96 protein-coding genes (1 of these 96 running past the window's edge) are annotated in these 115,343 nt (G+C 46.3%); 64 read left to right on the top strand and 32 right to left on the bottom strand.

Going from position 1 to position 115,343, the window contains the following annotated elements; translation table 11 throughout:
- The 7 genes from IEY34_RS07375 to IEY34_RS07345 form a co-directional block, all read left to right on the top strand.
- Nucleotides 1-439 carry the 3' portion of a DUF2634 domain-containing protein gene (locus IEY34_RS07375; RefSeq protein WP_189009825.1) on the top strand. The gene continues 23 nt to the left of window position 1, outside the view, so only the last 439 of its 462 coding nucleotides appear in the window; the start codon falls outside the window, past its left edge; its stop codon occupies nucleotides 437-439.
- 1 nt (nucleotide 440) lies between these two features.
- Complete coding sequence (locus IEY34_RS07370; RefSeq protein WP_189009824.1) at nucleotides 441-1,547, top strand: baseplate J/gp47 family protein; 1,107 nt, start codon at nucleotides 441-443, stop codon at nucleotides 1,545-1,547.
- A gap of 14 nt (nucleotides 1,548-1,561) precedes the next feature.
- Nucleotides 1,562-2,095 carry a YmfQ family protein gene (locus tag IEY34_RS07365; RefSeq protein ID WP_189009822.1) on the top strand — a complete coding sequence of 178 codons (534 nt, stop codon included), beginning with the start codon at nucleotides 1,562-1,564 and terminating at the stop codon, nucleotides 2,093-2,095.
- 17 nt (nucleotides 2,096-2,112) lie between these two features.
- Nucleotides 2,113-5,478: a hypothetical protein gene (locus IEY34_RS07360; protein WP_189009820.1), complete on the top strand. Its 3,366-nt coding sequence runs from the start codon at nucleotides 2,113-2,115 to the stop codon at nucleotides 5,476-5,478.
- A 13-nt stretch (nucleotides 5,479-5,491) separates the two neighbouring features.
- A complete protein-coding gene (locus IEY34_RS07355; protein WP_189009818.1) occupies nucleotides 5,492-6,028 on the top strand; it encodes an XkdW family protein in 537 nt (178 codons plus the stop codon).
- 76 nt (nucleotides 6,029-6,104) lie between these two features.
- Nucleotides 6,105-6,503 carry a phage holin family protein gene (locus IEY34_RS07350; protein ID WP_189009816.1) on the top strand — a complete coding sequence of 133 codons (399 nt, stop codon included), beginning with the start codon at nucleotides 6,105-6,107 and terminating at the stop codon, nucleotides 6,501-6,503.
- Nucleotides 6,500-7,087 carry a glycoside hydrolase family 73 protein gene (locus IEY34_RS07345; RefSeq protein WP_189009814.1) on the top strand — a complete coding sequence of 196 codons (588 nt, stop codon included), beginning with the start codon at nucleotides 6,500-6,502 and terminating at the stop codon, nucleotides 7,085-7,087. The genes IEY34_RS07350 and IEY34_RS07345 overlap by 4 nt, the downstream gene beginning before the upstream one ends.
- 272 nt (nucleotides 7,088-7,359) lie before the next feature.
- Here IEY34_RS07345 and IEY34_RS07340 read toward each other — a convergent pair whose 3' ends face one another.
- Both IEY34_RS07340 and IEY34_RS07335 read right to left on the bottom strand, forming a co-directional pair.
- Nucleotides 7,360-8,034: a DNA-binding response regulator gene (locus IEY34_RS07340; RefSeq protein ID WP_189009812.1), complete on the bottom strand. Its 675-nt coding sequence runs from the start codon at nucleotides 8,032-8,034 to the stop codon at nucleotides 7,360-7,362.
- Between the two features lie 102 nt (nucleotides 8,035-8,136).
- Nucleotides 8,137-9,432 (bottom strand): NAD(P)-binding domain-containing protein, encoded by a 1,296-nt coding sequence (locus IEY34_RS07335; protein ID WP_189009810.1) that lies wholly within the window; start codon nucleotides 9,430-9,432, stop codon nucleotides 8,137-8,139.
- Nucleotides 9,433-9,558: 126 nt separating this feature from the next.
- Between IEY34_RS07335 and IEY34_RS07330 the strand changes: the two genes are divergently transcribed.
- From IEY34_RS07330 to IEY34_RS07300, 7 genes are all read left to right on the top strand, one after another.
- Nucleotides 9,559-10,914: a glucose-6-phosphate isomerase gene (locus IEY34_RS07330; protein ID WP_189009808.1), complete on the top strand. Its 1,356-nt coding sequence runs from the start codon at nucleotides 9,559-9,561 to the stop codon at nucleotides 10,912-10,914.
- A 166-nt stretch (nucleotides 10,915-11,080) separates the two neighbouring features.
- Complete coding sequence (locus IEY34_RS07325; protein ID WP_189009806.1) at nucleotides 11,081-11,722, top strand: YigZ family protein; 642 nt, start codon at nucleotides 11,081-11,083, stop codon at nucleotides 11,720-11,722.
- A gap of 63 nt (nucleotides 11,723-11,785) precedes the next feature.
- Complete coding sequence (locus IEY34_RS07320) at nucleotides 11,786-12,442, top strand: TetR/AcrR family transcriptional regulator (RefSeq protein WP_189009804.1); 657 nt, start codon at nucleotides 11,786-11,788, stop codon at nucleotides 12,440-12,442.
- A gap of 439 nt (nucleotides 12,443-12,881) precedes the next feature.
- Nucleotides 12,882-13,106 carry a DUF1128 domain-containing protein gene (locus IEY34_RS07315; RefSeq protein WP_189009802.1) on the top strand — a complete coding sequence of 75 codons (225 nt, stop codon included), beginning with the start codon at nucleotides 12,882-12,884 and terminating at the stop codon, nucleotides 13,104-13,106.
- Nucleotides 13,107-13,286: 180 nt separating this feature from the next.
- The gene (locus IEY34_RS07310; protein WP_189009800.1) at nucleotides 13,287-13,616 is read left to right on the top strand and encodes a 50S ribosomal protein L33; all 330 of its coding nucleotides are present in this window, start codon (nucleotides 13,287-13,289) and stop codon (nucleotides 13,614-13,616) included.
- Between the two features lie 903 nt (nucleotides 13,617-14,519).
- Complete coding sequence (locus tag IEY34_RS07305) at nucleotides 14,520-14,762, top strand: spore germination protein (protein ID WP_189009798.1); 243 nt, start codon at nucleotides 14,520-14,522, stop codon at nucleotides 14,760-14,762.
- A gap of 23 nt (nucleotides 14,763-14,785) precedes the next feature.
- On the top strand, nucleotides 14,786-15,043 hold the full coding sequence (locus IEY34_RS07300) for a hypothetical protein (RefSeq protein ID WP_189009786.1): 258 nt from the start codon (nucleotides 14,786-14,788) through the stop codon (nucleotides 15,041-15,043).
- A 19-nt stretch (nucleotides 15,044-15,062) separates the two neighbouring features.
- On the opposite strand, the gene IEY34_RS07295 is transcribed toward IEY34_RS07300, so the two are convergent.
- From IEY34_RS07295 to IEY34_RS07255, 9 genes are all read right to left on the bottom strand, one after another.
- Entirely contained in the window at nucleotides 15,063-15,413 is a 351-nt protein-coding gene (locus tag IEY34_RS07295) for a hypothetical protein (protein ID WP_189009785.1), read from the bottom strand.
- Between the two features lie 15 nt (nucleotides 15,414-15,428).
- A complete protein-coding gene (locus IEY34_RS07290) occupies nucleotides 15,429-15,890 on the bottom strand; it encodes a hypothetical protein (RefSeq protein WP_189009783.1) in 462 nt (153 codons plus the stop codon).
- An 8-nt stretch (nucleotides 15,891-15,898) separates the two neighbouring features.
- Nucleotides 15,899-16,117 (bottom strand): hypothetical protein, encoded by a 219-nt coding sequence (locus tag IEY34_RS07285; protein WP_189009781.1) that lies wholly within the window; start codon nucleotides 16,115-16,117, stop codon nucleotides 15,899-15,901.
- Nucleotides 16,118-16,270: 153 nt separating this feature from the next.
- Nucleotides 16,271-16,714, bottom strand: coding sequence for an Hsp20/alpha crystallin family protein (locus tag IEY34_RS07280; RefSeq protein WP_189009779.1), 444 nt, complete (start codon nucleotides 16,712-16,714; stop codon nucleotides 16,271-16,273).
- A gap of 101 nt (nucleotides 16,715-16,815) precedes the next feature.
- Nucleotides 16,816-17,109 carry an alpha/beta-type small acid-soluble spore protein gene (locus IEY34_RS07275; RefSeq protein ID WP_189009777.1) on the bottom strand — a complete coding sequence of 98 codons (294 nt, stop codon included), beginning with the start codon at nucleotides 17,107-17,109 and terminating at the stop codon, nucleotides 16,816-16,818.
- A 21-nt stretch (nucleotides 17,110-17,130) separates the two neighbouring features.
- Nucleotides 17,131-17,577, bottom strand: coding sequence for a GtrA family protein (locus tag IEY34_RS07270; protein ID WP_189009775.1), 447 nt, complete (start codon nucleotides 17,575-17,577; stop codon nucleotides 17,131-17,133).
- Nucleotides 17,574-18,608: a glycosyltransferase family 2 protein gene (locus IEY34_RS07265; protein ID WP_229757507.1), complete on the bottom strand. Its 1,035-nt coding sequence runs from the start codon at nucleotides 18,606-18,608 to the stop codon at nucleotides 17,574-17,576. Before IEY34_RS07265 ends, IEY34_RS07270 begins: the two co-directional genes overlap by 4 nt.
- A 356-nt stretch (nucleotides 18,609-18,964) precedes the next feature.
- Complete coding sequence (locus IEY34_RS07260; protein ID WP_189009771.1) at nucleotides 18,965-19,273, bottom strand: ArsR/SmtB family transcription factor; 309 nt, start codon at nucleotides 19,271-19,273, stop codon at nucleotides 18,965-18,967.
- Nucleotides 19,274-19,371: 98 nt separating this feature from the next.
- On the bottom strand, nucleotides 19,372-19,977 hold the full coding sequence (locus tag IEY34_RS07255) for a DUF2087 domain-containing protein (protein WP_189009768.1): 606 nt from the start codon (nucleotides 19,975-19,977) through the stop codon (nucleotides 19,372-19,374).
- A gap of 124 nt (nucleotides 19,978-20,101) precedes the next feature.
- On the opposite strand from IEY34_RS07255, the gene IEY34_RS07250 reads away from it, so the two are divergent.
- Complete coding sequence (locus tag IEY34_RS07250; RefSeq protein ID WP_189009766.1) at nucleotides 20,102-20,743, top strand: futalosine hydrolase; 642 nt, start codon at nucleotides 20,102-20,104, stop codon at nucleotides 20,741-20,743.
- Nucleotide 20,744: 1 nt separating this feature from the next.
- Nucleotides 20,745-21,590 (top strand): 1,4-dihydroxy-6-naphtoate synthase, encoded by an 846-nt coding sequence (locus IEY34_RS07245; RefSeq protein ID WP_189009764.1) that lies wholly within the window; start codon nucleotides 20,745-20,747, stop codon nucleotides 21,588-21,590.
- A 687-nt stretch (nucleotides 21,591-22,277) separates the two neighbouring features.
- Here IEY34_RS07245 and IEY34_RS07240 read toward each other — a convergent pair.
- On the bottom strand, nucleotides 22,278-23,234 hold the full coding sequence (locus IEY34_RS07240; RefSeq protein ID WP_189009762.1) for a D-2-hydroxyacid dehydrogenase: 957 nt from the start codon (nucleotides 23,232-23,234) through the stop codon (nucleotides 22,278-22,280).
- A gap of 29 nt (nucleotides 23,235-23,263) precedes the next feature.
- Nucleotides 23,264-24,265, bottom strand: a complete 1,002-nt coding sequence (locus tag IEY34_RS07235; protein WP_189009760.1) for an RluA family pseudouridine synthase — start codon at nucleotides 24,263-24,265, stop codon at nucleotides 23,264-23,266.
- A gap of 172 nt (nucleotides 24,266-24,437) precedes the next feature.
- Between IEY34_RS07235 and IEY34_RS07230 the strand changes: the two genes are divergently transcribed.
- From IEY34_RS07230 to IEY34_RS07215, 4 genes are all read left to right on the top strand, one after another.
- A complete protein-coding gene (locus IEY34_RS07230) occupies nucleotides 24,438-24,665 on the top strand; it encodes a hypothetical protein (RefSeq protein ID WP_189009758.1) in 228 nt (75 codons plus the stop codon).
- Nucleotides 24,666-24,755: 90 nt separating this feature from the next.
- Nucleotides 24,756-26,519 (top strand): B12-binding domain-containing radical SAM protein, encoded by a 1,764-nt coding sequence (locus IEY34_RS07225; protein ID WP_189009756.1) that lies wholly within the window; start codon nucleotides 24,756-24,758, stop codon nucleotides 26,517-26,519.
- A gap of 117 nt (nucleotides 26,520-26,636) precedes the next feature.
- Complete coding sequence (locus IEY34_RS07220; RefSeq protein WP_189009754.1) at nucleotides 26,637-27,062, top strand: pyridoxamine 5'-phosphate oxidase family protein; 426 nt, start codon at nucleotides 26,637-26,639, stop codon at nucleotides 27,060-27,062.
- Between the two features lie 197 nt (nucleotides 27,063-27,259).
- The gene (locus IEY34_RS07215; protein WP_189009752.1) at nucleotides 27,260-28,759 is read left to right on the top strand and encodes an IMP dehydrogenase; all 1,500 of its coding nucleotides are present in this window, start codon (nucleotides 27,260-27,262) and stop codon (nucleotides 28,757-28,759) included.
- A gap of 141 nt (nucleotides 28,760-28,900) precedes the next feature.
- Here IEY34_RS07215 and IEY34_RS07210 read toward each other — a convergent pair whose 3' ends face one another.
- The 3 genes from IEY34_RS07210 to IEY34_RS07200 all read right to left on the bottom strand — a co-directional run bounded on the left by IEY34_RS07210 (nucleotide 28,901) and on the right by IEY34_RS07200 (nucleotide 30,723).
- Complete coding sequence (locus tag IEY34_RS07210; protein ID WP_229757506.1) at nucleotides 28,901-29,866, bottom strand: type I phosphomannose isomerase catalytic subunit; 966 nt, start codon at nucleotides 29,864-29,866, stop codon at nucleotides 28,901-28,903.
- 71 nt (nucleotides 29,867-29,937) lie between these two features.
- Nucleotides 29,938-30,516, bottom strand: a complete 579-nt coding sequence (gene mnmM, locus IEY34_RS07205) for a tRNA 5-(aminomethyl)-2-thiouridylate-methyltransferase MnmM (RefSeq protein ID WP_189009750.1) — start codon at nucleotides 30,514-30,516, stop codon at nucleotides 29,938-29,940.
- A gap of 18 nt (nucleotides 30,517-30,534) precedes the next feature.
- Nucleotides 30,535-30,723 carry a c-type cytochrome gene (locus tag IEY34_RS07200; protein WP_189009747.1) on the bottom strand — a complete coding sequence of 63 codons (189 nt, stop codon included), beginning with the start codon at nucleotides 30,721-30,723 and terminating at the stop codon, nucleotides 30,535-30,537.
- On the opposite strand from IEY34_RS07200, the gene IEY34_RS07195 reads away from it, so the two are divergent.
- The gene (locus IEY34_RS07195; protein WP_189009745.1) at nucleotides 30,722-31,186 is read left to right on the top strand and encodes a hypothetical protein; all 465 of its coding nucleotides are present in this window, start codon (nucleotides 30,722-30,724) and stop codon (nucleotides 31,184-31,186) included. The genes IEY34_RS07200 and IEY34_RS07195 overlap by 2 nt on opposite strands.
- 47 nt (nucleotides 31,187-31,233) lie before the next feature.
- Here IEY34_RS07195 and mnmL read toward each other — a convergent pair whose 3' ends face one another.
- Nucleotides 31,234-32,190 carry a tRNA modification radical SAM protein MnmL/YtqA gene (gene mnmL, locus IEY34_RS07190; protein ID WP_189009742.1) on the bottom strand — a complete coding sequence of 319 codons (957 nt, stop codon included), beginning with the start codon at nucleotides 32,188-32,190 and terminating at the stop codon, nucleotides 31,234-31,236.
- 152 nt (nucleotides 32,191-32,342) lie between these two features.
- On the opposite strand from mnmL, the gene IEY34_RS07185 reads away from it, so the two are divergent.
- Together IEY34_RS07185 and trmB are read left to right on the top strand one after the other, a co-directional pair.
- Nucleotides 32,343-32,990 (top strand): WGxxGxxG family protein, encoded by a 648-nt coding sequence (locus IEY34_RS07185; RefSeq protein ID WP_189009739.1) that lies wholly within the window; start codon nucleotides 32,343-32,345, stop codon nucleotides 32,988-32,990.
- 1,671 nt (nucleotides 32,991-34,661) lie between these two features.
- Entirely contained in the window at nucleotides 34,662-35,393 is a 732-nt protein-coding gene (trmB, locus tag IEY34_RS07180) for a tRNA (guanosine(46)-N7)-methyltransferase TrmB (RefSeq protein ID WP_189009736.1), read from the top strand.
- Between the two features lie 92 nt (nucleotides 35,394-35,485).
- Here the strand turns inward: trmB and IEY34_RS07175 are convergent, their stop codons facing one another.
- Nucleotides 35,486-36,613 carry an MGDG synthase family glycosyltransferase gene (locus IEY34_RS07175; protein ID WP_189009733.1) on the bottom strand — a complete coding sequence of 376 codons (1,128 nt, stop codon included), beginning with the start codon at nucleotides 36,611-36,613 and terminating at the stop codon, nucleotides 35,486-35,488.
- Between the two features lie 6 nt (nucleotides 36,614-36,619).
- Nucleotides 36,620-37,147, bottom strand: coding sequence for a phosphatase PAP2 family protein (locus IEY34_RS07170; protein ID WP_189009730.1), 528 nt, complete (start codon nucleotides 37,145-37,147; stop codon nucleotides 36,620-36,622).
- Nucleotides 37,148-37,340: 193 nt separating this feature from the next.
- Between IEY34_RS07170 and IEY34_RS07165 the strand changes: the two genes are divergently transcribed.
- From IEY34_RS07165 to IEY34_RS07000, 34 genes are all read left to right on the top strand, one after another.
- A complete protein-coding gene (locus IEY34_RS07165) occupies nucleotides 37,341-38,519 on the top strand; it encodes a glycosyltransferase family 4 protein (protein ID WP_189009728.1) in 1,179 nt (392 codons plus the stop codon).
- A gap of 346 nt (nucleotides 38,520-38,865) precedes the next feature.
- On the top strand, nucleotides 38,866-40,101 hold the full coding sequence (locus IEY34_RS07160; protein ID WP_189009724.1) for a glycosyltransferase family 2 protein: 1,236 nt from the start codon (nucleotides 38,866-38,868) through the stop codon (nucleotides 40,099-40,101).
- Between the two features lie 221 nt (nucleotides 40,102-40,322).
- A complete protein-coding gene (gene infC / locus IEY34_RS07155) occupies nucleotides 40,323-40,823 on the top strand; it encodes a translation initiation factor IF-3 (protein WP_047681158.1) in 501 nt (166 codons plus the stop codon).
- 30 nt (nucleotides 40,824-40,853) lie between these two features.
- Entirely contained in the window at nucleotides 40,854-41,057 is a 204-nt protein-coding gene (gene rpmI / locus IEY34_RS07150; protein WP_189009721.1) for a 50S ribosomal protein L35, read from the top strand.
- 53 nt (nucleotides 41,058-41,110) lie between these two features.
- Nucleotides 41,111-41,470 (top strand): 50S ribosomal protein L20, encoded by a 360-nt coding sequence (rplT, locus tag IEY34_RS07145; protein WP_028553998.1) that lies wholly within the window; start codon nucleotides 41,111-41,113, stop codon nucleotides 41,468-41,470.
- 629 nt (nucleotides 41,471-42,099) lie between these two features.
- Complete coding sequence (ilvB, locus tag IEY34_RS07140) at nucleotides 42,100-43,845, top strand: biosynthetic-type acetolactate synthase large subunit (RefSeq protein ID WP_189009718.1); 1,746 nt, start codon at nucleotides 42,100-42,102, stop codon at nucleotides 43,843-43,845.
- A complete protein-coding gene (gene ilvN, locus IEY34_RS07135; protein WP_189009715.1) occupies nucleotides 43,842-44,333 on the top strand; it encodes an acetolactate synthase small subunit in 492 nt (163 codons plus the stop codon). The genes ilvB and ilvN overlap by 4 nt, the downstream gene beginning before the upstream one ends.
- Before the next feature lie 193 nt (nucleotides 44,334-44,526).
- Nucleotides 44,527-45,519, top strand: coding sequence for a ketol-acid reductoisomerase (gene ilvC / locus IEY34_RS07130; RefSeq protein WP_079414041.1), 993 nt, complete (start codon nucleotides 44,527-44,529; stop codon nucleotides 45,517-45,519).
- A gap of 125 nt (nucleotides 45,520-45,644) precedes the next feature.
- The gene (locus tag IEY34_RS07125) at nucleotides 45,645-47,192 is read left to right on the top strand and encodes a 2-isopropylmalate synthase (protein WP_189009712.1); all 1,548 of its coding nucleotides are present in this window, start codon (nucleotides 45,645-45,647) and stop codon (nucleotides 47,190-47,192) included.
- Nucleotides 47,193-47,266: 74 nt separating this feature from the next.
- On the top strand, nucleotides 47,267-48,463 hold the full coding sequence (locus IEY34_RS07120; RefSeq protein WP_189009709.1) for an aminotransferase-like domain-containing protein: 1,197 nt from the start codon (nucleotides 47,267-47,269) through the stop codon (nucleotides 48,461-48,463).
- Nucleotides 48,464-48,999: 536 nt separating this feature from the next.
- Nucleotides 49,000-50,079 carry a 3-isopropylmalate dehydrogenase gene (leuB, locus tag IEY34_RS07115; protein WP_189009706.1) on the top strand — a complete coding sequence of 360 codons (1,080 nt, stop codon included), beginning with the start codon at nucleotides 49,000-49,002 and terminating at the stop codon, nucleotides 50,077-50,079.
- Nucleotides 50,080-50,595: 516 nt separating this feature from the next.
- The gene (locus IEY34_RS07110; protein WP_229757505.1) at nucleotides 50,596-52,194 is read left to right on the top strand and encodes a response regulator; all 1,599 of its coding nucleotides are present in this window, start codon (nucleotides 50,596-50,598) and stop codon (nucleotides 52,192-52,194) included.
- A gap of 2 nt (nucleotides 52,195-52,196) precedes the next feature.
- A complete protein-coding gene (locus tag IEY34_RS07105) occupies nucleotides 52,197-53,993 on the top strand; it encodes a cache domain-containing sensor histidine kinase (protein ID WP_189009704.1) in 1,797 nt (598 codons plus the stop codon).
- Entirely contained in the window at nucleotides 53,983-54,972 is a 990-nt protein-coding gene (locus tag IEY34_RS07100) for a substrate-binding domain-containing protein (RefSeq protein WP_189009701.1), read from the top strand. Before IEY34_RS07105 ends, IEY34_RS07100 begins: the two co-directional genes overlap by 11 nt.
- 25 nt (nucleotides 54,973-54,997) lie before the next feature.
- Nucleotides 54,998-56,272 (top strand): extracellular solute-binding protein, encoded by a 1,275-nt coding sequence (locus IEY34_RS07095; RefSeq protein ID WP_189009698.1) that lies wholly within the window; start codon nucleotides 54,998-55,000, stop codon nucleotides 56,270-56,272.
- A gap of 184 nt (nucleotides 56,273-56,456) precedes the next feature.
- Nucleotides 56,457-57,830, top strand: coding sequence for an ABC transporter substrate-binding protein (locus tag IEY34_RS07090; RefSeq protein ID WP_189009695.1), 1,374 nt, complete (start codon nucleotides 56,457-56,459; stop codon nucleotides 57,828-57,830).
- Between the two features lie 108 nt (nucleotides 57,831-57,938).
- Nucleotides 57,939-58,862: a carbohydrate ABC transporter permease gene (locus IEY34_RS07085; RefSeq protein WP_189010125.1), complete on the top strand. Its 924-nt coding sequence runs from the start codon at nucleotides 57,939-57,941 to the stop codon at nucleotides 58,860-58,862.
- Between the two features lie 13 nt (nucleotides 58,863-58,875).
- The gene (locus IEY34_RS07080; protein WP_189009692.1) at nucleotides 58,876-59,724 is read left to right on the top strand and encodes a carbohydrate ABC transporter permease; all 849 of its coding nucleotides are present in this window, start codon (nucleotides 58,876-58,878) and stop codon (nucleotides 59,722-59,724) included.
- 30 nt (nucleotides 59,725-59,754) lie between these two features.
- On the top strand, nucleotides 59,755-63,030 hold the full coding sequence (locus IEY34_RS07075; RefSeq protein ID WP_189009689.1) for a family 20 glycosylhydrolase: 3,276 nt from the start codon (nucleotides 59,755-59,757) through the stop codon (nucleotides 63,028-63,030).
- 220 nt (nucleotides 63,031-63,250) lie between these two features.
- Nucleotides 63,251-66,430 (top strand): beta-N-acetylglucosaminidase domain-containing protein, encoded by a 3,180-nt coding sequence (locus IEY34_RS07070; protein ID WP_189009686.1) that lies wholly within the window; start codon nucleotides 63,251-63,253, stop codon nucleotides 66,428-66,430.
- A gap of 65 nt (nucleotides 66,431-66,495) precedes the next feature.
- Nucleotides 66,496-67,518, top strand: coding sequence for an S-layer homology domain-containing protein (locus IEY34_RS07065; RefSeq protein WP_189009683.1), 1,023 nt, complete (start codon nucleotides 66,496-66,498; stop codon nucleotides 67,516-67,518).
- 565 nt (nucleotides 67,519-68,083) lie between these two features.
- Complete coding sequence (locus tag IEY34_RS07060; protein WP_079414036.1) at nucleotides 68,084-68,632, top strand: peroxiredoxin; 549 nt, start codon at nucleotides 68,084-68,086, stop codon at nucleotides 68,630-68,632.
- An 81-nt stretch (nucleotides 68,633-68,713) separates the two neighbouring features.
- Complete coding sequence (locus IEY34_RS07055) at nucleotides 68,714-69,100, top strand: glycine cleavage system protein H (RefSeq protein ID WP_189009681.1); 387 nt, start codon at nucleotides 68,714-68,716, stop codon at nucleotides 69,098-69,100.
- Between the two features lie 325 nt (nucleotides 69,101-69,425).
- Complete coding sequence (locus IEY34_RS07050) at nucleotides 69,426-69,767, top strand: hypothetical protein (protein ID WP_189009678.1); 342 nt, start codon at nucleotides 69,426-69,428, stop codon at nucleotides 69,765-69,767.
- Nucleotides 69,737-69,895 (top strand): hypothetical protein, encoded by a 159-nt coding sequence (locus IEY34_RS07045; protein WP_189009675.1) that lies wholly within the window; start codon nucleotides 69,737-69,739, stop codon nucleotides 69,893-69,895. The genes IEY34_RS07050 and IEY34_RS07045 overlap by 31 nt, the downstream gene beginning before the upstream one ends.
- Nucleotides 69,896-70,492: 597 nt before the next feature.
- Nucleotides 70,493-70,810 (top strand): S-layer homology domain-containing protein, encoded by a 318-nt coding sequence (locus IEY34_RS07040; RefSeq protein WP_373291190.1) that lies wholly within the window; start codon nucleotides 70,493-70,495, stop codon nucleotides 70,808-70,810.
- Between the two features lie 225 nt (nucleotides 70,811-71,035).
- Nucleotides 71,036-72,781, top strand: coding sequence for a sensor histidine kinase (locus tag IEY34_RS07035; protein WP_189009670.1), 1,746 nt, complete (start codon nucleotides 71,036-71,038; stop codon nucleotides 72,779-72,781).
- Nucleotides 72,774-74,459 (top strand): response regulator transcription factor, encoded by a 1,686-nt coding sequence (locus IEY34_RS07030; RefSeq protein ID WP_189009667.1) that lies wholly within the window; start codon nucleotides 72,774-72,776, stop codon nucleotides 74,457-74,459. The genes IEY34_RS07035 and IEY34_RS07030 overlap by 8 nt, the downstream gene beginning before the upstream one ends.
- 148 nt (nucleotides 74,460-74,607) lie before the next feature.
- Nucleotides 74,608-76,314 (top strand): extracellular solute-binding protein, encoded by a 1,707-nt coding sequence (locus IEY34_RS07025; protein WP_189009664.1) that lies wholly within the window; start codon nucleotides 74,608-74,610, stop codon nucleotides 76,312-76,314.
- 385 nt (nucleotides 76,315-76,699) lie between these two features.
- The gene (locus tag IEY34_RS07020; protein WP_189010124.1) at nucleotides 76,700-77,569 is read left to right on the top strand and encodes an ABC transporter permease; all 870 of its coding nucleotides are present in this window, start codon (nucleotides 76,700-76,702) and stop codon (nucleotides 77,567-77,569) included.
- A gap of 18 nt (nucleotides 77,570-77,587) precedes the next feature.
- Complete coding sequence (locus IEY34_RS07015) at nucleotides 77,588-78,478, top strand: carbohydrate ABC transporter permease (RefSeq protein ID WP_189009661.1); 891 nt, start codon at nucleotides 77,588-77,590, stop codon at nucleotides 78,476-78,478.
- Nucleotides 78,479-78,497: 19 nt separating this feature from the next.
- Nucleotides 78,498-79,769: a Gfo/Idh/MocA family protein gene (locus IEY34_RS07010; protein ID WP_189009659.1), complete on the top strand. Its 1,272-nt coding sequence runs from the start codon at nucleotides 78,498-78,500 to the stop codon at nucleotides 79,767-79,769.
- The gene (locus IEY34_RS07005; protein WP_189009657.1) at nucleotides 79,759-80,775 is read left to right on the top strand and encodes a peptidylprolyl isomerase; all 1,017 of its coding nucleotides are present in this window, start codon (nucleotides 79,759-79,761) and stop codon (nucleotides 80,773-80,775) included. The genes IEY34_RS07010 and IEY34_RS07005 overlap by 11 nt, the downstream gene beginning before the upstream one ends.
- A 96-nt stretch (nucleotides 80,776-80,871) precedes the next feature.
- The gene (locus IEY34_RS07000; protein ID WP_189009655.1) at nucleotides 80,872-83,349 is read left to right on the top strand and encodes a hypothetical protein; all 2,478 of its coding nucleotides are present in this window, start codon (nucleotides 80,872-80,874) and stop codon (nucleotides 83,347-83,349) included.
- A 93-nt stretch (nucleotides 83,350-83,442) separates the two neighbouring features.
- Here IEY34_RS07000 and IEY34_RS06995 read toward each other — a convergent pair whose 3' ends face one another.
- The 9 genes from IEY34_RS06995 to tatA form a co-directional block, all read right to left on the bottom strand.
- Nucleotides 83,443-83,652: a hypothetical protein gene (locus IEY34_RS06995; RefSeq protein ID WP_189009653.1), complete on the bottom strand. Its 210-nt coding sequence runs from the start codon at nucleotides 83,650-83,652 to the stop codon at nucleotides 83,443-83,445.
- A gap of 54 nt (nucleotides 83,653-83,706) precedes the next feature.
- Nucleotides 83,707-84,909 (bottom strand): DUF1501 domain-containing protein, encoded by a 1,203-nt coding sequence (locus tag IEY34_RS06990; protein ID WP_189009652.1) that lies wholly within the window; start codon nucleotides 84,907-84,909, stop codon nucleotides 83,707-83,709.
- Between the two features lie 17 nt (nucleotides 84,910-84,926).
- Entirely contained in the window at nucleotides 84,927-86,231 is a 1,305-nt protein-coding gene (locus tag IEY34_RS06985; RefSeq protein WP_189009650.1) for a DUF1800 domain-containing protein, read from the bottom strand.
- Nucleotides 86,232-86,321: 90 nt separating this feature from the next.
- Entirely contained in the window at nucleotides 86,322-87,515 is a 1,194-nt protein-coding gene (locus IEY34_RS06980; protein ID WP_189009648.1) for a DUF1501 domain-containing protein, read from the bottom strand.
- Between the two features lie 18 nt (nucleotides 87,516-87,533).
- Entirely contained in the window at nucleotides 87,534-88,835 is a 1,302-nt protein-coding gene (locus IEY34_RS06975; protein WP_189009646.1) for a DUF1800 domain-containing protein, read from the bottom strand.
- 26 nt (nucleotides 88,836-88,861) lie between these two features.
- Nucleotides 88,862-90,082 (bottom strand): DUF1501 domain-containing protein, encoded by a 1,221-nt coding sequence (locus IEY34_RS06970; RefSeq protein WP_189009643.1) that lies wholly within the window; start codon nucleotides 90,080-90,082, stop codon nucleotides 88,862-88,864.
- 18 nt (nucleotides 90,083-90,100) lie between these two features.
- Nucleotides 90,101-91,423: a DUF1800 domain-containing protein gene (locus tag IEY34_RS06965; RefSeq protein WP_189009640.1), complete on the bottom strand. Its 1,323-nt coding sequence runs from the start codon at nucleotides 91,421-91,423 to the stop codon at nucleotides 90,101-90,103.
- A gap of 176 nt (nucleotides 91,424-91,599) precedes the next feature.
- Nucleotides 91,600-93,048, bottom strand: a complete 1,449-nt coding sequence (locus tag IEY34_RS06960; RefSeq protein WP_189009637.1) for a helix-turn-helix transcriptional regulator — start codon at nucleotides 93,046-93,048, stop codon at nucleotides 91,600-91,602.
- 256 nt (nucleotides 93,049-93,304) lie between these two features.
- Nucleotides 93,305-93,502 (bottom strand): twin-arginine translocase TatA/TatE family subunit, encoded by a 198-nt coding sequence (tatA, locus tag IEY34_RS06955; protein ID WP_189009634.1) that lies wholly within the window; start codon nucleotides 93,500-93,502, stop codon nucleotides 93,305-93,307.
- Between the two features lie 214 nt (nucleotides 93,503-93,716).
- Between tatA and IEY34_RS06950 the strand changes: the two genes are divergently transcribed.
- The 3 genes from IEY34_RS06950 (at nucleotide 93,717) to IEY34_RS06940 (ending at nucleotide 95,713) form a co-directional block, all read left to right on the top strand.
- Nucleotides 93,717-93,956, top strand: coding sequence for a MerR family transcriptional regulator (locus IEY34_RS06950; protein ID WP_308422986.1), 240 nt, complete (start codon nucleotides 93,717-93,719; stop codon nucleotides 93,954-93,956).
- A 29-nt stretch (nucleotides 93,957-93,985) separates the two neighbouring features.
- Nucleotides 93,986-94,750 (top strand): twin-arginine translocase subunit TatC, encoded by a 765-nt coding sequence (gene tatC, locus IEY34_RS06945; protein WP_189009631.1) that lies wholly within the window; start codon nucleotides 93,986-93,988, stop codon nucleotides 94,748-94,750.
- Nucleotides 94,751-94,825: 75 nt separating this feature from the next.
- The gene (locus tag IEY34_RS06940) at nucleotides 94,826-95,713 is read left to right on the top strand and encodes a LysR family transcriptional regulator (RefSeq protein ID WP_189009628.1); all 888 of its coding nucleotides are present in this window, start codon (nucleotides 94,826-94,828) and stop codon (nucleotides 95,711-95,713) included.
- Between the two features lie 104 nt (nucleotides 95,714-95,817).
- Here the strand turns inward: IEY34_RS06940 and IEY34_RS06935 are convergent, their stop codons facing one another.
- The 4 genes from IEY34_RS06935 to IEY34_RS06920 form a co-directional block, all read right to left on the bottom strand.
- Nucleotides 95,818-96,330: a hypothetical protein gene (locus IEY34_RS06935; RefSeq protein ID WP_189009625.1), complete on the bottom strand. Its 513-nt coding sequence runs from the start codon at nucleotides 96,328-96,330 to the stop codon at nucleotides 95,818-95,820.
- 48 nt (nucleotides 96,331-96,378) lie between these two features.
- Complete coding sequence (locus tag IEY34_RS06930; RefSeq protein ID WP_189009622.1) at nucleotides 96,379-98,742, bottom strand: heparinase II/III family protein; 2,364 nt, start codon at nucleotides 98,740-98,742, stop codon at nucleotides 96,379-96,381.
- A 566-nt stretch (nucleotides 98,743-99,308) separates the two neighbouring features.
- On the bottom strand, nucleotides 99,309-100,451 hold the full coding sequence (locus tag IEY34_RS06925) for a cytochrome P450 (protein WP_189009619.1): 1,143 nt from the start codon (nucleotides 100,449-100,451) through the stop codon (nucleotides 99,309-99,311).
- Between the two features lie 73 nt (nucleotides 100,452-100,524).
- A complete protein-coding gene (locus tag IEY34_RS06920; RefSeq protein WP_189009616.1) occupies nucleotides 100,525-101,103 on the bottom strand; it encodes a TetR/AcrR family transcriptional regulator in 579 nt (192 codons plus the stop codon).
- Between the two features lie 351 nt (nucleotides 101,104-101,454).
- On the opposite strand from IEY34_RS06920, the gene IEY34_RS06915 reads away from it, so the two are divergent.
- The 4 genes from IEY34_RS06915 to IEY34_RS06900 all read left to right on the top strand — a co-directional run bounded on the left by IEY34_RS06915 (nucleotide 101,455) and on the right by IEY34_RS06900 (nucleotide 114,758).
- Nucleotides 101,455-104,829 (top strand): glycosyl hydrolase 2 galactose-binding domain-containing protein, encoded by a 3,375-nt coding sequence (locus IEY34_RS06915; RefSeq protein ID WP_189009614.1) that lies wholly within the window; start codon nucleotides 101,455-101,457, stop codon nucleotides 104,827-104,829.
- A gap of 551 nt (nucleotides 104,830-105,380) precedes the next feature.
- Nucleotides 105,381-108,965 carry a S8 family serine peptidase gene (locus IEY34_RS06910; RefSeq protein ID WP_189009611.1) on the top strand — a complete coding sequence of 1,195 codons (3,585 nt, stop codon included), beginning with the start codon at nucleotides 105,381-105,383 and terminating at the stop codon, nucleotides 108,963-108,965.
- A 118-nt stretch (nucleotides 108,966-109,083) separates the two neighbouring features.
- Nucleotides 109,084-109,779, top strand: coding sequence for a hypothetical protein (locus tag IEY34_RS06905; RefSeq protein WP_189009608.1), 696 nt, complete (start codon nucleotides 109,084-109,086; stop codon nucleotides 109,777-109,779).
- A 2-nt stretch (nucleotides 109,780-109,781) separates the two neighbouring features.
- Nucleotides 109,782-114,758, top strand: a complete 4,977-nt coding sequence (locus IEY34_RS06900) for an RHS repeat domain-containing protein (protein WP_189009605.1) — start codon at nucleotides 109,782-109,784, stop codon at nucleotides 114,756-114,758.
- Nucleotides 114,759-115,343: the final 585 nt, after the last annotated feature.

Here is a 115,343-nt window from a genome sequence, read left to right as displayed (position 1 = left end):
TGGGTCAGGAGCAGGAGCAGGAACCCTTGTTGGGGAGAAGCGCAAAGGAGCGGTTAAGTTTGGGCGCAGCCCGAAGTTTGACCATTCACTTGGCGAATTCGTAACGACCCAGACGGGGAGAATTGCCGAATGCACGGCTACAGAAGCATGGCTGGAATGGTGTCAAAAGGCGCTGCGTACGGAGCGCTACGCGCATCTCGTATATTCGCGGACGTATGGTCAGGAATTTGAGGATTTGATTGCCCGGCATTTGACCAGGCAGGCGAATGAAATGGAAATCGTCCGGATCACGACGGAAACGTTGAAAGTCGATCCGCGTACAGCGGATGTGCGTCGTTTTACATTTTATTGGAAAAATAGCGAGTGTTCGTTTCAATGTGAAATCACCAACGTGCGAGGCGAGCAAAAGAACATAAAGGGAAGTGTGGTGATCAGTTAATATGGCTAGTTTACCGGATTATTTGACCGAGCAGACCGAAGAAGCCATTCGGGGGCGCATGCTGGACAGGCTTCCGTCCGATTTGGATCAATCCGAGGGATCGTACATGTGGGATGCCTTGGCTCCGGCTTCCATCGAGTTGGCGCAGGCGGCTATTCAGTCGCAGGAGGTTTTGCGGCGAGGTTTTGCAGGGACGACCTTCGGCCCGTATTTGGATTTGCGTTGTGCGGAGCATGGCGTTTTTCGCAAGGATGCCGTTAAGGCCGTAGGAGCCGTTGAGTTTGGAGGAACATCGGGTACCCTTGTGCCTAAAGGAACACGCATCGGAACGCTGGCGGATACGTATCATGGGACGGCTTCGATTATTTTTGAGACGCTGGATGTGGGCGTTGTAGATGGCTCGGGGCGTGCTGTCGTGCTGGTATCTGCTGTGAATGGCGGGACAGGGGGGAATGTACCCAGTGGTGCAATTAGCCTGTTGATTTCGCCTATCGCTGGGATTACAGGTGTGAGTCATGCCTTGCCGATGGCGGGTGGAGCTGAAATAGAAGGAGATGCAGCGCTGCTCAATCGCTATTATGCTAAAGTTCGGTCTCCCGGAACAAGCGGGAACAAAGCAGATTATCTCAACTGGGCGCTCGATGTCGCAGGCGTTGGCGCTGCTCAGGTGCTGCCTTTGTGGAACGGTCCAGGCACCGTGAAAGTCGTTGTCATCGGTACGGACAAAAGAAGCGCTTCGCCTTCCGTTGTCGCTGCTGTGCAGCAGTATATTTATCCAGCGTCGCCATTGGTTGGCAAAGCGCCTATCGGTGCAGCCGTTACCGTCGTTGCGGCTTCCGAAATTTCGGTAGGCATCACGGCCAGTGTAACGTTGAATGGGAGCCGAACCTTAGCGCAGGTGAAAGCTGATTTTATGGCGACTGTTCGCAGCTATTTAGCGGAAATAGCATTCTCTGCTGATCCGTATGTACGCTATGTGCGCATCGGCTCCTTGCTGCTCGATACGCCGGGCGTGCAGGATTATGCCGGCTTGCAGTTGAACGGTGGCGGGACCAACATTGTGATCGGCGCTGGGCAAGTTGCCGTCATTGGGGCGGTGACGCTGTGAGTAGTAGCAACAGGATGAAGGGATATTTGCCCCGCTATTATGAGACCTCGCGGATCATGGATGGCATTCTGCAAGCGCAGGGCGCGGAGCTTGATCTTGTACGTGTCTCCCTGGAGGAGATACTCGCGCAGTTCTTCGTCGGCTCCGCCACGTGGGGGCTCGACGCTTGGGAAGCCGAGCTCGGCATCGCGCCGGTGCCGGGCAAGCCCGACGATCAGCGTCGGTCGGTCATCAACGCCAAGCTGCGCGGCGTTGGGACCGTTACCGTCGAGCTGATCGAGAGCGTGGCTAGCGCGTACAGTCGCGGCGCGGTCCAAGTGACGCAGCAGCCGGCTGCGTATCAGTTCACCGTGCGGTTCGTGGACGCGCTCGGCACGCCGCCGAATCTTGGCGATCTGAAAGCGGCGATCGACGAGATCAAACCGGCACATTTGCAAGTCGTGTACCAGTACAAATACTTCTTGCTCAATCAGCTGCACCAAACGATGACCATCAATCAAATTCAAACGAGGAAAATGACCGATTTCGCGCCATTCATCCCCGTTTAACCTGGAGGGAAACGCATATGCCGAGCTCGACAACGAACATGGGGCTTTATAAGAAGAACCCGTCTACGGATGGAAATGACACGTTTGATATTAACACGATGTTGAATGACAACTGGGATCGGATTGATTCTCAGGTTGGGGGGCAGTTGGCTGATTCGGCGCCTATGGCGGTGAATTTGGTGAATGGTTTGCAGGTTGTTACGGCTCCGAAAGGGGCGCCGTTTAATGGGATAAACATTCGTGGGCGCACTTTGGTTAACTTGTTGGGGCGTGATGGTAATTGTGAGGATCTTACGCCATTCTTTAGAGCAGGAACCGTAACACTTGATTCCACCATTAAAAAGTATGGAACAAACTCCTTTAAGACTGCCCAATCCGTTTCTACAAGCTTTGCCTACAAAAATAATTTTGCTCTCGTATCGGGACGATATTATGTGGCTTTAATGGATGCTTATATGACAGCTACGTCCGGTGCGGTTATGGCATTAAGTGTTCAACAAAATAGTCTAGGAGCTAACATAGGCACATCTTTAAAAACGTTTGATTCTTCAAAGCTGAACCAATGGCAAACGCTTGTGACGTCATTTACAGGATCAGCGGCTACAGGTGGAGTATGTTCAGTAGTATTCGGGGGTACCTCTACAGGTACGGCAACGGGTTATATGGACGGTCTCCGACTATACGAAGTTACAGCAATAGAATATGGTAACTTGACGACGTTAACAGTCGATCAACTTGCAGCTAAATATCCATACGTAGATGATGTAAAGCATATCAATGCACCTTATGTAATTAAGTATGGGGAGAATTTATTGCCTACGTTTAACGAATGGACGGTTAACAATGGCACTGGTGGTGTCGCAACTATTACGAATCCTTACTCGATAAATTTAAATGCCAGTGGGTCAACAGGTGAACTAAGTACGTACTACGAAGTACCCGTAATTTCTGGGCAACAGTACACATTGACTAATCCATCAACTTCATACATGCGAATTGTAATACTCGACATAACAGGCACTTCACTTGTCAGGAATGTAATATCAGGCAATACAAGTAGAGTGTTAACAATGCCTAGTAATGCAACTATTTTACGTGTGATTGCGACATCATTAATTAGCTTCACAGATGAAACGAATACCGCTACGTATGTTTACGGAACAGGTTCAGCGTACATTTTCTCTAACCCTATACTAAACCTTGGAGCAACAGCTAAACCATTCAAGCCACGTAATGACGATATGCTTGCCTTTCCTAACGTACAGTTAGCTTCATCCGTAGATGGGACGGTCTATGACACGTTGTTTAAACGTGATGGCAAATACTTTGTTGAGAAGCGATTTAAGGATATGGTGCTAGATGGTAGTTTGGGTTGGATAACTAATGGTGTACCCAATGCTACATTTGGTAGAGTGGGATTGCCACTTTCAAATGCAAATTTGAGTGCCAATAATGCAAAAATGGTTAAGTTCGATGGCAAAACAGTATCGGAAACAACAGACACACCTTACGGTTCAGGAGTCATTGATAATTTTTACATTTGGAGTAACGACACGCTCTACATCGATTTAGCTAATGCTGATACAGGGTGGGGAAATGGCTATCCTCCATCAGTGCAAGAGATACAAGCGTATTTCTATGGTTGGAAGATGTTTGAATGGGGGCAACCTGTAACTGGGACATACAATGGGACAGGAACAAAAGGTTGGATACAGGCTAATAACGTTATTAACAACCCTGCATTTTACACGAATGTACTACCAACATCCATAAATACGAATAAGTACACACCTTACAAACTAACCTATCAACTAGCTACACCAACATTTGAAGAAATCCAAGTAGATGCAGGAATGTCTTTGCATGAGGGATTGAATCAGATTGAAGTAGGGCAAGGGGTTATAGTGCGAGAAAAAGTAGATGCTTCTTTTATATCTGTTGGCTTTAACCAAATTAACACACTGTCGTCACCACTTAAATATAGAAACAGTAGGTTGTTAAGAGTTTACAAAAATGGGCGTGATGACGCTTGGTTTATCGGATCAAGACCTGTAGGAACAGCAACGATAGAACAATTAGGGTACGGTTATGCACAAAAAATACCGAGTGCCTACGACCCAACAGCAACATACGAAATATCATATATTGCCCTTGACCAACATCTATTGTCTGCTCCAATAACAGGAGTTTCTGGAGAAGCAGCAAGCAACTTAAAAACCGTTGTTGATACATTAGCAATTAATCAAGCAGACCAAGACGCACGAATTAGTGCTAATGAGATTCTAGCTAGACAAATATATAATGTGCCGCAAAAAACTACGGCAAATATGACGTTATATGTGGATGCTACAAATGGTGCAGATAATGGGGACGGAAGCGCAGTAAAACCATATAAGACTATCCAATTTGCTATTAATCAAATTCCACAAGTTATAAACCACTTTGTTACCGTGAATGTAGCAGCAGGAACTTATGCTGAATCAATTATTATTAACGGCTTTGTCGGTCAAGGAAAATTACTAATATCATCTAATAGCGGTGCTAATGTATCTCAATTTTACAGTATTATTAACAACACCATTGAATTAGTCTTATCAGGTTTTAACATAACAACTACAACGGGAACAGCAATTTCAGCAAATAACAGTTCTAGGGTTATTGTTTCTGGCTGTGCTATTGTTTCATCAGCACCAACACAAATTGGTATACAAATGAATACTGGCATGATGTATGTTGTTCAAACTGTAATATCTAATAGAAATTATGCCATTTTAGCTAATTTAGGTAAACTTATCAGCGATTTGAATTCTGGCACTAATAATAACTTTAGCCTCGCTTCTACTTTAGGGGGAGAAATTGTTAAAATTAATTCTCAGCCGTCTGGTTTAGAAAGTCTTGGAACAGGAGCTGCGATCCGCAGCGCAATTCTTAATCCTTGGGGAGATAACACACAAGCAAATAGAAGCGCATTCCTTGCATATCAAACAGGAGCTTCAAACCAAGTTTTCTCAGCGTCAACCATTACAAAAGTAAATTATTCTCAGGCTACTTTTTACGATAACAAATCGGAATTCACTTTAGCAACATCTACATTTATAGCTAAAGATAGCGGATTATACTTATTTACAGCAAATTTGCGGATAAATTCCATGCCTGCAAATAGTAATGCTTACATGTCTTTATATATAAATGGTACAGAAGGTTTTAGGCCAAATCAATTTGGGACAGTAGCTAGTGTTACATCGTATCAAATTGGGATGACTCAAACAGTAAAACTTAACGCAGGTGATATGGTAAATGTGTACTTCTATTGTTCAAATGCTGTCGTAGCCGATGCATCACAGACAGTTTTCCAAACATTCACAGGAACACGTATCGCATAAAGGAGGAACCCCCATGAACATACCACAAGCAATCATGCATCTACACCCACAAGCCAATCCCCTAGCCGACTTCATCGTCCAAGACGACTCAGACGGAAACGGCCCATACATCGCAAAATGGAACCTAGAATCTCCCGAGCCAACTCCCGAGCAACTCCAATCCGCATGGGAAGCGATGCAGCCAACTCCGGAGCAAGTTTTGTCACATTCGAAGCAATCAAAGACTGAAGAACTCAACTCCAAATGCAACACAACAATCCTAAGCGGATTCAAGTCAAAAGCTCTCGGCAGCGAACACACCTACGACTATGACTACGAAGCCCAAACAAATCTCAACAGCACGCTAAACGCAATCGCCGCTGGCATAGCGACCGAACCCATCCTGTGGAAAGCCTCCGGCATGCCACAGCCACACTCATTCGAACAATTCAAAACCCTCAACGCTGATGGGCTAGCCCACAAAAACGTCAACATCAGCAAGTACTGGGAGCTAAAAACAGCACTTTCAGAAGCACAAACTGAAGAAGAAATCTCATCAATTACATGGTAATTATTTGCGAAAGGCTACCCAGAACCTACAATCTCGGTGGCCTTTCTCCACCTAATAAAGAAAGGAGCAACTACACATGAATCAAATCAATTTTAATATGATTTCAGCCGTGTTTGGGACGATGTTAACGTACGCATTCGGCGGTTGGAATGAGTTGATGGCCCTGTTTCTGATGGCGATTCTCGTTGATTATTTGACGGGGATGGCTGCTTCGATGAAGGAACAACGCGGACTGAATAGCCAGGTCGGCTTTTGGGGACTCGCGCGCAAAGGGTTGATGCTGCTGGTCATTATGCTGGCGCATCGGATGGATCTGCTGTTTGATACGGAGCTGATGATGACGGCGGCGATTTATTTTTATTTAGCCAATGAGTTGATTTCCATTACGGAGAATTATGGGCGGTTGGGCCTTCCGCTGCCGAACTTTCTTAAACAGATGATTCAAATACTACGCAGCAAAGGGGAGGGGCTATGAGCAAGGAAAGTTTTATTGATCAAGTGGCGCCTGCGGCGCAAGCGGATATGCTGGCGTATGGGATTTTGGCGAGTGTGACGATCGCGCAGGCGATTTTGGAAAGCGGCTGGGGGCGCTCGGCTCCTGGAAATAATTTGTTTGGCATCAAAGGGAGCGGGCAGCAGCAAGCGACGCAGGAGTTCATTAATGGCAAGTGGGTGCGAATTGTTGATGGTTTTAGGGTGTACGAGTGCTGGGCGGATAGCATACGCGATCATTCGCTTTTGCTTTCGCAGAATCTACGCTACAAGAATGTTTTGAATGAACGCAATTACCAAATTGCAAGCAAGGAATTACAGCGTGCAGGATACGCGACAGATCCCAAGTATGCGGACAAGCTTATTCAAATCATAGAAGGAAGTGATCTCGCTCGTTTTGATCAGTTGGAGGAAAAGGGGGAATATATGATGAGCGCGGATGATGCGAACAAGATTATTCATTTTCTATCGGCCGCTTGGATGAGCACAGAGGATGTAGAAGCTAGGGAAGAATTCCATCGACTAGCGGATGAACTTCGTAAGGCTTCGGGCCAACTGGAAGCGTAAAGGAAACACAAATAAGAGCCTTCAGGGGCTCTTATTTGTGCGAATTCTCTTCATTAGAGGTGAATAGAAGACGTAAAAGACTCTTATTGGCTCGGATTCCCTAGATTCAGCCAGTATTCTAATATATAGAAGTCCCCAGAGGCTTCTATTCTCTCTTCAAACCGTATTTTTCCCCACATAGAAGTCTCCAAAGACTGCTATTCTCAGCAACCAACCAACCAGCCAGCGCCACCAACGGCCTACGACTCACCACCACCCCGCGCCAACTCCAATCAAAATTCCGACCATTCCCGCCCCGAGGGGGCGAGCACATAAGACCTAACCCGCTGTACGCCGCTAGCAGGCTTGATAATTCCTTTCCCATGCAAGCTGCGAAGCCATTTGCGTGCATGTTCCACGCGGATGCCTAGATGTGCCGCCACGGCTTGCGGATTAAGCGGGTCGACGGCGCTAGCAGCCAGCCGAGTGATCTCTTTCTCTCGATTGGTGAGCGACCACATCTCGCGACCGCAATCATCGCCATACCATCGTCCCATCATGTTCCAAGTAACCTGCTGACAGCGCCGTTGATGTCCTGTAATATCGTCAACGGAAAAGCGAAAAACCTTCCAATTATCCAGCATCAACTGGTTCTGCCGCATCAGGTTATCGCCGAAGCGAGTTCGGTCAATATCTCGGGCATGGGGGCCGAACCCATCAATCTCGATACAGATCCGATGGGGCGGCCGCAGATAAACAAAGTCAACAAACCGCGTGTTGTCTTGAAAGTCCCTTACTTCATATTCCGGATTCAGATAGCGAAAATGCCCAACAACCGGCCACCAGATGTGCTGCATGAATAACTTTTCCGCATAACCATGCCCTTCTTGCAATCGGCGCAGACGCTCACCCGAACGTCGCACCTTATGATGCTGAACAAAGATTTCATGCGCTTGATAAAAATTCATCCGGTACTCCTCCTTGTAACCCTAAGCAGAGTAAAAATAAAAAATGCCGCCTCTCCCTAAGGGAAAGACGGCATGTTCTTCACGCACGTTCATGCTATTCATTTACAAAGCATACTCGATATGATCCTCAATATACTGCTCCAGCTTGATCCGCACATAAGGCGGCAGAGCGGAAAGCATGCAGCCATAGCGGAAATTGCTGCCATGCGTTTCGATGCGAATCACGCGAGCCGTGATTGGCGGGAGTTCCGCTTCCTGCGGGAAGTGGATGACGATGAACATGTCCGGCGCAAGCGGTGCCGCCGAGGTGATTTGCAGGCCGCTTTCCGACAAGTCATAAAGCGTGCCGTCGATGTTCTGGCCGGAGAAGGAGCCTTCCTGCTCCCACTGGTAGATGGACAGCTTCAGGCTGATGTCCAGTTTCACGCGGGTGTTCCGGCGACGTTCGCGGCCGGAAAGCGGCGAAGCCTGCTTCTCCGCAGCGGAAGCAGCCTCGACAACAGCTTCGCTTGATCTCGTGACCTTCACACCCATCCAGTCCTCATAGCACTGGATGACGGCGCTCAAATCTTCTTCGCCAAGGCCTTTGCTCAGGCCCATCTGAAACAAGGTTGTTGCCGAATTCAACATCGGCGAAGGCAGCTGGAACTTGTTGGTAAGTTCCTGCGCGAGCAAAAGATCCTTCAGCATCAGCTTCAGGGAGAATTGATTGCTGAAATCGCGATCGATAATTTTATCGGCTTTCAGTTCGACTTGCTTGCTGTGCGCTCCGCCGGAGCGCACAATCTCTAAGAATTGAGCAGGGTTAATGCCTGCTTTGGTTGCTATGGATAAGCCTTCGGCTAAACCGGCTAAGTTAATACCCACCATCGTGTTGTGGGCAAGTTTGGCATTCGAACCCGAGCCGCTAGGCCCGAGGTATAGGGCTTTGCTGCCAAGAGCCGAGAACACGTCTTGCTGCTCGTCGAACACTTCTTGGTTGCCGCCGACCATGAACGTAAGCGTACCAGCTTCAGCGGCAGGTTTGGTGCCGGTGACAGGCGCGTCGAGGAAATCAACGAAATGTGCTGATAATTCTTCCGCCAGCTTTTGACTTGTTTGTGGGGACACGGTGCTGGAGTCAATAATCGTGAGAGCGGGATGAATACCACTCAGAATGCCCTGCTCACTGTAGAAAATCTCCAGGAGTGAAGCGTCATTGCTAAGCATTGTAATCAAAACATCCGAACTGCGAGCAGCTTGAGCGGGGGTCTGAGCGACTTCAGCGCCAAGACGAGCAAGCTCGTCCGCTTTTTCAGCAGTACGATTATAGACCGTTACGTTAAAACCCTTTTGAATAAGGTTAGCAGCCATGGGTTTACCCATTGTGCCAAGTCCAATAAAGCCGATACGTTTCATGATCATTCACCTCTAGGTTCATTTTATCATGCGAAATAGAACCTGTGAATGCCTTCTTTACTTGCATTTGTACAGGCAAATAAGTATGCTAGGAAAAGGAAAAATATAGAGGTGGAGGCGAGCATAGTGAGCAAAAAACTACAGTTCGATTACAGCAAGGCATTATCTTTTCTATCCCAGCATGAGGTTGATTACTTGTCAGCCCAAGTGGAATTAGCCCACGAACAGCTACATAACAAAACAGGTGCAGGATCCGATTATCTAGGTTGGGTGGATCTTCCTGAGAACTATAACCGTGAAGAGTTTGCACGCATTCAAGCTTCTGCCAAGCAAATTCAGTCCGATTCCGAGGCACTCGTGGTAATTGGCATTGGCGGTTCCTATTTGGGAGCCCGCGCAGCGCTGGAGATGTTGTCCCATTCTTTCTATAACATTTTGCCAAAAGATAAACGTAAAACGCCTGAGATTTATTTTGTAGGGAATAATATCAGCTCTACGTATGTGACGCACTTGCTTCAATTGTTGGAAGGGAAGGATTTCTCCGTCAACGTCATTTCCAAATCCGGTACGACGACGGAGCCAGCGATTGCTTTCCGTATTTTCCGTGAGCTTCTGGAGAAAAAATATGGCAAAGAAGCGGCACGCAAGCGGATCTACGCAACTACTGATCAAGAAAAAGGCGCGCTCAAAACACTTGCCAACGCTGAAGGTTACGAGACTTTCGTCATCCCGGATGATGTAGGCGGACGTTATTCCGTACTTACGGCTGTTGGTTTGCTGCCAATTGCGACAGCGGGCATTGATGTGGAAGCCATTATGAAAGGCGCGGTAGATGCACAGCAAGAATTCTCCAATCCCAAATTAAGCGAGAACCAAGCGTACCAATATGCGGCCGTTCGCAACTCCCTGTATCGCAAAGGCAAAACGATTGAAATCCTCGTGAACTATGAGCCGTCCTTGCATTTCGTATCGGAATGGTGGAAGCAGTTGTTCGGGGAAAGCGAAGGAAAAGATTACAAAGGGATTTACCCTGCGTCTGTTGATTTCTCCACGGATCTTCACTCCATGGGCCAATTCGTGCAGGATGGCAACCGGATTCTGTTCGAAACGGTCATCCAAGTGGATCAAGTTGCAGACCATATCACCATTGGTACGGATGCGGACGATCTGGACGGGCTTAACTTCCTGAGCGGGAAAACGATGGATTTCGTGAACAAAAAAGCGTTCCAAGGCACAATGCTGGCACACACAGACGGACACGTTCCGAACCTGATCGTGACTTTGCCGGACATGACACCTTACTCCTTCGGTTATATGGTTTATTTCTTTGAAAAAGCATGCGGCATCAGCGGTTACTTGATGGGTGTGAATCCTTTTGACCAACCAGGTGTTGAAGCTTACAAAAAGAACATGTTTGCCCTCTTAGGAAAACCGGGTTATGAGAAGGAAAAAGCGGAATTGGAAGCACGTTTGCAACAATGAAAATGAACGAATGTAAAAAAACGATCAATCCTATCGGATAGGTCGTTTTTTCGTTCCATTATTCCCATTATTTATGTGGTAAATTTTCTTTCTATATTGTCGAAGTCTAGGGTTGTGTGTAGAATATAGTGAAACAGATGTTTCCTTCTACCAAGAAAGGTCGGCTATGCTAGCACATTTCAAAACTATCCAATCGTACGGATCGTCGGAAATCATCATCAAGAAGTCGCGTTTCATCGGCCATGCGAGGCCGGTTGAGTCAGAAGAAGAAGCTACCCAATTTATTGAAGCGATCAAAAAAGAACACAAAGCGGCTACACACAACTGCAGCGCTTATGTTATCGGTGAGAGAGACCAGATTCAGAAGCAATCTGATGATGGGGAGCCGAGCGGCACCGCAGGCAAGCCGATTCTGGAAGTGATTAAGCATCAAGGGCTCAAGAACATCGTTGTCGTAGTTACCCGTTATTATGGCGGCATCATGCTTGGCGCGGGCGGACTTATCCGGGCTTATACGGATGGAGCCGTGGTAGGCATTGAGGCTGCACAGCCCATATATAAAGTGAACCATCAGAAGGTGCTTATCGAGGTTGATTATACGTGGTATGGCAAAATCGAGAATGAGCTAAGAAATCAGGGGATGCTCCTAGGAGACATTCAGTTTACGGATAAAGTAACTGTAGCTTGCTATCCACTGGCAGCGGCAGCGGAGACATTTATCAACTGGGCAACAGACATTACACAAGGTCAAGGCGTTATAACAGCTGGAGAGAACGCGTATATCGTTCATAAGAACCTGCCTGAATAGGCGGGTTCGAGATGGGACAGTTTCACCTAATTTCATAAGCTAAGGATGCGGAGGGATAGAAGAATGGCTAGGAAAGCAGTCGCGCAAGAGCTTAGCAGAGAACGAATACTTACCGAGGCGCGGGATTTATTCGCTACTTTTGGCTATCGTGCTTTAACGATGCGCAGCATCGCAAAAGCAATGGGGTACAGTCACGGGGCGTTATATTACCATTTTAGTGAGAAAGCTGAACTATTTTATGCGTTAATTAAAGATGACTTTTCCTTACTGATGCAGCGTCAGCGCGAAATGATCGTTCGTGAGCATGGGTTTAGCGTGAACCTGCTTCAAAAGCTGATGATGGAATTCGTTTGGTTTGGTTTGAGCAACCCGAATCATTACGAAATGATGTTCATGCTGAACGAACCGGAATTAACACATTATTCTCGTACCGAGCAAGCACAGTGTTTAGAAATGTTTGCTATTGTGATTAGACAAGTCATCGCAGATCAACCCGCTTATGAAAATAGGAAGTTTACACTTCCGTGGAACTTGTTTATGTCTATGCACGGCCTTATCTCCTATTGTATTCAATTCAAACAAACCTATGAAGAAGCAAGAAGACTGGCAGAAGAGCACATCCGTCTGATCTGTGTGAGCCTGGATTTTGATTCTCATGAGCAGCAGCGTCCGATTGTTAAAATGGTGGGTCCTCATTTGCCGATTACAAATGCAATCTAATCGAAGCGTGAAGGGAGACGAGAGTCTCTCTTTTTTTGCTATATAAGAGTTTATATGTTTTGGAGTGAAAGCGGAGCTGCTCCAGCTGCCTCGCGGGGACGTAAGGGAACTATGGTGCCCTATTCTAACCGAAAGTGTCATTATCTGGAGGTTGAGGGAACTACAGTATGCTAATTTGCTGTTTCATGGGAATTTTCAATACTTTTTATGGAAATAAGACCCTGTAGTTCCGCTATGACCCTCGCATGCCTACTTTTTGCCTAATTAGCGTCCCCTAGTTCCCTTACTAGGTTTTGCTGCTAAGAAGAGACGGATCTATCAGGGCGGCGAAGCCGTTTTTCTTACTATTTTCAAAGGCGGAGACAATGTTGTATTTTACATTCCTGGGCTGGTGCTTTAGAATAATGACAAGAGAAGCAAGGAAGGATGACACTAACAGATGGATTTGAGTACATGGTCGGAAGAGAACGTGGAATTTATGTTTGAAGAAATTAAGAAGAAGCTGCGCATGGCGACAGGCGGATCGATCAAAGCCTCCAACGTGAAGGAAGAGGTTTATGAGGATCTGAGGGATCTGTACAACATGGTCGCGAGTAAAGATAGATTCAGCATCAGTGAGATTGATGCGATTACGACAGAGCTTGGGAATATCCGTAAAGCTTAGTGGTGCTGTTATGCAAATGAAGAAGCCGTTTTTCAGCCTGTTGGGGGTTGGAAATGCGGTTTTTTTATTGGGCTACTGCGTATTTATTGCTAGAAGTGGACAGCTATCCAAGCGAACTCACCTATCCAGTCGTACACTATAGAGCAATGTATCCCTGGTGGCTGAAGGAGGTGGACGTTCATGGCGTCCAAAATTCGTAAGGAAGACGTTCGTAAATTGGTAGGCAAACATATTGTTGCTGTGAAGAAAGACGGATCCAGCGTAACAGGTAAATTGGTGCGTATCAGCGGCAACACGTTGATCGTCGCTCCTCAGAATGGCAAAAAGGTTCAAGTTAAAGCGGTCATCCCCTTGGTCCTGTTTGACCTCTTAGCGATTGGCACATCACCTTTTGCACATGGTGGGTTTGGCGGAGGGTTTGGCGGAGGATTTGGTGGCGGTTTCGGTGGTGGGTTTGGCCCATTTGGTGGATTTGGCGGCGGTTTCGGCGGCCCAGGAATCTGGTTCTAAGATTTGCGAAGGAAGAAGAAAGATCCTTTCCCGCTGGGGAAAGGATCTTTTTTATGTTAACTCGCTTGGATATCAGCCAAGCTTATACGCTCTCGTGCCAGTAGAATCGCCCTTCCAATTGCCAATAAGAGTCCCTGGAGACTCCTATCCCGCCGAAAAACCCTCTATTCGCATCAATAGAAGCTCCCAAAGGCTCTTATTCGCTCCTCGCACCGGTAGAATCGCCCCTCCGATTGCCAATAAGAGTCCCTGGAGACTTCTATCCCGCCGAAAAGCCACCTTATCGCACCAATAGAAGCTCCTAAAGGCTCTTATTGCCCCCAAACCAGTAGAATCGCGCTTCTTCTTCACTTGGGACGCCACGGCTGCGCCTGACTGCATCACCAACTATATCCAGGCCCACCACTACTACTCAACTCGCAACCTTCCACTCTGTGGCACCAAGCACCAAAAAACTAGCCAGTGTTTTCTATAGTCACTGGATATTTCCAATGAAACAGCCCCTAAAGGGGCCGAACTCCACCTCGGACTGGATTTATCCAATGGTTTAGCTCAGAATCGCCCTGTAAGGGCTGATTTTAAGATTTTCATTGGATTTATCCAATGAAAGTGAGTTTTAGATCAAGATGTAGCAGAATTCATTGGAAATATCCAATGAAAGTGTATTTTAAACCAAGACGCAACCTCACACCCGCTAAGCAGGAACCTCTGGAGACTCGTATCCCGCCGCAAAACCCCCATTTCGCACCAATAGAAGCTCCCAAAGGCTCTTTTAAGCTCCCCACACCAGTAAAATCGCCCTTCTTCTTCACTTGGAACGCCGCTGTCACCAAGCGGGCACTCTGTGAATAGGCTAACATACAAGTCACAATTGTAAGCTATCCGTGGACAGGAGTGAGCGGCGTGCCGAGTTCCATCGTTTTTAACATGATTAACATTAACAACCAGAATACGAATGCCACCATCGGGATCGGTGAGAATGTACAGTCCAGCTGGGATTCGCATAGTAAGAACAATTATGGTACTGGCGAGTTTATCGGCAATACGATCTCCGTTAATATCGTGAATTTCCTGTTTGATAATGACTTTATCGATGCCCCGATTAATGATCAGGACTTTAAACCAACTGTGGCGAACCAAGTCTGATGAAAGAGTGGGGGAACGCGATCATGAATCTGCAAGGTCCACAGGACCCGCCAGTCATTCAATTCGACTCTATTCATGTGATTACAATTGGAGATGCTTCCGGCATTTTCGTTGGGACGAATATGCAAATTCTTTGGACAACAAGCAGCAAAGCGAACAGCGGAATGGGAGAAGTAAGCGGGGAAAACAACTATGTGATCAACAATGTGAATACGGTGTATGATAATGATATTATTGATGCGCCGTATACCAAGGGAGATTTCATTATTGGACGTGTGTAAAAGAATGCTCCGCAGCTGCCTAATCAGCAGTTTGCGGAGCATTTGTCACAGCAGGTTCAGTCTCTGACGCGGCAGAGGACGTGGTGAAGCCGGAGGTCTGAGCTTGATTGACAATCATCTCTTGTAGCCAATCCGGTGTCTCATTGTCACCGATATTGAGCATATCCATGAAATCGGAATCGTTCAGCATGGAACGTGTGCCGACTAACTGATTATTGTCGCCTTCAACGGCGCCGAACCCTTGCACAGTCTTCTGGTTGCTTTGGAAATCCGTCGGCCAATTGTTGCCCATATTGATGCAGGACGCACTTTCGACCGATCCGATACGGATCGAACCGATGATGAATGACGGTGACATGAATGAGGACATGGATGGATCACCTCTTTATTTTTTGAATTGTGGCGTATACCGATAACCTGTTGCGGTACGTTCGGGCTCTGGAGGAGGCGAAGTGGTGTCTTTAACAGCTCCGCTATCACCGTCTTTGGTTACCTGCGCACGCTGAAAGGCCTCATCCAAGGGGCCTTTTTTCTCCGTGGGCTTGGCGCCGAAATTATTGCCTAAATTCAAGGAGCCGCTAAGCTCCTTAATGTCTAGATGATCTAAGCGGAACGTCAAATTCTCCAAGACAGGCTGATGAACATGCAGTACATCGATATGAATCTGCGGATGCTTGGTGACTAGTTTAGCAAGATCCTCTTCCAATTGTTTCAGACGTTTTTCTAATTGTTGAACATTAGGCGGCGTTTGATCGGTTGGGGTCGGGTTCAAAGACGATTCTGGTTTAGGTTTTGCAGGTGAATGCAGCGGCGGAGGCGGAGGCACCTTTTTCTTTTGAAACCACATGATGGCAATTAGCTCTTCGGTGTCGGATGTTTCATATCAAACCTATCACTGTCCTGAACAACATGCTTGCCGCCGAGAATCACATTGTGTTCGCCTGCTACTTCCCCGAGCCCTTGGTTGACTTTGACAGAATGACGCCTGCCGATGATCCGATTGGTCCCCTTGTTCACGCTGGATGTCTCCGCGATGGCATCGATATGTATCGATTGGAATTGAATACGTACCATGATAATCCCCTCCATCTCCCATTTCCTTACTGATCTCTTCTTCATTATATGGGGACAAAGGGAGATTCATTTCTCTTTCTGAAAACAAATAACGCTCAGCAGATCAGACAAGCAGTGGAAGAAGATCACCTGCAAGGCTTACGCTGCCGAACGTTATGTGAACTGAATAGGGATGACTTTCTCACCGTCAGGGGGAGAAAGCGGGATGCGAACAATGAGTAAACCATTCTGATAGTGTGCCCGCATTTGTTCGGTTAAGGCTCTGCCTGGTAAACGAATCGCTCTCTCGAAGACGCCGAAGAAACGCTCCGAGAGCCGCATCTGCTGATCGGTCACTTGATAAGGTCTTGCGAGGTTTCCCCGCATATGAAGCGATTGTTCACGAAAAGAAAGCTGAATTTGCTCAGGGGAAGACAAACCAGGAACTTCTGCCACAACGACAAGCTCCTGGGGTGTTTCATACATATCGATTCGTGGCCCGGTAAGCGGGATGATACTGGCAATGTCCTGCCAGAATTCAGGGCCTAGCACGTCGCCGGCTTGCGCCGACAGCCCTTTCCAATCGGGCCCCTGTGAACGGTTGCCTGGGGGGTTCATCGGCCATCATCACCTGACTTTTTTACATAGAAAGTAGCGCTGCAAGCAGCTTGCTATTAGTCTATGTAAACCTTCGGCGGATTATGGCATTCTCGGCTAGCTTACCCTTGAGGGGGACGCTGCTGGGAGAGCTGCTGCTGAGCCATGCGCACGAGTTCACGCACCATTGCTCCGCCGATGGGACCTCCGACCTTGCCGGCATCTTCGGAGCTTAGTTGACCGTTGTAGCCTTGCTGCAGCGGAACGCCAAGCGTTCGGGCTACTTCATATTTAACCAAATCAGGACGTTCCATATTGACATTGTAACCTTGATTTTTCATGACCTGAGCTTTAAGCAGTCCGAGTCCATGCTCGGAACCAGGTACCATGGCTCTGTGACTTCTTCTGCGTGCCATCGTAGCATCACCTCTTGGCGATTAGGATACCCCGCGCACGTTCGTCTCATTAGTGCGAAATGTAAAATATTTATGCCCGATGTAATTACCAATCGTATACAGTCCGTTGCCGACGAGAATAGCAGCATTATGCCGCCATTCAGCGCTAATGACAGGAAAGAGATGTCCGGTGGCCTCAGCCAGCAGATAACTCGCGCCATACGAAAGGCCATAGCAGCTGAGAATAACGATAGCGAATTTCCACCAGCTGCTGCCGACGCTGGCCTTGGAACGAAACGTAAAGGTTCGATTCAAGGTGTAACTAACGATCGCTCCAATCGTATTTCCGGCGAACGTAGAGAGCCAATAATTCAGGTGAAGCAGATTGAAGAACAGGAAACTGGCGGATAGGCCGACGAGTGTATTGAACACACCGACGATCAGGAAGCGGGCAAAGCTGCTGGAAAGATGAGCCTTGAAGCGATTCATGGTCCGTATCTCCGACCTGAAGCGGTTTGTACGGCAGGGCTGCTGTCTTGGAGCAAAGAGGTCTGTGCAGCGTTCGATGCCTGCTCTGTCAAATCTTTTTCGATGACGAACAGTGGACGCTGCTTCACTTCTTTGTAGATTTTCCCGATATACTCGCCGATTAAGCCTAGAGCCAGCAGCTGCACACCGCCAATAAACCAGACGGATACAATGAGAGAAGTCCAACCCGTCACATTGGCACCGACCATTTTGCCTACAACGGCATAGATCCCGGCAAATACACTGAGGATGAACAGGAGAAAGCCCATCAAAGTAACGAATCGAATCGGTGTCACACTGAAAGAGGTAATGCCGTCGAAGGCGAAAGCGAGCATTTTGCGCAGCGGATATTTGGATTCTCCGGCGAAACGTTCCTTGCGATCATAATAAACTTGGGTGGAAGGGAAGCCGAGCAGCGGCACCATGCCGCGAAGAAATAAATTAACCTCTTGAAATTTCTCTAAATTGTCGAGCGTACGTTTGCTCATTAAGCGGAAATCCGCATGATTATAATGGATTTTCACACCAAGCGCGGTCATCAGCTTATAAAAGCCTTGTGCAGTGGCTCGTTTGAAGAAGGTGTCCGCCGAACGGTCTTGCCTAACCCCATAGACAATATCGAAGCCTTCGTGGAATTTGACAACGAACTCGCGAATGGCATCTGTGTCATCTTGCAAATCGGCATCGATGGAGACCACACAATCCGAATAGGCTTTGGCTTTCATCAACCCGGCCAGCAGGGCGCTTTGATGACCGGCATTTTTGGCTAGTTTAAGACCGGTAACGAAGGAATTAGCAGCGTGGAAGCTTTCAATCAGCGCCCAGGTCGCATCCTTGCTGCCGTCATCGACCAACAACATCGTGCTCGTGCCTGCAATCAGGTTGTCCGCAATTAGAGCATCCAGCACAGCGCTGAGTCGGAATACCGTTTCGGGAAGTACTTCTTCTTCATTATAACAAGGGACCACAATGGTCAAATTCGGAGTTGCCACAATTCCTCGCTCCATCCTGGATAGGTATGTATCATTGACTGATTAGTGAACTATTACGATTATAGCTTAAAAGGTATCCCAAAAGTAAGCGACCAGAACGGAAAACATCGTCCCAGCCGCTATTTTCCAATTACCAACCAAATCCGAAAGTACTAAGAACGATAACCAAGAGGATGTATAAAACGAGGACTACAGATGTGCCAGTGTAAGGTACAGATGGTCCGCAACCACAACTCATGTCAATCCCTCCCTTCACAAAATTAGGATATGTTACAGATGCGGAGAGCGTATGGATATTTGCCCTGTATATTTGAAAAAAAGCTTCCCATCGCCATGGTCAACCATGGAACAGGAAGCTATGATGTGCTGACTAGCGGTAAGATGGTATCCAGCAGACCGGGAAATCTGGCTTGCAGATCATCGCGGCGCAATGAGGTATAACGAAGGGTGCCTTCCATACGCGTATGGATCAACCCGGATTCACGTAAAACCTTCAGATGATGGGATAGCGTGGACTTGGGAATATCTATTTCGATAGCGCCGCAATACAACTCGCCGTGTTCATGGAGACGTTTAATGACTCTCAAACGATTGTCATCACTGAGCGCATGTAGAATAGTTGCTAATTCAAGATCGCCCCGAGCAGGATGGAAAAGAGGTCTCATCTGCAGTTTCACCTGCCTTTTTGTAAAATGTATCTCTACAAGTAACTATATCATACTTAGCATAATGATGAAATGTGGCGAATCACAGGCAACGACTTTTAAGATAAGGTTTCCCATTTCGTCCACATTTCAGCGGGGTTCAATTCATAAATGTTATTTTCCCGAAACATGAACTGATGCATGATGAACTCTCGGCGGATCGTGGCGAAATCGGGATGAAACTGCTCGATCCAAACATTCAGCTCTTTTTCCGTATAGCTGCGTCCTTTCTCCAATTGCTCGATCAGATGCTTCAGGACAATTAGCTTTTTTTTGAGCTGAGCAGGGATATGTTTGAGTTTACCATCTTGGGTGAAGAAATTGCGAATGATGGATTGCTGAACGTTGCTCTTAGCCTCTTGATCGTCCATGGGGTCCGTTCCCCCTTTCTTGTTTTTATAGATGAGATCGATGGTCGCGGTGGCATGGCTGCGTATAAAGTACTCATTCAATGCGAAATAAATCGTATTCTTGTCTCTGCGCTCATAAATAAGACTGGCTTCCCTAAGTTTGGCAGCGTGATGTGTGATGGTCGCAGGCGTGATGCCCAATTTCTCGGCAAGGACTTGGCCATTGCTTTCACCTTCAGCCAGCAGAATGAGTATTCGGATTCGTGTCGGGTCAGCCAGCGCTTTGTGGTAGGTGATGATTTTATCCAACTGCATGTTTGGTCACCTCAACTAATTAGAATTATATCTAATTAGATAGTAATCAAATTAGTTGGAATTGTCAAACGCAGTCATGTAAAATAAAGAGGAGATTTCTTTCTATACAAAGGGGATAAGCCTAATGAAGCGTATACTTGTAATGACGGCGGTTGCGCCTGAAAGAGACGCTGTCCAGCGTGGTCTGGGCCATGATAGCCGCTTTGAATTTGCCTTGGCTGGCGTGGGAATTGCTGCGGCGGCGGTTAACGGAGCTTTGGAGCTTGCAAAAGCTGAATATGATTTGGTTATTATTGCCGGTATTGCTGGCGGATTTGTAGGAAAGGCGGAGATCGGCTCGTTGGTAGTTGCCAACGAAATTATTGCCGCCGATCTGGGGGTAGAGCTGCTGGATGGCTTCAGCAGCTTGGACGAGCTCGGCTTCGGCTCAACACGCGTTAGCGTTGACGCCGCATTGGCCGAGCGAGTGACGGCGGCGCTGCAAGCCGCCGGATTGTCCGCGCAAGCGGGGCCGGTGCTCACCGTCGCGACGGCCACCGGCACGGCGGCGACCGCGGCGGCGCTTGCCGCGCGCGTGCCTGGGGCGGCCGCCGAAGCCATGGAAGGCTTCGGCATCGCCACGGCCGCCGAGCAGCGCGGCGTGCCGGTACTGGAGATTCGCGCGATCTCGAACGCGATTGGTCCACGCGACCGCGATGCCTGGCGCATCGGGGATGCCTTTAAAGCTTTAGAAGCAGCAAGTTCAGTCCTAGCGGAGGTGCTTTAAGATGAAAATTGCGTATTCACCCTGTCCCAATGATACATTTGTCTTCCACGCGTGGGCGCACGGATTAATTCCGGGTGCGCCTGAGCTTGATGTCCAATATGCGGACATCGATATTACCAATCGGTTGGCAGCCGAAGGCGTTGGCCCCGATGTCTTGAAAATCTCGTATGCAGCGCTCCCCTGGGTGCTGAATGATTACGCGCTGCTGCCTTGCGGCGGCGCTTTGGGCAGAGGCTGCGGCCCGCTCGTGCTGACGCAGCCGAGCAGTGACGGCGCAGCCGCAGACCCGGCCGCGCTGAGCGGTCGCCGGGTCGCGGTGCCGAGCGAGCGCTCGACCGCGTACCTGCTGTTCCGCCTCTGGGCGGAACAAAATGTCCCCGGCGGCGTGGGTGATATCGTGGTCATGCCGTTCCACGAGATCATGCCCGCGGTGCGGGACGGCCACATCGATGCCGGCCTTGTCATTCATGAAGCGCGCTTCACTTACCCGTCGTACGGGTTAGCGCTTCTCACGGATCTGGGCAGCTGGTGGGAAAGCGACACCGGCCTGCCAATCCCGCTCGGCGCCATCATTGCGCGGCGCTCGATGGATCTTGAGGCGCTTGCCGGCTGGGCTCGCGCATCGGTGCAGTACGCGTGGGCGCATCCGGAAGCTTCGCGCGACTATGTCATGCAGCACGCGCAAGAGATGGACCCGCAGGTCGCGCAGCAGCACATCGACCTGTACGTTAATGAGTTCACCGCTGATCTGGGTGAAAGCGGCTATGGCGCCGTCTTGACCTTGCTGGAGCGCGCAGCCCAAACAGGGCTCGTGCCGCAGCTGGATTATGCGGCTTTGTTGAAATAAATGGAAAAGAGGCTGTCTCCCAAGGTTGAAAACCTTGGAAGCAGCCTCTTTTTTGAGATAATAGGATAAGTTTTTGGGTGGATTTAAGGGGTTCTACCTTTTTAGATGACATCCACCGCAGGCCTTTTTGCTTAGAGGTTTTCCGTCTTGAGTGGGGTCTAATGAACTGTAGGATGGCTTAAAGACGAGAAAATGGCTACTTTGGAGATTTAATGAACTGGATTGGTGTTACCCTGTACTTTATTGGCCAAATTGTTATCAATTGCTTGAAATAGCGCATCTGGTATTCATTAGATTTTCAGAATGAGCGATTTTGGCCGAATAAAGGTTATTGAGTTCGTAAGGAGGCTTGCGAAGATGCTTGGACTTGAAGACCTAGCCGCAGGCTAGGTTTTTCTTATAATCGCCACCAACCCACCAACCCAACCCCAATCCAACTCCAACCCCCCCCCCACACAGACAAATAAGAGCCCCTAGAAGCTCTTATCCGTGCCAAAAACAGCTTATTTGTAGGAATAGAAGTCTTTGGAGACTCCTATCGTCACTCAAATCCGCCCAAACTCCCCCACACAGACAAATAAGAGCCCCTAGAAGCTCTTATCCGCGCCAAAAACAGCTCATTTGTAGGAATAGAAGTCTTTGGAGGCTCCTATCCTTAGTTGTGTCTACCCAAAGTCAACGAAAGGGTTACCTAATTACATTCACAGGCGAGCCAGCCGCATAAGCACGAACATTGCTAACCGCAATGCCCATCAATCGTGTGCGCGCTTCCTGCGTTGCCCAAGCAATATGCGGCGTGATGATCACATTGCGCGCATGCAGCAATGGATTGTCCGGTTTCGGCGGCTCAACGGTCAGAACATCCAGACCCGCACCGGCCAATCGGCCTTCATTCAGCGCTTGCGCGACATCCGCTTCATGCAGAAGCCCGCCTCTGGCCGTGTTGAGCAGAATCGCCGTCGGCTTCATCAGCGCGATCCGCTGCGCTTTGATCAGTTGGTTCGTCTCTGGCGTCAGAGGGCAATGCAGGCTGACAACATCAGCCCGCTGCAGAAGCTCATCCAGCTGCACCCATTCGATGCCCGCGATAGGCTCCGGCACACGCTTGCCGCTGCCTGAAGCGATGACGTTCATGCCCATAGCTTGGGCAATGAGGGCTGTTTGCCTGCCGATTTGTCCGAGGCCGACAAGTCCCATCGTTTTCCCGGATAGCTCCACCAGAGGGGAGCGGGTGTAGCTGAAATCGATCGAGGCCGCCCAGTCCCCGTTCAGCACGCTGTCGCTATGCTGCTGGGTGCGATGGCAGAATTCCAAAAGCAAAGCAAAAACCAACTGAGCGACGGAATGCGTGCTGTAAGCCGGAACATTCGTAACCACAATGCCCTTTTCCCTAGCTGTCTGCGTATCAACGATATTGTACCCGGTCGCGAGTACGCCAATGTAACGGAGATGAGGGAGCTGCTCGATGCTTTCGGCCGACAAAGGTGTCTTATTCGTGAGCACAATTTCCGCTTCCAAGGAACGTTCAACGATTTGAGACTCCGCCGTCCGGTCATACAAAACAACCTCACCGAGCGCTCGCAGCTCATCCCAATTCAGATCGCCAGGATTGAGCGTATATCCATCAAGTACAACGATTTTCATCTGTCCCTGTCTCCTTTCTGCTGTCAGCCTTACTTCTTCCCAGGCACTTCCCGGAAAGGATTCATAAACAACTTAGGAATACTCGTTTCGTAGCGCAGAAGCTGACCTGTCGTCGGATGCACAAACGCAAGCACACGCGCATGCAGGCCAAGCCGGCCGATCTCCTTCGTTTTTGAGCCGTATTTCTTGTCGCCAACCACGGGATGACCGATATCCTGCATATGGACGCGGATCTGGTTCTTACGGCCCGTCTCCAGATTGACCTCTAACAGAGAAAAACCTTTGTTAGATTGCAATGTTTTGTAATGCGTTACGGCATGCTGACCGTCATTGGGGTAGGGGGTAGAAAACATTTTTAGCGATTTCGGATTCTCTTTGAGCCAGGACGAGATCGTTCCTTCGGGCTTCCGCACCATGCCTTCAACTAAAGCGACATAGGTGCGCTCTTTGACACTTTCCTGCCAAGTGTTTTGCAGATGCTGTTGGGATTTCTCATTTTTGGCAAACATCATGACACCGGAAGTGTCCCGGTCCAGGCGATGAACGACGAAAATCCGTGCTTTGGGATCATGGTTGCGTACGTGCGCAGTGAGCTGCCGATAGGCTGTTATTTCATTTTTTTCCGCATTGGCTGCGATCGACAGAAGTCCCGCATCTTTTTGAATGACGATGACATCTTCGTCCTCATGCAGAATGATCATACCCGCCAAAGGAATATCTTCTACGACTTTATCCTTGTTAATGGTGACGACTTGATCCGGCAGCAGTGGATGGTTGTAGGCCGTCACAGCTTTCCCGTTGACAGCAACTTGTCCGCGCGCGAGGACCGCTTTTACCGCATTTCGTCCCAGACTCGACAACTTCTCAATTAAAAAAGGCAAAAGCTCCATCGGCTCTTTCACCGTATATTGACGCGTATTCTCTGGCGTGACCCTTGGCATGCTCGGGCTCGAGCTTGATTTCTGTTTAAAAGTTGGTTTTTGACTATACGTTTTTTGGGGTTTTTGACCCTTGTCTGGCTTTTTTTGCATGAAAAAAGACCTCCTATTGCGATCGCTTACCTTCCGGTCAGATCATTTAACTTACAATATACCACGTAAGCAAAAGCAAATGAAACGAGTTTGGCTTTTTGGTATGTAATGGGCAACGCCGGGCAAGACTAGCAGCTACAACCTTATGCTCTGAGAAATGGTGGTAATCCCGATGCTCTTATATCAATTGACACAATGGTTTGAGGAACGGACAACCTTGCAGCAAGAGCTGCAGCGCGGCTCGGATGGCGAGCACACAGGTGAGCTTCAGCAAAGAATCAAGGAAGTCGAAGATCAGCTCTACAGTCATGCTGAACGCTGGAAAAATGCCATCCAAGAAGCATCCTATCTACAGTTTCCGTATGAAAACCCGCTTTTGGATGACGATATGATTCTTTAGCAAGCTTGGAGGCTTGTCTTTGTATTTCCTCGGTTTTCGTGTAGAATTAAGAGAGAACGATAAACGAGAACAGAACGAGGTTTTTGGCGAATGAAAGTACTTGTATCTACCTTAAATGCGAAATTCATTCATACCTCCTTGGCACTGCGCTATCTAAAGGCGTTTTGCGAGAAGGATTTTGACGTGGAAATTTCAGAGTATACGATTAAAGATCCCGTTATGAATGTGGTGTCGGATATTTATCAAAAAGCCCCGGATGTGCTGGGTTTTTCATGCTATATTTGGAACATTGAAGAGACGATTACGATTATCAAAATGATCAAAAAGATTCGACCGGATATTCTGATCATGCTGGGCGGTCCCGAAGTTTCCTACGATACGGAATATTGGATGAATCGCATCCCAGAGGTCGATTTCATCGTCATGGGCGAAGGGGAAGAGACTTTCCACCAGCTGCTCACGGAAATTTCGACAACGCGCAAATACCATTTCGTGTACGGGCTCGCTTACCGCAAAGGCGAGGAAGTTATTCTGATGCCGGGCAGGCCTAAGCTTAAGCTTGATGACATCCCATCCCCGCATCGTTTTGCGGAAGATGTGCCAAGCTTGGCGAATCGGGTCGTTTATTTTGAAACGAGCCGCGGCTGTCCATTCTCCTGTCAATTCTGCCTCTCCAGTATTGAGGTGGGCGTGCGCTATTTTGACATGGAACGAACGAAGTCGGATCTTCTGTACTTGATCGATTCCGGGGCGAAGCTGATTAAGTTCGTTGACCGCACCTTCAATATCAAGCGGGATTATGCGATGGAAATCTTCGAATTCCTCATTGCCAACCACCGCGGCACGGTGTTCCAGTTCGAGATTACGGCTGACATCATGCGTCCGGAAGTTCTCGATTATTTGGCGGAAAATGCGCCTCCGGGAACCTTCCGTTTCGAAATCGGCGTGCAATCTACGAACGATACGACCAATGATTTGGTGCAGCGCAGACAAAACTTCTTCAAGCTCAGCCGCACGGTGTCCAAAGTGAAGAATAGTTTGAAAATCGACCAGCATCTTGATTTGATTGCCGGCTTGCCCGAAGAGGACTATAACTCGTTCCGCAAGACATTTAACGATGTATTCGAACTTGGACCGGAAGAATTGCAGCTTGGTTTTCTGAAAATGCTGCGCGGAACCGGCATGCGCAACGACGCGCACAAATATGGCTATATTTATATGGATCATGCTCCTTATGAAATCTTGGGCAATGACATCCTTCCGTTCACCGATTTGATTCGGATCAAACGTGTCGAGGATGTGCTTGAGAAATATTGGAATGCGCATCGGATGGATCATACGGTCAAATATTTGATCAAACACGAGTTTGCCTCTGCGTTTGATTTCTTCCAAGAGTTCGGCGACTTCTGGGAAGGCCGCGGCTGGCAGAAAATCGGGCATCAACTCGAGGATCTATTCACACGGTTGCGTGATTTCCTGATGTCCCGCGAAACGATTGACATGCACATCATTGAAGGCCTGATGAAGCTGGATTATTTCCTGGGTCATAAATATAAGCCGCGCAAAATCTGGTGGGACTTCACACTCGAGAAGTCCGAGCAGAACCGCTACTTCAAGCTGCTAGCGGAGCAGCCTGAGCTGCTCAGCGGAGATTTCCACCTGCTGCGCATTAACGAGAAAGACCTCCATAAGCATGTTATGCTGGAGGTCCTGCCGTTCTCTTTGCAGACGTATCTGCAAAGCGGGGAGATCGACGCCAGCAGCAAGGAGCTGCTCGTCGTGCACTTCCCGCCGGACGCGCAGCAGCCGGCTCAGTACTACACGATGCCGCTGCACCAAGCGGCCACGGTTTAAGAGCACGCCCCAGACGATTGTTGTCTGGGGCTTTTTGATGTTTGAAAACAAAGCTTCAAGGGTAATCTAGGGTAGTTGAGTTTACCCTAACAGGATACCCGAGAGGAGAGATTCGAGATGATTGAAACTAAGAACAAGCCGTTGGAAGAACAGATCGTGAAGGTGCTGGATGCCAATCAGATTTGCTCTTTTGCTACCGTGGATGGGAAGAAGCCTAAAGTAAGATACATGGCGCTATTTCATGATGGATTAACCATTTATCTAGCGACCAACAAGAAGACGGATAAAGTGGACGAGCTCCGAGAAAATCCGAATGTACATATCTTGGTTGGATATGATGGCAAAGCATCATCGGAAATTTTGCAAATTCAAGCGACGGCTGCGATCAGCAATGATAATGCGCTCAGGGAGAAGCTGTGGAATGATGAATTGAAGCAATGGTTCGAAGGTCCTCATGATCCTGAGTTCGTGGTATTGGAGATTTCGCCGTCTTCCATCGAATACACGAACGGAGACTCGAAGCCTCAAGTTTGGCAGAAATAAGAGAGCCGAAGAAGAAGTTTCTAAAACTACGTTAAGTAGGATTGGGAGCTTCTTTTTTTGGTATGTACATGAATATACCTATAAATACATTGGAATTATAGGCTTATGATTCCCTGAAAAATCCATTGACCTTTCGGTGAGGTTAGTGATAAGATTGAAAAAATTTACCTATGGATCGATGAGGAGGAAATCGCAAAGTGGCCACGTATTACATGGAACCATCCCGTACGTTTAGTGAGTTTCTGTTGATTCCTAATCTTACAACGAAGGAATGTACACCAGCGAATGTGAAGCTGAAGACGCCGTTAGTCAAGTTCAACCAAGGTGAGGAGCCTGCCATCTCACTGAATATCCCGTTTTCATCTGCTGTCATGCAAGCCGTATCCGATGATGGAATGGCGATTGCTTTGGCGCGTTGTGGCGGGATTTCGTTTATTTTTGGCTCGCAGTCCATTGAAGAAGAAGCGGCGATGGTGCGCAAGGTCAAAGGATACAAAGCCGGCTTCGTCGTTAGCCGCAATAACTTGACGCCGGAACATACCCTTAGCGATTTGCTTGCTTTGAAGGAAGAAACAGGGCACTCCACAGTTGCTATTACGGACGATGGTACAGCGAACGGAAAATTGCTTGGTATTGTAACTGGGAGAGATTATCGACTTAGCCGCGACCCGCTGAATCGTCCAATTCATCAGTTCATGACGCCTTTCGAGAAATTGATTTACGGAAAATCAGGAATCACCTTGTCGGAAGCGAACAATCTGATCTGGGATCACAAATTAAACTGTTTGCCGATTGTAGATGAGCAGCAGAAGCTGGACACGCTCGTTTTCCGCAAAGACTATGACGAGCACAAAGAGAATCCGCTAGAGCTTCTGGATGGCAATAAAAGCTACATTGTTGGCGCTGGTATCAATACGAAGGATTATCAAGAAAGAGTGCCGGCTCTTGTTGAAGCGGGAGTAGACATTCTGGTCATCGATTCATCGGATGGCTACAGTGAATGGCAGCGTGAGACCGTTCAGTATGTCAAAAAGAATTTTAACGTAAAAATAGGTGCAGGCAACGTGGTAGACCGCGAAGGTTTCCTATACTTAGTAGAGTCCGGCGCTGACTTTATCAAAGTGGGCATTGGCGGCGGATCGATCTGTATCACGCGTGAACAAAAAGGAATTGGCCGCGGACAAGCTTCCTCCATCATGGAAGTCGTCGAAGCCAGAGACCAGTATTTCAAAGAAACAGGTACCTATATTCCGATTTGTTCGGATGGTGGTATTGTACATGACTACCATGTAACCCTCGCTTTGGCGATGGGCGCTGATTTCGTTATGCTGGGCAGATACTTTGCCCGTTTCGATGAGAGCCCAACTCGTAAACTCAAAGTCGGCAATAACTTCGTGAAAGAGTACTGGGGCGAAGGCTCCAACCGTGCTCGCAACTGGCAGCGCTATGACACAGGCGGCAAGAACAAGCTCTTGTTCGAGGAAGGCGTAGATTCTTACGTTCCTTACGCGGGCAGTCTGCAGGAGAACCTGGACAAGACGATTGGCAAAATAAAATCGACCATGTGCAACTGCGGCTCATTGGACCTGGATGAGCTGAAACAGAATGCGAGAATCGCTCTCGTTTCCGCGACCAGCCTAGTCGAAGGCGGCGCGCATGACGTTATTCTCAAAGAAAGCAGCTTGTCGGAAGAATAGCTGCTAGGACGGGGCATCGGAATTATGAAGAGGCTGTTCTCTAGGTTTTCAACCTGGAGGATCGCCTCTTTGTTGTTTCTATCACCCCCAAAAAGAAAAGCCCCTCAATCCAAATGAAGTGGATTGAGGGGCTTGAATGGGTTAAGGCAAATAACTGCGAATCACGGTCATGCTGCCTTCCAAGGCATAGCTGCCGAGATCAGCGGGGAGCAGGAAGCAGTCGCCTGGCTTAGTGGCAATGCTGCCATCAGCCCATTGCAACGTACCATTTCCGTCCGCGATAACTAGGATGACGAAGCTTTCAGGAGAAGTGTTGAGCTCCCACTTAGGTCCAACGAGCCCTTTTTCCACAGTGAAAAAGGGAGATTCAGCCAGCGTAAGCCAAGTGCCTACAGCAGCATTATCGGTTTTCATCCGCGTGGAGCCGGATCCCTCATAGGCAATGACACTCAGTGAATCCTCAATATGCAGGTCACGAGGTTTGCCATCCAGTCCTGGACGGTTGTAATCATATAGACGATAAGTCGTATCTGAGTTTTGTTGAATTTCAGCAACCAGCACGCCTGCTCCTAAGGCATGGACAGTACCGGCAGGGATGTAGAAGGAATCGCCGGCTTCCACGGGCACTTCTTGCAAACAATCCAGAATGCGGTTCTCCGCAATGGCTTGAGCCAGGCTTTCACGGGTGACGCCTTCTTGCATGCCATATATAATTTTGGCGCCGGGTTTGGCGTCAAGGATATACCACATCTCAGTTTTGCCTAACTCGCCGGCAGCCAAATTCTTGTAGTGATCGTTGGGGTGCACTTGCACGGAAAGGTCGTCTTCACAATCGAGCAATTTGATCAAGAGCGGGAAGCGGCCGTTTTTCTCCGAAAAGCCTTTGGAGCCGAATAAGGTTTTGCCGTATTTTTCACGAATTTCATCCAAGCCAAGACCGGCTAACTCGCCGTTAAGTACTTTCGTCGTGCCATTCGGGTGATCGCCGATCATCCAGCCTTCGCCAATCGCGCCTTCCGGAAGCTGAAAACCAAATCTCTCCAGAGCTCTTCCTCCCCAGACGCGTTCTTTCATTTCAGGTTGAAACTGAAGCGGGTACGATTTCAAAACTATCCCTACTTTCTCTATGTTCTTCTGTACCAAATGCTGCTACCACTCTCTAGCATTATATCATGCGTCTATCTTTTTTCTACAGCTAACAGGTAGGGGGCGTGTGCACTTGTATTTAAAAATTGGTAGCGCAGCACCTGAAAGGCTGCGAGCGGAAGCTGCTGCGACCAGTTTTCGACGGCAGCGGCTTCTTCGGATCCGCCATCGTGCCCGCTGTACAGCACGATGGTCACGATCCCTCCTTTGCGGAGCAGACGGAGTGCGGCTTCCAACGCAGGAATTGTCGATTCCTGTGTGGTGATTGTACTTGGGTCGGCACCTGGCAGGTAGCCGAGATTGAAGGTCACCGCCGCAACCTTGCCGTGGCGGTCTTGCGGCACAGCCGCTTCCATGAGCGCATGACTGCACAAGCTCATGTGTACATAAGAAGATGCGTCTGGAAGTTCTTTGTCCAGACGCATCTTGGTTTGATCCAGCGCTTGCTGCTGGATGTCGAAGCCGTATACACTGCCGCGGCTGCCCACCAGCTTCGCCAAGAACAAGGCATCGACGCCATTGCCAAGTGTCGCGTCAATCGCGGTATCGCCCGACTGGGCACGCTGCCCGATTAGTTGATGAGCAAAGCCTAAAACAGAAACAAAACCCATGCTAGTTAAGCCTCCATGTTATTTTTTGGCGGCCAGCCAAGTAGCTAGCGCTTCGATTTCATCGGATTTCAATGCGCTTTCGAATGGCGGCATATCGCCTTTGCCTTTGAGAATCTGCGCAGCGATTTCATCCTTGGTTTTGTGCGAACCGACTTTCGTCAGGTTCGGCCCAAAGTCGCCTGCAAGCCCTGCCCCGTGGCAGGCCATGCAGTTGTCCTTGTACAGCACCTGCGCTTTGGCGGCGGTGCTGGTCGCTCCTTCGTCCGCCTGCGGCTTGGCGGACGGTGTAGGCGCCGCGCTGGCAGGCGCAGGCGCTGGTGTGGGCGACGGCTTCGCTGCAGCCGTCGCCACTGGTGCTGCGGTCGCTGCCGCAGCACTTGGCACCGGCGCGACGCTAGGCCGCGGCGTCGCCGTAGCAGCCGGCGTCGCACTCGCCGCTGGCGCCACGCTCGCCGACGCAACCGCCGACGCAACCGCCGACGCAACCGCCGACGCAACCGCCGGTGTCGCACTAGCACTAGCACTAGCAGTTGCTGTAGCCGCTGCCGTCGGCACCACGTTCGAAGCTGATTCCTTCGCACACCCCGAACCAACGATCATCAAACTCAACACAGATGTCCAAATCCACAATTTCATCGCATCCATCTCCCTTTTTCGTTCTCACTACTAAAGGAAACGGAGCAAATGTCATTTTGGTTTTATATCTTCCTTATATCATCACTTTTTCCCAGTCCAAAGCTTGCCTTGCCATGTATTGCGTTCCTTCAACATATGATCAAACGCATTCAATACTTCCCATTTCTTGAGGCTCCACATTGGCCCAATCAATAAGTCTCTAGGCGCGTCACCAGTTAAGCGATGAACAATCATTTCCGGCGGGAGGAACTCGAGTGTATCTACGATTAGCTTCACATATTCATCTTTGTCGAGGAATTGCAGCAAGCCGGCTTCATACTGTTTAACCATCGGTGTTTTGCGCATTAAGTGGAGCAAGTGAATCTTGATGCCCTGCACATCCATTTGTGCGACGGCCCGTCCGGTGTCTAGCATCATCTCGTGTGTTTCGCCTGGCAATCCATAAATAATGTGCGCACAGGTGCGAATGTTATGCTTGCGAAGCTTGGCAACCGCATCCAGATAGCACTGCGTGTCATGCGCCCGATTAATGAGTTGAGAAGTAGATTCATGTACGGTCTGCAAGCCCATTTCCACCCACAAATACGTACGTTCATTAAGTTCAGCCAAATATTCAATCACATCGTCGGGCAAGCAATCGGGTCTGGTAGCGATGGATAAGCCAACGACACCTGGCTGTTGGAGGATCGTTTCATAATACTCGCGCAATTCCTCTACAGGTGCGTAGGTGTTAGTATAAGCCTGGAAATAGCCAATATAGTTCGCTTCCGGCCATTTTTGATGCTGTAGATCCCTAATTTTGTTGAATTGGGTAACCAAATCATCGCGGCGGCTTCCCGCAAAGTCTCCTGAACCTCGCGCGCTGCAAAATGTACAGCCGCCGGTGGCAATGCTGCCATCGCGATTGGGACAAGTAAAGCCAGCATCCAGCATAACTTTAAATACTTTTCCGCCAAAAGCCTCGCGCATTTCATAATTCCATGTATGGAAACGTTTGTCCCCCCATAATTGAGGCGACTCCTGAAGGATGATCGACATGAGTTATTGCTCCTTTCTTTCCATCTTATTGTAGCGAAAAAAAACGATGAAAGCGACCCCTGCCTTTCCAACAAGTTCCCCGTTAAAAGTGGCGTCTAGTGAGCATGATAACTTTGCACCACCATTACATGTCGAGAGGGGAAATGGACAGGATGAAAAAGCTTCAGACCATTACTTTGACGTTAGCACTAACGACTGCATTGAGTTTTGGGGCTGTGGGTGCTCATGCCAATACGAGTACAACAATGAATACGGATATGGGAAATTCGGGAGCAACGGGATCGGGGACTACGACAACATCGGGATATACAGGCAGCAATTATGATGCTACGGTCGGAACGGGTACCGGAATTACAGGATTGAACACAGGAACCACAGGAACGGGGACAACGGGGACAACTAATTCCTATTCAGGGAATACGATGAACGGCACAACAAACACCTATGGGACAGGGACAAGTACGAATCCAGGTGCTTACAATGCCACGGGAACGAGCTCCTATTCTAACAATGGAACGGGAACCAGCACGTATTCCAATAACGGAACTGGAACGGGTGTTTTAGGACAAATTAATGGATACAGTCATAACATGATGGACCGCATGAGCACGAAGCTTCATGGAACGAGCACGACGAAAGGTACCAATAGCGGCAATTATGACACATCATCTTATCGGGCTTACGCTACTACGCCAACAGAAACCAAGAGTATGAATTGGGGCTGGCTGGGACTAGTGGGGCTACTTGGGTTAGCGGGTCTACGGAGTAATAACAAACGTAAAGACGAGAGCTACAAATAACATTAGCTAAGTTGGGGGCTGTTCTCAGAGGTCGATAGACCTTTTGGGAAAGCCCTCTTTTCTTTTGCGTGGCGAAAATAAGGCAGATGGCGACTGTCATGAACGCATAGGCAAGCCGCAAGCCAAGTTTTTGTTATGTTTCAGGAAGCAAGCCTACATCTTAGGAACCCCATAATTCTTATTTCATCAAAATGGCTGGATTTAAAATTATAGCGAATTCCAGATGCGTTATTGCAAGGAAAACATCGCATTTCCGCTGAAATTCTGCTTCATAAAGTGCCTACAGTTCGTTAATTCGACAAAGTCGCCATTTTAGCGCTTATAAGGACATTACAGTTCGTTAAGTACCGCCAGCTACTTTCTCAAAGGTCGATAGACCTTTTGGGGAAGCCCTCTTTTCTTTTACGTGGTGAAAATGAGGCAGCTAAACGTGCTTATTTTGCTCGAAGACATCTTAGGAACCCCATAATTCTTATTTCATCAAAATGGCTGGATTTAAAATTATAGCGAATTCCAGATGCGTTATTGCAAGGAAAACATCGCATTTCCGCTCAAATTCTGCTCCATAAAGTGCCTACAGTTCGTTAATTTTACAAAGTCGCCATTTTAGCGCTTATAAGGACATTTCAGTTCGTTAAGTGCCGCCAGCTACGTTCTCAAAGGTCGATATGCATATAGAAGACCTTTTGGGGAAGCCCTCTTTTCATTTACGTGGTGAAAATGAGGCAGCTAAACGTGCTTATTTGCTCGAAGAAATCTTAGGAACCCCATAATTCTTATTTCATCAAAATGGCTGGATTTAAAATTATAGCGAATTCCAGATGCGTTATTGCAAGGAAAACATCGCAATTCCGCTGAAATTCTGCTTCATAGAAGTGCCTACAGTTCGTTAATTTTACAAAGTCGCCATTTTAGCGCTTATAAGGACATTACAGTTCGTTAAGTGCCGCCAGCTACTTTCTCAAAGGTCGATAGACCTTTTGGGGAAGCCCTCTTTTCTTTTACGTGGTGAAAATGAGGCAGCTAAACGTGCTTATTTTGCTCGAAGACATCTTAGGAACCCCATAATTCTTATTTCATCAAAATGGCTGGATTTGAAATTATAGCGAATTCCAGATGCGTTATTGCAAGGAAAACATCGCATTTCCGCTCAAATTCTGCTCCATAAAGTGCCTGCAGTTCGTTAATTCGACAAAGTGGCCATTTTAGCGTCTATAAGGACATTTCAGTTCGTTAAGTGCCGCCGCTACCCCAAACACCCTGCCACCGCCCGCACCACCCGCACTCGCACCCGCACACCACCCGCACCGGACGCACCAACCCGCACCCGCACCCGCACCCGCACACCCGCCCGCCGCACCCGCACCCGCACTACAACCAGTCCCCGCCTCCGCTCGCCCCGCCAACTGGAACATTCTGTTAATCATAAAGACCCCCATGTAGACTAAAACTAAGGGTAACAATCTTTATCAAGTGGTTCGACTCTAGCGGCAGATACAGTTTCTCTCGAGCTTACGCAAAGTCTTGCGTTCGTTGGATCAAAAGCTTTTCAAATCATCATCGATTAAGATTGCCTATCACTTGTTGGATGTGTAATTCCCTTTGATTTTTTCCCTAGAATGGTCTATGATTTGTATTCGATAGCATGTACGTGTAGGAGGCAAATTGTAAATGCGTTTACGGGGAAGAAAAGGAATTCGAGAAGATATAGAACGTCAGAAAGAACTCGTTGTTATGAACGCCAAAGACCATAAGGGTAAATGGGCTGAATTATTCGGAAACAACAATCCGATTCATGCAGAGCTTGGCATGGGCAAAGGTCGCTTCATTAGTGAAATGAGCAAAAAATATCCGCACATTAATTTCATTGGTGTCGACATGTATGATGAGCTTATTCGCAAAGCAAGTGAGAAAGCCAAGGTTGCTCATGAGATTCAATCAGAGGAAGAGACGGAGTCCGGCTTCAATATTCCGAATTTGAAGTTCATGCTGTTTAATATTGAGCATATTGAAGAAGCTTTTGCTGATGGGGAGCTGGAACGGGTCTATTTAAATTTCAGTGATCCTTGGCCTAAGAAAAAGCATGCGCGCAGACGCTTGACGCATCCAGGCTTTGTTGAGAAATATAAGCAAATTCTGAATGCGAATGGCGAGATTCATTTGAAAACCGATTCGCAATCTTTGTTTGAGTTCTCGCTGAATTCTTTTGCGGATATGGGACTGAGAATGCGTAATATTTCACTGAACTTGCATGTGGATGGCATTCATCCTGATCATGTAATGACGGAATATGAAACGAAATTCGCCGGACAAGGCATGAACATTCACCGTTGTGAAGTAGTGATTGGTCAAGATGCGCTTGCTGCTCATCTAGATCAGCTTAGCAAACCAGCAGCCGAGTAGGTTTCTGTTTGATCGTTTTTTAACTCAAATAAAGCTATCCCACTGAAGCATGCGCTGCAGGAGGATGGCTTTTTTCATTTTTTCATTTGCTGTTAGCCCATTACTTGCAGGATGACGTCGGAACAATCAATGTGAGGCTCTTTCATTCTTTGATGGAAATTAGACATGCGCTTCGCTTCCACATCGGTATAGCGGCTGGCCAACATCGTCAGCCAACTGGCAATGGTAGCGGCCGAGCGGATGCGTTCACCCAATCCTTGCTGGGTAAAATAATGCACATTTTCTTCCTCTTGCCCAGGGATCGGATCGTAGAAGAGCATAGGAATCGATTTGGCCAGCCCTTCCGAACAGGTCATGCCCCCAGGCTTCGTCACAAGTAAATCGGAAACTTCCATCAACTTGTCAATCTCCTGCGTGAAGCCGAGCAAATGGATGTTTGGATGCTGATAGCGTGTATCCATAGCTAGTTTGGCCAATGCTTTTTGGTTGTTGCCCAGACAAAATATGAACTGAATGCGGTCTCTCCAAGCGACCAAATGCTCGCTAAGCGAATCTCCGCCGATGAGGCCCCAGCCGCCGCCCATGACCAACACGGTCGGCATGGCAGCTAATTGAAATTGCTGTCGAATATTCGCTTTGTCGTGCGCTTCCCGGAAGCTCGGATGCACGGGAATTCCCGTAATTTCGACTTGTGTGTCAGCAATGCCACGGCCAAGAAGTTTGCTTTTGACACAGGCTGTTGACACCATATATTTATTTACTTCACGACTTACCCAAGTGCCGTGCACATCGTAATCGGTAATAACCGTGCATAACGGAATCTCGAGGCCAGCCCTTTTTAAGCGAGATACGACCACACTGGGAAAAGGATGCGTACACACAATGGCTTGCGGCGACCAATCTTGGATGATGGCTGCGGTCTGTGCATAGAAGATGCGGTGCAAGGCCAATTGGGTCAAACGGTTCAAAGATTTCTTGTACTGTGAACGGTACAATCGTCCATAAAGTTTGGGGCTTGTTGTCAGCGTTTTTTTGTAAGCTTGAAAAACCCAAGGAGCAAGGGTCGGATGCAGGAAGGAGCCCAATTCCAGCACAAGCGTCTCGATTGTTGGGCAACGCTTCTCCAGGCTGACAGCGAGCGCGTAGGCCGCTTGTGTATGGCCGGCTCCGAATCCTTCCGAGAGGATGAGCACTCTTTTTTTAGTGTGCAGCGTCGTCATAATTGGTTACCCCCACATGGCTACTGTCACTAGCGAAGCTGTCGAGCCGATTAAACAGCCAACGATACAATCTGAAGGATAATGCAGCCCTAGATAAATACGGGAAAGGCTGACGGTAAGTGCGAGCGGAATAAGGACAAGAGCAAGTGCAGGCATAGCCGCGACAAAAGGAAAGATAATGGAAAAAATAGCTGTTGTATGGCCGGAAGGAAAGGAATGATCCGTCAGTGGATTTTTACCTATAATGGTTTGGGGATGGACGAGATAAGGACGCAGTCGCGGATATTTCTTCTTAATGATAGCGACCGGAATATGACTGACCGTTAAAGCGATTAAAGCTTGAAAACCTGCAACGCGTAATGCGCCGTGACCGAATAAGGCACAACACAAGGAGATAACAATTGTAGCTGTGGCTCCGCCAAGATGTGTTATTTTTGAAAAGAAATGATCAAGAAAGAAGTGTTGGATACGTTGATTCACAAAGTGGAACGCGCGTGTTTCATGATGCTGAAGCCAGTTCACGACTCTGCTCATGAGTAGTAGCCTCCTTCGTAACTTGAGATACCTGCTTATGTACATTGTAGGGAACGTTTATTAAAAGAAGATTAACTCCGTAATAAATTTTAAGAAACACGATTTTACGTTCCTTTGATCTTTCACTAACAATCCCATGCTAGCATGAAGCGAATAAGGAATTTCATGTTAAAAGGTAAAGGGGCTGATTAGAATGAGAGTTGCCTTGTTTACAGACACTTTCTTGCCGGATATCAATGGGGTTGCGAAGACGCTTGGCAGATGGACACGGTTTTTGGAGTCAAAGGGAATCGCTTGTCAGGTATTTGCGCCTACCAGTGTGACAGAAGGCGACAGCGATATTTTTCGTGTGGAACGGTTTTACAGTATTCCCTTTTTATTGTACCCCGAATGTCGCTTAGCTATTCCGAACCCTGTGCAGCTTCGCAAGTCGCTCCATGCCTTTCAGCCTACCCTTATTCACTGTGCAACCCCTTTCAATTTGGGACTTTTCGGCCTTCATCATGCCCGCAAACATAGGACTCCGCTTGTCGCCTCCTACCATACTCATTTTGACCAATACTTGAACCATTATAAAATCCCTTGGGTGGAGCCTACGCTGTGGAAATACATGCAGTGGTTTCATCAAAGCTGTCAGAGGGTTTATGTGCCTTCGCAGTCAACTTTAGATCATTTGCAAGCCAAAGGGCTTCGTCAATTAGAGATTTGGAGCCGCGGTGTCGATACAGAACGATTTCAGCTGATTGTCGATCGGAAGTCAGTACTTGAGGCTTATAACGTCGATCCGGCCAAATTCGTTATGCTGTATGTCGGACGATTAGCCCCGGAGAAAAGTATCGAAGTTGCGCTGGACAGTTACGCGGCGCTTCCGCAAGCGATCCAAGAGGACACTCATCTGATTATCGCCGGTGACGGACCCTCTGCCGGAATGCTGCGCGAATGCTATGAAGGTAATCCGGGAATTACGTTTACGGGTTTCGTTCAGGGAGCAAGGCTTTCTGAGCTTTATGCGGCTGCGGACGTGTTTCTGTTTCCCTCGGCAACCGAAACGTTCGGTAATGTTGTACTGGAAGCTATGGCCTGTGGGACAACTGTGATTGGAGCAGCGGCAGGCGGGGTAATGGATATTATTGAGCACGAGGTAACGGGACTGTTGTGTCCGCCCGGTGACGTTGCTGCTTTTAAGCAAGCCGTTATCAGGTTGTATGCATCACACGAGACGCGCTGCAGGCTGGCCTTGGCGGGCAGGGAGTATGCTTTGCGGCAGTCCTGGGATCAAATATTTCATAAGCTGCTTGCCAGCTATGAAGAAATTAGTGATGCCAATGCAGCGAATGGGCTGCTCAGTTCTGAAGCCCGAATGATTCGTTAATGGCGATCAACGGCAAAAGTTGTCAGGCATACTTCTGGTGAATTATAATAAACCCCGTACCATACAAGTGGGGCGCTTCGTCTAAATGGTGAACTTTTTGTACACAATAAAATGAAAAACGATGAAAACAGGACATTAACGATCTGATTTCAAGCACATCCTATAAAGTTTGTGTGCGTTCCCCTTAAAACTCAAGGAACTGGCGTAATTTCGGTTATTGCAGACTTTGACAAACAGGGGGAAAGAGAGGAAAATCAAGAACGGTTAATTCACCTGTACATAAACTGCGCATACGCGTATAAAAAGATAGCTTGTGTGCATAAACAAAAAAGGGGGACTTTGCTTCATGCTTGACAATATTGTGCTTACCTTTCAAATTGGCTTGGCTTTGGTTGGTGCGTATCAGTTGTTTTTAACTTTTTTCGGATGGTATCGTCCGAGGAACAAACAGACTTTTGCTCCACAGAAATCGTTTGCTGTCTTAGTGGCCGCTCATAATGAGGAGCAGGTTGTAGGCGCATTGATCGAGAATCTCAAAACGCTCGATTATCCCAAGGAGCTGTATGATATCTTCGTGATTTGTGACAACTGCACAGACAACACAGCGGATATCGCGCGCAGTCACGGCGTGTACGCCATGGAACGCCATAATCCTAATCTGCGAGGAAAAGGGTATGCGATCGAATGGATGCTCAAGGAACTTTGGAAGCGTGAGCGTCAGTATGATGCTGTTGTGATGTTCGATGCCGACAACCTTTCCAGTTCTGATTATCTGATTCACATGAACAATGATCTTTGCTCGGGTTCCCGCGTTATTCAAGCTTATCTGGACAGCAAGAATCCGAATGATTCTTGGGTTACAGGTTCCTATGCGATTTCCTACTATTTCGCTAACCGCTTCTGGCAAATGCCCCGCACGAACTTAGGGCTTGCTAATTACTTGGGCGGCACTGGTATGTGTTTTGAGTCCAAACTGTTGAAACAGATTGGTTGGGGCGCTACGAGCCTTGTTGAGGATCTTGAGTTCTCGATGCGTTGTATCAAGCTGGGTATTCGCCCAACTTATAACTACGAAGCTATCGTTTATGATGAGAAACCGCTCACGTTTAAAGTATCCGCCAAACAGCGCTTGCGCTGGATGCAAGGACACTTTGATGTGGCCAAGCGCTATTTCTTCCCACTGCTCTGGCAAGGGATCAAAGAGGGCAGCTGGACCAAAATTGATGCGGCTATTTATTCCGCTAACGTATACAACTTCTTTTTCGGCGCGATTATCACTGTGCTGCTATGGATTAAATCCGTGACGCCAGGTTGGTCAGAAACACCGATGCTTGCTGATGTCAATCCCGTATTCTTCAATTCGGTAAGCTTAGCGATTTATGTGCTGCTGCCAATTTCCATGTATATTGAGAAAGCTCCAGGGAAAGTTTATAAGTACTTAATCTTATATCCTGTGTTTATGCTTTCTTGGTGGCCAATTACGTTCTATGCGTTCTTCACGCAAAACAACAAACAATGGAGCCATACTGAGCATACACGCGTCATTCGACTGGATGAAATGAAAAGTAAACAAGTGAGTTGACTTTCCTTGAACGAAATGATATTATATTTCAAGTAAAAGCAGAAGCGCCCGCTTCTCACCTGACCGACACTGTTGGCTGGTTTGAATGAATCATCATGTATGTTCAATAGGTCATGAACCTGTTATTGATGAAGATGTGGGCCCAAGCGCCCGCATCTTTTTATTTTATGGATAGAGCGCTACATACTTTATGGAGGTGGAACACTATTAGCAAAGACCATATGATTAATGATGAGATTCGTGTGAAGGAAGTACGCCTGATCGGGGCGGACGGAGAACAACTCGGTATTACACCGATTCGCGAAGCTCTTCAAATTGCACTGGACGCGAACCTTGACTTGGTAAATGTGGCACCGACGGCTAAGCCGCCTGTCTGCCGCATTATGGATTACGGTAAATTCCGTTATGAAACGCAGAAGAAAGAAAAAGAAGCTCGTAAGAACCAGAAGATCGTGGATATCAAAGAAATTCGCCTAAGCGCGACAATCGATGAGCATGACTTCCAAACGAAGCTTCGCAATGCGGTTAAGTTTCTTGGCGAAGGCGATAAAGTAAAAGCTAGCGTTCGATTCCGTGGTCGCGAAATTGCCCACTCGGAGATCGGTCGCAGAGTGCTTGAGCGCCTTGCTACAGAAACTGCTGATATCTCCTCGCAGGAGCGCGCTCCAAAGCTTGAAGGAAGAAGCATGATCATGATTTTAACGCCGAAAGTTACGACCTAGGCGGTATACTAAATTAGGAGGAACAACACCATGCCGAAAATGAAAACACACAGCAGCCTAAAAGGCCGTTTCAAAATCACTGGCACAGGCAAAGTGATGAGATACAAACAAGGTAAGAACCACTTGCTTTCCGGTAAATCTTCACGTCAAAAACGCGTTTTGTCTACGAACCCAACCATGGCTCCTGGCGATGTACGTCGTTTGCAACAACAGCTTTCCCTCATCAAAGGTTAATCTTACTAGCTAAAATTCGAACATTATTTATATATCCCAGGAGGTAATCAACCATGGCAAGAGTCAAGGGCGGATTTATTCGCGCTCACCGTCGCAAAAAGATTTTGAAATTAGCAAAAGGTTATTTCGGTTCCAAACATCGCTTATTTAAAACAGCTAAAGAACAAGTAATGAAGTCTTTAGTGTATGCATACCGTGACCGTCGTCAAACGAAACGTAATTTCCGCAGACTGTGGATTACACGTATCAATGCTGGCGCTCGTCAAAACGGCCTTAGCTACAGCAAATTGATGCACGGCCTGAAATTGGCTGGTATCGAAGTAAACCGCAAAATCTTGGCTGATTTGGCTGTGAATGATTCCAAAGCGTTCAACGATTTGGCAACAGCTGCAAAAGCAAAAGTAAACGCGTAAGCATCGCTTCGCGTCCAAGAAGCTTGTCCTCCTCGGAGGGCAGGCTTCTTTTTATGCATGGAGGCTGATTTTTTCTATGGCATCAGGAGGCACAGCTGGCGCTGCAGATGGAATCTGCGGAGGAAATCGAGCGCTATGTGAAGGAATACGTGGGACTCGGAAATATTTCTTGAGCAGTTTCTTGATCAGACTATTGACTATTGCTCGGGGGATGCATATAATAATCTCTAAATCATATTACTTATGACTAACGAATCGGCTATGAAGAGGAAGAAGTAATAAGGGCACTTATGCGCAGAGAGCGTTGGACTTGCTGAAACCATCGCCTTAATCCCTTACGTACGAAGTCACCTCGGAGCTGTTTTCCTGAAACCTGCAGAAACCTGCACGTATTAGGGAGAATCGGAAGAGCACACGTTATCGTGCTGAGGGTAGTGTTCATTCATGAACATACCTGCTAAGGCTATGGACTGTGAAGTACGTAGCAAATTTGGGTGGTACCACGGAAGCTTGAACCCCTTTCGTCCCGTTTAACACGTTTAGTGCGTGTACGGGATGAATAGGGGTTTTTCTTATTTCTAAGAAGCTTGATAACTCACAAGAACTGACTTTTCGAGAGGAGGATCACAATGAATGTTCAAACTGAACCAAAACGCTCAAAAGAAGAACTGATTGAAAAGCTGACGAAGCCAGACCTGATTACAGGTTCTGAGATTTTGCTGAGAAGCTTATTGCTGGAGGGTGTGGACTGCGTCTTTGGATATCCTGGCGGCGCTGTATTGTACATCTATGATGCTATGCACGGTTTTGACGATTTTAATCACTTGTTGACGAGACATGAACAAGGCGCCATTCACGCAGCGGATGGATATGCTCGTTCCACAGGCAAAGTTGGCGTATGTATCGCAACTTCCGGACCGGGGGCAACGAACCTAGTCACAGGAATAGCTACAGCATATATGGATTCCGTTCCGTTAGTCGTTATTACAGGGAACGTTGCTACAAATTTCATTGGTACGGATGCTTTCCAAGAGGCGGATATTACCGGTATTACAATGCCGATCACCAAACACAGCTACTTGGTTAGAGATGTCAATGACCTGCCGCGCATCATTCATGAAGCGTTCCATATTGCCAACTCAGGTCGTAAGGGTCCGGTTCTCATTGACATACCAAAGGATGTCTCCGCTCATAAAACGATATTTAAACCAGTGACGGATGTTAGCATCCGCGGCTATAACCCTACGGTACAGCCGAATAAATTGCAAGTAGACAAACTGATCAAGGCTATTGAAGAGGCAGAACGTCCAGTAATTATCGCTGGCGGCGGCGTTGTTTACTCCGATGCTTCCAAGGAATTGATCGAGTTCGTCAACAAAACGCGCATTCCGGTTGCGACTACATTGCTTGGATTAAGCGGCTTCCCTAGCGCGCACGAGCTATGGCTCGGCATGCCGGGGATGCATGGAACCTATACAGCGAATACCGCGATTCAAAACGCGGATCTATTAATCTCCATCGGTTCCCGATTCGATGATCGTGTGACGATGAAATTAGATGGATTTGCGCCAAAAGTAAAAATCATCGCGCATATCGATGTGGATCCGGCGGAAATCGGCAAGAACGTGAAAACGGACATCCCTTGTGTTGGCGACGTTAAGGCAGTTCTAGCCTACGCGAATACCAAAGCAAAGCCTGCTAAGAACGAAGCTTGGATCGCTGAACTTCAGGATAATAAAGTGAAGTTCCCGCTCAAATACGGTGATACCGAAACGGAATTGAAGCCGCAATTCGTTGTCGAAATGATTAGTGAGTCAACAAACGGAGAAGCGATCATCACGACAGACGTTGGACAGCACCAAATGTGGGCTGCACAATTCTATCGCTTCAAGAATCCGCGCTCCTTGGTTACTTCCGGCGGACTTGGCACGATGGGCTTCGGATTCCCGTCTGCGATCGGTGCCCAAATGGGGAACCCGGACAAACTCGTTGTCTCCATTAATGGCGACGGCGGCGTGCAGATGTGTGCGCAAGAGCTTGCGATCTGCGCGATTAACAACATTCCGGTGAAGGTTGTTATTATTAACAACCAAGTGCTGGGCATGGTTCGTCAATGGCAAGAAATCATCTACGAGAACCGTTACAGCCATATTGATCTGGCTGGCAGCCCGGATTTCGTGAAGCTGGCAGAAGCTTACGGCGTAAAAGGCTTGCGGGCCACGACGAAAGAAGAAGCGAGAAGAGCATGGCAGGAGGCACTCGATACACCGGGTCCTGTCGTTATTGATTTCGTCGTACCAAAAGGAGAGAACGTGTTCCCGATGGTTAAAGCAGGCGATACAATTAGTGACATGCTAATGGGGGATTCGGAATGACGACAACTAAACATACAGTTTCCGTACTCGTAAACAATCAGCCAGGTGTTCTGCAGCGTGTATCCGGTTTGTTCGGACGCCGTGGCTTTAATATTGAAAGCATCACCGTAGGGGAGTCCGAAGAACTCGGACTTTCCCGGATGGTTATCGTAACAACGGGGGATGACAATACGCTGGAGCAAATCACCAAGCAATTGTACAAGCTGATTGACGTTATTAAAGTCGTTGATCTGAGCGCGAACCCGATGGTAGCTAGAGAACTCGCACTTATCAAAGTAAATGCAGAGCCAATTATGCGTCCGGAAATTCTCGGAATCGTAGAAACGTTCCGCGCGGCGGTTGTCGATATTGGACCAGCTTCAATTATCGTGCAAGTTGTCGGAGATTCAGATAAAATAGATGCTATGGTTGAATTGCTTCGCCCATACGGCATTCGTGAGCTTTCCCGTACGGGAGCAACAGCTATGATTCGCGGTTCAGTGAAGTAACAACCCCAAACAACGTTGAAAAGTAGGTTAGCCTCCTTGAGTGGGGCTTTCAGCGGCGTACTCTTTAGCGCTTTAAAAGGATGATCGTTGATGATGTCAGCGCTCGCTTAGGCTTCGGAGGGTAAATCGTTGAAACACCCACTCAAGGGGTAGACAATTACGGATTCATCATATCAAAGGAGGATTTATTCGAATGGCAGTTACTACTTATTATGAAAAAGATGCAGACTTAGCGGTACTTAAAGGTAAAACGATTGCAGTTGTTGGTTATGGTTCCCAAGGGCACGCACAAGCACAAAACTTGCGTGACAGCGGATTGAACGTTATTATCGGACTTCGTGAAGGCCGTTCTTGGAACGCTGCGAAAAACGATGGTTTTGAAGTTGTATCCGTTGAAGAAGCGGCACGCCGCGCTGACGTGATCCAAATCTTGATGCCGGATGAGACGCAAGCTCGCGTATACCGTGAGTCCATTCAACCGAACATGAAACAAGGCGCAGCGATCATGTTCTCCCACGGTTTCAACATCCATTTCGGACAAATCGTTGCTCCTGAAGGTACAGATGTATTCTTGGTAGCTCCGAAATCCCCAGGTCACATGGTACGTCGTACGTACGTTGAAGGCTTTGGCGTTCCTGGCTTGATCGCAATCGAAAAAGACGCTACTGGCAACGCAAAAGCAATCGGTCTTGCTTATGCCAAAGGTATCGGCTGTACACGCGCAGGGGTTATCGAAACTTCCTTCCGTGAAGAAACAGAAACAGATTTGTTCGGTGAGCAAGCCGTTCTTTGCGGTGGTGCTTCTGAACTGGTTAAAGCAGGTTTCGAAACATTGGTTGAAGCTGGTTATGCACCAGAAATGGCTTACTTCGAATGTCTGCACGAACTGAAATTGATCGTTGACATGATGTACGAAGGTGGACTTGCTTCCATGCGTAGTTCCATCTCCAACACAGCGGAATACGGTGACTATGTAACTGGACCTCGTATCATCACTGCTGAAACGAAAAAAGCGATGAAAGCTGTTCTTACGGATATTCAACAAGGTAAATTCGCTCGCGACTTCATCTTGGAAAACCAATCCAACTTCGCGTTCATGAACGCAACTCGCCGCAATGAAGCAGAACACCCAATCGAAGTGGTTGGTAAAGAACTGCGCGAAATGATGCACTGGATCAAAAAATAATTCGTCAACCTGACGAATTCCATAGCTATACCATTCCACAGGGAGTGATTGAGGAGAATTTCCCAATCACTCCCTGTGAATACTATACAGACGAGTAAACAACCATCTTTAGGAGGTGACTATGGGTGCGCAAAATCTACATCTTTGATACAACGCTCAGAGACGGAGAGCAATCGCCAGGTGTGAACCTGAATATGCAGGAGAAGGTCGAAATCGCGCTGCAGCTCGAGAAGCTGGGCGTTGATCGTATGGAAGCGGGCTTCCCGGCGGCATCGCCTGGTGACTTGGCCGGTGTGAATGCCGTAGCCAGAGCTATCAAGAACGCTTCTGTCATCGGTTTGTCCCGTTCGAAGGAGAATGATATCGAGGCTGTTCGCGAAGCGCTGAAGGGCGCTGTGGACCCTTGTATTCATCTATTCCTGGCGACATCGCCGATTCACCGCCAGCATAAGCTGCGGATGGAGAAGCACCAAGTGCTGGAAGCCGCGGAAGCTGCCATCAAATATGCGAAGAAATATTTCAGCAAAATTGAGTTTTCCCTTGAGGATGCAGGTCGTACAGAACTTGATTTCATCGTTGAAGTAACGGCGATGGCTGTGAAGGCCGGAGCATCCGTTGTCAATATTCCGGATACCGTCGGCTTTATGACGCCTTATGATTACGGGAACATCTTCAAAGTCGTCAAGGAGCAAGTGCCTGGCGTCGAGAAGATTCAGCTCAGCGCGCACTGCCATGACGATCTCGGCATGGCTACAGCCAACGCGTTGGCAGCGGTTCTGAATGGTGCCGATCAAATCGAAGGCACCATCAACGGTATCGGCGAGCGCGCAGGCAACACCTCGATCGAGGAAGTTGTCATGGCGCTCGAAACGCGCCAAGATTTCTACCAAGCGAAAACCTCGCTTGTGTTGAAAGAGATTTACCGCACCAGCCGTTTGGTCAGCAAGCTGACCGGTATGGTGGTGCCAGGCAACAAGGCGATCGTCGGCGCTAACGCGTTCGCGCATGAGTCCGGCATCCATCAGGATGGGATGCTCAAAGAGAAAACGACCTACGAGATTATTTCCCCAGAGACCATCGGTGTCAAGGAAAGCAAGCTCGTGATGGGCAAACACTCAGGACGCCACGCGTTCCGTGAGAAGTTGATCGACCTCGGCTACGAGCTCGGAGACGAGCAAGTGAACGCGGCCTTCGCCAAGTTCAAAGATTTGGCGGATCGCAAGAAGCAAGTCGAAGACGAGGACATTCGCGCGTTGATCGAAGAGAAGCTGATCGAGACGCCGGAAGTATTCGCACTAGGTACGCTTCAAGTGGCGTATGGCAATCAAATGACGCCAACGGCAACCGTTCACGTTCGCTTGGAAGATGGCAGTGAAGTCGCAGAAAGCGCAGTCGGCAACGGCTCGGTAGATGCGATTTACAATGCGATTGACAAAGCTACGAAGGAAGAGGTGGAGCTGGACGACTACTCCATCAAATCCGTTTCCCACGGGAAAGATGCGCTCGGCGAAGTTCACGTTGTTTTGAAACAAAACGATGTGTCCGTTCAAGGACGCGGCATCTCGACAGATATCCTCGAAGCGAGCGCCAAAGCTTATTTGGACGCTGTGAACAGGCTGATCGAGAAACGCAAAACACCAACCAGCAATAGAAGCAACGTTACGTTGATATAATCAACAGGATAAGCACCTCGCCTCCATGCAAGAGGAGGGGTGCTTTCTACAAATGTGAAAGGATGCGTCCACATATGAAATATCGATTTTCGAAATCGTTGGAAGGCTTCTCATCCTCAGCGGTCAGAGAAATTCTCAAGCTGACACAAGGCAGTTCGATTATTTCTTTTGCCGGCGGATTGCCTGCTGAAGAGTTTTTCCCATTGGATGCCGTTAGCGATGCGTTCAAACGCGTCATTGAGGGTGGCAAATCGGCGCTGCAATATGGCTTGACCGAAGGTTACAAACCGCTGCGTGAATCCTTGTGCAAGCGGATGGCAGCCAAAAATATGCACGTGACGCCGGATGAAATGCTGCTTACAACAGGTTCGCAGCAAGCCATTGATTTGCTTACTCGCGTATATATTGATGAAGGCGATATCATTTTGGTCGAAAGACCGACTTATTTGGCTGCAATTCAAGTATTTCAGGCCAAAGGGGCTAAGATTTATTCGGTAGACAGCGACAATGATGGGATGATTCTCGAAGATCTCGCGGCAAAAATTGCTGAACATAACCCCAAACTGGTCTATGTCATTCCGACGTTCTCCAACCCGGCTGGCCGTGCCTGGAGTCTGGAACGCCGTCAAGGCTTGCTGGATATTTGCCGCGGCGCGGATGTGCTGATTCTGGAAGATGATCCCTACGGCGAAATTCAGTTTGATGAAACGCAAAACTATCCAACGATTTTCTCGCTAGGCGGCAAAGCTGAAGGCGGGAATGTCGTTTATACGAGCACTTTCTCCAAAACGGTGGCGCCTGCCTTCCGCTCAGGATGGGTGATTGGGGACGAGAACATCATTCGCCAAATTGCCCGCTTTAAGCAATCGGCTGATCTTCACTCGAGCACGATCGATCAGCAGACGCTGTACCATTTGCTTGAGCATTTCGATCTTGACGCTCATATCTCCCTAATTCGCGAGCAGTATTATGATCGGATGAAATTCATGAGCGGCTTGCTGGCCGAACTGAACCTGCCTGGTCTGAAATGGGAAGAACCAAAAGGCGGCATGTTCATCTGGGTGGAACTTCCGGCAAACATGCGCGCGGAGGAGCTGCTCAAAATCGCGGTCAAAGAAGGCGTAGCCTTTGTTCCGGGTGCTACCTTCTTTGCTGAGAATCCGCAGCACAACACATTGCGCCTGAACTACACGCATACGGATCGGGAAACAACGATTCTCGGCATGCAGAAGTTAGCGAAAGCGATGGAGTCCTTTCTGCAGAATGCCTAAGCCATCCTTTCATGAGGATCCCTTCGGGAAATAAGGCAGCGGAACGTGCTTATTTCTCTGAATGCTCCTTGATATGGAGGCATAGGCAAGCTACAACGTTAGCAGGCCTATCTCACACGCCCTCCCCCTATTGTGCAAATAAGAGTCTTCAACAGCTCCTATTTGCACAAAAAGAGGGTTTTTTTCATGTATAGGAGTCCTTAAGGACTCTTATCTCCGGTGAAACACGCAGAAACTCCCTAACACGATGCAGTAAGAGTCTCAAAAAGCTCTTATTGCGCGAAAAGTGGCATTCATACACGAATAGAAGTCCTTGGAGGCTCTTATCGGGAGGAAAAGCCTAGAAGGCAAAACCAACCGTACGATCAAGATGTGAAAACAGGATAGGCTCCTGTTATATGCTTATAGGCGATACCTATAAAAGCAATAGCTTTTATATCTAATGAAGAAGGTCATCTTATGTTACAATGAGAGCATCATATGCGATAGTAGATGCGTACTAACAGTTTTACTAATTTAAGGAGTGAATAACAGTCATGGCAGATGTAAAAAAAATTGCGATCATTGCTGGAGACGGTATTGGTCCTGAAGTTGTAGCAGAAGCAGAAAAAGTATTGAAACGTACCGAAGCATTATTCGGTTATCAATTTGAAACCGAACATGCTTTGTTCGGTGGTATTGCGATCGATGAGAAAGGCACACCGCTTCCGCAAGAAACATTGGAAGTTTGCCAATCCGCAGACGCTGTTCTGCTTGGAGCTGTTGGTGGTCCGAAATGGGACAACAACTCCAAAGAACTTCGTCCGGAAACAGGCCTTCTCGGCATTCGCAAAGCGCTTGGCTTGTTCTCCAACATTCGTCCGGCTTTCATTTTCGATTGCTTGAAAGAAGCGTCCACGTTGAAACCAGAAGTGCTGGAAGGCACTGACTTGATCGTTGTGCGTGAGTTGACAGGCGGGATCTACTTCGGTGAGAAATTCCGTCGTGAGACAGCTAATGGTCAAGAAGCGGTTGATACTTGTGCATATAATGTAACCGAAATTGAGCGTATCGCGCGTCAAGCGTTCGAAATTGCTCAAACGCGTCGTAAGAAGCTTGCTTCCGTAGATAAAGCGAACGTTCTGGAAACTTCCCGCCTATGGCGCGAAACGGTTAACCGGATTGCGGTTGACTATCCGGATGTTGAACTTGAGCACGTCCTTGTAGACAACTGTGCGATGCAATTGCTGCGTCGTCCGTCCAGCTTCGATGTTATCGTAACGGAAAACATGTTTGGCGACATCCTGAGCGACGAAGCTGCAATGTTGACAGGTTCCATCGGAATGTTGGCTTCCGCTTCGCTTGGCGAAGGCAGTTTCGGCTTGTACGAGCCGGTACATGGCTCTGCGCCTGATATTGCTGGTCAAGGCATCTCCAACCCAATTGCAACAATCTTGTCGGTCGCTTTGATGTTCCGTTTGACATTCGGTTACCATGAAGCAGCGGATTCCATTGAGCGCGCAGTGAAAGAAGTTCTGGATGCGGGTCACCGTACAGGCGATATCGCTGTTGATAAGAGCACGGCTATCGGTACATTGGCAATGGGCCAATTGATCGTTGACGCTATGCGTAAATAGTAAAAATATGCTTGCTTGCCGAGGCATCTGATGCTTCGGAGAGCGAGCTTTTTTTTGTGGAAGTTTGATTGATACATCGCCGCTTGGCCGCCCATAGCTTTGTATAACAACTTACTGCTAATAATGACATGTATTGTTATATATTACCTCGAGTCACGCGGTCGCAAACAAGATTTAATGCAGAAAATGGCTGCCTTAGCGGTGGTCTAATTCAAACATCTGCTTAATCCCCCTGCCATTCCAATCCGGCGGGGGGATTATTTGTGTGCAGCCGCTTGAATAATAATTCCATTTTTTATCAATAATGCAAATAAAACCATTCAATTTGGCTCTATCCGATACAAGCAAAGGCTTGTATAATGATGATGACATCATGCGAATAAAGCCTATTGCAATCTATAAAAGGGTTTTGATGTGTTATTACTTTGTATCCTTGTCTGTGGCAGGATTCCTGACACTAATCGAAACTCATTTTAAGCAAAGAATGGGGTGAACATCATATATAGAATCATAATCGTGGACGATGAAATTGAGGTAAGAGAAGGAATCAAAGAGAGTATCGAGTGGGAACGGCACGGTTTTGAATGCATCGGAGACTATAGGAATGGCAAAGAAGCTTTGGAAGCGATTGCAGAGTTCAGGCCGGATTTGGTTTTGTCGGATATTTGTATGCCGTTTATGGACGGGATCGAGCTAACCAGGCAAATTCAATTGAAATATCCGTATATCAAGGTGATTATTCTTACCGGCCATGATGAGTTTGACTACGCCCAGCAAGCGCTGCGTTTGAAAGTTCACGATTTTGTCGTCAAACCGATTACGGCAAATGAAATTCGCAGTCTGCTGGATAGAGTGAAAGCAGAAATGGACAAGGAAGCAGAAAGCCGCGAAAACCTCTCCCATCTGAAAATGCAGCTGCATCAAAGCCTGCCTTTGTTGAGAGAACGGTTTTTGGAGCAGCTGATGAGCGGCACCCTGAGTGAAAGAAAGATTATGGAGCGGTTTCACTATTTCGGGCTTCCGTTAATCGAACCGCCTTATCTTGTTGTCGCCATTGACATTGATAACCTAGACGAAGTCAAGAAGGAAAGATGGCAGAATGATCCGGAGCTATTCCGATCTGCTGCCTACAATATTGTGCAAGAAGTAGTAGAAAGTAAAGAAGCCATTGTTTTCCGCACGAGGGAAGAGAGAATGGTCGTTCTCTTCTATGGAGATTCAGGAAACGAACTCGATGAAGCGGCGCTCAACTTGTCTGAGGTCATGCGCTTCTGCATGGAGAAATATTTGAAATGTACGGTTACGGTTGGCGTCGGCACGATGTGCAGAGCACTGCATGAGCTCCCGCTTTCTTACAAAGGGGCGATCTCGGCGCTGGATTACAGGTTCATGCTCGGCAACAACAGGGTCATCTCAATTCAGGATATGGAGGGCGGCAACAAACCTGCCCAGCAACTGGATATGGAATGGAACCGAAAGTTCTCTACCGTGATCAAGACGGGAACGTTCGGGGAAACGCAAGCGTTGATCGAACAATTAATCAGTTGTCTTAAAGCTTCTTTAATGCCGATGGGCGGCTGTTATTTACAAGTTCAATCGATCATTATTTCCATAATGAACACGATTCATGAGTTCGAAGGCAATCACAGCAACCATTTCAAAGGATATGACATCGCTCAAAAAGAGATCAATCAGTTCAAAACGTTGGAGGAAATTGAAGAGTGGCTCAAAACGATTTGTAAAGAAGCGATTTTATTTGTGGCAGAGCAGCGAAGCGATCAAACGAAAATGCAGGTTCTGAGTGTGATCGATTACATCGAAAAGCATTATGTGAACGAGAACCTTTCCGTCGATGAACTTTGCCGCCATGTCCATATGAGCAAAAGCTACTTCAGTTCTGTGTTTAAGCAGAATAAGGAACAAACGATTATGGAGTACGTAACGCGCGTGCGGATCGATAAAGCCAAAGATTTGCTAAATCAGACGTCTTTGAAATCCTATGAAGTGGCGTTAAAAGTTGGCTACAGCGATCCTCAATATTTCAGTGTGTTATTTAAAAAGCATACGGGAACGACACCTACGGAATACCGAGATAAGTTGTTGAAGGAGAAATAAAGATGAGAAAAGGACGGAATGTCGGATCATTTCTATTCAAATTCAGAAGCATTCAATCCAGTATTTCTGTCGTCTTCTCGTGTCTGATCCTGTTTCTAATCGTGATCACAAGCTACATCTCTTATCGTTTGTCCGCTGACGCGGTAGAACTGAATTCCAAACATTATATCTCTGAAATCGTCAAACAAGTGAACATCAATCTTCAATCCTACATCACCAATATGGAAGACATTTCTCTACTCGCATCCACGAACAAGGACGTGAAATATTATATTACGGGTACGAGCTTTATTAGCGATGAAGAGCGCAGGCCGTATGAGAAACGTATATCCGATTTATTTCAATCTATTTTGATTACCCGCAAAGATATTGCCTCGATTATGGTATTTGGCTACAACAACCGATTTGTCTCAGACCGTAGAATTACAAGCCTGAACTTGAACGCCAACTTCGAGGAACAGCCTTGGTACAAAAACGCGAAGGCGGAGGGAGGAAGATCCGTCATCTCTGCTCCGCACGTCCAGAACATGATTCAAAACGAGTACCGGTGGGTTGTTTCACTAAGCCGTGAGCTGAAAAGCGCAGACGGCATTACGGGGGATGGTATTTTCCTCGTTGATCTAAATCTGAGTGTTATTAACCAAATTTGCAATCAGATCAACCTCGGCAAAAGAGGCTATGTGTTCATCGTCGATAAGGATGGCAGCATCGTGTATCATCCGCAGCAGAAGCTGATCAACAGCAAGCTGAAAACGGAGATGATCGATCAGGTCAAACAATCCGGCAGCGGCAGCTTCACGACAGGTGAAGGCAACAAAAAAAGGATGTATACGATCCAAGAGACGCATTTCGGCTGGAAAATCGTCGGGGTCGCCTATGCCAATGAACTCATTGCCAACCAGTATCAAATTAATGTTTCGTATTTCCTATGGACCATATTAGCTTTAGTCATCGCGTTATGCCTCTCATTTATTCTTTCCCGTCACCTTTCTCAACCGATCAAACTGCTGCAAAGAAATATGAAACAAGTGGAAAAAGGAGATTTCACAATTCGTTCTGAATTTCAAAGCAAGAATGAAATCGGGCAATTAAGCCACACGTTCACGATTATGGTTGGCCGCATTCGAGATTTGATGAATCAAATTATTCAAAATGAAGAAAGCAAACGCAAGAGCGAGATGAAGCTGCTGGAAGCGCAAATCAATCCTCATTTTTTGTATAACACGCTGGATTCCATCATCTGGATGGCGGAGCGTAAAAAGCATGATGAGGTTGTGCTGATGACGTCCTCTCTGGCCAAGCTGTTTCGCGCCATTATTCATAAAAATGATGAAACCGTTCCTGTTCGGGTAGAGATCGAGCATATTACCAACTATCTCCAGATCCAAGCGATGCGATATAAGGATAAGCTTGATTTCCGGATCGACGTAGATACTGGGATTCTGGACGTGCATATTCCCAAAATTATTTTGCAGCCCATTGTCGAGAATGCGATTTATCATGGGATCAAAAATAGTCTGGAGCCTGGACAGGTAACCATAACAGGGACAGAAGTTGGGGATACGATTGTCTTTGTTGTCGCTGATAATGGCGTCGGCATGGAGCCGGAGCAGATGGAGCAAATCTTGAAGTCGAGAGATGGCGTTGTCAAGGGAATTGGCGTCAGCAATGTGAATGAACGTATCCAACTATTCGGAAGTGAGTTCGGTCTTTCCTATAAGAGCGAAAAGTGGGTAGGCACGGAAGTCAGGATTGTTCTCCCTAAATGCCTCCAGAAAGGAGCCGATCATGCACCTTAAAAAGCCGGTTATCTGGGCCGTGCTGCTCGTGATTACGCTTGGTTTCGTCGCGGTTATCGGCATGGAGATGCTGCGGATCACGAATCCCAAGAAGCTGGAGATCGCAATTGTGTTAAAAACGAACAATATTCGCTCGGACTATTGGCAAATGGTTCGCTCAGGCGCAGAAGAGGCTGCCAAGGAGTACGCAGTAAATCTCGACATCATGGGGCCGTTATCCGAAAGCGATACGGCTGCGCAAATTCGCAGCGTGGATGAAGCGCTGGCGAAGAAACCGGACGCGATCATTCTCGCTGCAGGTGACTACGATGCCCTATCATCCGCCGCCGAGAAAATAACCAAATCCGGCACGAAGCTTATCTTGATCGATTCACCGGTTCGCTCTCATCCGGAGGCAAGCCTGATTATGACTGACAATACCGAAGCGGGGAGACAAGCCGGTCTGATTTTGACGGAAGGACAGAATGACTCCTTATTTCGCGTAATGACGCTTAGCAGCGGCAAGGAATCGCTCACAGAGAAAGAACGTCAGGACGGATGCCAAGAAGCGTTTGCCGCTTTTCCCGGCGTTGCCTATGCAGGGAATTTCGAGCTTGAAGGAACGGAGGATGCGGTTTATGAACAGGTCAAAAATCTGTTGGCTATGTATCCAGACATCCAAGGGCTTGCCGCTTTGAATGAAACGGCTACCTTAGGAGCTGCGAGGGCTGTTAAAGAAATGAAACGCGGAAACCGCACCAAGATTGTCGGCTTCGACAGTTCCATTTATCAAATTAAGCTTTTGGAAGAAGGTATTTTAAAGGCTGAAATCGTAAAAAAACCATTCAATCTCGGCTATGTAGCTGTTGAAACGGCAGTTCAAGCTTCCTCGGGTATCAAAGTGGACCCCAAGATCAATATTGAATCCCGTGCCATCACCAGGGGAAATATGTATACGCAAGAAAATCAGGAGCTTCTCTTCCCAATGGTAGAAAAGTAGTCATTTGACTAGAGGGGGTCAAACCATGAGCCAATTCGATCAAAGAAAAAGGGGTTTGTTGATCATACTATTGCAGCTTACGGCTGTGTTGTTCACGGGATGTATTCGGGAGAACGGCCTTGGACCGGCTTCCGCCAATCCCGAAGCGAAAGCATCGATTACCTTCGTAGCCGCAGAGTATAGCTCGTCTACCAAGCCCTATTTTGAGAAACTGGTGAAAGATTTCGAGACGAAGTACCCGAGCATCACGGTTGAACTGCAGGTCATAAACTGGGACATTCTGGACAGCGCCTACAATACCATGATTAGTCGCAACGAGCCTCCGGATTTGCTGCTTACGAACATTTATGCGCATTTTGCCAAGGACGGGCTGCTCAACAGTATGGATGATATCATGTCCAAAGAGTTGAAGGACGATATTTACCCTTACTTGATGGAGAGCAGCAAAATGAAGGGCACGCAATACACGGTTCCTTATGTCGCTACGATCCGGCAATTGTACTATAACAAAGATATTTTCAATGAAGTTGGGATTACACAGCCACCGAAAGATTGGAAATCCTTAGAGGAAGACGCGCGCAAAATCAAGGAAACCAAACAAGTTGACGGCTTTGGGGTCGATTTGACGGATAACGAAATTTGGGCTTATCTCTCCTATTTCTTTTACGGAGCTGGCGGAGGCTGGATGAAAAATGGCGAGTGGGCGATCAATTCTCCTGAGAATGTGGAAGGCATCACGTTTCTGAAAGATTTGTATGAAAAAGGGCTAACGGATTCGGAGCCGACCGTGACGACGCGCGACGAGAAACAGCGCATCCTTGGCAACGGCAAGCTGGGCATGCTGATCTCCGGCAATTATTTTGAGACGGTCGTTCCGCAGGAGTACCCGGGACTCAAATGGGGGAAAGGGCCGATCCCGGTTAAAGAGGGTCAGACACCTTTGGTACTAGGCGTACAGGACGTTCTGATGTCGTTCAAAACCGATCATACGAATAAGGAGGCTTTATCCAAATTCCTCGATTTCATGTATGAAGATGCGCGTTACGAAGAGTTTGTCCTCCGGGAAGGGTTTCTTCCAACCATTCGAACGGTAGGCAGCAAACTCGCGAAGGATGATCCGTCTATGAAGCAAAATTTGGACGCGATTAAAACCGCAAAGTTTTACCCTATTCAGGATCCAGCTTGGTCAGCAGTTCTTAATGCAACCAGAAATATGGGACAAACTGTGCTGCTCGGTCAGACAAGTCCGAAACAGGCGCTGGATCGGCTGCAGCAAATTGCTTTGAACAAAAGTCATTGAGTTGTGCATGAGAACAAGTCTAGGAAATGATTCCTGGCTTGTTTTGTGTTTTTATACAATACGCGCCAAAAGACAATACTTTTTTAACTATTTACAGTTTTTTTATCAATGGTTGCGAACCGTGAAAATCACTATGATGAAGGTGTAAGAGAGGATCAACATAACGCTGGGGAGGTCATTTCGAATGAGAACATCCAAAAAAGTAGTGGCATGGGGTATGGTACTGTCGACAGTTATGTTAACACTGAGTGGTTGCGGAAGCAATAATGGGAGTACGACGCCTCCGACAACGAAGCCTGTTGAAAGCGCTAAAGCAACGGAGAGCGCAAAGGCTGGGGGAACGAAGCTAGCCGGAGATTTCGAAATCCAATATTTTGTTGGTGGATACGGGGATATGTGGTGGAAACAAGCGATTGCTGATTTCCAAAAGCAGAATCCTGATCTCAAAATTAAAGAGTCCGCCGGAGCAAAAATTAATGATCAAATGAAACCTCGCTGGCTGCAAGGCAATCCGCCTGATTTTGTATACATTGACGGAGCCGGCTCCAACACAAGGCAAATGGTTACGGATGACCAATTGATGGATATTACGGACTGGCTAAAAGATGCAAAGAATATTGACGGCAAAAAAATTCTCGATCTGCTGATCGCTCCGCCTGAGGAGTACAAGCCAGGCAAAGCATATGCCGTTCCGTTAGTTTTCGGATCCTGGGGCACGTTCTACGATAAAGCGTTATTCAAAAGCAAAGGGTGGGAAGCGCCTGTAGATTTCCAAAGCTTCATGGCTTTAGGGGAGAAAATTAAAGCGGATGGCAAGATGAGCGATTACATCCATACAGGGGTTTATCCATACTACATCAATGGAGCCTTGCTCGATCCGACCATCATTGCGATGAACAACTATGATACTTCCATTTCCAAGAAAATTAATACACTCGAGAAAGGTGTTTGGAAGAGCGAGCCTGTGATGAAAGCGCTGGATAAAATTGTGCAAATAAGAGACAAGGGTCTAATCGATAAAGCGTCTCCGGCGCTGAACCACACAGATTCCCAATCCCAATGGCTGCAGCATAAAGCGGCTTTCATCCCGACCGGCATTTGGGTGGAAAGCGAGATGGCTAAGGACATTCCGGCTGGATTCGAATTCGGCTTCTTGCCTTCCATCGGACAGGACAAAGGTGGCAAGTTTGTAGCGAATCCATACACATCCACTGTGGGTATTGCCAAGAAAGCAAAAAACCCAGAGGCAGCTAAAGCGTTTATGCAATTTATTTTCACTGAAAAACAAAGCAAACTATGGGCGGAGCTTTCCAAAGCCCCTTCGAACATTAAGGCTGATCTTGAAGGAACGAATGCGCCGGCTCTGACGAAAGAAGCAGCTAAATTCTATAACTCGCCGAATACGGTTGTCGCGCCTGAAATCGTCATTCCAGAGGAGCTTGTCACGGCGAGAAACAACGCGACGATCGCGCTTACCAAAGGCGAAATTACACCGCAGCAGTGGGCGGATCGCATGGAAGAAGCGACGGACAAAATTCGCGCTAAAGAAAAGAAATAATTCCGTTAATGTGATGAACGATAGCGAGGGAATCAAGATTCCCTTGCTATCGTTCAGACATTTAGATTGGGGGAAATCATGAAAGAGAGACAGACAGACACAGCCACCATGAACGAACGGAATAAGAGTGTGAGAACCGGCACTGCAAAGATGAAGCGGAACCTATTCATTCTTTCCTTTATCCTGCCAACATTGCTTTTGTATCTAGTTTTTACCGTTTATCCCCTGTTTAAAGGTATTTATCTTAGTTTGTTTGATTGGTCGGGCGGATCTGAAACGTATAACTTTATCGGTCTTGGCAATTTCAAGGACCTGCTGCATGACGATATTATTCTAAAAACAATTCGCAACGACTACATTCTGGTTATCGGCAAAGTCATTGGTTTTATGCTCTTATCGATGTTCCTTGCATTGGCGTTAACCCGTTTCAATATGAAAGGTTCAAGTTTTTATCGGATCATTTTCTTTCTGCCTAATGTGCTTTCCGTTGTCGTGGTCGGAGTGCTCTGGCGCTATGTGTATAATCCGAACCTCGGATTTTTGAATTCTTTCATCTCTTTATTTACTGAGAAAAAGTTCGATTTCGCTTGGTTGGGCGACAAATGGTCGATCTTCGCGCTCTTGCCGCCTGCGATTTGGGCGGGTGTAGGGTTCACAATCATCTTGCTAGTTGCCGGGATTCTAAGCATCCCCTCGTCGTTATACGAATCGGCGGATATTGACGGCGCGTCACAGTGGCATCAATTTTGGCAGATTACCCTTCCCTTGTCGTGGGAGCAGATCCAGACTTCGGTTCTCTGGATTGTCATGACAACACTCAATGGATCATTCGTTATCGTCACGATCATGACCTTTGAAGGCGGAGTGGATAATGCGACACAGGTCATGGGCTCCTATCTGTATTTGAATGCCTTCAAGTTCGGCCAATTCAGCTATGCGTCTGCGATTGGCGTTCTCATTCTGGTGCTTTCTTTGATCACGACAGCAACGCTGCAAAGGCTGATGAAGAAAGAAACCATTGAATTAACGTAGAGGGGTAATGAGTATGAGTCAAGCAACGCTTCATCCCGTATTTCGTTTATTTTTCAAAGTGTGCCTTATCGCCTGGTCTGTATGTATTCTTTATCCGCTGATCTGGACAGTTCTAAGTTCACTAAAGGATAATCAGCAGTTTTTTCTAGGCAAGCCGTGGGATCTGCCCAAGCTTCCCTTGCTCTGGTCCAATTTTACGTTTGTGTGGGAAAAGTATCATTTCGGCTCCAACTTTGCGAACTCACTCGTTGTGACCGTGGTCAGCACGGCTGCCGCAGTGCTTTTATCGGCTACGACAGCCTATGTCATTGCAAGGTTTACATTCAGAGGAAATGGCTTGCTGTATTATTCGTACCTTTCTTACATGATGATTCCCACATTCCTGGGCATTATTCCTTTATTTTTTCTGCTGAATGATCTGCATCTTACGAACAATTTGTTTGGCTTAACCTTGGTTTACACGGTAACGGCAGTGCCGTTCGCTGTGTTCGTATTAGTCAGCTTTTTCAAAACTTTGCCTGGTGAATTGGAAGAAGCAGCTTCAATAGACGGGGCTTCCCACTATGGCATCTTCTTTCGGGTGATGCTTCCTCTGGCCAAGCCGGGATTAATTTCCGTCGCTATTATTACTGTGCTCAATACATGGAATGAATATGTTTTTGCGCTAGTTCTGATTAGCGACCCTACGAAATATACGATACCGGTTGCCATTGCGGTTATGCAGGGGGAAATGCAGTACAGGACAGAATGGGGACCACTATTCGCTGCGCTGATCATTTCGATGGGTCCGCCGATCTTATTTTACATCATTTTTCAAAAGCAAATTACAGGAGGCATTACGGCAGGAGCATTAAAAGGGTAACAAGAAAAGGATGAAACGGAGGAATTCAACATGAGATATTCTTTTATAAAAAGAAAATCAGTTATGGCGCTAATGGCAATTTCCTTAATCGCTTCTCTGTTTCAACTGCCATCCGTAACCTATGCGGCGAACGCAGCTCCGAATGTGGTTCCCAGCTTACGGGAATGGACGGGCGGAGCAGGCGCTTTTCAGTTAAAAGACACATCACGAATTGTTATCGATTCTTCTTACAGTGCTGAGCTTGCGGAAACGGCTGCGGACTTCAAAGAAGATGTCTCATTGGTTGCCGGCAAAGCAATTACCGTCGTTCAGGCCAATGCAGCGAATGCAGGCGATATTTTCTTGACACTGAATAGCGATGACACGAGCATCGGCAATGAAGGCTATGTGCTGGAAGCGGCAGAGGCGCTATCGATCAAAGGGCATTCGACCGCAGGCGTATTTTACGGTACTCGGACTGTGCTGCAAATTTTGCAGCAGGACCCTTCACACTCCTTTGTGCCTAAAGGAACTGCCAAGGATTACCCGCAATTTGCTCAGCGCGGGGTGATGCTGGATGTCGGCCGCAGATTTTATTCGATGGACTATCTCGAAGATACGATCAAACGGCTGGCGTGGAATAAACTAAATACGTTTCAAATTCATTTCAGCGAGTGGAACGGGTTTCGCTTGCAAAGCGACACCTATCCGGGACTTACTTCAACCAAATCGTACAGCAAAGCGGATATCGTACAATTGAACGAAATCGCCGATCGCTATCATGTGATGATCATCCCTGAATTGGAAATGCCAGGCCACTCGGCGATCCTAAATAAATACAATTCGGCGATGAAATTCAGTTGTTCATCCATGGATAAAGACACAACAGGATGGGATATCCCACAGTTTACAGTTGATTACACAAAAACCGAAACACGTGACTTTATTAAAGGCTTGCTTGATGAATTTGTTCCCTTGTTTAAAGGACCCTACTTCCATATCGGCTCCGATGAAATTCAGGGAGAATCGAATATGAACGCTTGTCCGGAGCTTGTGGCTTATAAAAACAGCAAAGGCTTGCCAAAGGTCGGAGACAGCTTTATCGAGTTCATTAATGAAATGAGCCAGCATGTCAAACAGCTTGGAAAAACGCCGATGAACTGGAATGGATTCGAAGACTATCATCCAAGCATTGCTCTAAATAAGGATAATGTCATTACCGTTTGGAGCGATGAAGACAGTTCATCCAAGCAGCCGATTGCATTTGCCAACGAAGGATATAAAGTATATGCTGCCCCGGGAGACGTGCTTTATGTAACGCCAGGAAAATCTCTTGTGCCGGACACAACCTACCTGTATGAGAGCTGGAATCCCGCCGTGCATGCGAATATTATAGGCTACTTCATGCCGATCTGGTCGGATTACTGGGATCAAGTGAAGACCCCCGATGGCAGAATCGGATATGAAAGCGGAAGCTCGTTTAAAGGCAATGAAGTTGGCGATGGAGAATACGTAATTCCCGAATCCAACTTCGAAAATGCCGCCAGGAAACCTCGCCAAGCGATGTCGGAAAGATTGTGGGGAGGCCCTCGCTCCGCTAGCGCTTCGGATTTCTTTAACCGAGTGAGTTTAATCGGAGACGAGCCGTCAGTTAGCAACCCTGCACCTGCCGATCCGCTAGGGCTAACGGTTATCAAAAATAGCGAGCAAGGAACAGACTTCAATCGCGTTCATTACTCCACAATCGGCACAAGCGGAAGCAACGGCTGGGTCGTTTCGGGGGATAGTTACACAAATTTGACCAACGCTTACTTCGATATTAAATTTGTTGGCACACAAGTCAAGCTGGTTGGCGGGAAAGCTCCGGGACACGGTATTGCGGCCGTATCTCTGGATGGCGGCGCCGAGGTGGATGCGGATCTATATGCATCATCTCGCCAAAATACGACGGCTTGGTATACATCGCCTGTCTTGCCGTATGGCGAGCATACCATCAAGGCCAGAGTAACGGGAAGAAAAAACAGTTCTGCCAGCGGCTCTTTTCTTTCTCTGGAACGCGTTGAAGTCTTGAACCGCACGGTTGTTGAGAACACGGTAACCGGGACGGACAATCATCAATTTAATTACACGGGAACATGGAATGTTGGAGCAGAGAGCACCAGTGCTGCAACGAATGATGCTTATGAGATGAAGTTTACAGGCAAGCAAATCATTCTGATTGGTACCAAAGCGCCAGGAGCAGGAATTGCAGGCATTACGATTGACGGCGGGGCCGAGAAGATGATTGATATGTACGCTTCTACTTCTCAAAGTGGCGCCAACTTGTTCGTTTCCCCGATTCTAAGTTCTGGTGCGCATACGATTAAGGTCAGAGTTACGGGAACTAAAAATAGCCAAGCGACAGGTACGGCTATTTCCGTTGACAGAGCGGAAATCGTGCTTGCTGAGCAAGTGAACGTCACCGGCGTACAGGTGGATAAGGACGCGCTTCAACTAAGAGTCGGAGCAACGAGCGAGATTGAAGCTGTGGTTTCGCCGATCAATGCAACGAACAAGAACGTTACGTGGACAAGCAGCGATGAGAGCGTAGCAACGGTTGCAGACAGTGGCAACGGCAAAGCTGTCGTAACGGCGCTCAAAGCGGGCAGCGCAACGATTAAGGCTGCAACGGCAGAAGGCAACTTTACGAGTGTGAGCCAAGTTACTGTAGACAATAATGCACCGGCAGCACCTGGCACCTCGCTTAGCGCTGCGGCAAGTACAGTTCAAGCAGGTGGTCAACTGACAGTTCGCTTAGGAGTCAGTAACGTGACTTATAACGTGTATGGACAGGACTTTAAACTGAACTATGATCCGAGCCTGTTGGAATTTGTCTCAGCGACGTCTGTGAAAGACGGCGTCAGCATCGTCCAAACCAAGGATCAGGCAGGTACGCTCCGTCTGATCTTGGCAAGCGAAGGTGCGGCTCATCCGGTTACGGGTACGGCCGATATGGCGCAGATTGTTTTCAAGGCAAAGAACGTGCAGCAAGCAGCAACGGGGTCAATCACAGTTGCGGCTGCTATTCTTGCCGATGCACAAGGCATTGAAACGAGCGCGACCGCTTCGTCGATCAGCGTTCAAGTGACACCGGTACCGGTCGGCGTTCCGGGCGATCTCAATCACGACAATAAAGTCAGCATCGGCGATCTTGGATTCGCTGCAGCTAACTATGGCAAAACTTCCTCCAGTCCAGACTGGGATCAAGTGAAATCCGCGGACTTGAACAATGATAAGATCATAGACATTCTTGATCTTGCGGCTATTGCCAAGAAATTTGTTCAGTAGGTAAAGGTAGGATATGGAGTGAGTATAGAGAGACTTTCTCAAAGCTCACTCCAATTTCAATAAATGAGGAGGGATGTTTGGAAATATTTTTTTGTTGACAAAGATACGTTTCGTATCTATTGAGCCAAACTTACAGCCAGCGACTACATCATTGACATTAAGGATTTTGTGGAAATACTCCTCTAACTTCCAATTTCATTGAAAAGGCGGTAAGTATAGCATGAATATGAAGAAACTAATATTCCTTGATGGAAGATGGATAAAAACAATCGCTTTTTTCCTGGCTGTCACCGTGTCTGTTCCGTTATTTAGCGTACCTGTATCGCAAGCCGCAGAGATCGGGCCTACCGGTTCCGTTCCTGCTATTTCACCCATACCGCAATCGGTTGCTGTACAAGGAAACGGTTTCTCGATTCCGGTTGAAGTTGGGCTCATAACGGGCAGCAACTCGGATTCGGCAGCCGTTCAAGCTGTAGAACATATTTTGCGGCAAGCAGGGGTACAGAATATTAAACGCTTCGCTGACAACAGTGCCGTTCCCGACGCACCGGTAAACGTGTGGGTTGGCGGACCGTCAGAGAATTCAGCTTCGGGCGGCGTCTTGCAAGATTTGGGTGCGACAGGACCCGAAGACTTGAAGGATGACGGATACGTGCTGGCTTCTGGAATCACTCCTTCGGGTCGGAAGAGCATCGTGCTGGCAGGTAAAAATCAAACCGGCACTTTCTATGCGGCACAAACGCTCCGTCAAATGATTACCTCCAACGCTTCCGGTTATTCAGTCCCTGGACTGGTGGTCAGAGATTGGCCGAAAATGAATTGGCGCGGGTCCATCGAAGGATTCTACGGCGATCCATGGTCGCAGGAAGATCGGCTTAACCAACTGGCGTTTTACGGGGAACAAAAAATGAATATGTACATTTATGCCCCGAAGGACGATCCGTATCACCGGGATAAGTGGCGAGATCCTTATCCGGCGGATAAAGTGGCGGAGATTGCAGCGTTGATCGTGAAAGCGAAGCAGGAACATGTAGAATTCGTGTTCGCCATTTCTCCAGGCAACTCGGTATGCTTCTCGGGCGATGCCGATTTCCAGGCGTTGATGGCCAAGGCGCAAGTGATGTGGGAGAAAGGCGTGCGCTCTTACGCTTTATTCCTCGATGATATTGACAAAGCGTTGACATGCAGCGCTGATAGAACGAAATTCAATAGTGATAGCAACCCCCCAGCCGCTGCACAAGCTTATCTGCTTAACCGGTTCAAAAAGGAGTTCATCGACACGCATCCAGGAGCTCATCGCTTAATCACAGTTCCGACGGATTATGCGAATATTACGACAACGGGGTATATCAACCGCTTCTCCGCGCTAGTCGATCCGAGCGTTATTGTGCAGTGGACCGGCTCGGCCGTTGTGCCTGCAGCAATCTCCGTATCGGATGCCGATAAAGCAAAAACAATTTACAAGCATGATTTGTTGATCTGGGATAACTACCCGGTTAACGATTACTCGCGCGATAAAATTTACTTAGGTCCTCTCGAACACCGCGATCCCGGCTTAGCCGACCACGGAATCGTCGGCCTTACGGCGAATCCGATGAATGAAGCGGAAGCGTCCAAAATTGCGCTTTTCTCCATTGCGGATTATTTGTGGAACCCTGGAGCCTATAATCCTGACAGCTCCTGGCAGCTTAGCTTGCAGCGATTAGGTGGGCCGGCCGCAGACGCGCTGAAGCGATTTGCCGAAAACCATTATTCATCTCCGTTGAATGCCAAAGAATCGTTGACGCTAAATCCGCTCATAAATTCCCTGTGGGGCGTTTTCACTAGCGGTGCTAGTATTACGGATACAGCCAATCAATTAGTTGCCGAATTCACCAAGCTGCAGCAGGCGCCGGCCATTTTGCGCAGCACACTCGGCAACGCGAATTTTATCGCGGAGACCGACCTTTATTTGAAGAAGGACGAATTGTACGGCAAAGCGGGCGCAGAAGCCGCCCAGATGCTGATTTCCCAGAAGCGCAACAACAAGCAGCAGGCGGCATCGCACAGAATAGCCCTGACCAATTTCAAGGCGCAGATCAATAGCATTACCCAGGTCAAGGCGAATCAAGTATTTGAAAATTTCTTCTCGCGAGCTATGCGGGAAAATGACAATTGGCTGGGCGTCGTTCCCGCGACTCCTTTCCCCATCACGACGATGGGGACGTACCAAACGAATACGCCGGCCAACATGCTGGACGGCAGCCTCAATACTTATTTCTGGAGCGATAGTACCCCGGTTGTAAGCGATGTTCTTGGCGTTGATTTGAATGAAGTCCGGAAAGTCACGAATGTGCAGGTATACATGGGGAAGACGGGCAGTCTATCTGATTATATTCATCACGGCATACTTGAATATTCAGCCGACGGATCGATCTGGACGACGCTGGCCACGCTGGAAGACCAACCGGAAATTAATGTTCCGGTTAACGATCGGAAGGCCAGATTCGTCCGCATCCGGGTTACAGACACGCAACCTTACTGGGCCGTTGTCAGGGAATTTAACGTAACGTCGGTTGCAGTGCCACAAGATCCTGCCGTCATTTTAGGGGGGCGAGATACGGTTCAAGCAGGCGAAGCGTTCACGTTGGAGGTCGGTTTGGATCAAGTGGCGCATAGTGTGTATGCGCAGGACACTTTCATCGAATACGATCCGAATACCCTGGAATTCGTTTCGGCGGATACAGCTAAGGCTGGAATCAAGCTGCTTGCTACTGTAAACAATACGGCAGGCAAACTTCGTCTGATTACAGTCAGCGAAGGTGCCGCATATGGCATAACCGGCAGCGTGCAACTGCTGAAACTTGTGTTCAAAGCAAAGAACATTACGCAAGTGATGGAAGGGTTGATTACAGTTTCCGAAATGACGCTCGGCGATGAGCAGGGAATGGAAACGAGGCTGACATCCTCCGGGATGGGCATTCAAATTATACCGGTTTCCGCTCATAAATCGGAGTTGAACGATCTTATTCGCACCGTCCAAACGGTACACGATGCCGCAGTGGAAGGCGCGCAAATCGGCGAGTATCCGATCGGATCTAAGATGACGCTGTTAGTATCCATCGAAGCTGCCAAAGCGGTGGCCGATGATGCTAACGCAACGCAAAATCATGTGGATGCGGCAGTCGCTGCCTTGCAAATGGCGCTAGATAATTTCAAGGCCTCGGTCATTACGCGAGATACGGGAGATTTAAACAACGATGGCAAAGTGAGCATCGGTGATCTGGCTATGGCTGCAGCGAATTATGGCAAAGATACCAACAGCCCAGACTGGCAGAAGGCGAAGAAATCGGACGTAACCGGCGATGGTAAAATTGACATTAACGACCTTGCGGCAGTCGCGACTAGAATTATGGATTAGCACCGGGGAATAGAAAGGAGGAAGGGGCCACCCCCTTCTTCCCACATAAGAGAGGATGGTTTAGGATGAAACGTAAAATCATTTATATCGCATGTGCATGCCAGCTTTACTGTTCTTTCGCTTTGTTGTCTCCTGCCTATGCGGAGGAAGCTTCCCAATTCGTGTTGAAAACCTCGGATACCGAATCGACGGGGGAATTTACCGTAACTTTGCAAGGGAAAAATGTGCAGGATTTGTATGCTTACGAGGCCAAATTCAGCTTTGATGCCAGCAAGCTGGATGTAGTCAAAGCCGATACGAAAATAGAAGGCTTCTCCGTTTCACCCATTGTGAAGAACAATGAAGTGACCTTTGCGCATACGAAAATAGGCAAAGTAGAAGGTGAAAAGGGAAATCTCGACATTGGCTCCATTACCTTTAAGGCTAAAAAAGCAGGATCGTCAACGGTGAAGTGGACCTCTATGAAAATTGTTAATCACAATTTACAAAATCAATTGATTTCGCTCAATGAAGCTGCGAACTTCACCAAAATTTTCAGTGATCTTGCCGGCCATTGGGCCAAATCCGATATTATGCAGTTGGTAAACAAGAACATCGTGGAAGGTATGGATGACGATCATTTCGCACCGGATACGAATGTGACAAGAGCACAGTTCGCAACCTTGCTGGCTAAAGCCTTGAATTTAAAGAGTAGTTCTGTGCAGAACCCCTTCTCTGATGTCGCAGCAGGTGCATGGTATGAAGATACAGTGAAGAACGCGTATGCGGCTGGGCTTGTCAATGGCATTACTGACCGAGAGTTTGCGCCGGAGAAGAACATTACGCGTGAAGAAATGACAGCGATGCTGCTGCGAGCGAAGGGGCATGCCACAGGTATGAAAGTGGAAGATATGACCGCGGGCACAGCGATCCGATTCAGCGATGAGGGCGCAGTCAGTGACTGGGCCAAGAAGGTAGTTGCCCTTGCTGCGGACTCCGGCTTGATGAATGGCCGTACCGCCGAGGAGTTTGCTCCGCAGGAGCAAGCGACCAGGGCAGAATCAGTGGTCGTGCTAAAGAGACTATTAGCTGGATTAGGGGCGAAATAGGGCTTTGAAATACCGCGAAGTTGGCGGGATTAAACCCCACTAGCTTGCCTATTCATCCCTATGCTCATAATTGTAAATGAACTAGTTGCGGGCTAGGTTTTATCAAAATATAAGAGTTTACATGTTTTGGAGTGAACGCGGAGTTGCTCCAGCTGCCTCGCGGGGACGTAAGGGAACTACAGTGCGCTATTCCAGCCAAAAGTGTCATTATCGGGAGGTTGAGGGAACTACAGGTCGCTATTTTGCTATTTCATGGGAATTTCAACACTTTTTATGGAAATAAGACCCTGTAGTTCCGCTATGACCCTCGCATGCCTACTTTTTGCCTAATTAGCGTCCCCTAGTTCCCTTACTAGGTTTTGCTGCTAAGAAGAGGCGGATCTATCAGGGCGGCGAAGCCGGTTTACTTATATACATGCTATCAAATATAAGATTTGCTAGGCACCTCCAGATTGGTTTCCTGGTTAAAATAATTATTATCTAATATAAGATCTAATTATTGACTTTCATCTAGTCGAATGTTACCATTTTATACGAATAAGATAGATTTGAGGAGGAATTATACATGGCAGAGCGTTTAGTTGGTAAACAAGCTCCTGATTTTACAATGGAGACAGCTACAGGCGACGGTAAAGAATTTGGTAAAGCTTCTTTGTCCGATTACAAAGGAAAATGGTTAGTTCTTTTCTTCTACCCATTGGATTTCACATTCGTATGTCCAACTGAAATTACTGCACTTAGTCATGCAGCTGCTCAATTCAAAGAATTGGACACTGAAATTCTAGGTGTTTCCATCGACAGCATCCATACGCACAAAGCATGGATCAACACACCAATCAACGATAACGGTCTTGGCAAATTGGAATTCCCACTTGCTGCTGACATTACGAAATCCGTAGCACGTGACTACGGCGTTCTGATTGAAGAAGAAGGTATCGCGCTTCGCGGTCTTTTCATCATCGATCCAGAAGGCGAACTGAAATACGAAGTTGTTAACCACAACGACGTAGGCCGCAGCGTAGAAGAAACACTTCGTGTGCTTCAAGCGCTTCAATCCGGCGGATTGTGCCCAATGAACTGGAAACCAGGCGACAAAAACTTGGTAGTAAAATAAGGTTTAGACAATAGAGAGAAAGCTCCTCAGGTTGGCATGCGAATGCTGCCGAGGAGCTTTTCTTCATGAAGGAGGACAGATATGTCAGTACCTGTGAATTTGAAGTATACAAGAGATCATTTCTGGATTCGCCAAGAAGGGGATAGGGCTGTTATTGGGTTAACCGAGAATGGTCTCGAGCAACTAGGGATGATTCTTTACATCGAATTGCCGGAGCGGGATGCAATAGTCATGCAAAACGAGTTCATAGGCTCGCTAGAGACTGTGGATAACGAGCATGATCTGCATTCTCCCCTATCAGGGAAAATAACCGCTGTGAATATCCTGCTAGAGCGTGCCTCACAACTGCTGAACGAATCTCCCTATGAGAAAGGATGGCTATTCGCTATTCAGTGGAGTCAGGCCTCAGAGCTGGAACAGCTCTGGGATGCGAATTCTTATCAGGCTGAAAACCCTGCCGATTACTAACGTTATTTTTTCAAGCTGGCGATGTAGTCGTTCATTTGCTTGGCATACTCATCGCCGCCATTTTTATACTAACCGCTTTGAAGTTCTGTGAATTTGTCGACCGGTTCTTACCCATAATGATTTATTTTCATATATTTTAGATACTATACGACAACTGGCACGGCGCCAGTTACATCGCCAGTCGCCCTCGCCTCACAATGCAATTCGAACGGATCGATTTGAAAGCGGAACCATTACGAATTGGGACTTAAAGTCGGGCAACTGGAGTATCGTATCCGATGGAAGCAGCAACCGACCCCATACCTCTACATCAAGCGGAGTTTCCATGGCTGTCTATAATGATCAACCGTATCCTTCCGCCAGTTGGTCCGACAGCGCCGCGCAAGCGAATTTCAAGTTGAACGGCACAACCGGAATTACCGGCTTGGTAGCGCGCTATGAAGAGGTCGTACCTCCTAATCCTACGGATCCAGCTAATTACTACTATCTCAGAATAAATGCAGCTAACCAAATGTTTGAACTGGCCAAAGTAGCCCCATCTGCGACTACGGTTCTTGCATCCTCTCCTAAAACCTTTATTTCTGGAACCGATTACAATTTGAAATTGTATTTAAATGGTTCAACGATCGGTACCGTATGGAGCTTTCAATTGTCGGCAATCAATTGACAGGATACTTGAATGGCGAAGAGAAGCTCAGCGCTACAGACAATTCGCCGCTTGCTCCAGGCAAGGTTGGCGTTCGTGCATACACAGCCAACTTCGAAGTAGATAATCTATACGTAGAAGCAAGATAAGTATTTCCCAAAGAGCAAGGAGTTGCCCCAAGTAGGTTTATCTACTTATAGGGCAGCTTTTTTTTAGCCGCCAGAAAGTATAAGTTTTGAATGGATTTAAGGGGCTCTACCTTTTTAGTTTTTTGGTGGCAAAAAGATACGTCCCAAAGTGCTGAAAGAAATCCAAAAATTTCGAGATTGTGGAGACCCGGAAAAAGGGTTTAAGCTGCTAGCACTTGAAGGATGGCACGCTCTAAAGGTGGTGCCCTATGGAGGTATAAACAAGCTATTTGGCAGAATAAGATCCTCAAGCTTTGCAATCGCGTGGATATTAGGGAACGTCAAGCCGTGATAGTAGCAAAATGTGACATGATCGCGAGTTTGAGGGAACTACAGTGCGCTATAATTCTGAAAACCGCCATATTCCACGCCAGAGGGAACTACGATCCGCTATGTCACCATTTCCCGGTTGGAATCAGCAGGTTCCGCTTAAATAGCGGATCTCAGTTCCCTTTTATGCTACTTTCACCCCAGTTTCCACCATTTAGCGGATCATAGTTCCTTTTCATACGACGCTCTCTATCATTGCAAAGCCCAAAGGGAACTAAGACCCGCTAGATTGCTGAAAACCGCTATGAAGACGCTCATCCGGGTGGCAGTTTCTACGACACCGTGGGCCATTGGGCTGCGGCAGCAATTGGGAAAGCGAAGGCAGCGGGAGTAGTTAACGGATACGGGAATGGCACGTTCCGTCCTGAGCAGACCCTTACCCGGGCTGAAGCGGTAATGATGCTTAACAAGTTGTCGGGCCGAGATCCGTTATCTGTATCCGAGGCTAAGTGGAGCGACGTACCTGCACAGCATTGGGCGTTTAAGAACATTCTAGAGGCGTCCGTGGATCATGTTCATGGGCCGGTATCAGGCCGTGGAAAGTAACAGAGTAAGGTAGTTTCAACGTGGCTGCGAGTATAGGAAACGAGGAACAAGTATACACGCAAATGACCGTCAGGATATTTTCCCTGACGGTTTTTTTATTTCCCGAAATGATCCAAACCGCACGGAATGGTTTTTTTGACAGGCCATATACAAGGCTTATTGATTTCATGCTAAGCTTATAGGCATAAAATCATTTTAAAATCGGATGTCCTACAGGAGGGAAATGTGATAAAAATAACAAGGATCCCCAAATTGTACGTGTATCAAAAAGTGATTATCGTTTTTGCCGCATTGATTATTCCTGTCTATATTGTAAATCTGTTGATGAATATGATGGGGCAGTCCTTTATTAAACAAGAATTTTCCGATTCCATTCAGTCCAAGGTGCAATTTTATTCGAACCAGCTGGATGATCAAATTTCCTTCATTCGCAATCAGCAGTTGCAGGCTGTCAATGATTCCGAACTCCAGAAGCTGAACTTTCTGTCAGGCACGCTGGATGTGTTTGAAGAAATCCAACTCGTAAATAGGGTGAAGGAACGCTTGTCCACGATACAGAACTCGAGTGAATACTTGCTGAATACCGGGGTATATATGAAATCCTTCGGAAGAACGATTTCTACCCAAAGCGGGATTAATAAGCTGCCTAATCAGGAGTATGAAATCATCAGTAAATTATATTTAAAAAGTAAAAAATCTTCCATTTATTATTATGAGGGGAGATTGTTCTTTATTGAAGCAGCCAACAATTCAAGCGTCATTGTCTACATGGAGCTTTCCGTTAAGAAGTTGGAAAAGACATTAGAGCAGCTGGTAGGGAATTATGGTTATTCAGGTGCATTTATTACCAATGAAAGTTTTAGCTACTATATATCGCCCAAGCACGAAGATGCCATCGTCAAAAAGATTTATGATAACGTTTCATTGGAAGCAAACAACAAAAATGATGAGAGTCATATTCTGAAATTGGGAGATCAGAGTTATCGGATAACTTACAACCGGATAAGTACACTCGGATTAACACTTTATTCGTATATCAACCAAAATGAACTCACGGGATCGCTCAAGACATTTAATATTTGGCTGCTTGTTATGTCTCTGATTTCGATTGTCATTATTCTTGTTTTTTCATTCTCGGTCAAATTGATGATCCACAATCCTTTGAAGGAGCTGATTGCTGCTTTCCGAACGCTTGAAACAGATAATCTGGATATTTTGATAAGGCCGAAAAATGATATTGAATTTGGTTATCTGTACAGGAGCTTCGATAAGTTGATCGACAAGCTAAGGCAATCCATCCGGCAAAATTATGAGCAAAAGATGGCGCTGCAGCATTCCGAATTAAAGCAGCTGCAGTCGCAGATCAAACCGCACTTTCTGTACAATGGATTCTTCAATATTTATATGATGTGCAAGGCGAAGGATTATGAAACGGTCGCCACTTTAGCCCAGAAGCTGGGCAGTTATTATCAATTTGTTACTAGAAATGGTGCGGATGAGGTGCCATTTGACATGGAATATCGGCATGCTATGGATTATGTGGAGATTCAACGGATACGGTTTTCGAATCGGATTCATGTCGTTGCCGGTGAAATTCCAGATGCTTGCAAGCCTCTCATGGTGCCTCGTCTGATCCTGCAGCCGATTATCGAAAATACGTTCGAACACGCTTTCGAAAATGAACGCAAAGGCGGCAATATCCGCATTACGGTGACGTATGAGAAGAAATGCTTGCGTGTTTGTGTGGAAGATGACGGAAACAAGCTGACGGATGATTTAATTCATTCCCTACAGGAGAAGTTGGCACATAGTTCAATTGTTCTTGAGAAGACAGGGATTATTAATGTGTGCAGGCGAATCCAGTTGGAATACGGCAAACCTAGCGGCGTATTTGTTTCCAGAAGCGAACATGGCGGGTTGAAAGCAGAAGTAATCATTCATTTTAATTATGGAGGCGGCAGTGATGTATAGACTCTTAATTGTTGACGATGAACCGGCGATTGTTGAAGGACTGGTACAGATGTTCCAGGAAAGGGAGGAGCTTGATCTCGACATCTGCAAGGCGTATTCGGCGTTTGAGGCGATAGACATCATCAAGAAGACGAAGATTGATGTTGTGCTCAGCGATATTCGGATGCCCGAGAAGAATGGCTTGCAGTTGATGGATGAGATTTTATTTTATTGGCCAGCTTGCAAAATCATTTTTTTGACAGGGCATAACGAATTTGATTATGTCTACACGGCGATTCAAAAAAATGTGGAAAGCTATATTTTGAAAACAGAAGAGGATAAGGTTGTTATCGGGGCGGTCTCGAATGCATTAAAGAAAATAGAGGACGAGCTTAAGAACAAGGATACCGTGGATAAGGCACGAAACCAAATGCTGGTTATGGCGCCGTTGCTGAAAAAGGAATTGTTCGAGGCCCTTCTATTAGGCGAAAGTGTAAATGATCTTTTATCCGATGAATTATTTGCAGATCAAGTCGTCAAGCTGAATCGGGATGCCCCTGTGCTGCTCCTCGTTGGCAAGATTGACAGTTGGTCCGGAGGCATGTCGTATGCCAATAAGCGAAACGCCTTGTACGCCGTTCGGAATTTAGTTGAACAGTATTGGCCGTCTGTCATAACTAGCGAAGAGATTGTCTATGAGAATTCCATGATGATTTCATTTCTACAACTGGATTCGAGTTCAGAACGATTTCGCAAGGAAGGCAATGAGGTCGATTGGAGAGGGCTTGTCACGTACTTAAAAGGCATTCTGGAATCGGTTCAAAATGCGTGCCGTGATTTGCTGCACATGGATGTTTCTTTCGTTATTTCAAGAGGCGGCGTCGAATGGGGCCACCTGCATAAAGAATTCGAACTGGTGAAGGCGATGATCAAGAAAAGGCTGGTATCCGGGCAAAAAATGACGATGATGGACCTCGGCATGGCGAACGAATTTTTTAAAGTGGAGCCTTCCAAGGTTGCTGCTTATTCGGATGACTTCAACAAAAAGCTGCGCTTGCTGGAAAAGAAGTTGGATGAAGGGGATGAGCTCCAAGCAGAAACGATTTGCAAAGATCTGATCAACAGCTTGCAACATGAAACCTCTCAGAATTACCTTCTCGGTCTAGAAAGGTATTATTCGTTTGTGCTTGTTTTTCTAGCCAATATTAATAATCAAAGTACTTCTGATAGAACGAAGGAGCATATGCCTATCGAAAGTTTCGGAATGATGGACATCCCCAGTGACTGGGTAGCTGTGGAATCTTATTATCTCGAACTCGGCAAACAGATATGCCTGGAGAAACAGCAGCAGGTTGAAAAAGGAGAAAATTTGTTAGTTGAGCGCATTCATAGATTTATTAACGAAAATTTGAGCGGTGATCTTTCCCTTGCCAGAATCGCTGAAGTGGTCCATTTCAACCCTTCCTATCTATCGCGTTTCTATAAGCAGCTTACGGGGCGGAATTTGTCCGATTATATTAATGCAACCAAAGCGGAGATGGCGGTGAACATGCTGGAGGATATGCAGATGAAGATAAATGAAATTGCCTTGAAATTGGGTTTTGAATCTCCGTCCTACTTCACAGCATTTTTCCGAAAAATGAAAGAGGTGTCGCCACAGGAATTTAGGGAAGCGATCCTTCATAAAACAAGGAAGTAAACAAAACAGAACGATGTAAACAGTTTAGTATAGCGGTTGTTCGTCCCGCAGTATTACAATAAGTACAGTAAAGCTCGAGCCTTTACCACAGACCAATAACAACGATAGTTTCAGTTACTTAATTCGCATAAAATGTGGGGGGTATAACATGAGAAAAAAGCTAGTCCGTTCTGTCCTGCTTACTTCACTGATATCGACAACGCTTATGGGATGCAGCAGCAACAATGAAAGCGCTTCAAGTACAGGGAGTGCAGCACCGCAAACGACAGGCTCCCCAAAAACGGAAAATGTAGATCCGTTGGGTAAATATGCGCAAACAGTCACGGTTACCGAAGTGCTGGGTTTCCGCCCGCCGGAAGATCCGAAGACACCCAAGGGAATTACACCTGATCAGAACGCCTACCTGAAAGATTTGAAAGAGATGCTCAATATTGATCTGAAATATAAATGGAGCGTGCCGACGGAACAATTCGAACAGAAGTTTTCGCTTGCGCTTGCTTCTGCCGATTTGCCTGATATTCTGGATCTGGATACGCTGCAATATGAGAAATTGAAAAGTCAGGGTATGCTTGCAGATTTGACAGATGCCTATAACAAATATGCCTCTCCCGCTTTAAAGAACTATATGCAGGTGGACGGCGGATTTGCCATGAAAACCACGACGACAGATGGCAAAATATTAGGTATTCCGGGGTTCGAGGATCCGTATCTCTCCACGCAGCTCTTGTGGATTCGGAAGGATTGGCTCACCAGTCTCAACCTGCAGCCACCAAAAACAATTGACGATCTGGAGAAAATTGCTGATGCCTTTGTCAAAAACGATCCAGGTAAAACCGGTAAGAATGATCGGTATGGCATCGCGATGCAGAAAACTCTGATCGGCTGGGGATTTGATGCCCGTGGTGTGTTTAACGGCTATGGCACAGCTCCCAAAGCTTGGCTGAAAGGCAAAGACGGCAAGCTTGCCGCAGGTGAAATCCAGCCCGAAACGAAAACCGCTCTTGCCAAGCTGCAATCTTGGTATCAGAAAGGTCTGCTGGATAAAGAATTTGCTCTGAAAGACGAGAACAAGGTTGTTGAAGATATCGTTGCCGGCAGAGTTGGCATTTCATACGGTGAATGGTGGTACCCGAACTGGCCGCTTAATATTAGCAAGGATAAAGATCCCAATGCAGAATGGGAAGCTTATCCGATTCCATCGCTGGATGGTCAGCCAGGGAAATCGATGGTTGGCAAGGTACGAATGAGCCACATTATTGCCGTAAACAAAAAAGCGAAAAATCCAGAAGCTGCGATTAAGATGATTAACTTCTACATTGAAATGGGCAAAAAACAGTATCTGGAGAAAAACAAAGCAGAAAATGGGTACGTGTACAACTGGTTTGTGCCAAGAATCTATAATCCTGCTCAAATCGATAACATTTATACAGAGGTTAACAAGGCTTTGGATGCCAAACAAAATGCTATTACTCTTGATGATGAAAATTACAAGAATGTTGCCGACGTGTTCAAAGCAACCAAGGAATTCCTTGCTGGCGATACGACGAACGCCACAAAAGGCTCCAACTGGGGTCAATACTACAGCCGTGCAGCCAAAAACGGTGGTTGGGGCATAACGCGCCAAATTCGTGACAACAAGCAGGTGTTCTTCAACGAGTTCTATGGCGTTCCGACGGAAACACAGATTGAGAAAGGTGCGCAGCTCGATAAGCTGCTCGACGAAACGTATACCAAGATTATTATGGGCGCTCCTATAAGCGAGTTTGACAAGTATGTGGAGAGCTGGAAGAAGCTTGGCGGCGACGATATTACGAAGGAAGTCAACGAGTGGTATACGAAGAATGCAGTGAAATAAGGTAAAGCATACAGCGGGGGAGCATTTGTACAATCTCTCCCTTTATTCTGGAGTGAACGAGGAGTTGCCCGGGCTGCTCGCACGGAGATAAGGGAACTACAGTGCGCTATTCTAGCAAAAAGCGTCATTATTGCGAGGTTGAGGGAACTACAGTACGCTATTTTGCTGTTTTCTGGGAAATTCAGCTCTTTTGGTGGAGATAAGACCCTGTAGTTCCGCTATTGCCCTAACAACCCTGCTATTTGCCGAAATAGCGTCCTCTAGTTCCCTTAACAGGTTTTGTCGCTAAGAGGCTGATCTCTCAGGGCGGCGAAGCCATTTTTCATAGTAAGATGGCTGAATTTGGGTGCGATTGGAGGCTACACAGTTGAGAATAAAAACAGATATGCCGCTGCATCTAATGCTGCTGCCTGGCGTTTTAGTTACGCTTGTCTATGCTTACGGCCCTATCCTTGGCGTCGTGATGGCATTTCAAAAATATGAACCGGTGCTTGGCTTTTTCAAATCCAAATGGGTGGGGCTGAAAAATTTCAGATATGTATTCAACCTGCCTGACTTTAACCAGGTTTTGTGGAATACGGTGCTCATCGCCTCTTTGAAAATCATCTTTTCGTTAGCGGTTCCCCTTATTTTGGCGCTGCTGCTGAATGAGATCACCAAAAAGTGGTTTCAACGCATGATTCAGACGAGTATTTTTCTGCCGTTTTTTCTTGCGTGGACGGTTCTTGGCGGAGTCATTCTGGAGTTGTTTTCCTTGAGAGGCCCTATTAACGGCATGATTTCAAGTATGGGTCTGGAGCCGATTATGTTCATGGGCAGCAATAATTGGTTTCGAGCGATTATGGTTGGTTCGGATGTCTGGAAGGGCATGGGCTACAATATGATCATTTTTCTGGCTGCTATTACCGGCATTAACGCAAGTCTATACGAGGCTGCCGAAGTAGACGGGGCTGGCAAATGGAAGCAAATGATGCATATTACATTGCCGGGGATGATGCCAATCATCATTCTCATGACGACATTAAGCCTTGGAAATATATTGAATGCAGGGTTTGATCAGATCTTGATCATGTACAATCCAACCGTGTACCAGGGTGCTGATATTATTGATACCTTCACTTACAGGCTTGGTCTATTCAGTCAACAGTTTGCGCCTGCTGCGGCAGTGGGACTATTTAAGTCGGGCATATCCGTCGGATTGGTATCGCTATCCTACTATCTGGCGTACAAATTCAGCAATTACCGAATATTTTAGACGGCTGGGGGATTTCATATGGTTTATAAACCATCGTTTAGCAGAAAGCTGTTCGTCTTGATGAATGCCTTGGTACTTACCTTCATTACGATCATCGGTATTGTGCCGTTCATTCACCTGCTCGCTGTCTCGTTAAGCTCCAACACAGCGGCGATGGCTGGCGAAGTGAAGCTGTTGCCGATTGGCTTTACGCTCGATGCTTACGTGTATCTTGGACATAAGGTGGAATTTATGAGGTCACTCCGTGTCTCCCTGGAAAGGGTCGTGCTCGGAACGGTCATTAATATGTTCCTGATTTTCATTACCGCTTATCCGCTTGCCAAAGAAACGACGCAATTTCGCTCCCGAACCGTGTATGTGTGGTTTTTTGCGGTTACGATTTTCTTGGGCGGAGGACTCATTCCGACGTATATGATTGTCAAATCAACCGGGCTGATCAATACGATCTGGGCGCTTGTTCTGCCTGGCGCATTGAATGTATGGAATATGATTATGATGCTGAACTTCTTTCGAGGGATTCCCAGAGAAATGGAAGAAGCTGCAACGATTGACGGAGCAAGTCATTGGACGCTGCTATGGAAAATCTATTTGCCAGTCTCGCTGCCAGCCATTGCGACCATTGGGTTATTTACCATTATCGGACACTGGAATTCTTGGTTTGACGGTATTCTATACATGAATTCACCGGATAAATATCCGCTTCAGACCTACCTGTCCACCTTAATTACCGCAATGAATGCGCAAATGCAGTCTGTCAATGTTGAGCAGCTCAAACAGTTGGAGAATCTGAGTGAGAAAACGCTTCGCACTGCGCAAATTTTCATGGGGGCACTGCCGATTTTATTGGTGTACCCGTTCGTGCAACGATTTTTTATCAAAGGAATGACTGTAGGCAGTGTGAAGGAATAAAACGAAGGCGGGGTAACACATGCGAAAAATAACAGTGGCATTAATCGGAGCGGGACAAAGAGGAGTTAACTATGCGGGATATGCGCTTGAGCATCCAGATCAACTGCAGGTTGTTGCTGTCGCTGAACCTAATACGAGTAGAAGACACAATTTTCAAGCGCTGCACGGATTGTCGGATGAGTTCTGTTTCGAGAGCTGGGAAGATTTACTGGGTAAACCTAATCTTGCGGATGCCGTCCTTATTTGCACGCAGGACAATATGCACTTTGAACCGACGATGAAAGCTTTGGAAGCGGGTTATCACGTGCTGCTCGAAAAACCGATGTCTCCCGATCCATGGGAATGTATCCAAATGGGGAAGCGCTCGGAGCAAGCTGAACGCGTGTTTTCGATTTGTCATGTGCTCAGGTATACGAATTTCTTCACAACGATCAAGAGGTTGTTGGGTGAGGGTGCGATTGGACAGCTCATGTCGATTCAACATAATGAGAATGTAGCGTACTGGCATCAAGCACACAGCTTTGTTAGAGGCAATTGGCGCAAAGCTGCCGAATCCAGTCCGATGATTTTGGCCAAATCCTGCCATGACCTGGATATCATTCTATGGTTGGCAGGAGCGGATTGCACGCATGTATCCTCATTTGGATCTTTGTCTCATTTTAAAAAGGAAAATGCCCCAGAGGGAGCACCGCAGCGATGCTTGGACGGATGCCCGGTTTCGGATCAATGTCTATACTATGCGCCTAACGTGTATCTGACGGACGATATATATTGGCCTACTTCTGCGATCAGCGATGATCTTAGCTTGGAAGCCCGCACCAAAGCGCTGCAAGAAGGGCCGTACGGCAGATGCGTGTATCATTGCGACAATGATGTCGTTGACCATCAAGTGGTCAATCTGGCATTTGCCAACGAAGTGACGGCTGCTTTTACGATGAGCGCATTTACGAAAGATTGCAGCAGAACGCTGAAATTGATGGGAACGAAAGGCGAAATTCGCGGTGCGATGGAGAAAAATGAGATCGAAGTGATCGATTTCGCAACAGGCACAGCTACGCAAATCGCACTTGAAATCCCTGGCGGACACATCGGGCACGGTGGCGGGGATTTCGGTCTGATTCGTGATTTCATTAAGCTGGTTCAAGAGGACAGTAAAGGGGATGGATTGACATCTGCGGCTCAATCGGTGCAGAGCCACTTGATGGCATTTGCGGCGGAGCGGTCAAGGCTGGATCGAAAGGTTGTTGCTTTGAAGGAGTTCTGGGAAGTGAATGAAATAAATGAAGCGTAAAGCAGGCTTAGGCAAATGGATGACCGCAGTAGTTTTCGTGCTCACTGCGGTTACTCTCGTTGGTTGGGCAAAGGGGAATTTATTAGTAGTTCAAGCAAGAAGCGATGACATGGCTTGGGTCAATGAGATTCCCATTAGCGTCGTTGAATTTAATAAGTCATTGCGCAAGAATAGGGCCAACTTTGGTAAAACGTCAGGGGATGCATGGAAGAAAAAGGCGCTCGACGACAGCGTGAGCATTAAAATGCAACAAATCATTGCGCAGGAAAACGGTGTATGGTCAGATATTAGCTATCCGAGTTTTTTGCAGCAGTGGAAGCGGGAAAATGAAAGAAGACAGCAAGCCATCCAGAACAAACAGGCTGTGTTCGGACCAACCCAGTATAGCGAGGATGGCTATTTTGAATATATGCTCAGCAATGCCAATATAGCGGTGAAGAAGAAAATGCAAGAACGGGAAGCGGCGGGATTAGCGGATGGCGAAGGTCTGAAGGCCTTTTATGAGAGGAAGAAAGATTCGTTATATGCGTCACCCGGTTCTGTGAAGGTGCAGCAGGTTGTGCTGACTTTTCTTGATGCTAATCATCAAGTTTCTTTGAAAGAAAAGAAACGGCAGGAGATGGAAGAGGTGAAGGCTAAGCTTTCATCTGGGGCAGATTGGGAAGAGGTTGCTAAAGCATATATGCCGGAGGGAGCGGTTTCCGTGCAGCAATTTGCTGCAAACAACATTAGACAAAATCTAAGAAGTCCTGCCGCACAAGCAGCACTGAAGTTGAAGCTTCAGGAAATAAGCGATGTCATTGAAGAGAATGGCAGCTATATCCTCATGAAATGTGTTGAGAAAAGCGAGCCCGGTTCCGCTTATACCCCGTTTGAGGAAATCAAGGAACAAATCCTCAAAGATTATATAGAGGACAAATATAAGGAGGAGCTTCAAACAAGGATTTCGCAAGCGCGAATTAAGGTAAATGACAGGCTTTATCAAGCTGTGAAAGTTGGTGAATGAGAAGTTGTAATTCGTGTGTTGTAAGCGCTTCAAATAAATCCATTGAGGGATCATATGCGAGGCATTACATAAACAAAATTGGAAGGAAGGTGTTTTATGTCCAAATGGACGGCAAGGAAAATCATCAGCCTGATCGTTGCGACCGTTATGCTTCTCAGCCTGAGTGTTGCAACGCCGCCAACTGCTGAGGCAGCTGGAACGACCTACTACGTAGATAATGCGGGAGGCAATGACAGCAACAGCGGAACGAGTACGTCCGCAGCGTGGCAATCTTTGGCGAAGGTGAATGCCACAAGCTTTGCTCCCGGGGACCGCATTTTATTCAAGGCAGGCGGCAGCTGGAGCGGTCAGCTATGGCCCAAAGGTTCCGGTGCCAGCGGAAGTCCGATCGTCATTGACCAGTACGGGACGGGCAGCAAGCCGCTTATCGCTGGCGTAACTACGGAGCTGTCAACCGTGCTTTTGAAAAACCAGCAGTATTGGGAAATTAACAATTTGGAAGTGACCAATCCGTTTGCTGGGCCTTTAACCAATAGTGCGCGTGGTGAACGGCGTGGTGTTTATATTTTAAATGAGGAAAGCGGGATTTTGCATCATATTTATGTGAAAAATATGAACATCCACGATGTGGATGGGATCTATACAACGCGCGCCGGGGGCATTATTTTCGATTCTGTAGGATCGAATGTGCCGAGCGCTTTCGATGAAATTCTTATCGATGGCAATGTATTGACGGATGTGGATGCTTACGGAATTTACATCAGTTCCAATTGTATTCTTCGCTATGGGATGAGTGATTTATGGCCTTGGGTGCCTAAGCCTTACGGACCGTGGACACCGACGACCAATCTGAGAATCTCCAACAATACAATCATTCGACCAGCTACGGGCGGAATAGCTTGGAACGTGACGGACGGGGCAGTCGTTGAGCGCAACACGGTTCAAGAAGCTACCTATCTGGCAACGAATGCATCGATCTGGTGGGCCTATTCGGATCGTAACGTCGTGCAATTCAACGAGTCGTTCGGAAGTCATAATGGCGCCGAGGACGGCGAGGGATTTGACGTTGATGCGGGGAACATTGGCTCGCTGGTTCAGTATAACTACAGCCATGATAATGCAGGCGGTTTTATGCTTTTTGTGAATGATACGTACTACACGGTCGATACGGTTGTCAGGTATAATATCAGCCAAAACGACAAAAGAAGCATTTACAGGTACAGCGGTTCGATTAAAAATGTGACAAATCACAATAATACGATCTATGTAGGCAGCCAATCCGGCAATCCGGTTATGAGCGATTATTTCACGAAGACCTCAGGCTCTCCGACCAACATTAAAAACTATAACAACGCTTATTACAGCGCAGGAGATCGCGGATGGAATCTGACGGGTCAATCATTTGATTACAACGCCTATTATGGCGGCAGTACACTGGTCAGCTCAGATACGCACAAAGTGACGAGTGATCCGAAGTTTGTCAGCCCAGGCAGCGGAGGCAACGGCATGAATTCGGTGAGCGGATACCAGCTGCAGCCCACTTCTCCGTTGATTGGCGCCGGTGTTCCCATTACATTGAATGGTGACAGAGACTACTTCGGAAATAGTTTGTATAACGGAGACCCTGATATCGGTGCCCACGAGTACCAAGGTTCCGTGCCTCCGGCAACGAACAAGGCACCGGTCGCGTATCCGACGATAGCCAAAGCAGCAGCCGATGATCTGGCTTCGCGTGCTCTGGCAAGCACGACATTCGCATCTTTAAACGCGACGACCGCCGTGATCCGAAATATCAACGACACGTATTATGACTATGCTTGGTCAAGCAGCACGACGCCAACGTTTCCGAACTATATCACGCTCAATTTCGGCGGGGCTCAGGTGACGGCCAATCAATTGAAACTAAATACGAGGTTTGGCCAGGGGCAGGGGATAACGAACTTCGATCTTGAATACTATAACGGCTCGGCATGGCTGCCCATTCAATCGGGGATCAATCTCACATGGGCTTCCAACACCAGCGCCGATGAAATCAAGACCGTCAGCTTTGCGCCAACAACCTTCGCACAACTCAGATTGAAGGTCAATAGCGGAAACCATCAGTGGGGGAACATAGCGGTGAATGAATTGGAGCTGTACAACGCCCAGGCTAACGCTGCGGCTTCAGCAGCGGCAAGTACCACGTTCCCGGCGGGGAATGCCGGAGCAATCACCAATATTAACGATAACAGCGACTCCACAGCGTGGTCCAGCGCGACCTCGTTTACATTCCCGCAGTACATTACGCTGGACTTCGGGAGCAGTTCCGTCACCACGAGCAAGCTCAGCTTAGCCACCCATTTCGGCATCGGCCAAGGAATTACGAATGTGGATGTCGAGTATTTCAACGGCACCAGCTGGGCAGCAGCGCTATCTAATGCGGCTATCGCCTGGGGGCTTAACACCAGTACAGTGGAGACGAGAGATGTTGTTTTTCCTACGGTTACAACGAGCAAAATGAGGCTGAAGGTTAATAATGGGAACCGCCAGTGGGGCAATATTGCGTTGAATGAACTGCGTGTGTGGTCGAATTGATTTGCTGAGAAACTAGGAAGTACATGCAGCAAGACCCCTTGTCCGCAGTTTCTGCCGGACGAAGGGGTCTTCATGCTAATGATCCAGTTTTCACTATGAGCTTTGCTTATTTTTGCTTCGTTCTCTTCTTACTGGTTGTCCTTCTTTGTCCGTCGTGCATTGCATTTGAATAGGACATGTAGCACAATCGGTGGTTTTAAAAAAGTGATGGTAACCTTCTTTTTTGTTATTATGCGCTAGACACGTTACAAGATTACCAAGAGAAACTTGAGATTTTTCATTTTGAATCGGATGTTTTTCCATAGACAGAACCTCCGTCACTAAGACACAAGTGTTGACAAATCATTAGCTGGTTTATTAAAAGAACTTCAAGTTCTCATACGTCCTGCCGAGCACCGATTGCGTATCGCCTTTTAACCAGCTATCCAAAATAGTGCTGTACACAGAGCGGAAATCCACTTGGTATTTTAAATCTCCCTCATCCAGATCGCTTAGGCTCGGATAGGCGCCATAAAGGCCGCCTTTCACTTGACCGCCTAGAACAAACACCAGTCCGGCCGCGCCATGGTCAGTACCTAGATTGCCGTTCTCCTTGACTCTGCGTCCAAACTCGGAATATACCATGACAGCAACTTTATTTGCCAGTCCATGTTTTTCTAGATCTTCATAAAACGCGCCAAGAGACTGATCAAACACTTCCAGCAAGGCGGCGTGCTGTTCTTTCTCATTGTTATGATCGTCAAAACCGGCAAGTTGTGTGTGGAACACCCTTGTACCGGATTTGCCGGCGAGCAATCTGGTAATCCCCTGAAGAGTACCTGCAAAGCCATGGTCTGGATACTTGACGCCAGCCACATAATTGCCAAGCATCATTTGAATCGCTTTCGAACTTTGTTCTGCATCCCGGCCGTATTGGCAAACGACTCGCAAAGACTCTATATTGTTGGAAGGAGTCGCATAGATTTCCTTAAAAGTTTGATTTATTCTGTTATCTCCCGCCAAGATCTCGTAGCCCCCAATTGATCCAGGGCGGAAAGTTCTGGATTCAAACGCCCCTTTCCCTGCCATTTGCATGGCCCTTAGCGGATTTTTATTTCCTGTAAGCGATGATTCGACATAACGCGCCAGCCAGCCGGAAGTACTGATTGTCTCCGGTATCGCGGTTTGCCATATGGCCGTAGAGCGGAAATGAGAACGGCTCGGCTGCGGATAACCGACACCCTGCACAATAGCCAGCTTCTTGGTGTCATAGAATCGCTTGAGGTTTACTAGCTTGGGATGAAGGCCCATCTGATTATTCAAAGTGAGCACTTCAGACTGTTTATAAGCGAGGGTTTTCCTGTTATCATAATACAGTCCTTGTCCGTACGGAATAAGCGTGTTCAGGGCGTCATTGCCGCCGTCCAGTTGAACGACAACAAGTACCTTTTCCTCATCGATTAACCCACCCGCACTTTGCGCAAATAGCGGACCGCTTGTTGGCAGCAATACTTCGCCTAATCCCAAAGTTGCAAACATCGCTGTGCCCTTCATTAAAAAATCGCGTCTTGTCAATTTCATAACGTACACCTCCTTGATTATTTCATCTGGGCTTCCGGACTCATAAGGACAAGCTGCAGCAAACCTTTCATTCCTTCAAGCGGTTGGCTCGAATTTATGATGATATCGTTGACATACGATCTTAAGCCTGCCCTCGTACTCACCGACAATTCCGCAATGCCAAACCGCGTGCACCACATATCTATCCATGCATCCGGATTGGCAGGTTGAGCAGGTTTGAACTCGCTAGTATTAATACCTTCAAAAGTCCAGGCTATGGTACCTGCGAAACGGTAACGTCCATACAATCCGCTCATCCAATCCTCCCCTCCAGCCCAGCCAGCCACATCCGGAGGCGAATAGAGCTCCTGGCCCATACCGCCAACAACATAGGAGCTATTATTGGCTTCTACACGCGATTTAAGAGCTCGAAGCGTACCAGCAACGTAATCGGCCGGCGCTTTGATAACAGCCATACGATACTTGGGATTGTAAAATTCCGTTGAATTAAATAGATTCTGCAGCACTTCGCCTATCGTATTCATCGTCTTGATATTGTTCGCCACTTGATCGATCCAGAGCTGGTCAGGCTTGTCCACGGCAAAGTATCTGAGCAGCTTTTTCGCCAAAAATTTCGGAAAAGCCGGATGGCCCAAGACCACATTAACTGCCTCCGTATAACCCAGTTTGCCGGTTACGCCAAGTACTGTTTTAGTTCCTGAATCGAAAAATGATTGCTTAAAAAACGCTGTAACGCCGTTGTCATCCCAACCCGTAAGTGCGCGTGCCAGTTCTTTCACGTCCTGCTCCGAATAATTGCCAATTCCGAGGGTGAAAAGCTCCATCAATTCACGAGCATAATTCTCGTTCGGCGCACTCTTATTACTGTTGAGCAAATCGAGCCATTTTAACATTGCCGGATCTAAGCCGATTTTATGAACAAGTTCCCTGAAATTGCCTAGCGCATATTGGCGTAACAATGTATTCTGATTTAACATTTTGGGAACATGGTTAACTTTATACTGCGCCGTAGCGAAATGCCCATGCCAGAACAGTGTCATCTTCTCTACAAGCGGAGCTTGTGAGTAAGCCATACGGTAAATCCAGTATTGTGAATGATCTGTTATTCTGGAACCTGTAGGTCTTCTTTTGAGATAAATCACCCACATATCATTAAAATCATCCAACGCTTCCGGTTGGTCCGTCAGCGATATGCCCGCTACTAAACGCCTTACCGACTCCTGACGTCCAAGCCGGACGCAGGCTGCAATCTCCTCAGGCGTACCGCCAAAGCTTGCCCGATTAAGCAAATGTATTGCCTCACGATAAGTCCAAGCACTCATAATGTTCCTCCCGTCTCGAATGAAATAAATATGGAAAGAGAGGCCATCTCGACATCGTATCGTTCTGCTTGCGAGATAGCCTCTTAGCTGTTAAAAAATCTTCAAATTCTCATAGGTCTTGCCAAGCACCGACTGCGTATCTCCCTTTAACCAGCTCTCCAGGATTGTGCTGTACACAGACCGGAAGTCCACGTGGCATTTCATATCTCCGCCATCAAGGTTGGTTAAGCTCGGATAGGCGCCATAAAGTCCGCCCTTCACCCGGCCGCCGAAAACAAACACCGGCTGCGCCGTACCATGGTCAGTGCCCTGATTACCGTTCTCCTTGATTTTACGTCCAAACTCGGAATACACCAATACGGCAACCCTGTTATAAAACCCATTTTTATCCAAATCTTCAACAAATGCGCCTATAGACTGGTCTACCTCTCCCAACAATTTAGCGTGTTGGTAAAGCTCATGATGATGATCGTCAAAACCACCTTGCGACGCTGTGAACACCCTTGTGCCCGTTTTGCAGGCCATTAACTTAACGATTCCCTGAAGACTATTAGCAAGGCCTAGGTCTGGATACTGTACGCCTGGTACATAATTGCTAATCTTCGATTGAATATAACCTGCAGCTTCCATTGTTGCTCTCGCGTGATCGCCAATGACTCGCAATTGCTCCATATTGTTGTTAGAAGCATGGATTTCATTAAAAGCTTGCTTAAATCTGTTTAACTCCAACACAGGGATGTCAGGAGAAAAGATATGGTAGCTGTCAACATTATAAATACCGCCAATCTTCGTGGCTGTTAACGGAGTATCGCCTGGTTTAAGCGATGATTGGATATACCGTGATATCCAACTGGTGGTACGGGCTTTACCGACTTTCTCCGGTTGCGCTGTACGCCATACGTCCATTGAATGGAAGTGAGAAAGGTTCGGGTTCGGATAACCGACTCCCTGTACAATCGCCAGCTTCTTGTTGTCATATAATTTCTTCAGATTCACAAGTTTTGGATGGAGTCCCACCTGATTATCCAATGCGAGCACGTCAGATTGTTTGTAAGCGAGAGTCGGCCTCGCATCATAGTAGGTTCCTTGTGCATATGGAATCAGCGTGTTAAGTCCGTCATTACCGCCATCCAAATAAATGGAGACAAATAACGTTTCATCGCCCGCCCCCTCCGCACCTTGCGCAAAAATCGATCCGCCTGTTGGCAGCAGCACCTCGCCTAATCCCAACGTTGCAAACATTGCTGTTCCTTTTATTAAAAAATCGCGTCTTGATAACTTCATTTCGCACACCTCCCTCAATTATTTCATTTGCATTTCAGGACATAAGAGGACAAGCCGCATCAAACCGCGCATCCCAGCAAGTGGTTGGCTCGAATTTATGATGGTGTCCTTCACATATGATCGTAAGCCCGCCCTCGTATTCTGCGATAGCTCCGCAATGCCAAACCGTTTGCACCACACATCGATCCATGCATCGGGATCGGCAGGCTGAGCAGGTTTAAACTCGCTTTTATTAATATCCGTTTTTGCGGCTATGTTGCCTGAAAAAGAATAACGCGACATCAATCCTTCCAGCCAAGCTTCTCCTCCCGGCCAGCCGGCCACATTCGGCGGCATGAAGAGAAACTGACCCATATACTTTGCGGCTTCGGAGGAATCACTGGCGAAGACATACATTTGAAGTGCCCGGATCGTACCGGCGACATAATCTGCCGGCGCTTTAATTACAGCCATGCGATACTTTGGATTATAAAATTCATTTGAAGTAAATAGCTCCTGCAGTACTTCGCCCATCGTTTTCATCTTGCTGATATTGTTAGCAACATGATCGATCCAGACCTGGTCAGGATTGTCCACGGCAAAAAATCTGAGCAGCTTTTTCGCCATGAACTTCGGATAAGCAGGCTGGCTCAAAATGATATTAACCGCCTCCGTATAGCCCAAATTGCCGGTTACTCCTAACAGGGTTTTGGTGCCTTTATCGACCCAATAATCTTGGATAAACGCTGGGTCCCCAAACCTCCAACCCGTAAACGCGCGCGCCAGTTCTTTCACATCCTGCTCCGTAAAATTGCGAATTCCAAGGGTGAAAATTTCCATAAATTCACGAGCATAATTTTCGTTCGGCGCATCTTTCCTGCTTCTGTCTAAATCGAGGTATACCATCATAGCCCGGTCTTTGCCGATTTTATGAGCAAGTTCTCTGAAATCGCCCAGCGCATATTGGCGAAGCAGTCTATTTTGCACTTGCATGAACCGCGTTTCGTCAACTTTAGACTCCGCCGAAGTAAAGTGCCCATGCCAGAATAGCGTCATCTTCTCCACAAGCGGAAATTGCGAGTAAGCCATACGGTAAATCCAATACTGTGCCCAATCCGAAATTCTGTTTTCTAAAAGCGGCCTTTTTTTATCTGCCTCCCGGTACATTGTATTAAACTCAGCCAACTCTTCGTTCTTGCCCGTCAGCGATATTCCGCCTATTAAACGCCTAACGGACTCTTTACAGCCAAGTCGGACACAAGCTGCAATCTCCTCTGGCGTACCGCCAAAGCCGGCACGGTTAAGTAAATGAACTGCCTCTTTATAAGTCCAAGCACTCATAATTTCCCTCCTGTCACTAATTGAAATCAAAAAATATTCAAATTCTCATAAGTCTTGCCGAGCACCGACTGCGTATCGCCTTTTAGCCAACTCTCTAGGATGGTGCTGTACACAGATCGGAAATCCACCTGATATTTCAAATCCCCATAAGAGAGGTCGGTCAGGCTCGGATAAGCGCCATAGAGGCCGCCTTTCACTTTGCCGCCGAGTACAAACATCGGCGCAGCCGCACCATGATCAGTGCCTGCGCTGCCATTCTCCTTGACTCTGCGCCCAAATTCGGAGAACACCATAACAGCAACTCGATGCGCCGCCCCTTGCACGACTAAATCATCATAGAAAGCGCCTAGCGCCTGATCTAAATCAGCAAGTAATTCGGCATGTTGCACTCTCTCATCCAGATGATCGTCAAAGCCGCCAGTCACGATATTGAATACCCTTGTACCGGATTTGCCTGCGATTAACTTGGCGATCGTTTGTAAACCGCCAGCTATTCCCCTGTATGGATATTGGACACTGTTCACATAGCCGCCATTCATCGCTTGGACCGCTTCCACGGTATTCAGCGTCTCCTGACCTCGCTGGCATGTGATGCGCAGCGCCTCCATATGATTCTGAACGCCATACATGCCGAGATAGGCTTGATTTAATCTGTTTTTGTCCAACACCGGCGTATCGGAACTGAAGATTTGGAAGCTCTCAAGAGAGCCAAGAACAGGAAAGCTTAAATTGTCAGAATGAAAAGCCAGATCGTTTCCGCCTATTTGCACCGCCCTTAGGGGATTGACATTGCCTCTAAGCGATGATTCGACATAACGTGCCAGCCAGCCAGAGCTAATCACTTTCGCCGGTTCTGCCGTCTGCCAGATTTCCATCGAGCGGAAGTGGGAAAGGTTCGGATTCGGATAACCGACTCCCTGAATAACAGCCAGTTTATTGGCGTCATACAATCTTTTTAAATTCTTAAGGCTTGGGTGGAGTCCCACTTGATTATTCAAAGCGAGCACTTCAGACTGTTGGTAAGCCAGAGTGGGCCTTGCATCATAATAAGCTCCTTGTCCGTATGGAATCAGCGTGTTGATGCCGTCATTGCCGCCTCCCAATTGAACGACCACAAGCACCGTTTCACCATCGGCAGGTTCTTGCGCAAATAGCGACCCCCCTGTTGGCAGCAATACTTCGCCTAATCCCAAAGTTGCAAACATCGCTGTTCCTTTAAGTAAGAAATCGCGTCTCGATAATTTCATCTATACACACCTCCTCAATTATTTCATTTGCGATTCAGGACTCATAAGGACAAGCTGCATTAAACCGCGCATCCCTGTAATTGGTTGACTTGAATTCACAACGGTATCGTTGGCATAGGATCTTAAGCTTGTCTTCGTACTTGGCGACAGCTCTCCGATGCCAAACCGCTTACACCACATAGCTAACCAATCATCAGGATTGCTAGGCTGAGCAGGCTTGAACTCGCTGGAATTAAGCTTGGAATCACTCATACTTCTGGCAATCATGCTTGCAAACTGATGCCGTCCAACCATTCTGTCCGAATTCAGCCAGGAATCGCCGCCATCCCAACCGGACACATCCGGTGGATTATAGAGTTCCTGCCCCATACTTTTAGCTGGCAGGTAAGAGTTATGCTCATTGATTGTCAATCCAAGCGCTCGAAACGTACTGACGACATACTCCGTTGGCGACTTGAATAAACGTTTGCGATACCTTTGTTTATAAAACTCATTTGAATTAAATAACTCTTGCAGCACTTCGCCAATCGTATTCTTCGTTCGAATACTGTTAGCCACAAGCTCAATCCAGAAAGAGGGAGGATTAGCCGTCGCAAAGAATTTAAGCAGCTTGGTAGCAAGAAATATCGGATACGCCTGCTGTTTCAGGATGATTTCAACCGCTTCCGTATAACCCAGGTTGCCTGTCGTACCAAGCAGCGTTTTGACGCCTGGGTCGTACCAGTTCGCATTGAAACTCGCTTGCGAATTTATAATTCTCCAGCCGGTAAAAGCGCGCGCCAGTTCTTTCACATCCTGTTCCGAATAATGGCCTATGCCGAGTGTAAAAAGTTCCATCAATTCACGAGAATAGTTCTCATTGGGCGCCTCTTTTTTACTTCTATTCATGTCAAGCCAGAACATCATGGCAGGGTCTTTGCCGATCTTCTGCACAAGCTCTTTGAAATTGCCTAGCGCATACTGGCGAAATAGAACGTTTTGCTGGTACATCGGGAGCATATCGTCGACTTTATAGAAAGCCGTAGCGAAATGACCATGCCAAAACAGTGTCATCTTCTCCACGAGCGGCGCTTGTGTATTAACCATGAGGTACAGCCAATATTGCTGTTGATCGTAAATTCTAGAAGCGGTAAGCGGTCGCTTGCCCCCAGGCCGCCCCTCCCGAGTCATTAGATTAAAATTTACCAGAGCTTCCGGCTTGTCCGTCAATGAGATCCCACTTAGCAGACGTCTCACCGATTCTTGACGGCCAAGCTGAATGCAGGCTGTAAATTCCTCCGGCGTACCGCCAAAGCTGGCTCGATGCAGCAGGTGTACAGCATCTTCATAAGTCATACCCATAAATTTTCCTCCCGTCTTAAATGAAATACATCAATGATGGTAATAAAGTGCGCTTTGACATCACTTATTTCAGTAGGCACCTCCTCATTTGGTGTTATTTCGCTGTGTAAATTTTTAAATATTCAGATAATTATCACCGGAATTTCATTGCAAAAGGGTTTTCATCCGTGATGTCCCTAAATTACCATAATATAGGTGGATGTGATATAACGAAAAGCTCCAAAAGTATAAACAAAAAAAATGAGAAACCCATTTAAAGTCGATTTAATAGAGATTTCCCTATACTTGCCGGGAGTAATCCCTTCGTATTTTTTGAAAAGTCTGAAAAAGGTATTAACTTCACTGAATCCCACCAAATTTGAAATGTCATTCAGGGAATGTTTTTGTACTAAAATCAGTTCTTTCGCATGCGCAATGCGTACCTTGTTGATGACATCAAGCAGGCCTTCGCCAGTTTGATCTTTGAATAGCTTGGATAGATAAGTGGACTTGATCTCGAAATAGTGCCCGACCTTTGTAATGTTTAAGTCTGAATCCCGGTGATGTTCCTGAATGAATGCCAACACATTCTGGGTTAATTCTTTCAAATCTTGCTGTCTTATTTGAAGCCTGTTCGATTTGCAAGTGGTGAGCGTGCTATCGCAAATTTTCTTAATCAAATTCGTCAATTGCATCAACATATCCTGGATACTTTCGGATTCAGTCAAATGTTCAATGACTGCCATGCTTGCTGCATACTCATCTTCTGTGGGATCGCTTATTTCGCAAAGAGCCTTTGCTACGGTGCTAAGCAGATTAAACTTCAGGCAACGGGCAAAGGGAAGGGTTACTGGATGGATGTTCAAATTCCGTTCGACAACGGCATCCAGTGTTTTCTTGGCTTTGGCATAATCACCCGCTTTAATCGCATTTATTAATACTTGTTCCATCATTAAAGGATAGTAGTACCCCTTGAAAGGTTCATCTGAGGGATCTTGTCGAATGTCAGTATAAGAAATAATTTGCTTGCTGCCCAAGATAAGTTTGTGCTCCAAAGCATTCAAAGACTCTTGATACGCATCTGAGATTCCTAGGATGGATCGGTGGAGGCTGCTAATGGAAATCGTTAGATCGATTTGATACTTATTTTTCAACAATTGCTGCATTTCGATTGCCATCTTACGCAGTTTCGATACGTTAGCATGATCGGTTGGGTCGATACTTCTAAGATTTACCATACAGGCCAGCAGATCGTTAATTTCTACCACATATCCCACGTGCTCAACATTAATTAAATCAGCAGCTACTGTGGACACGATGGATCGAACCCGTTTGATTTTCTCTTTTTCGTCTATGCATGGATTGTTCTCAACATAAAAGTGGGCTTCAATATGAAGGGTAAACACAGCAAAGATATCGCTGCTGAAACGAATTTCGAACATTTTCAGACTTTCCTCCAAATAAAATTGGTTGTCCAAACGGCCTTGTAACAACCGTCTGATAAAGTCCAGGCGAAGCAGGTTATATTGATCCGGTTTCCAGTAAAGCAATATACTCAAGCCGATTGTGAACAGTAAAATGGTCATATAGGAAAACGACTGTGTTAAAAAAATTCTTCGCCTTTTTTGCCCTATGCATTTGATCATCGTTTCCCTCCTCATTTGGATAGACTAAAGAAGCAAGATAGAATTCACCTCCATTATAAAAAAATCATCGAAAAACAAACATCATTGTCCTTATATGTTATAAAAAGGGTTAATAAGTGCATTTTCTCACATTAAATGGAAAAATTCTACTGAAACTTGGGAATTAAAAAAGATGACCCCTGTTGAATACAGGAATCATCTTCTGTCGCTAGCCGTGGCTGTAATCAAAGGCCTGTCCGCACTTTTTGTCGGAAGGTTAGACTTTCTTGTTATCAAACTCTACAGGATCGGCCGCGTCTTTACTATCAGAAATAAGCTCTCTGGCCGAGTTCTTAAACTCAAACAGCGTACGTCCGACAGCCCGACCTAGTTCCGGTAGTTTGGATGGACCGAACATCACCAGAACAACAACTAAGATTAGCATGAGACCCGGAATTCCAATATTTTGAAGCATAAATCATCAACTCCGTTTCATTTTGTTTAGATTACACATTAAACATATCCATTTGTGACCCGTATCGTCACTAGTTTGTGTAAGAGGGCATGACATAAATATTACTTATACCAAGATAATAATGGATGATTTGATGCAGGAATGCCAGAGTGATAGAGTTGATTTAAGATATTTTGTACTGAACTCATATGTTGGCAGGAAAGGTTGGATAACGATGATGTCAAAAATAATGAAAAATAAAGTCATCCAGATCGGCGTGGTCAGCGAATTGACGGGATTATCGGAAAGACAAATACGCTACTATGAGGATCGCAAGCTTGTTTTTCCGGAAAGAAGCAGAGGCGGTGTTCGCAAATACTCGTTTGAAGATATTCAAATTATAATGGAGATTCATTCGAAAATGTCGAATGGCTTTCACACATTAGAGCTTAAACGAATGATGGCTGGTTCGTAACATCAAAAAAGATTGTGGAGGTGTCTTGCATGCCACGGGAAAAAGAGATATCGTTGATCGATCATTTATCTGAACTTAGAACACGTATTATCCGGATTGTGATTATCCTAGCTCTTACGATGATTGGTGGCTTTTTCGCAGCTCAAAGAATTTTTCTGTATTTCAAGGAAGCGCCTCCCGCTGCGAACATAAGCTGGCATGTGTTCTCACCCGTAGATGGGATTCGGATCTACATGATGATCGCATTTGTTATTGCGCTTACAATTACACTTCCTTATATCCTTTTTCAAATCTGGGGCTTCGTGAAGGAAGGTCTTACGATGGCGGAACAAAGCGCCACGCTCCGCTATATCCCGTACACACTTCTTTGTTTTATCATTGGACTTTCCTTTGCCTACTTCATTGTCTTCCCCATGAGCATGACATTCACGAACCGTATTTCAGAAAATCTTGGATTGACCCAAACCTATGGTGTCGCTCAATATTTCAGTTTTATGATTAACATCGTTCTGCCGCTGTCCATTGCCTTCGAATTGCCTATTGTCGTTATGTTTCTGACTCGAATTCGATTGCTTAATCCCAAGCTTCTGCATAAATTCCGCAGGTACGCCTATCTGGTGCTGATCATCACAGCCAGTCTCATCTCGCCGCCCGATCTGGTATCTCATCTCATGGTAGCTATCCCGTTGTTTGCGTTATACGAAATCAGCATCTTGCTTTCCCGTTTCGTTATACGCGATCAAATGAAAAAGCAAAACAGGTTCAACACAGAGGGCCCGTTACTATTAAAATAGGTCTCTGCTATCATTGCTTTACTCCCATATATGGCATATATTAACACTAATATGAATATTCGGGGGGGAGATACAATGAGGATCGAACAATTGCTTTTTTTAATCGAGATCAACCAATCAGGTTCTATTTCCCTGGCAGCCGAGAAACTACATATTACCCAACCGAATATCTCACAAGCGATTGTATCGCTCGAGAGAGAGTTGGGTGTCAAGCTTTTTATCCGCTCTCGTCTTGGAGCTGTACCTACGGAAGAAGGCAAACTGGTCATTGCCAAGGCAGAGGAGATCATCAACAAATTACAAGAACTTAGGGAGTCCGTCGGCCACGATGCCGGAGAACTCTCGGGATTGCTCTCCATTGCTTCCGTTCATAGCTTTTGCCTAAGCGTATTGCCCGAGACGCTAGCGATTTTCAAAGAAAAGCATTCGGCAGTCGCGTTGGAAATGCTGGAACTTGATTATTTGCAAATTGTTCAGGAAGTGTTATCCGGGAACGTCGATATTGGCTTCATTGCGGTGTCCAAGCACTATACAGAGACCAATAAACTATTGACTTTGGAAAAGTTAATGGACAATCGAATTATGGCTTGTGTAGGCCGAAATTCCCCTTTCGCTCACCGGGGCAGCATCTCGATAAACGAACTGGTTGATCAACCTATTATCCTGAACTCCGAATACGTCATAGAAAAGTTGAAACAATATGGGGAGCCGAATATTTTGTTTAAGCTGGGAAATTCGGAAGCGGCCAAACGCATCATCACGGAAGGCATTGCCATTGGTTTCTATACAGAAATCGGCTTGAAATATGATCCCTACATCCTTACAGGCAGTACAGTTGCCTTGGAAATTACTGGAGATGACATGGAGGTGTCATTCTGCTCGATAAGATTAAAAAATCGGCATCAGTCCATGGCGTGCAAAAAATTTGTCAAAGAGCTGAAAGCCATTATTGCAACAAGTTGATACGGAGTAAGAACATACCCCTTGTCTGCAGCTTCTGCTGACGAAGGGGTATTCATGGGCGATGAATCTTGTCGTAATTCAGGCTGTCTTGAAAAGCGGTCTAGTTAGTTTATTGCTACTCTTACCGCGTAAATATAATTGCCGGAAACCGTAAAAGGAATCGTGCTGCCGTTAAGGCTAACCGTTGTAACTCCAGGGGCATAAATCTTGATTGCAGATACAGCATTAGGATCGTTTGCTGCTACTAAATTAGAACCAGCAATGTCCAAGGTTGTTCCCTTCCAATCGACAGCAATATGATCGATGACTCCTGGGGATGAGATTATTTCAGTGCCGCCTTTTTTGAAAATCTTACCCGATTTCAGGAGCGCGGTTTTCATGAGTCCTGTGCTTTGTGATTTCTCCGCATAAGCAAGCTTCCCGTTAAATTCAAACGTGTCAAAACTGCGCGCCGTCTGCGGAACTTCTTCGTGAGACAAGTAGTAGTAGCCCGAAACTCCGGCGTCTCCGATATTGTCAATCTTGATCGAACTGGCTATGGTTGTTGGAACGGAAGGCAGAGTGGCAAGGCGGCTGACCTGGATGTCGCGGTTATCGCCGCTTGCGGTCGGATACAAGACCGTATCGAAGGTCGTATCACCGGAAACATTTTTCGTATAGGAAGCTTACGTGGCATCAGTGACCGAATACTGTACGTCTGAAAAATACCCATTATCGAGCGTGGCAACCAATTGCCCCGGATCGGCCGGAACAACCTGAATATTTCCGTTGGTGTCATTAAATGTAGTTGTGACTTTATTCGTAATCGGCTTCTTTGTCGGATTTGCCGAGGGCAGGAAATGCCAAGTCTGCTGAAACTTGTTCACTTTGGTCGGAGCCTGCACATAGTCGGAAACGATCGAGTAGGAAGATTTTAGAAACAGGACGTCGCGGTAATGCTTGAATCCAGCCGTGTTCCGCGTAATGCCTTCCAGGAAATTGAATTTTTTGTTATCGGTCCACATTTGAAGTGCTGCCTCCGTTATATTCGGAGTCGCATCGTTGAATTCAATTGTATTATGCGACTCCGCTGAGTAGCGCAGCCAGTTGGAAATCGGATTACTCGTATAGGTATAAGTGCCTGGATCAACAAGCAGTCTTCTGCCATAAGCGTAATAATCTATTGCATTATCATCGGTATGCCGATGTGCCGCGTCTTGTTTGAGATTCATGAACAAATAGCGGTCATTCGGCAGCCAGCCGCTGCGCATGACGGCAAGTTTGCTTTCCGGATACAGAACCGACGTGTAGGAAGGCGGCGTTCCTTGCGCTCCGGACGTTCCTATATAAAGGAAGGTTTGATCGTTGTAACCGCTAGCCGCCCGTTTCAGAAACTCTCTGCTGCTGTTATACCTGCCGTCGCCGAAATTGGGCAACGAGACGCTCGGATTCGAAAGGTCGGCCATATATTTGGCTAAACTTCGTATTTTGTTATCAAATTCAGCGCTTAAAGTTATCCCGTCTGCGATGGCGGTCTGTTTAAATTCCAAAAAGTTATTGGCCATACTCAATGCATAGCTGCTTGTCGATTCGATATAAGAGCCGTCGCTTCGAATAGAGGAAGTGGCTAATTGATTCATTCGCACATTAGCTGTGGAATACCACACATCCGCATCGGCAAATTCTGGGTAATATTTGACAATGTTGTACATGCTATTTGTTTGGGCCATTCCGAAGTTATGGCCGTCTCTAAAGGCTTCAGGTGTATTCAGGTAGTCTGCCGTTTTCCAAATCGTTTTCAAAATATCCGTACTGGCTGAAGCATTCATGGAAGGGCTGCCCTTCAACGCTTGATAGGCTTTTATCCAATTGCCAATCCGAATAGAGGCATCGAAGCTTCTCGGAAAAGATGCGGAACCTCTGGCACCGCCGTATGAATCGGCATCGCGTATGAAATCGAGCATATAATCAATATATTTGGCCGCATAGGTTTCCGTCCTCGTTGCCTGATATTGAGCAATCAGAGGCTCCAACCAGTGAAATCGAGTAATTTGATATCTGTATTCGCTTTCCGCCGTGTTCACCCCCGGACCCTTCCAGTCCGTTCCGGAAGACAACCCTTGCCACGAAAAGGTCTTTCCTGCATGGTTCGCATAAGTGATCGTATTCTCATTCCAGGCCGTATCTCCTGATTGATAGATCATCAAGTCGACGCTTCCGCTTGATTGGGTATTTCCTGACAGATGAAGCGAAGCAGCCGTGACCGTCCCTTTAATCGATGCCAAATCAAACGTCAGATAAGCTTTACGCGTATCCGAATCATAGGGAGAGCCGGATTCCTGTACCTGGAGAAGCGTCTCGCCCGCATGGATGGTCGTATCGTTGCCGCGAATGAAAGTATCCTTGATTGGAGTCAAATCTGCTGTCTGGACGGTTGATCCACTTGTATACTGGACCGACAGAGTGGGGCGGCATTGGGCAATAGCAGTTTGTGAGCAATCCTGTTCGCGGCTGTAAATATTTGCGCGATTCGCGCCCTTATGACGGCCCATTAACATATAAGTGAGCTTGGAGCCAACGGCGCCTTTTACAGTAGAAAGCATGTTCGTGCTGTACTTCGATGGCTTGTCGGCAACTGTAAAGGTCGTCAAGTAGTACTCTTTAAGCGGCGTTATGATTTGATCCATCAAGATCGGAACCAGGTTGGCATTGGCGCCAAAATTAGTTGGCGCAGTCGGAGCGCTTCGATTTTTGAAGTAGTTCAGCAGCTCTGTTTGGGCCTGTGCGTAATTTCCCGATTTTACATTCGATTCTACCGGGCTTAAGCCCGGAAAGCCTGCATATTTCAGTTTGCCGGGCGTGGACCATGTCCTGTTCGTTCCATTCCACACGCCAAAAAATGCTTCATCGGTCACATTGCTTGCTCCGTTAGCTGCCGCTTGCGCAAGGGGAGTGCTTGAAACCAACGGGAAAAGCAATTGCGAGAAGCATAGCAGATACAGAACAATAGGGATAAAAACTTTCTTCTTCAAAGACGTTGCATGCTTCATAATTTCCCTCCTTTTGATGGTGAAACAGATGATCCTCCAATGGAATGATGAAGCGGTGCGGAACTCCATTCTGCTCCGAATAATTGCCAATCCTGAGGGTGACCGCCAAAGGCAGCTCGATTAAGCCAATACACGCCTCTTCATAAGTCTAAGCACCCATAAATTCCCCCCTATCTTGTAAAATACTTCAGTTGGATCAGGCACCGCCTCCCATCGTATTAATACTATTCGGAATAAAAAAAACTAAATTTTCAGATAATTTATACCGCCAAATAATATCATTAAAGGATTATAATCCTTTATATCCCTAAATTATCATAAAACAGGTAATCGAAATATAACGAAAAGCTACAAAAGTATAAACAAAAAGTATAAGAAACCCGTTTAAAGTCGATTTAATAGAGATTTCCCTATACGGAATGCCAACACATAGCATAGAGCCTTTGCTACGATTCGCAGGTAGGATATTGACACTACTAAAGTAGAAAACAGGAAGAAAACCATAAAATAAAGGCGAATTCCCATTCAAATTGAATGTAAATTCGCCTTTACAGGAATCATCGGTATTAACGTCGCAAAATAATCGGCAATTGCTTGACCCCGAACATAATCCAACTGTCGATCCGCTCCAAGGGCTGTGAGTGATCGAGTCGGAATTCAGGGAACCGCCGGAGCAGCGTTTGCATGGCTATTTTACTTTCCAAACGGGCTAGTTGCGCGCCTAAACAGAAGTGAATGCCGTGACCAAAGGCGAGATGGGGATTCGGATTGCGGTGGATATCGAAGATTTCCGGATGCTCGAAGATAGCTTCATCATGGTTGGCCGAGCCAATCCAGATGTTGACTATTTGGCCAGGAGTCAGCGTTTGCCCGCGTAGAACCGTTGTCTGCGTTACCGTTCTTATCATCGTTTGAACAGGTGAACAGTAACGAAGAACCTCTTCAAGCGCTTGTGGGATCAAGGTATTATCCGCTTTGAGTTGTGTTTTTGCATCCGGATGATCGTCGAAGAGAAGCATGGCTGAAGAAATCAAGTTGGTTGTGGTCTCATTTCCCGCTACAAGCAGCAGAATGCAAAAACCGATCACTTCCACATCGCTTAATTGTGCTCCTTCTTCATTGGCGCGCACAAGATTGCTAATCAAATCGTCCTGAGGTTCCAGTCGCCGCCTATCAGCAATTTCGCTAAAATAGACACTCATCTCTTGCTGGCATTGATAATAGCCATCGGAATCGTTCCCAACCAGTGCATCCGACCACGCTTTGAAACGCTCACGATCTTCCGGTGGAATGCCCAGCATTTCGGCAATAACGATAATCGGCAGTGGGCTCGCATAGTCAGGCAGACCATCGACCTTGGCGTTTGTTTCCATCTGATCGCATAACGCTTCCGCTATCGCCTCAATTTTAGCTGTTAGTCCTTGGATGATCCGAGGCGTGAAAGCCTGAGATACAAGCATCCGCAATCGCCGATGTTTGGGCGGATCCTGTCTCAGAATACTCGACTCAATGGGATCATTCACGGATTCTACACCTTGCGAGGAAAACAGGTCGTGACGAGTGAAAATCATTTTAACATCTTCATATTTGAAAACATTCCATGTTGTTTTTTCTTTATTTAACGACACCGGAGAGGAATCGCGCATGTCTTTAAAATAAGATAACGGAATCAGTTCGTTTAAAGCGGAAGCTGAATTTTCCCCATTCATTCACATCACCATGCTTTCATTCAATTTTCACTTAAACTGACTAATCAGTACAATAAAATCAAAAAAAGGTGAATTACTCACCTGCAGTCATAATCAACCCCGACGTAATGATTGTGTAGAAGAATCGTTCCATATGCTCACGAGACAATTCATGCCTATTGCTCATAAAATAATTAGCTGCGCTGTCGAGCATCCCGACAATGCCTGCGGCGGCTAACTTGCAGTTAACATCGCGAAGCAAGCCTTCTTGCTTGCCTTCTTCCAAAACCTCAGCAAGAAAATGTATGTAGTCTATTCTCAGGTTTTTCAATTCCTCCAGCACTTCCTGGTCGATGCCATTGGATAATTCATTAAAAACAATATGAGCTAATCCGCTGGACTCCAAAAAGAGATCGAGATTGTGCCTAACAATTCGTCTAATTTGTTCTTCGAGAGTGAGATTAGCCTGAAGATCGGCGCGAATTTTATCAATAACCTCCTGGAAGCCTTCTACAACAAGTGTTTTAAACAATTGGGCTTTACCTGGAAAGTGATAGTAGAGAGTTCCTTTGGCTACATTCGCTCTCAGGGCGATTTCGTCCATGCTTGCCCGATGGTATCCGTTCTCTGAAAATACGTCAACTGCTGCATGGATGATTTTCTCTTTGCTCAATGAGGATGCTCCTTTCGTCACGCGATTGAATAAACTGACTGGTCAGTACAAAATAAGTGTAACATATTGGTAAATGAAGAGTCAATATAGCCGAAGTCAAAGTTGGTTGCAATAATGGCGATTAATCAATTAAAAAGTCGGGATTGTCCATAACTAGGTCGAGATAATAAATTTTATCCTCATCTTATTTCCAATATTATGGTATTAAGCGAATTGATTAAAAAATGTAGAGGAGCGGTGACGTGCCTGTTTTCATGAGAGGGGGGATGCCCAGCACAATTTATGCTTCTTTGACGCTTAAAAGTTAAAGCGTTTTAAGATTGTACATCCAGTAAATAGGAGGGAAAATCTATGAATGTTGCCAAAGCGATCAGGAAATTATTTTTCTTAATGTTAGCGCTTTTATTCGTTGCAGCCGGTACGCCAATGGCTCAGGTAGGAACAGCAAAAGCAGCCGAAGTGGAAGTAGGAGCGGATGTTACAGCAGACTCTTTAAGAGCCGCAACAAGTGTGTTCCCGTTAAGCCAGAACTGGAATATTCAGTCATCAGCTATTGCAACCGCAAGCGGATCGAAAATTTCAACATCCGGCTTCGCAACATCCGGTTGGTTCGGCACGACGGTTCCCAATACCGTTCTGGGAGCGTTAGTCAATGCCGGCAATATTAAAGATCCCTACATTGGCCAGAATATGGCTTATATCGACGAAAGCAGATTCACAGTGCCATGGTGGTATCGCACGGAATTTACACTGCCAGCGTCAGAGGCCGGCAAGAAAATCGCCGTCAATTTCCAAGGCATCAACTATAAAGCGGACATTTGGATCAATGGCAAACAAATCGCCAACAGTTCGGATACCATCGGCTCCTTCCGCAGCTATGAATTGGATATTACCGATTATGTAACCGCTGATGGTACAACCAAAAACACGCTCGCCGTTCAAGTCACACGGCCTGATTATTTGAAAGATTTGACGATCTATTGGGTGGACTGGGTCCCAAGGCCGGCAGATAACAACATGGGACTGTGGCGCGATGTTCTTATTAAAACCAGCGACACAGTAAAAACGCGCAACCCGTTTGTTACCTCAACAGTGGATGCCAATCTTGCTGCCGCTCATCTCAACGCCTATGTGGAATTAAGCAATACGAGCAAAGCAGACGTAACAGGGTCCGTTTATGCCATCATTAAAGACCCTTCAGGCGCTGCCGTTACGAGTATTTCGAAGACTGTTACTGTAAAAGCCGCAGCCAAGGATCAGGAAGTTTCCTTCCTAGGGATCAATGTCGCCAGTCCTCAGCTCTGGTGGCCGATCAATATGGGCGATCACCCGTTGTATACCGTCGACTTTAGTTTTAAGGCAAACGGCAAGGTATCCGATAGTGTGGTACAAAAATTCGGAATCCGTGAAGTTTCAACGGAAATGAATGTATCCCCTTCCAATTCGGTTGATCCGCCGCTCAAAGATATGGTGCAATTCTATGTAAACCACAAGCCTGTTCTCATCAAGGCGGGGGGATATTCGCCTACAGATCTTCTTCTGCGTCGTGATCAGAATGCGAACAACGCGGTCGTTCAATACGTCAAAGATATGGGCCTGAACACCATTCGCGACGAAGGCAAGTTCAATGATGATCAGCTGCTCCAGCTTTTGGACGAGAACGGTATCCTGTTCATGGCGGGCTGGGTATGCTGCGACAGATGGCAGCAGCCTGCTTCCTTCACGGATAACGAAGCGAAAATTGCCGGAGCATCCCTATACTCGCAGCTTCGCGAATTAAGAGTACATCCGAGCATGATTGCTTGGTTGAACGGAAGCGATAATCCGCCTTCGTATGGCAATATGGACGGTCAGCCGCCAGGCTCGACGGTAGCGCGCGGTAAATTTATCGAGCAGATGTATCTGGATTTGGAACATCAGATGCATTGGGAGGATTTCAGCGCTATCATCTCAAGCGCCTCTGCCAAGGTTGCGGAATTAACCGGTACGGTGGGCGGTATGCACATGGATGCTACCTATGATTACGCGCCGCCGGCGATGTATTTCGAAGATATGAAGTTAGGCGGAGCAATCGGATTTACATCGGAAGCAGGTCCTGGACCAAGCTTGCCTGTCACCGAAACCTTAAAGAAAATTTTACCGGCAAGCGCACTCTGGCCTTACAACGTAGGTGGAGACAACTATCAACAATGGAATTACCATGCATCGAGAGAAGCCTTCGGGAAGCTAGACGTATTCCAGAAAGCGCTGGACAGCCACTATGGATCATCCAATAACTTGGAAGAATTCAATATTAAAGCGCAAGTGCAGCAATATGACGCACAGCGCGCACAATTCGAAGCCGTGAACGCCAACAAATACACCAAAGCGTCAGGCTGGATTCAATGGATGCTCAACAATTCATTCCCAAGCTTATACTGGAATCTATTCGACTTTTATTTGAATCCGAACGGCTCTTACTTCGGGGTCAAGAAAGCGAATGAGCCAGTACACATCATGTTCGATTACGCTTCCAAGGAAGTTAAGATTCTCAACAGTACGAAAGATGCTTACTCGGGCTTGAAAGCTAGTGTTAAAGTTTACAATATCGACAGCACTAAAGTGTATGACAAAGCATTCAATAACCTGAACGTTTCTCCCGATGGAGCAAGTCCAGCTGTGGGCGGAACGCCTAAAAAGGTCGGTTATGAAACCATCAATTTCGGTGGCAAAATCAAGACGGCGAGCGGCATTACCATTGTGAACAAACTGAATGAAGATTCGCTTAATCTATCTCCTACCTATTTCATTCGTTTGGAATTGCGCGATGCGAGCAATCAGCTGATCAGTGTGAACACCTACGCCCAAACGAAGAAAAAAGATCTGGTCAGATATCAGAATCATGATTGGAATTACACGCCTCAAGATCAATATGCCGACTTCACGGAATTACAAAGCTTGAACCCCGTTGACCTGCAACTCGTCAGCAGCAAGGCTGTGACAACAGGTTCTCAACAAACGCTCACATATACGGTCAAAAATAACGGCAGCTCCATTGCTTTCGCAGTTTTCGCCAAGATCAAGAAAGGCACGGGAGGCGATCTTGTAGCACCGGTCAAAATGGAGGACAACTATTTCGTCTTGCTGCCAGGCGAACAAAGAACCCTTACGGCCGAGTATGCTGTCTCCGATTTAAACGGAGCTGCACCGGTCATCTCGCTGGATTGCTATAATAACATCATCACGAAGAAAACTCCGACGCCAACAACGCTCGATCTGGCCAAAGGGAAAAAGACAGCTGTATCGTCTACAGAGTCCGCGTCCTTCCCGGCGAAGAATGCTGTGGATGATAGCGTGTTCACCGAATGGCAAAGCAATTCGAAAGACGCATCCGGCAGCGATCCGCAGTGGCTTTCGGTCGATCTCGGAGCGTCTAAAACAATCAATCGAACCATCACCAGATGGGGCTTTGAAAACTATGCGCAAGAGATCAAAATCCAAGTATCCGATGACAACAAAACATGGCAGACTGTCGCTACGGCAACAAATCCATACGGTTCGACAGTGAGCGATATTGCTTTTAATACCGTCACCAAGCGTTATGTGAAAATTGTCATGTCCGGCAAGCGGCCCGGTGCTCCGCAAGTAGGCAGCGGCGGATCAGGGCAAGGATTCACCGGATTGGCTGCTGTCCCTGCAGCCAAATCTTTTAAAATCGGTGCGTTTGAGGTCTATGGATCCAACTGATTTCATCTATAAGGGGCCTAGCCTCCAAAACCACGTTAAACGTGGGGCTGGGGGCTTTTTTATGCTTTAAAGTAATGAAACGTTTCAGCTAGATTACAAAACAATGACCGTTCTCCGAAAATACGTCAACTGCTGCATGGATGATTTTTCTCTTTGCTCAATGAGTTGGATTGTGGATTTGTGTGGAAAAAGTTAGTGAATATTTAATGTTATTCTAAATTTCGACAACAAATTTCGACAGTTATCGACTTCGAATTTAAAATACAATAATAAAAACAAAGTAATAAAAGTAAAAACACCTTAATTATGTGTTAATTATTGGTTTTTTCTGATTTTCTCTCCTATTTTAGTCTTCAGGTCACCTTCCCTGCTTTTCATTCATTTCCGTAAACCTCCAGAGCTTGCCAATCATAGTTCTCTATTTCTATTCCAAATATATTGAAACGTAATTTGCAAATACATGAAAATTCTACGAAAGGGGGTGCAATTTGTTTAGGTTTTTTAAGTAAACCTTTTGATTTCATCTACTAAAAAAGAAAAGAGGACGAAGCATGAAACGAACAAAAGGATTTATCCCCGTGGTTTTGATTTCATCCATGCTGATGATGTCAAGCGCAGCCTTGGCCAACAGTGAAACATCACTACCTTTAAACGCACAAAAAATGTTAAGCAGTAAGGAAGACCGTGTAACCACAGTGCAAGAACAAGTATATATTCAGGAACCAGCCAAAATTCAAGAAATGAATGGAAGAAAGAATGAGAAAAGGTACATTGTCGGTCTGAAGAAAAACGTGGAATCTGAGAGCTTTAAAGCCAGAAAAGGGCTGCAAAAAAAGAAGGGAAAGAAATTATCTTCATCAAATTCACTGGGTTTAAGTTTGGATGTGTATGAAGTTCAGAGCTTACAGAGCGATACGAACATCGCTTATATTGAACCTGATTCGGAGGTAAACATCGCTTCCATTGGTCCTGTAAACAGAGAGCGAGCATCATCAAATGTTAGACAGAAAAACCAAGAACAAATTCCATGGGGAATCCATGCTGTCGGAGCCGATCTGCTGACCGAAAAGAATCAGCGAGGAAACGCTATTCGAATTGCGATTTTGGATACGGGAATAAGTGATCATCCAGATCTGCAAGTAAAAGGCGGAGTCTCTTTTGTCGAAGGTGTCACCGGATATCAGGATGATAACGGACATGGCACCCATGTGGCCGGCACGATAGCTGCCTTAGATAACCGTATTGGCGTTATTGGCGTGGCCCCTCAATCGGAAATATTCGCTGTGAAAGTCCTGAATCAAACCGGTACAGGAACATATAGTCAAGTAATTCAGGGAATTGAATGGGCCATTCAGAATCGAATGAATATTATTTCCATAAGTTTTGGTGGGAGTGACAACAGCAGAGCCTTGCACGAGGCCATTCAAGCAGCAACGGAGCAGGGCATCTTGGTCGTAGCAGCTGCAGGCAACAGCGGTAAAGGCGCTGAGACGGAGACTTACCCTGCTTTATATCCAGAAACCATCTCCGTAGGTGCTGTTACCAAGCAACATTTGCGGGCGGATTATTCCAGTTCAGGGAATGAGATCGATTTGGTCGCGCCAGGCTCGGAAATCCTCAGTACGACAAGTGATCAAGACTACGGCAATCTTAGCGGTACTTCGATGGCTGCGCCCCATGTTACAGGATCGCTAGCAGCCTTGTGGTCTGCCCATAAGAATTGGACAGGCGAACAAGTTAAAAACAAACTTTTTGAGACGGCTACCAGGTTGGGAGGCAATCAGGAGTACGGGCATGGACTTGTTAATCTAGCCAGAGCGCTTGGGGTTATCGACAAGCCGATCCCTCCAGCAGTTGCAGGTCCTATAGAGACTTCCTCGCAAGATCCTCTCATTCAATGGGACCGGGAATTGCTGCAAATCAATAACAGACTTCTTGGATTGAAGAAGCTGGCTTTGAAAGAGAACAATATCGAAGCGGCCAAGAAGATTGAGGACCATTACAACGAGCTGTTAATTGAAAACTTAATTTTGCATAGCGGGATGACACCCGTAGTTCCTCCAGATGCTGAAACCACGGTTGGACAATCGGTTTATTCGAGTGTGAATTCTAGTGTTTATGCTAATTTTGAAATCAGGAAAGATCAATTTGATGGCCTGAAATTAAAATATCAGGAGAGCGTGAATGAATTTCAAGCATTATTGCCTAATTATGTGGATGAAGATCCGGCTGTTTCTATATTGGATAATCGCTTGTATCTAAATTTGTATAAAGATGTATCTCTTGGGGTAGGGGAATCCTATTATTATTCTTTTGTACCTGAAAATACAGGTATGTATAAAATTTACACCGGACCCTTTGGGGGGTATGGTGCTCCTAATGATACGGAGTTAATCCTGTTTACTGACTGGCAGTTAACCAATCAGATAGCTAGCAACAATGATGCCAATGGATCAGTATTCTCTGAAATGAATGTAATGCTAACGAAAAATACGGAGTATTATGTAAAGATTCTACCCTATTCAGGTGCGGTAAACGCCAGATTATCCGTTAGTTCGTCATGGGATACACTTGATTTGCTAACCACAGTGGATGTGGATTTATCTGCGAACGAAAGTAAAGTGTTCCGTTTTTCGCCGGCTTCATACGGTACATACGGGTTCTCTACAAAAAATTTTGAAGTGAACGGTACAGATAAAACGATGCTTAATATGTATAGCGATAAGAATTTGACCAATTTAATTGCTTTTAAGGGTGATGGCAGTCCTTCGGCCGTATTGTTTTCAAGAGTAAATATGATTCCAGGGGAAATTTATTATATAAAGGTTTCTGGTTTTAACGGAAGTCCAATTCATACACAGCTTTCTGTTTCAAAAAATGCTGTTAATTATATAGATATATCAGCAGGATCTAATATCAATATTCATAAACCTGAATTAATTCCAGAATTTTTTCAATTTACTCCTGACATTTCGGGAGGTTATAGAATTACTTTCAATCGATATAATTATGTTGAATATAGTAAGCCAACAATCCTGATTTATTCGCAGTCCAATCTAACTGGCTTACTAATAGAAGAACATAGTACTGAGGTTTTGGATATCTTTGAAGCAGGAGTGACCTATTATATCGTATTTCGAGAATCTATAGGGCGTGCCATTTATGCAAATATCTCAATTCCTTTAAAATACCGTGACACGGCTCCTCCCACGGCTCCAAGCGGTTTGAAAATTAGTGGATCTACAGCAAATTCCATGACACTAAGTTGGACAGCATCAACAGACAATGTAGGAGTAGCAGGTTATGACATCTACCAGGGAGCTATGCTTGTAGGCTCTGTAAACGGAGCGACAACTACCTTTACCGTGGCGGGATTAACAGCCAATACAACTTATTCATTTAGTGTGAAATCAAAAGATGGGTCAGGTAATCTATCGGCTGCAAGTGGTGCCATAAATGCAATCATTGACACGCTAGCCCCGACAGTTCCAAGTAATATAGTAATAAGCGGAAAAACGAATAATACGATTAAGCTCACATGGACAGCATCGACAGACAACGTAGGGATAGCAGGTTATGACATCTACCAGGGAGCTATGCTTGTAGGCTCTGTAAACGGAGCGACAACTACCTTTACCGTGGCGGGACTAACAGCCAATACAACTTATTCATTTAGTGTGAAATCAAAAGATGGATCAGGTAATCTATCGGCTGCAAGTGGTGCCATAAATGCAATCATTGACACGCTAGCCCCGACAGTTCCAAGTAATGTAGTAATAAGCGGAAAAACGAATAGTACGATTACGCTCACATGGACAACATCGACAGACAATGTAGGGGTGACAGGTTATGACATCTACAGTGGGTCAACGTTAACTGGAAGTGTGAATGGTAGTACGACAACGTATACGGTAACAGTTCTTTCAGCAAATACGCTTAATATTTTAACTGTTAAGGCGAAGGACGGCGCAGGCAACTTATCTTTATCGAGCAATGCGATAAGTGTATTTCTAAATGGAAAACTGACATACACCTATGATTCGAGAGGGAGACTGACTTCCATCAGCATTACATCAACAGGTCAGATCATTAAAACATTTGTTTATGATAATAATGGGAATTTAATTTCAAAGTAACACTAGAACGTAAAGTCTAGTCATATTATTTTCACTTATTGCGCCCATATTTTAGCGGCAGAAGGTATTTCTAATTAGCAAACAAATACCACCCACAAGTTGGAAAGGAAGATAACCATTGAAAAAATATAGTAAGAGGTTCAAAATTATAGTTTCCGTTTTGTTAATCGTTGTCGTAGTCAGTAGTTTAGCTCTACCAGTATTAGCAGATAGCAATATCATTTCTGGAGGTCTCAGCAAAGTAGGAAGTGTACTCCGTTCCAATGAACCTTCAAAGAAAGTTGAGCGGGAAGAAGAAAAACCACAAACACTTACACAAGATATTACTACACCAAAGGAAACGGACAATCAAGTTGAAGCTATTAAAGCAAAAGCTGCAGAAAACCGAAAACATCGTCTAAAGCAACAAGACGAGTTTAACTATGCCCAAAAAGACGTGGAGGAACTCTTACTAAGTGGAGCTACACTGGAAGACATCTATCGTTCAGATGAAATTGGTAACCAGTTGCTTGTCAATCCAAAAGAGCTGATTAAAACGAAACGTGCAGGAAAAGAAAATTGGGATGACATAGAAAAAGATGTGACAGAACAGAAGCAAAAGCAACTTAAAACGCTTATAAAGAAACATGCTAATCTTGAGAAAAAGTTTGCAGGTAAAACTATAAGTGATGCAGAAAAGCTGGAAATCCTTCAACAGGTAGAGACGAATCCTGACCTAGTATCTGACGATATTATTGCAACTTTTAAAGAGGAAGGTCGTTCAGGACTTCAAAAGCTTCATGATAAGAATTCGAAGGGCAAAGGAGGGAAGTAACCATGAAAAAGAGTCTTATTTTCCTTAGTGGATTCTTCGCATTTCTCATCGTTACAGTGCTTTCTTCCCATCATGCTTATGCGGATGTATTTGGTACTGATGCAGTCATGAATGGACTTATTACCCAGCAGCAAATTAACCAAACTCAAAAGCCACAATTTTCAGATCATAATGGTTCCAGTGAAGCGATTGATCCTGCTACTGGTGCGCTTACGTGGAAGCAGAATAATATTCATCTTCCAGGTAGAGAAGGGCTTGATCTAGATATTGGGATATTGTATCAAAGTAACTATAGCTTTGGATATACGAGAAAATACAATGTTTCTGGCAATATTCAAAAATATAATTATCTGAATAGTCGATACGATTTGGGAATAGGATGGTCGTTTCGTTTTCCTTCTTTACAATTGCAGGATGGTTATATGTATTATCATAACGGAGAAGGTTCCATTTATCGTGTGGATTTCAGTGCAACAGGTACTGCAGAAAGCTATACGCATTTACTAGGTTATCAAGGAAAAGACTTGCGTTTTGTACAAGATCCCGCTAACACTTTTTCTAATGGACAGGCTAATTCTGCTTATTATTTAGAGTATGCGAGCATGAAACGTGAATATTTTGCATCAGACGGTCGCTTGCTGGGGATAGTAGACCGATTTGGAAATAAAATTACATTCTCTCACCTAGATCGCCTAATGTACGACGGTCAAACATATAAAGTGATCGATTCAATTACCGATACAGTCGGTAGAATGGTGAGTTTTACCTATGACACTAACCTACAGACAACAACGGATCCTAACTTTAATGGGGAGAAAACCGTTATTTCGGTTAAAGACCCTGGTGGTAGTGTCGTTCAATCAGTTACGTACACGAAATGGCGTTCTAAAAGTACATTTAATGGGAATCCGGATGGGTATAAGCCTTTTTTATCAAGTATTCAAAATCAAGCTGGAGATTACCTTTCTTTTGATTATGCTGTAGATTCAAGTACCAATATGTATTATAGCGGTAAGTTTGATTACATTAAAAAATATCTTGATAGTTACTCTGGCTGGAATTCCAATTTTCTTTTAAATACTGTATCTTACCCCAACTCCAAGATCAAGTACCAGTATGAAAAAGTCACTCGAAACTTAGGAACTAGCGGCGTTGGGGAAGAGTTTCGCATCATAAGTCGCAAAGATGTGTTGAAAACGGATAATAATCAAATAAATTACACTTACAATGGCGACTATACTGGCTATCCTACGTACTACGATCAAAATAATCTCCCGAGCACCTATACGTTTTCATCAACATCAACATTGCAAAGTACGACGAGTACGAATGGACTACAAACCATTTCAACTTTTAACGGACTCAAGCAGCCTAAATCGACGGAGACAAAAACTTCTAATGGGGAGCGTAAAATATCTACCAACCTTGCCTTTCATTCGACTTTTACATATTTACCAACAAGTATTCAAATGGCAGACTACGCGGTAGGCGACACTGATATAACAGCAAATAAACTCTTTGTGAATAAAGCTTATAATGTATGGGGCGGTCTGCAAAGCGAGACGCAACCACTAACTCAGACACAATTAAACGATGCAGCCACACAAAGTAAATATACAACTACGTACGCGTATGAACTGACCTATAACCAATTACAATCTAAATCGTGGTATCAAAATGTGAGCGATACGAGTGCTTCATCAGAAAGTTACTTCTATGATACGAACGGGAGGCTAAAAACTTACACAAATCCTAAGAGTGAGATGACCAACACATGTTACGATATCATGGATGCTAACGGTACTATTACATCGAGTTGTACAGGTGCTGCTACTCCATTACTTGGTAAAGTACAAAAAGTTACCTCAACGAAAACATTGGATAACGGGAAGACAGCGAAAACAGTCACAATTTTCGGATCAGATACGGGCTATGCGTACCCTAGTGAAACGGAGAGCATCTTTAATACAACCAATGATAGTGGTCAAAGTGTTACTCAAACTGTAAAGAAAAAGATGACTTATTACATCGGGACAGGATTATTGAAAGATGTGACCGATGAGAATACTAACAAAACAGCGTATATCTATGATGCGTTAGGTCGTACGACGGAGGTGAAGTACCCTACCTTTAAGAATTTGAATGGTGGACAATACGACGTTTCGGATGTGTTTATTTATAACAACTCCACAAGTTCACAACTCTATGATTCTACGAATCTCGGTATTTCAAGCTTACAGGTACGCTCTTATCGGAAATATACCCAAAAATCAAATAATGCTATTACCTTCTTAAATGAACAATACGAGTTTCATGATGGTTTAGGTAACTTGCGAATTAAACAGTTTATTGATCCGAATACAGGTGCGTGGAAGTTTAATCAATACCACTACGATGATCTTTCAAGAGTAAATTATTCCATCGACCCTATGGGGAATACGTCTACCGCGAATTACGATGCATGGGGCAGACAAAATGAAGTGTCAGATGTATATGGCAATCTGTACGAGACCGAATATAATCTCAAAGCACGTCGATCCACTCATTACTTTGTCGCGGCAGCAGATGTTAGTGCATATCGAACTAATTCGGGGCAAAACAATCTGAAATCCAGCTACGTTGAACGAGATGCGGATCAATGGGGACGTCTGCTGACAACTCGTGCTTATAAGGATTGGCCGAATCAGACCCAACCGGTAACGGAATCTTATATGTACGATATTTTAGGGAATGTAACTACGTATATCGATCGGAAGAAAAACTTTAATGCAGATGGTGTAACGAGAAAGTACACCTACGATAAGCTGAATCGTCTGGTCACGTTGAAGGATGCCATGGGACAATTAACCAATTACCAGTACGATACAGGAGGAAACTTGCAACAGGTTTCCATGCAGAGCAGTTCTTCCGATACGGCAGCAATACTTAACACGAAGCAATACAACGAAGTTGGAGGACTCATACAGAAGACCGATCCATCCAATTTAAGCGAAACCTACACGTACAATAATATGGGCTTGCTAAACAAACATACGGATCGCAATGGCACGATCTTTACCAATCAGTATGATGAACAGAATCGTCTTACCGTCAGTACGGTATCCGCTAGTGGCACAACACTTTCAAGTAAGTCGATTATCGGCAGTAACGGCATCATGTATGATAAGGCAGAAACGTATTTGAATGGAACCAGTACGGGAAACATGACAACAGGCATGGACAACATGAAACGATTGACTTCCATTAGCATGTCCGGTACTAATTACAGTTCGAATTTGTCACTTGCCTATGATAGTAACAGTCGTGTTACTAGACAAACAAATAACCTTTCAAGTTATAATGTGAACTTTCGCTATGACAAACAGCGGATGGATAAGGTTCAAGTGGATGGTCAATCCACTGCTAATACAGCTGATACTGTTAATGCATCGTATGAATATTACGCAAATGGACAAGTAAAGACCATTACGTACCCGACACTGTCAGACGGTTCAGTATTAAAGACAGTTAACACGTATGACGCGTTGAATCGGCTACATACAGTAACGAACACTAAAGGCAACACGACTCTGTCAATCTATTCATATGAGTACGATGATAATAATAACATCACGTCTAAGACAGAGACTGTGAATCAGGTTACAAACACTACGAATTACTCGTACGACGCTTTAAATCGATTACGTAGGATTAACAGACAAGATGGAAGCACAGCGAGTTATATGTACGATTTGAAAGGTAACCGTTCGACCCTGCAAGACAGCGCTATGAATCTCTCCTTACCTGATACAGGCTACACGTATGATTTACTCAATCGATTGACTAGTGTTACAAGTGGCACCATTACAACATCGTTTGCTTACGCGCCTAATAACTTGCGTTACAAGAAAACTTCTGGTACGCAAACAGTACAGTATCAATACAATGCAAACGGACAAGTGATTTCAGAAAGTGACGGAAACAATACAGTTAAAGCTAACTACATCCGAGGCGACCGCTTATTGGCGAAAAAAGAGACAAGCACAAGTAAGATGTATTATTATTTATACAATGGTCATGGGGATGTTGTGCAGATCGTTGATGCGAATGGTACGACTGTGAATCAATATCAGTATGACGAATGGGGAAATATCGTGAACAAGACCGAAGGTATTTCCAACTCATTCAAGTATGCTGGGGAGCAGTATGATGATGAGACAGGGCTGTACTATTTAAGGGCGCGGTTCTATGATCCAAGCGTTGGTAGATTCATAAACGAGGATTCGTATGAGGGGCAGATAAATAATCCGCTGTCGTTGAACCTTTATACTTATGTGGAGAATAATCCTCTGATCTACTCTGATCCGACAGGACACGTTAAAAATTCAGATAATGCAGATTTAATTAAGTTAACCAAAGATCAATCAGACAAATGGATGACTGCTAATAACACAGAATGTGTGAGTCTGAGTTGTAAATGGAACAGGGTGCAAGATATGATGAATGCTGAAAAAAAAGCTGATCAAATAAGAAGTGAATACTATTACTCTAAGAATCAAAAATTGGCAGATGATATTAAATATAAATATGTTCCTGTTGCGAACCATGATTTGGTCTCAGATAATGGACAGAAAACAACAGTTAGTGTTTTATCCACTGGTCAGGTATTTTACGATGAAAACCCTAAATATTCCTATTGGGAACAAAGTAACAAAACTAGCTCATTTGAGTATTGGGAGGCAAAGACTACAAAGGCTGTAATTGGTTACGGAATTGGTTTGCTGGTCGCTAAACAATTTGGCGGGAAGAGCCTTGAGCATCCTACTGGTTTTACTGCTGGTATATTGAGCGAGGCTTGGATGCCTGAAAATCCAGATGTTGGTGAAAGAAGAACCATAATTTATCGTACCGACATTGAAACCCAGAATACACAGCAACTTATTGTAGTCACCAAAGGTTATAATGTAATTGATTATAGATATTGGAGTGATTACAAGTGATAAACTCAAAGGTAGTATTTTATTTTTCAGTGCTATTAGTCATTGGAGCATTTTTTATAATCGAGAGCAACTGGCTCGGTAAATTTATTTTCTTAATCTATCTTTTTACTGTCTATTTATTTTCGAAATTACGTAATAAGAAAATTGCTGTGTCATTATCAATACTATTATTGATAATGGTTGCCATTCTAAAGATAATTCAAGTAATATAAAGCTAATAAACATTAATTAGACCGCCCTGCGACTATCGCTCAGCGGTCTTTTTTTCCATCCCTGTATGGCCTAACAACTCCAATGGGATTTTTTTGCCACTCCGGTGGGAAGTTAGTTACAGACCTAGTTAATGCTGGAAGTTAAAATAACTGTCAAATCCATATTTAAATAAAACACTATTAGAAGGAGAGGACGCGGTTTGAATAGATTGTATGTAGCAGGATTAATTATCTAAAGTTTTTAATAGAATCAATTTCATAATGTTTTTGAATGTGGCTTGTGCTATACGAAATTTGACGTTCTGTTTTTTTAAAAAATTAAGCCGCAATCTTGTGGGATTGGTTTTTTCTAACACGGTCTACTGTTAATTTG

Origin of the sequence: Paenibacillus marchantiophytorum (assembly GCF_014640555.1) — a bacterium.
Classification (GTDB): domain Bacteria; phylum Bacillota; class Bacilli; order Paenibacillales; family NBRC-103111; genus Paenibacillus_E; species Paenibacillus_E marchantiophytorum.
Note: the sequence above shows the minus strand (reverse complement) of the source record. Positions and strands in the feature narration are given on the sequence as shown.

What these genes read in the sequence shown, in the direction of transcription:
- IEY34_RS07370 (WP_189009824.1), top strand. Translation starts at nt 441, where the DNA reads ATGGCTAGTTTACCGGATTATTTGACCGAGCAGACCGAAGAAGCCATT.
- IEY34_RS07365 (WP_189009822.1), top strand. Translation starts at nt 1,562, where the DNA reads ATGAAGGGATATTTGCCCCGCTATTATGAGACCTCGCGGATCATGGAT.
- IEY34_RS07360 (WP_189009820.1), top strand. Translation starts at nt 2,113, where the DNA reads ATGCCGAGCTCGACAACGAACATGGGGCTTTATAAGAAGAACCCGTCT.
- IEY34_RS07355 (WP_189009818.1), top strand. Translation starts at nt 5,492, where the DNA reads ATGAACATACCACAAGCAATCATGCATCTACACCCACAAGCCAATCCC.
- IEY34_RS07350 (WP_189009816.1), top strand. Translation starts at nt 6,105, where the DNA reads ATGAATCAAATCAATTTTAATATGATTTCAGCCGTGTTTGGGACGATG.
- IEY34_RS07345 (WP_189009814.1), top strand. Translation starts at nt 6,500, where the DNA reads ATGAGCAAGGAAAGTTTTATTGATCAAGTGGCGCCTGCGGCGCAAGCG.
- IEY34_RS07340 (WP_189009812.1), bottom strand. Translation starts at nt 8,034, where the DNA reads ATGAATTTTTATCAAGCGCATGAAATCTTTGTTCAGCATCATAAGGTG.
- IEY34_RS07335 (WP_189009810.1), bottom strand. Translation starts at nt 9,432, where the DNA reads ATGAAACGTATCGGCTTTATTGGACTTGGCACAATGGGTAAACCCATG.
- IEY34_RS07325 (WP_189009806.1), top strand. Translation starts at nt 11,081, where the DNA reads ATGCTAGCACATTTCAAAACTATCCAATCGTACGGATCGTCGGAAATC.
- IEY34_RS07320 (WP_189009804.1), top strand. Translation starts at nt 11,786, where the DNA reads ATGGCTAGGAAAGCAGTCGCGCAAGAGCTTAGCAGAGAACGAATACTT.
- IEY34_RS07315 (WP_189009802.1), top strand. Translation starts at nt 12,882, where the DNA reads ATGGATTTGAGTACATGGTCGGAAGAGAACGTGGAATTTATGTTTGAA.
- IEY34_RS07310 (WP_189009800.1), top strand. Translation starts at nt 13,287, where the DNA reads ATGGCGTCCAAAATTCGTAAGGAAGACGTTCGTAAATTGGTAGGCAAA.
- IEY34_RS07300 (WP_189009786.1), top strand. Translation starts at nt 14,786, where the DNA reads ATGAATCTGCAAGGTCCACAGGACCCGCCAGTCATTCAATTCGACTCT.
- IEY34_RS07295 (WP_189009785.1), bottom strand. Translation starts at nt 15,413, where the DNA reads ATGTCCTCATTCATGTCACCGTCATTCATCATCGGTTCGATCCGTATC.
- IEY34_RS07290 (WP_189009783.1), bottom strand. Translation starts at nt 15,890, where the DNA reads ATGTGGTTTCAAAAGAAAAAGGTGCCTCCGCCTCCGCCGCTGCATTCA.
- IEY34_RS07285 (WP_189009781.1), bottom strand. Translation starts at nt 16,117, where the DNA reads ATGGTACGTATTCAATTCCAATCGATACATATCGATGCCATCGCGGAG.
- IEY34_RS07280 (WP_189009779.1), bottom strand. Translation starts at nt 16,714, where the DNA reads ATGAACCCCCCAGGCAACCGTTCACAGGGGCCCGATTGGAAAGGGCTG.
- IEY34_RS07275 (WP_189009777.1), bottom strand. Translation starts at nt 17,109, where the DNA reads ATGGCACGCAGAAGAAGTCACAGAGCCATGGTACCTGGTTCCGAGCAT.
- IEY34_RS07270 (WP_189009775.1), bottom strand. Translation starts at nt 17,577, where the DNA reads ATGAATCGCTTCAAGGCTCATCTTTCCAGCAGCTTTGCCCGCTTCCTG.
- IEY34_RS07260 (WP_189009771.1), bottom strand. Translation starts at nt 19,273, where the DNA reads ATGAGACCTCTTTTCCATCCTGCTCGGGGCGATCTTGAATTAGCAACT.
- IEY34_RS07255 (WP_189009768.1), bottom strand. Translation starts at nt 19,977, where the DNA reads ATGCAGTTGGATAAAATCATCACCTACCACAAAGCGCTGGCTGACCCG.
- IEY34_RS07250 (WP_189009766.1), top strand. Translation starts at nt 20,102, where the DNA reads ATGAAGCGTATACTTGTAATGACGGCGGTTGCGCCTGAAAGAGACGCT.
- IEY34_RS07245 (WP_189009764.1), top strand. Translation starts at nt 20,745, where the DNA reads ATGAAAATTGCGTATTCACCCTGTCCCAATGATACATTTGTCTTCCAC.
- IEY34_RS07240 (WP_189009762.1), bottom strand. Translation starts at nt 23,234, where the DNA reads ATGAAAATCGTTGTACTTGATGGATATACGCTCAATCCTGGCGATCTG.
- IEY34_RS07235 (WP_189009760.1), bottom strand. Translation starts at nt 24,265, where the DNA reads ATGCAAAAAAAGCCAGACAAGGGTCAAAAACCCCAAAAAACGTATAGT.
- IEY34_RS07230 (WP_189009758.1), top strand. Translation starts at nt 24,438, where the DNA reads ATGCTCTTATATCAATTGACACAATGGTTTGAGGAACGGACAACCTTG.
- IEY34_RS07225 (WP_189009756.1), top strand. Translation starts at nt 24,756, where the DNA reads ATGAAAGTACTTGTATCTACCTTAAATGCGAAATTCATTCATACCTCC.
- IEY34_RS07220 (WP_189009754.1), top strand. Translation starts at nt 26,637, where the DNA reads ATGATTGAAACTAAGAACAAGCCGTTGGAAGAACAGATCGTGAAGGTG.
- mnmM (WP_189009750.1), bottom strand. Translation starts at nt 30,516, where the DNA reads ATGGGTTTTGTTTCTGTTTTAGGCTTTGCTCATCAACTAATCGGGCAG.
- IEY34_RS07195 (WP_189009745.1), top strand. Translation starts at nt 30,722, where the DNA reads ATGCAGTTGTCCTTGTACAGCACCTGCGCTTTGGCGGCGGTGCTGGTC.
- IEY34_RS07200 (WP_189009747.1), bottom strand. Translation starts at nt 30,723, where the DNA reads ATGGCCTGCCACGGGGCAGGGCTTGCAGGCGACTTTGGGCCGAACCTG.
- mnmL (WP_189009742.1), bottom strand. Translation starts at nt 32,190, where the DNA reads ATGTCGATCATCCTTCAGGAGTCGCCTCAATTATGGGGGGACAAACGT.
- IEY34_RS07185 (WP_189009739.1), top strand. Translation starts at nt 32,343, where the DNA reads ATGAAAAAGCTTCAGACCATTACTTTGACGTTAGCACTAACGACTGCA.
- trmB (WP_189009736.1), top strand. Translation starts at nt 34,662, where the DNA reads ATGCGTTTACGGGGAAGAAAAGGAATTCGAGAAGATATAGAACGTCAG.
- IEY34_RS07175 (WP_189009733.1), bottom strand. Translation starts at nt 36,613, where the DNA reads ATGACGACGCTGCACACTAAAAAAAGAGTGCTCATCCTCTCGGAAGGA.
- IEY34_RS07170 (WP_189009730.1), bottom strand. Translation starts at nt 37,147, where the DNA reads ATGAGCAGAGTCGTGAACTGGCTTCAGCATCATGAAACACGCGCGTTC.
- IEY34_RS07165 (WP_189009728.1), top strand. Translation starts at nt 37,341, where the DNA reads ATGAGAGTTGCCTTGTTTACAGACACTTTCTTGCCGGATATCAATGGG.
- IEY34_RS07160 (WP_189009724.1), top strand. Translation starts at nt 38,866, where the DNA reads ATGCTTGACAATATTGTGCTTACCTTTCAAATTGGCTTGGCTTTGGTT.
- infC (WP_047681158.1), top strand. Translation starts at nt 40,323, where the DNA reads ATGATTAATGATGAGATTCGTGTGAAGGAAGTACGCCTGATCGGGGCG.
- rpmI (WP_189009721.1), top strand. Translation starts at nt 40,854, where the DNA reads ATGCCGAAAATGAAAACACACAGCAGCCTAAAAGGCCGTTTCAAAATC.
- rplT (WP_028553998.1), top strand. Translation starts at nt 41,111, where the DNA reads ATGGCAAGAGTCAAGGGCGGATTTATTCGCGCTCACCGTCGCAAAAAG.
- ilvB (WP_189009718.1), top strand. Translation starts at nt 42,100, where the DNA reads ATGAATGTTCAAACTGAACCAAAACGCTCAAAAGAAGAACTGATTGAA.
- ilvN (WP_189009715.1), top strand. Translation starts at nt 43,842, where the DNA reads ATGACGACAACTAAACATACAGTTTCCGTACTCGTAAACAATCAGCCA.
- ilvC (WP_079414041.1), top strand. Translation starts at nt 44,527, where the DNA reads ATGGCAGTTACTACTTATTATGAAAAAGATGCAGACTTAGCGGTACTT.
- IEY34_RS07120 (WP_189009709.1), top strand. Translation starts at nt 47,267, where the DNA reads ATGAAATATCGATTTTCGAAATCGTTGGAAGGCTTCTCATCCTCAGCG.
- leuB (WP_189009706.1), top strand. Translation starts at nt 49,000, where the DNA reads ATGGCAGATGTAAAAAAAATTGCGATCATTGCTGGAGACGGTATTGGT.
- IEY34_RS07105 (WP_189009704.1), top strand. Translation starts at nt 52,197, where the DNA reads ATGAGAAAAGGACGGAATGTCGGATCATTTCTATTCAAATTCAGAAGC.
- IEY34_RS07100 (WP_189009701.1), top strand. Translation starts at nt 53,983, where the DNA reads ATGCACCTTAAAAAGCCGGTTATCTGGGCCGTGCTGCTCGTGATTACG.
- IEY34_RS07095 (WP_189009698.1), top strand. Translation starts at nt 54,998, where the DNA reads ATGAGCCAATTCGATCAAAGAAAAAGGGGTTTGTTGATCATACTATTG.
- IEY34_RS07090 (WP_189009695.1), top strand. Translation starts at nt 56,457, where the DNA reads ATGAGAACATCCAAAAAAGTAGTGGCATGGGGTATGGTACTGTCGACA.
- IEY34_RS07085 (WP_189010125.1), top strand. Translation starts at nt 57,939, where the DNA reads ATGAACGAACGGAATAAGAGTGTGAGAACCGGCACTGCAAAGATGAAG.
- IEY34_RS07080 (WP_189009692.1), top strand. Translation starts at nt 58,876, where the DNA reads ATGAGTCAAGCAACGCTTCATCCCGTATTTCGTTTATTTTTCAAAGTG.
- IEY34_RS07075 (WP_189009689.1), top strand. Translation starts at nt 59,755, where the DNA reads ATGAGATATTCTTTTATAAAAAGAAAATCAGTTATGGCGCTAATGGCA.
- IEY34_RS07070 (WP_189009686.1), top strand. Translation starts at nt 63,251, where the DNA reads ATGAATATGAAGAAACTAATATTCCTTGATGGAAGATGGATAAAAACA.
- IEY34_RS07065 (WP_189009683.1), top strand. Translation starts at nt 66,496, where the DNA reads ATGAAACGTAAAATCATTTATATCGCATGTGCATGCCAGCTTTACTGT.
- IEY34_RS07060 (WP_079414036.1), top strand. Translation starts at nt 68,084, where the DNA reads ATGGCAGAGCGTTTAGTTGGTAAACAAGCTCCTGATTTTACAATGGAG.
- IEY34_RS07055 (WP_189009681.1), top strand. Translation starts at nt 68,714, where the DNA reads ATGTCAGTACCTGTGAATTTGAAGTATACAAGAGATCATTTCTGGATT.
- IEY34_RS07050 (WP_189009678.1), top strand. Translation starts at nt 69,426, where the DNA reads ATGGCTGTCTATAATGATCAACCGTATCCTTCCGCCAGTTGGTCCGAC.
- IEY34_RS07045 (WP_189009675.1), top strand. Translation starts at nt 69,737, where the DNA reads ATGGAGCTTTCAATTGTCGGCAATCAATTGACAGGATACTTGAATGGC.
- IEY34_RS07030 (WP_189009667.1), top strand. Translation starts at nt 72,774, where the DNA reads ATGTATAGACTCTTAATTGTTGACGATGAACCGGCGATTGTTGAAGGA.
- IEY34_RS07025 (WP_189009664.1), top strand. Translation starts at nt 74,608, where the DNA reads ATGAGAAAAAAGCTAGTCCGTTCTGTCCTGCTTACTTCACTGATATCG.
- IEY34_RS07020 (WP_189010124.1), top strand. Translation starts at nt 76,700, where the DNA reads ATGCCGCTGCATCTAATGCTGCTGCCTGGCGTTTTAGTTACGCTTGTC.
- IEY34_RS07015 (WP_189009661.1), top strand. Translation starts at nt 77,588, where the DNA reads ATGGTTTATAAACCATCGTTTAGCAGAAAGCTGTTCGTCTTGATGAAT.
- IEY34_RS07010 (WP_189009659.1), top strand. Translation starts at nt 78,498, where the DNA reads ATGCGAAAAATAACAGTGGCATTAATCGGAGCGGGACAAAGAGGAGTT.
- IEY34_RS07005 (WP_189009657.1), top strand. Translation starts at nt 79,759, where the DNA reads ATGAAGCGTAAAGCAGGCTTAGGCAAATGGATGACCGCAGTAGTTTTC.
- IEY34_RS07000 (WP_189009655.1), top strand. Translation starts at nt 80,872, where the DNA reads ATGTCCAAATGGACGGCAAGGAAAATCATCAGCCTGATCGTTGCGACC.
- IEY34_RS06995 (WP_189009653.1), bottom strand. Translation starts at nt 83,652, where the DNA reads ATGGAAAAACATCCGATTCAAAATGAAAAATCTCAAGTTTCTCTTGGT.
- IEY34_RS06990 (WP_189009652.1), bottom strand. Translation starts at nt 84,909, where the DNA reads ATGAAATTGACAAGACGCGATTTTTTAATGAAGGGCACAGCGATGTTT.
- IEY34_RS06985 (WP_189009650.1), bottom strand. Translation starts at nt 86,231, where the DNA reads ATGAGTGCTTGGACTTATCGTGAGGCAATACATTTGCTTAATCGGGCA.
- IEY34_RS06980 (WP_189009648.1), bottom strand. Translation starts at nt 87,515, where the DNA reads ATGAAGTTATCAAGACGCGATTTTTTAATAAAAGGAACAGCAATGTTT.
- IEY34_RS06975 (WP_189009646.1), bottom strand. Translation starts at nt 88,835, where the DNA reads ATGAGTGCTTGGACTTATAAAGAGGCAGTTCATTTACTTAACCGTGCC.
- IEY34_RS06970 (WP_189009643.1), bottom strand. Translation starts at nt 90,082, where the DNA reads ATGAAATTATCGAGACGCGATTTCTTACTTAAAGGAACAGCGATGTTT.
- IEY34_RS06965 (WP_189009640.1), bottom strand. Translation starts at nt 91,423, where the DNA reads ATGGGTATGACTTATGAAGATGCTGTACACCTGCTGCATCGAGCCAGC.
- IEY34_RS06960 (WP_189009637.1), bottom strand. Translation starts at nt 93,048, where the DNA reads ATGATCAAATGCATAGGGCAAAAAAGGCGAAGAATTTTTTTAACACAG.
- tatA (WP_189009634.1), bottom strand. Translation starts at nt 93,502, where the DNA reads ATGCTTCAAAATATTGGAATTCCGGGTCTCATGCTAATCTTAGTTGTT.
- IEY34_RS06950 (WP_308422986.1), top strand. Translation starts at nt 93,717, where the DNA reads ATGATGTCAAAAATAATGAAAAATAAAGTCATCCAGATCGGCGTGGTC.
- tatC (WP_189009631.1), top strand. Translation starts at nt 93,986, where the DNA reads ATGCCACGGGAAAAAGAGATATCGTTGATCGATCATTTATCTGAACTT.
- IEY34_RS06940 (WP_189009628.1), top strand. Translation starts at nt 94,826, where the DNA reads ATGAGGATCGAACAATTGCTTTTTTTAATCGAGATCAACCAATCAGGT.
- IEY34_RS06930 (WP_189009622.1), bottom strand. Translation starts at nt 98,742, where the DNA reads ATGAAGCATGCAACGTCTTTGAAGAAGAAAGTTTTTATCCCTATTGTT.
- IEY34_RS06925 (WP_189009619.1), bottom strand. Translation starts at nt 100,451, where the DNA reads ATGAATGGGGAAAATTCAGCTTCCGCTTTAAACGAACTGATTCCGTTA.
- IEY34_RS06915 (WP_189009614.1), top strand. Translation starts at nt 101,455, where the DNA reads ATGAATGTTGCCAAAGCGATCAGGAAATTATTTTTCTTAATGTTAGCG.
- IEY34_RS06910 (WP_189009611.1), top strand. Translation starts at nt 105,381, where the DNA reads ATGAAACGAACAAAAGGATTTATCCCCGTGGTTTTGATTTCATCCATG.
- IEY34_RS06900 (WP_189009605.1), top strand. Translation starts at nt 109,782, where the DNA reads ATGAAAAAGAGTCTTATTTTCCTTAGTGGATTCTTCGCATTTCTCATC.